The following is a 115,343-nucleotide window of genomic DNA, read 5'->3' on the forward strand; positions in this document are numbered from 1 at the left end:
TGTAAGGCCAAAGATGCGACTGTCGCACCTTGGTCGGCGTTAAGTTGTCGTTGGGCCAGCGTTAGGTTGTAACGACATAAAGCGCTGGCGGCCCAGGAGGGACTCGAACCCCCGACCTTCGCTTTAGGAAAGCGCTGCTCTATCCTGCTGAGCTACTGGGCCTTCGCGTGCGAGGCGCAGGGTCAATAGCGCAAGATGGCGGGCGTGCGAAGCCCGTCCGAATGGCTTGGGCGGAGCTCCCGGGGGACGAACGCGGTGCGACATCTGAAATCGATCTATGTCCAGGTCCTGATCGCCATCGCCTTGGGCATACTGGTCGGCGCGCTGTGGCCGAAGATCGGGGTGGCGGTCAAACCGCTGGGCGACGGCTTCATCAAGCTGATCAAGCTGGTCATCGCGCCGGTGATCTTCTGCACCGTGGCCGGCGGCATCGCCCGGATGGGGGACATCAAGGCGTTCGGCCGGGTGGGCGTCAAAGCCCTGCTCTATTTCGAGATCGTCTCGACCCTGGCCCTGGTGTTGGGCCTGCTGGTCGGGCGCACCCTGAAGCCGGGCGCCGGCTTCAACATCGATCCCAAGACGCTCGATCCGTCGATCGCCGCCGGCTATCTTGAGAAGGCCAAGCACGGCGAGGGCCTGGTCGCCTATCTGCTGCACCTGATCCCCGACACCTTCTTCGGGGCCTTCTCCGAGGGCAATCTGCTGCAGGTGCTGCTGATCGCCATCCTGACGGGCTTCGCCTGCACGCGGCTGGGCGACTTCGGCGACAAGGTGGCCAATGTGCTGGAGGACGCGGCCAAGCTGTTCTTCGGCATTATCCAGGTGGTGGTGCGCCTGGCGCCGCTGGGCGCGTTCGGGGCCATGGGCTTCACGATCGGCAAGTACGGGATCGGCGCCCTGATCCAGCTGGGGGCGCTGGTGGCGACCTTCTACGTCACCTCGCTGCTGTTCGTGCTGGTGGTGCTGGGCCTGATCGCCTGGGCCTGCGGCTTCTCGATCCTGCGGTTCCTGGCCTATATCCGCGAGGAACTGCTGATCGTGCTGGGCACCAGCTCGTCGGAGTCGGTGCTGCCGCAGATGATGATGAAGCTGGAGAACGCCGGCGCGCGCCGTTCGGTGGTCGGCCTGGTGATCCCGACGGGCTACAGCTTCAATCTGGACGGCACCAACATCTACATGACCCTGGCCACCCTGTTCCTGGCCCAGGCGACCAACACCCACATCGGCCTGGGCCAGGAGCTGGCCCTGCTGGGCGTGGCCATGCTGACCTCGAAGGGCGCCAGCGGCGTCACGGGCGCGGGCTTCATCACCCTGGCCGCGACCCTGGCGGTCGTGCCCGACATCCCGATCGCGGCGCTGGCCGTGCTGGTCGGCGTCGACCGCTTCATGAGCGAGTGCCGGGCTCTGACCAATCTGGTCGGCAACGGCGTGGCGACCCTGGTCGTCGCGCGGTGGGAGGGCGCCCTGGATCGGGAGCGTCTCAGGCAGGTTCTGCACGGCGAGACCGCGACTCCGGGAGCCGCCGCGCCCTGATCGCCGCCCCGCCGAGAAAATGCGCCCATAGGGCGATCTCTTTCTCTGTACTATCTGCGCGCAGCCCCTATCCTGACCAAAAATCAGCGTTCGCTGGATCCTGGAGGAGGCCCGTCTTGAGTCAGCCCTATATTGGCGAAATCCGCATGTTCGGAGGCAACTTTCCTCCGGTCGGCTGGGCCTTCTGCGATGGACAACTGATGTCGATCGCCGAGAACGACACGCTCTACAACCTGATCGGCACGACGTACGGCGGCGACGGCCAGAACACGTTCGGCATTCCCGACCTGCGCGGACGGGTCGTGACCCACTGGGGCGCGTCGCAGGGCAACACTTACGTCATCGGCCAGCAGGGCGGCGTGGAAACCGTCACCCTGACGACCAGCCAGATTCCGCAGCACACGCACCCGGTCGCGGCCACCACGGCCACGGGCGATACGGGCGCGCCCACGGCCAGCACGATGCTCGCGGCGGGCGGCCCCGGCGGAAGCACCCTTTATCCCTATGGGACTTACGGCGGGACCCAGGTCGTCACCTCCGGCGCCAGCACGCTTTCCAGCGGCGGCTCGCAACCGCACGAGAACATGCAACCGTACCTAGCGGTGAACTTCATCATCTCGCTGTACGGCATCTATCCGTCGCAGAACTGACCGCGCCAGCTCGAGGAAATCTTCATGTCCGATCAGTTCGTCGCGGAAATCCGCATCTTCGCCTTCAACTTCGCGCCGGCAAACTGGGCGCTCTGCAACGGCCAGCTGTTGCCGATCCAGCAGAACACCGCGCTCTTCTCATTGCTGGGCACGACCTATGGTGGCAACGGCACCAGCAACTTCGCGCTGCCCAACCTGATGGGCCTGGCGGCGCTCCATACCGGCCGCAACCAGCCGGGCCCGGGGCTCAGCGTCTACGACCTTGGCCAGACCGGCGGGTCGGAAAACGTGACCCTGCTGCAGAGCGAAATGCCGCTGCACACGCACGGCCTGTCGGTCTCCAGCGCCAACGGCACGACGCTGACGCCGACCAACAACCAGCTGGCGCGCGCCTTTTCGGGCAACTTCCAGTCTAACAGCCAGGGCCTGATGTACAGCACCGGCGCGCCCGACGTGCAGATGCCCCCGCAGTCGATCGGGGTCGCCGGCGGAAGCCTGCCCCACAACAACATGATGCCTTCGCTGGTGCTGAACTACTGCATCGCGCTGCGTGGCGTCTTCCCGGCGCGCAACTAGCCGCCCTCAAACTTTCGGAGCGCATCGCCATGAGCCAACCTTACATGGGCGAACTTCGCATCATGAGTTTCAACTTCGCGCCCAAGAACTGGGCGCTGTGCAACGGTCAGCTACTGTCCATCCAGCAGAACCAGGCGCTATTTTCGCTTCTGGGAACGACCTACGGGGGCAACGGCGTCAACAACTTCGCCCTTCCCGACCTGCGCACCCGCACCCCCCTGCACACAAGCCAGGACCTGGTTCTGGGCGCGGTGCTCGGCGAGTATTCGCACACGCTGATCAGCAACGAGATGCCACAGCATCTCCACGTCCTCAACGCCAACACCAGCGTCGCCGGGACGAGCAACGTCTCTCTGCCGACGAACAATACGATCCTCGGCAACGCCGCGGGCAAGGCCAGCTCCGGCTCGACCCCGCCCTTCCTGCCCTATAGCGCCAACACCGCGAGCCTGACGCCCATGGACCCGCGCGCGCTGGGCTCCCAAGGCGGCTCGCAACCGCACGAGAACCGCCAGCCCTTCCTGGCGCTGACCGTCTGTATCGCGCTCAACGGCATCTTCCCGTCGCGCAACTGATCTCGACAACGAGGGGATGCGCGCTCTTTCTCCCAAGGAGGAGCGCGGACGATCTCGTCTGAAGACGGCTCAGTTGAACACGGCCTGATAGTCCTGCCAGCCGGGCTCCGGGGTGTGGATCGGCGCGATATAGAGTTCGTGCGCCGCGCCGTCCGGCCCCTTCAGCATCCACATGTTCTCCGGCGCCCAGGGCGACTTGGGGCCCCGGAAAACCAGGGTGAAGGGCGCGCGCTCGCCGGCTGGCGCGTCCTGGACGTCAACCTCGACCAGGGTCAGCGACAGCTCGGTGTCGCCCAACTGGAAAGGCGCGCCGACGTGCGGTGAGAAATGGTCAGCGGTGAGAACGACGAAAGCATCTGACATCGAATGGGCGCTCGTTACGGGCTCTGCTTTTTTGAGACTCAACTATGACGTCTAACCACCTGGAAGGCAAAGTAGCGCCGCCCGTCCGTCGCGCCGAAGCCGCGTCCGATCAGACGCTGCTGCTGAACCTGTTCATCGCCGCCCGCGCCCCGCACTTCGCGCCGTTGAACCTGCCCGCCCCGATGCTGGACACGCTGATGCGCCAGCAGTTCCTGGCCCAGAGCGCCAGCTACGCCGCCCAGTATCCCGCCGCGCGCCGCGAGATCATCGAGGTGGATGGCGTATCCGTCGGACGTCTGCTCAGTGACCGGACGAGCGACCGTGTGCGTCTCGTCGATATCGCCCTGGCGCCGGCCTGGCGGAGCAAGGGCCTGGGCTCGATCCTGATCGGCGCGCTGATGGACGAGGCCCGCGCGGCCGGGGCGCCGCTCGCGCTGCAGGTGGCGTGCGACAATGCGCGGGCCGCGGCGCTCTATGTCCGCCTGGGCTTCAAGACGATCGCGGACGATGGCGTCTATCGCGAGATGCGCTGGACAGCCGCGTCCTGACGAAGAGCCACGGGGGCATGCTGCTCGACGCCCGCGTGGCGACGCATTTCGGGCGCGGAGGCCTCCAGGGTCGCCTCCACGACGCCGTCGTGAAACGATCGCTGTTCGCCGCGGCCGTTTGACGCGCGACATGCGGGGTGAAATCGGTCGTTCCGGGCCGCTCTCGCCCCGCTTCCCCTCGCGCCCGAAAAGCGCAAATACTCGCCAAAGCCTTGCCGCGTAAGCCTTCTGCAAAGGCCCCCGCCCCGTTCGCCCCCACTCCGAAGGCCTTTGAACGTGGGCTCGACTCACACGCATGTGCGATCGCGAGCATCGCCGGCTAGCGGCTCGGCTTGTCCGGCGCCGTCCGCATGTTAGGGTTTCAACCACAATCAACGTGCAACGCTGGAGACATGCTGGACTTAGCGCTCCGAGACGAGGTTGCGGCGCCCGATACGGGCCTGATGACGCTCATCGAAACGATCGAAGCCCTGTCGGCGACGCGCACGCTCGCCGAGGTGGCGGACGTCGTTCGCAAGGCGGCCCGACGCATCTCTGGCGCCGACGGCGTGGCCTTCGTCCTGCGTGACAACGAGCAGTGCTGGTACTTCGACGAGGATGCGATCGGCCCGCTGTGGAAGGGTAAGCGCTTTCCCCTGACCGCCTGCATCTCCGGCTGGGCGATGCTTAACCGCCAAACGGTGGTGATCCCCGACATCTATCTGGACGACCGCGTCCCGCACGACGCCTACCGCCCGACCTTCGTCAAAAGCCTGGTGATGACGCCGGTGCGGATGGAGGAGCCCGTGGCCGCGATCGGCGCCTACTGGGCCGAATCGCATACGCCCTCGCCGGAGACCGTGCAGAAGCTGCAGGTCATCGCCCGCGCCACCGCCTCGGCCCTGGAAAGCGGCCGGCTGCACGACAGCCTGGTCGACGCCCGCCACCATGGCACGTTCCTGCTGCAGGAACTGGATCACCGGGTGAAGAACACCCTGGCCATCGTTCAGTCGATCTCCCGTCAGACCCTCCGCGCCACCCCCTCGCCCGAAGCCTTCGCCGAGGTGTTCGAGGACCGCCTCCTGGCGCTGTCCCAGGCCCACGAGCTGCTGACCCGCCGCGCCTGGGGCCGCGCCCAGATGCACGAGATCCTGGACAAGGCCCTGGCCCCGTTCAGGGTCGATCGGGCCGAGCGCTTCGACATCGTCGGCCCGGCCATTACTTTCAGCGCCGAGACCTCGGTCTCGGTCCACATGACCCTGCACGAGTTGGCCGTGAACGCGGCGAAGTATGGCGCTCTGTCGACATCCGAAGGTCGGGTGGTGATCCGCTGGTTGGTCGACGAGGCCGCCGCGCCGCCGATGCTCACCCTGACCTGGCGCGAGGTCGGCGGTCCGCCGGTGGCCGGCCTACCCGAACGCCGCGGCTTCGGCTCGCAGATGATCCAACGCGGCCTGGCCCGCGATCTGGGCGGCGCGGCCACCGTCGACTTCGCCACGTCGGGCTTCGTCTACACTTTACGCGCGCCCTTGTCGGAGCGGGTGAGCCTGGCCGCATGAAACCCTCCAAGGTGATGATCGTCGAGGACGAGGCCCTGGTGGCCATGATGGTCGAGGACATGCTCGGCGACCTGGGCTACGAGATCGCCGGCTCGTTCGGCGCGGTGCACGACGCCCTGGCCTTTCTGGGCAGTGGCCAGCCGCAACCCGACGGCGCGGTGCTGGACGTCAACATCGGCGGCGAGATGGTCTTTCCCGTCGCCGAGGCGTTGCGCGAGCAAGGCGTGCCGTTCGTGTTCGCCACCGGCTATGGCGACCTGCCGCGCAAGGGCTTCGAGGGCGTCGAGGTGCTGGCCAAGCCGATCAATGTCGGCGCCCTGCGCCAGGCCGTCCGTAAGTTCCGGGCGAACTAGGCGGTCGCTCGGCGGCCGCTCTCGTGGCGGTCGAGAGGCCGCCCCGTCCTACCGCGTGAACCGCAGCACCAGGATCTGATTGATCTGCCTGGCGTCGTAGTTGTCGTCCGAGGCCAGGACGAGGGTCCGAGCCCCGTCCGCCTGGCGTGGCCCCCACGCCATGGCCTCCAGATTGTCGATCCGGATCCCGAGCCGGTCGAAGTTCAGCAGCAGCCGCTTCTCCACCGGCCGGACCGGCGTCGCCAACAGGCTGTCCACCTTCGAGACGTCCCGCGCCCCGCCCACATCGGCGAGGTAGAGGCGGACGTGGTAACTGTAGTGACCGTCGGCATGCTTGATCCCCGAGCGCTCCAGCACCAGCAGGCGGTGATCGTCGAGGGTCAGGATCTCGCTGATTCCGTTGTCGCCGACGCCGACCGGGGAGGCGACCTGCACCGGATCGATGCGATAGGCGTACTGGGCGACGAGCTTGCCCGACCGGTCCAGGCGGCTCAGCCGGGTCAACCCTCCCTCGGCCACCGACGGGATCGGGCCGTCCTGGACCAGCGGCCCCTCCATCGACATCCACAAGGATCGTCCGTCAGCGGACCAGCTGATCCCCTCGGTGGTGGCGTTCTTGCGCGCGCCGGTCTTGCCGCCGTCGTGGAAGGTCAGGGCGTCCGGCGCCGCCCACCGCTCGACCGGCGTCCCGTCGACCTTCATCCGCCGGATGGCCGGCGGATAGCCGTGATCGAAGTCGCCCTCGGTCGACCAGACCAAGTCGGCGCCCAGCGGATCGAAGCGGATCGCCTCGCCGTCCGCCGCCTCCGTCCCGGCCTTGCGGTCGGGGAAGGTCTCGCCGTCCTCGCGGCGCAACGGAACCATCGCCGTCAGCTCCGGGCCACAGGCCTTGCCCGGCCGCACGTCCAGCTTGCCGAGGAAAAAGTGCGACGGCCCGTGCTCGGACTTGTCGTCGCTGATGAAAGCCCAGAGCTTGGCGCGCGGGTCGTAGTCGATGCCCGAGATCCCGCCATAGCCGCCGCCCTGGAATTCGATCCCCTTCGGGGTCTCGCAGGCCTTGAGCAGCGACACGCGCTCGGCCGCCACGGCGGGCGTGGCGGCCAGCAAGGCGGCGAGGATCAGCGCCTTCACAGCAGGAACTCCGGCTCGCCAGGCGGCGGGCCGTCATCCCAGCCGGCCATGGCCTTGCGGGTCTCGGCCCGCTCGACCGCGATGCTCAACTTGCGGCGGAACTCGTCGGGGTCGATTGTGAACGGCTGGTTCTCCTGCGGCGCGATCGTGTAGAGGCGCGCCTCGCCGTCGGCGGGCAGGATGTAGCCGACATCGTGGCGGCGGAAGTTGGCGATCCGCGACTGCACCTCGACCAGCCAGTTCATCGACACCACCTGGCAGCCTTCGGGCGACAGGAGCGCATTATGCAGGCCCGAGCCGAACTCCCCCGCCACCAGCCGCGCCCGTGAGAAGATCCGCGCCTGCTCGGCCCAACTCTTGGTCTCGGGGCGAAGCAGGATAAGGCCGAGATCCTGGGCGATGGCCTCGATCTCGTCCTCGTTGGCCAACTCGCGGAACGACTGGCTGGTGCGTACCCCGCCCCGGCTGACGAAGATCATGTCGTCGCCGGTCCCGCGCGGCCAGGCCAGCGCCTCGCGCTCCAGGCTCCAGCGCAGAAAGTCGTGGAAGCTGTAATTGTGGTGCAGCATGTGCGGCAGCAGGGCCGCGCCGATCTCGACCGCCTCGTCGCGATGGTCGTAGGTGACGATCTCCTGCGCCGGCAGCATCATCCGGATGATCTTGAAGACATAGCCCGGCGCGGTGCGTGGAAGCACCAGAGGCGCGGTGATCCCGGCGGCGTTCAGGGCCCGGATCACGAACAGCTTCGGATACATCTCGGTCAGCCAGTGACCCCAGACGAAGTTGAAGTGTGTGATCACGAAGGCCCGGTCCAGCCTGATCCGCACCGGCGCGTCGAAGTCCCAGGCCGGCCGCGTGATGTCGTGATCGTACCAGTGCTTGATGTAGTAGGGGTACGCGCCCTCCGCGTAGATCAGCTGGCCGTCCAGCTTCAGGTGGGCGCCGGTGCCGCCGGCCACGACGCGCTTGGCGACCAACAGATCGACGTCGGGCGAGACCAGGTCGCCCAGCGCGTGCAGGCCATTCAGCATGTCGCCGGCGCAGGGCCACAGCATCGGACGCGGCGGGATCGGCGCGCCGCCCCGCATCAGCAGCGTGCGCGCCACCCGGTCGGGGCCGTGCAGGGCCTGGGCCAGGGGAACCTGCTCGCCGCCGGAAAGATCGATCGAAGAGGCCACCCTGGAGTCCTAGATCAGCCCGTCGAGGAAGGCCAGGAAGGCGGTCACGTCCAGCCGCCAGCCATAGGCCGAGGCCGGGCGCAGGCGTGGCTCCAGCGGGATTTCGGGCGGGATGATCCCTGTCCCGGACACGAAGCCATGCCACACGGCGCCGACCTGAACGGCCAGGTCGCGAGCCCAGGGCTCGGCCGGCGGGGTGGGCTGGATCTCGATGACCTTGGAACCGGGCGCGCAGAACAGGACATTGGCCAGGATCGTGCCCGACGCAGCGACGATGACCTCCGCGCCGCGGAACAGGGCGACCAGCTCGCGGACTGAAGCCGTCTCGGGCCGGACGATCGTAAAGCCGCGCGCGGCCAGGCCCTCTTCCAGCCAGGCCTCGGTCTCGTGCGGCGCCTTCAGGGAGCCCTGGCGGCTGACATAGATCCGGCGCGCGTCGGCGGCCGGCGCGACCTGGGCCAGAATCCGGGTGCGGACGGCGTCCAGCCCAGGGCGCGGCGCGGTCGGTGTCAGGAACACGGCCTCGCTCAGCTTGACCAGCGGCGCGTCGACCACGGTCGGTGAAGGGGCGTCGGCGAGGGCCAGGAGATCGGTGTGCCAGGGCGACAGCGGCGGGGCGATGGCCGGAAAGCGCGCCAAGGCGCCCGCGCGCTCGGCCGCCAGCAGGGTCGGCAACGCGCTCAGCAGGAACTGGGCGTAGTTATGGGCCGCGCCCCACCCCATGAAAACGGTAGCGGCGGACAGACTCTGGGCGTCGTCCGGCGGGACCAGCCGCGTCTCGCCGTCCTCGCGCCGGGCGCTTGGGATGCGATCCAGAGTCGGGGTCAATCGACGCGCCTCGCGAGCCGTGCCGGCGAAGACGCGTCCGGCCTCGTCGAGCACCACGCCGAAGGCCGGCGCGCACCAGGCGGTCTCGACCCGCGCCAGGTCGAAGCCATCGCCCGCCGCGCCGATCGCTCCGGGTCGTCCGTTCAGGGGATCAGCGACACGCGACAGGGCCTCGCCCTCCTCGACCGTGGTCAGCAGCAGGCCTGACGGCGGCGGCGGTTCAGGAACCAGAGCCTTCAGCTTGCGGCCGACCCGGCGGACCAGACGCTTGATCGGGCTCACAGTTCGAAGCTCGCGCGATAGCCGGCGCGGGCGACGATAGCGGCGGTCAGCCGCTCGATCGCGTGCGCCGTGGTGCCGTCGACACGCCCCAGCTCGGGCTCGAAACCGATCTCGGCGTCGGTCAGGTCGGACAGCGGCGCGAAGGCCTCCGTCCGTCCCCAGAACATCGAGCCGGCCGCGAACGGCGTCTCGGGCCGGGGCTTCAGGCCCATGCGGGCGGCCAAGCGTTCGACGGTCGCGCGGTTATTGTCCATCACGTCCGGATCGCCGATCCGCATCCGCGCCTCTGACGACGCCAGCAGGCCTAGTCTTGGGTCCTGAGCGAAGGCGCGCAAGGCCAGGGCCGCCGCCTCGCCGCCCAGCAGGCCATCGACCAGTTCCGCGCGCCACTGGTCGCCCTTGGCCCGATGCGGCGAGCGCTTGGAGTGCAGCTTGCAGAACACCGAATAGCCCAGGACCTTGGCGCGGCGCAGCGTCTCGACGAACGGCCGGATGTCGCGGCCCCGGTTCTCGGCGATGGCCAGGTGCGCGGCCGGGAACGCCTTGCGAACGCGGGCCAGGTCGGCCTCGTCCCAGGTCTCCGGCACGGTGATCATCAGGTCCAGCACATCGGCCGTGGCGGCCAGACGCTGGGCGAACCAGTCGATCAGTTCCGGATAGAACAGGTGCAGCAGGGTCACCGCCTCGGCCCGCTTGGCGAACCCGGCCTGCGCCTGGGCGACCAGCGGATGGGCGTCGGTCAGGCGCGGCGCGTAGGCGGCCAGCGCGGTGCGGGTGGCGTGCAGATAGCCGTGGCCGAACCAGCGGTCGGGCTCGAGATAGGCGCCTTCCCCCCACTCGTTCCAGGCGTTGACGAAGACCATCGCCTGGCCCGCCGGATGCTTGGCCCGCGCGTGCTTCAGCGCGCCCGACAGCCAGGTCAGGTAGCTTTCCGGATCGGCGTTGTGGAAGGCGTGGCCGGCCCAGGGCTTGCGCGCCTGGTTGTCCCAGCCCGGCATGACGCCCGGCACGAAGGCGTCCGGAACGGCGGCCAGCTCGTCCAGCTTGGATTGCACGACGACCGGATAGTCATAGACCTTGCCGGTGAAGTTCGCGTGCAGGGGCGTCACCTGCCGGGTGATCTCGCCTTCGACGATGGCGTGCGGCGGGAAGTCGATGATCCCGTCGAAGCCGTGCGAGGCATAGTCCTGGAAGCCGAACGCCGTCGTGCAGAGCAGGTGCAGTTCGCCCAGCCCCATGGCCCGCGCCTGGTCGCGCCAACGGTCGGTGGTGGCCTTGCTGTCGGGCAGGATTTCCGGGCGATACAGCACCAGCACCGGCTTGCCGCCGACCTTCAGGTAGCGCGGGTCGCGGATGTAGCGCGCCATGTCCTCGAACACGGCGCGGTCGTCCTCGGGCGAGTGGTCCTGGCCCATCAGGACGTCGCTCTCGTCGCCGTCCCAACGCCGGGTCCAGTTCTCGTTGGCCCAGCAGAGGGCGAACGGCAGATCCAGGGTCGGATCGGCCAGATAGAGCTCGATCGGCCGTTCCAGCAGGCGTTTGCCGGCGAACCAGTAGTAGTGGAAGCAGAAGGCCGAGACGCCGGCGCCCTTGGCCAGGTCGATCTGCTGGGCCAACACCTCGCGCTGGCGCAGGTCGTAGAAGCCCAGATCCGCCGGCAGGCGCGGCTGGTAGTGGCCCAAGAACTGCGGCTGGGCCTTGGAGACGTTGGTCCACTCGGTGAAGCCCTTGCCCCACCAGAGGTCATTCTCCGTGAACGGATGAAATTGCGGCAGGTAGAAAGCGATGAGCTTCGGCGCGTCGGCCGGCAAGGTGATCGGGGCGGTGATCGGGGCCGCGAAGTGCGGGCTGCGCAGGTTCTTCGAAACCGCGATCGCGTGGGCATAGGTCGCCTGCACGGGTCCGGCGTCGCCAGCGAAACGGGGGCCCCGCGAGCCTTGCAGCAGCGCTCGGCCACGCCGCCAAGCCGCGCCGGCCGGTCCGCGCAGCGGACCCAGCAGCGGCTTGATCGCCTGGATCGCCGCTCCGCGCAGGCCGCGGGGATCCTTGCCCAGGTCGCCGATGCGCGTGACCTTGAAGTCGGACACGGTGAACCGGCATTCGCCCTCGGACGGGTCGAGCCGCACGCCGATCAGCTGGAAGCTGCGCGCCGGCAGCGAGGCGAACCAGCCGTCCGGGCCGGCCTTCAGCCGCGTGTAGGAGTCCTCGGAAAAGCCGTCGCCCCAGTCGGCATAGAGGGCCGGGCCGACCAACTGGCCGTCAGTGGCCTCCAGCTTCAGGTCGATCCGCACGGCCTTGGCCGCGCGCAGGCCCGAGCGCTGCGCGCGGGTCGGGGTCCAGACCATCTGCGGATCGCCGCCGGCCGCCGCCAGGATCGTCCGCCCCTGGGCGTCCAGGCCCTGGACCGTGACGTCGCGGCCGGGCTTGAGACCTGCCGGCAGGGCGCTCATGCCTTGCCCGTGAGCCGCGCGATCATCCGCGCGATGAAGCCTCGCGGCGCGTTCGGGTCGCGCTTGCGGATGACCACCGCCGCCTGCCAGAACTGGGCCGGATCGTCGATATAGCGCACCACCTCGCCGCCGTGCGGGGCGGCTTGCCTGGCCACGAACTTGGTCGTCACCACCGCCTCGCCATAGACGTCCGGCCCGCGATAGTCGCCGCCGCCCGAGGCCAGATAGGCGATGCCCTCGTTGGCGAGGTCGGCGCGCAGCTTGGGCAGCTGGTCCTTGTAGACCGACAGGGCCGCCATCCAGGCGTTGTCGGCGTCGGGCTCGATGGCCTGGACCATGTCCAGGAAACGCGGCGGCTCGACCGTGAACACCAACTGGCCACCGGGGGCCAGCACGCGCAGCAGCTCGCCCAGCCAGGCGCGGAACAGGTGCGGCGGCAGGTGGGTGAACACCGAATAGGCCGTGATCAGCCGGAACTGGCCGTCGGCGAACGGCAGCGGCTGGCTGTTGGCGATGGTCTCGAAGCGGCCCGGCAGATCGGCCCCGGCGCAGAAGGCGACCATGTCCGGATCGATATCGACCCCGACCATGTCCTTGGCGTCGAAGTCGCGCAGGAAGAACCGGCCGATCCGGCCCCAGCCGCAGCCGAAGTCCAGATAGCCTTGCCCCGTCGAGCCCCTGTAGGCGCGGTCGGCCATGGCCTCCTGGGCGAAGGCGTAGAACTTGCCGGCCTCGTCCAGCGCGTCCTCATAGGCCGAGCCGACGAACTGGCGCTGGATCTCGGCCGACGGGAAGTCAGGATAGGTCAGACCGCCTTGGACGCGCTCGACGACCGAGCGCTTCAGGCGCGCCAGCCAGACCTCGGGCGCGAGGCCGCGAAGATCCTCGTGAGCCAGAAGACGGGGGGCCAGAAGACGGGCGTCGAGGCGACGGGCGGTCATGCGACGCTGGCCTCGCGGTGGACAAGCCAGTCCTCGGTCGAGCCGAGGAAGACGATCTTGCCGGCTTGCAGTTCGCAGACCCGATTGCAGACCCGGCGGACCAGGTCGTGGTCGTGGGTGGCCAGGACGACGATCTTGGCGTCCTCGACCATGCGCTGCATGCGGTCGGCGGCCTTCTGCACGAAGGCGGCGTCGCCGGCGCTGAGCCACTCGTCCAGCACCAGGATGTCGGCCTCGAACTCCGTGGCCACGGCGAACATCAGGCGCGCCTGCATGCCGGCCGAATAGGTGCGCACCGGCAGATGCAGAAAGTCGCCCAGCCCCGAGAACTCGGCGATGGCGTCGATGCGGCTGTCGATCACCTTGCGCGACAACCGGCGCATCAGACCCAGCTTGTGGATGTTGCGAAGGCCGGTCGCCTCCATGTCGAGACCGGCGTTGATGGCGATCATCGAGGTGATGTCCCCGTCGATCGACAGCTCGCCGCGCGTCGGGTGATAGATGCCGGCGATGACCTTGAGCAGGGTCGTCTTGCCCGAGCCGTTGTGGCCCACCAGGGCGATGCGGTCGCCCTCGTTGATCTCGAGATTGATGTCGTGCAGCGCCTTGACCGCGGCGACGTCGCCGGCGGCCTTGTACATCTTGCCGCCGACCGCGAGGTTGAACACGGCGCTGCGCAGCGACTGCGAGCGCAGGCTGTAGACGAAATAGTCGAGGTCGACGTTCGTCAGCTTGATCTGGTGCGTCATCGCCGTCTCCTACAGCCAGAAGACCACGCGCTTGCGGAACAAGGCCAGCAGCGCGAAGGCGACCACGAAGAGGACGCCGGTGGTTCCCAGCGTCCAATACCAGTCGATGGCGGCGGGCGCGTGGCCGGTCAGCGGCGCGCGCAGCAGCTCGACCTGGTGGGCCAGCGGGTTCAGCTCGACCACCCAGCGGTGCTTGGCGCTGACATTGGCGGTCATCCAGAACACCGGCGTCACGTAGAACAGCAGCTGGACCACGTAGCTCATCATGTAGGCCACGTCGCGGAAGCGGGTCGACGGCACGGCGATGATGAAGCCCTGCAGGCAGACGATGACCAGCATCAGGGCGACCGCCGGGATCAGCGTCCAGTGCGGCATGGCGAACCGACCGATGACCAGCATCACCACCCAGAACGCGATCGCCTGGAACAGGAAATTCGTCGCCGCCTTCTGGGCGTGCAGGAAGACATAGAAGGTCAGTGGCAGACGTTGGCTCTGCATCAGGCCGGCGTTGTAGAGGAAGATCGCCTGGGCCTCGGCGATGGTCGTCCCGACCAGCGACCAGGCCAGCAGGCCGGCCACCACCTGCGGATAACTCTTCGACATGTCCACGCCCATCAGGGCGCTGACCAGGAAGGCCAGGGCGAAGGCGACGACCAGCAGGTTGCAGGCCATCCAGAATGGACCCAGGATCGACCGCTGGAAGCGCGAGGCCGTCTGGTCCAGGCCGAGCCGCCACCACAGGGGTGCGAGACGAACGCCGTCTCCCACATCCTTAAGCGCCGCCATCAAGGGACTCGGCATCCGTAACCTTCCACAAGGCCTGTCCGGTTCGGATTACCATCCCAACCGGATAAACAGGCCGTCTTCCAAAGAATCGAGCGCGGCACGCCGCGCACGGGGGGGGGGCGCCCGAGAGGGACGACCAGCAAGGGGCCTGCTTACAGAGCCCCGAGCCGGCCGACAATTGCTTTGGAAGGTCGATGGACCACGTGTTGCGTAAAAACTTTAGTCAAGAGCCTTGAATTCGGAGCGCCGCGCCGCCGTCCGCCAGGTCTAAAACCAGCCGGCCTCTTGCTGGGCTCGCCGCCGTTCCTGCCCTGGTATCGCGCGATCTCGTTCCTGGCCTGGGTTCCCAACCTGCTGGTCGCCGAGCTTTGACTATGGAGGAAGGGCTCGCGGCGCGTATCGGGTCCTCATTGAATGCCATGGATTTGCGACACGATCGCCCTATGCTGGCCTGAGCAATTTGGGCGTGGCGGAGGTCGAATCCGGCGCCCCGTCCCGCGCAGGCCAACACGCGAAGGCCCGTTAGACCATGTTCAGCAAGTCTCTGAAAAACGCGCTCCTGATCGGAACCGCCCTGGCGTGCGGATTTACGACCGCCGGCGCGTCGACGACCGCCGACACGTCGGCCAGCCCGCCCTCCGCCAACGCGGGCGTGGATCCTGGCAAGACCATCGTCAGCAAGACCTGCCAGTCGTGCCACGACCTGGGCATGGTCACCGAAGCCCGTCACACCGCGAAGGAGTGGACGAGCGTCATCGACCGCATGCGCGCCAACGGCGCCGAGCTGAGCGAGGACGACGCCAAGCAGGCGCAGGCCTATCTGGCCAAGGTCTACGGCAAGCCCGGCTGAAGCGAGGCGCGGCGAAAGCAGCGAGCGGCGCGTAACCTTTCCGCTCGCCGCGACGTATCTGATCGCGGGGCGGCGAAACGGAGATCTGCGATGACGACGCGACGACACCTTCTGGCGACCGGAGCCCTCGCCACTTTCGGCCTGGCCGGTTTCGGCGCCCAAGCCGAGACGTTCGAGGTCACCCGCAGCGACGCCGAGTGGAAGCGCATGCTGCCGCCGGACGCCTACGAGGTGCTGCGCCACGCCCGCACGGAGCGCGCCGGGACCAGCCCGCTCGACAAGAACTACAGGAAGGGCACGTACAGCTGCCGCGGCTGTGACCTGCCGCTGTTCTCGTCGACCACCAAGTTCGACAGCGGCACCGGCTGGCCCAGCTTCTGGCAGTCCCTGCCCAACGCCACGGCCAAGAGCGCGGGCGGCAGCATCATGTGGGGCACGGAGATCCACTGCCGGCGCTGCGGCGGTCACCTGGGCCACGTGTTCAACGACGGTCCCAAGCCCACTGGCCTGCGCTACTGCATGAACGGCGTCGCCCTGACCTTCCGCGCCGCCTAGAGGTCCGCGTTCCCATGATCCTGTTCCTGCTGGCCTATCTGGGCGGCGTGCTGACCATCGTCAGCCCGTGCATCCTGCCGATCCTGCCGTTCGTGTTCGCGCGCGCCGACAAGCCGTTCGTCCGTAGCGGCCTGCCAATGCTGGCCGGCATGGCCGTGACCTTCGCCCTGATCGCCACCCTGGCGGCGGTGGGCGGCGGCTGGGCGGTGCGCGTCAATCAGTACGGCCGCTGGGCGGCCCTGGCCCTGATGGCCTTCTTCGGCCTGACCCTGCTGGTCCCGAGCCTGGCCGACCGCCTGACCCGGCCGCTGGTCGCCCTGGGCGGACGGCTGTCCCAGCGCGCCGACGCGCAAGAGGCCGCCGGCGGCTCGACCGTCCTGGCCTCGGCCCTGCTCGGCGTCGCCACCGGCCTGCTGTGGGCGCCGTGCGCGGGTCCGGTGCTGGGCCTGATCCTGACCGGCGCGGCGCTGCAGGGCGCCAACGCCCAGACGACCCTGCTGCTGGTCGCCTTCGCGGCCGGCGCGGCCACCTCGCTGGGCCTGGCCCTGCTGGTCGGCGGCAAGGTCTTCACGGCCATGAAGCGCTCGCTCGGCGCCAGCGAGTGGATCCGGCGCGGCGTCGGGGCGGTGATCCTGGTCGCCGTCGCGGCCATCGCGCTGGGTGTCGACACCGGCTTCCTGACCCGCGTCTCGCAGACCAGCACAGCCGCGCTGGAGCAGGGCCTGGTCAACAAGCTGCACCCTCAGCGGGAGTCGGTCCTGCTGCCCGCCAGCGGTGACGCGATGAGCGGCAGTCCCGCCATGATGGCCGCCAATCCGGCCATGATGTCCGGCGCTCCCGGCGGCGCGATGATGATGCGCGCCAAGCCCGGCCAGGGCGAGGTCCTGCCGGTCGAAGGCGCCGCGCCCGCCCTGGACGGCGCGGTGACTTGGCTGAACTCTCCGCCCCTGACCAAGGCCCAGCTGAAGGGCAAGGTCGTGATCGTCGACTTCTGGACCTATTCCTGCATCAACTGCCTGCGCTCGATCCCCTACGTCCGCGCCTGGGCCGAGAAGTACAAGGACCAGGGCCTGGTGGTGATCGGCGTCCACGCGCCGGAGTTCGCCTTCGAGAAGGACGTCAAGAACGTCCGCAAGGCCGTCGCCGACCTGAAGATCGGCTACCCCGTGGCGGTCGACAACAATTACGCGATCTGGCGCGCCTTCGGGAACCAGTACTGGCCGGCGCACTACTTCATCGACGCCCAGGGCCGGGTGCGCCACCACCACTTCGGCGAAGGCGGCTACGACCAGTCCGAGCGGGTGATCCAGCAGCTGCTGGCCGAGGCCGGCCGCGCCAAGGGTAGTAAGGTCGAGGTCGAAGGCGGCCTGGTGGCGGTCAAGGCCACCGGCGCCCAGGCGGCCTCGGACGGCAAGGACGTCGGCTCGCCCGAGACCTATGTCGGCTATGACCGCGCCGAAAACTTCGCCTCGGCCGGCGGGGCGGTGCGCGACGCGCGCCACGTCTACGCCCTGGCCGGGCCGCTGAAGCTCAACGCCTGGGGCCTGGCCGGCGACTGGACCATCGGCGCCGAGCAAGCCGGCCTGAACGCGCCGGGCGGCAAGATCGCCTATCGCTTCCACGCCCGCGACCTGCACCTGGTGCTGGGTCCGGCGGCCAATGGCGCGAAGGTCCGCTACCGGGTCACGATCGACGGCAAGCCGCCCGGCGCGAACCACGGCATGGACACCGACGCGGCCGGCAATGGCGTGATCACCGGCCAGCGGCTCTATCAGTTGGTCCGGCAGAAGGGTGCGATCGGCGACCGCACCTTCGAGATTCAGTTCCTCGACGCCGGCGCCCAGGCCTATGCTTTCACGTTCGGCTGAGCCGGCCCAGGGCCGGGGCCTTGTTCGAAGTTGACGCCGGGGTGCGCGGCCTGCCGCCCGGCCAGTTTGGAGGCTGAGCGCATGAGCGCCTGGACCGACGTCCTGACGACTCTTCCCCTGGTGGCGATCCTGCGCGGCCTGACGCCCGACGAGTCGATCGAGGTCGGTGAGGCCCTGGTCGCCGCCGGCTTTCTCTGCCTGGAGGTGCCGCTGAACTCGCCCTCGCCGCTGGACAGCATCCGTCGCCTGCGTGACGCGCTCGGCGACCGCGCCATCGTCGGCGCTGGAACCGTGCTGACCGCCCAGGCCGTGCGCGACGTCGCGGGGGCCGGCGGCCAGATCATCATCTCGCCCAACACTGACGTCGCCGTGATCGCCGAGGCCAAGGCCGCGGGCCTGATCTCGTTCCCGGCCTTCTACACGCCCAGCGAGGCCTTCACGGCCATCGCCGCCGGGGCCGACGCCCTGAAGCTGTTCCCGGCCGAGGCCGCGGGTCCGGCCATGCTGAAGGCGATGAAGGCGGTGCTGCCGAGGACGACTCCGGTCTTCCCGGTGGGCGGAGTCGAGCCCGGCAACGTGGCGACCTGGCGCGCGGCCGGCGCCAACGGCTTTGGCCTGGGCTCGGCGCTCTACAAGCCGGGGAAGACAGCGGCCGAAGTGCGCATCGCCGCGGACGCCTTCGTCGCCGCCTGGAAGGCCAGCGCCTGATGGCTGACCTCATCGCTTTTGGTGACTGGGGCACCAGCCGCCTGCGTCTGGGCCTCTACGACGGCGACACCCAGCTGGAGTCGGTAGAGGGCCCCGGCATCGGCGCGCTCAGCGCCTCGCCCGCCGAGACCCTGCTGGGCGCGGTCGCCACTTGGCGCGCGCGGCGCGGTCTGTCGCGCGTCGTGCTGGCCGGCATGGCCGGCTCGCGCACCGGCGTGGTCGAGGCTCCTTATGTCGAATGTCCCGCCGGCGTCGATGACTGGGTCCGCCAGACCGCCACCGTGACGCTGGACGGCCTCTTGGTCGAGGTCGCGCCGGGAGTGGCCGGGATCGCCCCCAGCGGCGCGCCGGACGTGATGCGCGGCGAGGAGACCCAGGTGTTTGGGGCCATGGCCCTGCATCCCGAGCTCGCCGAGGGCGAGCAGGTGTTCGTGCTGCCTGGAACCCACGGCAAGTGGTGCCAGGCGCGGGACGGCCGCATCGTGCGCTTCCAGACCTTCCTGACCGGCGAGCTCTTCGCCCTGCTCTCGACCCGCTCCAGCCTGCTGCTGGGCGCGGACGCCGCCGAGAACGCCGAGCACGAGGCGGCCGGCTTCGCCCATGGCCTGGAGCGCGCCCGCGCGGGCCATCTGCTGAGCGCCCTGTTCGAAGCCCGAAGCGCCCAGCTGCGCGAGGGCCGCAGCGGCGCCTGGGCGCGGGGTTTCCTGTCGGGCCTGACGATCGGAACCGAGGTCACCGAAGGCGCCGCGGCCTTCGAGGCAAAGCGCGTGATTCTGGTCGGAGCCAGCGGCCTCAGCGACCGCTATGGCGTCGCCCTGGGCGCACAACGGGTGGAGAGCACAGCCCTCGGCGGCGAAGTCTGCGTACTGGCGGGGCTCAGGCGCTTGGCGTCGACCCAGGCCGGCTGTCATTGAACGGCCTGGTCGGCCAGGGGCTCTGCACCGGCCGTAGCCGTTCGTAGGCGCGCGACAGGCGCAGGACCCCCAGGTCGTCGAAGCGCCGCCCCACGATCTGCAGCCCGATCGGCAGGCCCTGAGCGGTGTAGCCGCAGTTGATCGAGGCCGCGGGCTGCTCGGTCATGTTGAAGGCGACGGTGAAGCCGATGTGCTCGAACGGCCGGGCCGGGTCGTTGGTCGGCGACGGCAGATGCGCGTCGAAGGCCGGCATGGGCGCGGTCGGCGAGAGCAGGAAGTCGAACGGCTGGAAGGCCTTGGCGCCCGCCTCGCGCATGCGCTGGATCTGGTTGAAGCCGCGATAGACCGACAGTCCGTCGGCCCCGCGCGCCGCCCGGGCCCAGTCCAGGATGTAGGGCAGGCAGCGCTCGGCCCGCTCCGGCGGCAGGGCGTCCAGGTCGCTCAGCGACCGCGTGCGCCAGAAGAGATCCAGCCCGTCCAGCATCTCGCGCGTCAGGTAAGGCGCGAACGGCTCGACGATCGCGCCGGCGGCTTCGAAGGTCCGGGCGGCGGCGGTCACCGCCTCGGCGACCTCGGGCTCGACCGGCAGGCCGACGCCGGCGTCCAGCATCAGGCCGATCCGCAGGCCCTTCAGATCGATGTCGAGGTCGGTCCAGGCGATGTCCGCAGGCTGCAGGCTCATGTGATCGCGTCCGTCGGGCGCGGAGAGCACGGTCATGGCCAGGGCCGCGTCCTCGACCGTGCGGGTCATCGGGCCGGCGCAACGGCCGATATAGGGCGGGTCGATCGGGATCCGGCCGTTGCTGGGCTTGAAGCCGAAGATCCCGCACCAGCCGGCCGGCAGGCGGATGGAGCCGCCGATGTCGGTGCCGATGTGCAGCGGTCCATAGGCCGCCGCGGCGGCCGTCCCGGCGCCCGCGCTGGAGCCGCCGGGCGTCTTGGCCAGGTCCCAGGGATTGCGCGACAGGGCGTGGAAGCTCGACAGGCCCGACGACAGCATGCCGAAGTCGGGATTGGTGGTCTTGGCCAGGATCACCGCGCCGGCTTCGCGCAGGCGGGCGGCGGGCGGGGCGTCGACCGGCTCGGGGACCAGGTCGGACGCGGCCGAGCCAATCGGCTTGGGTACGCCTTGGGTGGCGATCAGTTCCTTGATCGTCAAGGGCGCGCCATCCAATGCGCTCAGCGCTTCGCCGCGCCGCCAGCGTTCCTCGGACGCGCGGGCGGCCGCCAGCGCGCCTTTCGCGTCCAGCGCCCAGGTCGCCGCGAGGTCCGGTTCCCAGGCCTCGATCCGCGCCAGCACCGCCGTCGTCACCTCGACCGGCGAGAGGCTCCCGTCGCCATAGAGCCGGGAGAGTTCGACGGCGGTCAGATCAGGAAGCTCGCTCATGCGGGAAGACTAGGCCCGGCGGGGGCGGCTTCGCTAGAGTGCGGGCGAATCCTTGGAAGGACATCGCCTTGCTTCGACCTGGTCCGCGCAATCTGCTCACCGATGTGCCTGGCCTGACGGTCGGCAACGCCACGGACGAGGCGGCGCGCAGCGGCGTGACCGTCGTGCGCTTTCCGGGCGGCTGGATAGCCGGCGTCGACGTGCGCGGCGGCGGGCCAGGCGTGCGCGAGACCGCTGCCCTGTCGCCCGAGAACGGTTACTCCCGGCTGCACGCCCTGACCTTCAGCGGCGGATCGGTCTTCGGCCTGGCCGCCGCCGACGGCGTGACCGCCGCCCTGTCGCGGGCGGGCGAGGGCTTCCTGCTGAGACCGGATACGCCCCGGACCCCGATCGTGGCCGGCGCGGTGCTCTACGACCTGGCCAATGGGGGCGACAAGGCCTGGGAGATGGATCCGCCCTATCGGCGTCTGGGCCTGGCGGCCTTCGAGGCGGCCGGCGAAGCCTTCGCATTGGGCGCGGTCGGGGCCGGACGCGGCGCGCGGGCCGGCCTGGTCCAGGGCGGCCTGGGCTCGGCCTCGCTGGACCTGGGAGACGGCCTGAAGGTCGGGGCGCTGGTCGCCGCCAACCCGGTGGGCTCGGTGCTCATGCCCGACGGCGAGACCTTCTGGGCTTGGCCGTTCGAGATCGACGGCGAGTTCGGCGGCCGTGTTCCCACGGGACCGGCGGGGGCGGTCGAGCCCATGCCGGACGAGTCGCGACTGGCCGACCAAGGCCGCCTGACGCCAGGCGCGAACACCACCCTGGCCGTCGTGGCGGTGAACGCCGACCTCACCGCCGGCGAGTGCAAGCGCCTGGCGATGATGGCCCAGGACGGCCTGTCACGCGCCGTGCGCCCCGCCCACACGCCATTCGACGGCGACGTGGTGTTCGCGGCCGCTTCGGGAGCGGTGGCGCTCGGGACGGAGGCGCGCGCCCATCGCCTGGCGCGACTGGGCTCGGCGGCGGGCGACTGCCTGGCCCGGGCCATCGCCCGAGGGGTCCACGCCGCGCGCGGCTAGCCGCGGGCGGCTAGCGCTCGGGCCAGATTCGGCGTCGCGGCGATCAGTTGCGCCGTATACGGATGTTTCGGCGCGACGAAGAGCTCGGCGGTCGGTCCCGCCTCGACGATCTCGCCCTCGCGCATGACCAGCAGCCGATCGGTCAGGCCGCGCGCCACGCCCAAGTCGTGGGTCACGAACAGATAGGCCACGCCCAGGTCGTCGGAGAGCCGCGCCAGCAGGTCCAACACCTCGGCGCGGACGGTGACGTCGAGGGCCGAGACCGCCTCGTCCAGCGCGATGACGTCGGGCTCGACGATCAGGGCGCGGGCGATGGCGATGCGCTGGCGTTGGCCGCCGCTGAACTGGTGCGGATAGCGATCGGCGGCCTCGGCCGGCAGCCCGACCTTGGCCAACACGGCCTCGACCCTGGCGCGGTGTTCCGGGGGCGAGAGCCTGGCGTCCAGCAGGTGCAACGGCTCGGCCACCAGCCGCTCGACCGTCCAGCGCGGGTCGAGACTGCCGTTCGGGTCCTGAAAGACCAGCTGGATCGCGCGGCGGCGGCGGCGCGGCGAGGCTGGCGTGAAGGGCTCGCCAGCCAGACGCACCTCGCCGCCCTGCACGGGATCCAGGGCCAGAAGGGTCCGCAGCAGGGTCGACTTGCCGCTGCCGGACTCGCCGACCAGCCCGACGATCTCGCCCGGACGGATCTCCAGGGAGACGCCCCGTAGAGCGCGGACCGGCGGGCCGGCGCGGAGGAAGCCGCGCTGGCCGGGATAGTCGCGGACCACCCCGCGCGCTTCCAGGATCGGGGCGGCCCCGGCGTCCGGCCTCCGGGTCCGGACCGGCATTCGCTCGGCGTCGGCGGCCAGGGCCCGGGTGTAGGGATGGGTCAGGGCCTTGAAGACGGCGCCGGTCTCGCCCTGCTCGACGATCTGGCCGTCCTTCATCACCGCCACGTGGTCGGCGGCCTCGGCGACCAGGGCCAGGTCGTGGCTGATCAGGATCAGGGCCGCGCCGTCCTCGCGCACCAGATGGCGCAGCAGCTTGAGGATCTCGGCCTGGGTGGTGACGTCCAGCGCCGTGGTCGGCTCATCGGCGATCAGCAGGCGGGGCGACAAAACAACTGCGATGGCGATGGCTGCCCGCTGGCGCTGGCCGCCCGACAGCTCGTGCGGATAGCGGGTCAGGGGGATGTCGGCGAGGCCCACGCGATCCAGCGTCTCGCGGGCGGCGGCGTTGGCCTCGGCGCGCGAGGCCTTGCGGTGCAGGCGCACGACCTCGGCCACCTGGGCGCCGATGGTCATGACCGGGTTCAGGGCCGTCATCGGCTCCTGGAACACGATGCCGATGCGGTCGCCGCGCAGGCGCGACAGTTCCGCGTCGGACAGGCCGACGAGGTCGCGGCCCTCGAACCGGATCGCGCCCTCGACCCGCGCCCCGCGCGGCGGCAGGCCCAGGATCGAGAGGGCCGTGATCGACTTGCCCGAACCGGACTCGCCGACCACGCCCAGCACCTGACCAGCCTCCAGCGTCAGCGACAGGCCGCGCAGGATCGGCTGGTCGCCCAGCGCCAGCTTCAGGTCCTGGATCTCGAGCAAGGCCATCTAGCGGTCCTCGCCCAGGCGCGGGTCGAGGCGGTCGCGCAGGCCGTCGCCCAGCAGGTTCAGGCCCAGCACGGTGATGACGATGGCCAGGCCCGGGAAGATCGCCTGCAGCGGCGCGACCGCGACCAGGGTCTGGGCGTCGGCCAGCATCTTGCCCCAGCTGGCGGCGGGCGGCTGGGCGCCGAGACCGACGTACGAAAGCCCCGCCTCGGCGATGACGCCCAGCGAGAACTGTAAGGTCGCCTGTACGATCAGTATGCTGAATAATCCTGGCGCGATGTGCTCGATCGAGATCCGCGTCGCGCCCTTGCCGGCCGCGCGGGCGGCCAGAACGTAGTCACGGGTCCAGAGGCTTAGGGCCGAGCCTCGGGTCAGGCGGGCGAAGACCGGAACGTTGAAGACGCCGATGGCGATCACGGCGTTGATCGCGCCGGGGCCCAGGACGGCTGTGATCAGGATGGCCAGGATCAGGGCCGGGAAGGCGAAGACCACGTCCGAGGCGCGCATGACCAGCTCGTCGACGACACCTCGACGGGCCGCGGCCAGCAGGCCCAGCGGCACGCCGACGCCCGCGCCCAGCAGCACGGCCACCAGCGAGACCGACAGGGCGTTGCGAGCGCCCAGCAGGATCATCGAGGCCACGTCGCGGCCGAAGTGATCCAGGCCCAGCCAGTGGGCGGCCGAGGGTCCCTGCAAACGGTGGTCGATGTCGAAGCTGGCGACGTCGTAGGGCGTCCAGACCAGCGACAGCAGCGCGGCCACGACGAAAGCGATGCCGATCACGCCGCCGACGATCAGGGTTGGCGAAAGGCGGGACCGGCTCATGATCCGCGCCTCCGCAGGCGGGGATCGACCAGCACATAGGCCACGTCGACCAGGAAGTTGGTGGCCACCACGGCGAAGACCAGCAGCATGACCACGCCCTGCACCACGATCAGGTCGCGCTGGGCGATGGCCTGCAGCACCAGACGCCCCAGCCCCGGCAGGAAGAACACGTTCTCGATGATCACCCCGCCGGCCAAGAGGAAGGGGAACTGCAGGCCCAGGATGGTGAGCAGCGGGATCAGGGCGTTGGGCAGGCCGTGCCGCCACAGGGCTTGGCTCGCCGTCAGCCCCTTGGCGCGGGCGGTGCGCATGTAGTCCTCGGCCAGGGTGTCGATCAGGGCCGAGCGGGTGACGCGGGCGATGATCGCGGCTTGCGGCGCGGCCAGGGCGATGGCTGGCAGGGCCAGGGCCTTGAGCGCCGGGACCAGGCCCGCGTCCCAGCCGGGAAAGCCGCCGGCGGACACCCAGCGCAGACCGATCGAGAACACCATGACCAGCAGCACGGCGAACCAGAAGTTCGGCACGGCCACGCCTACCTGGGTCAGGCCCATGACGATCGTGTCGCTCCCCTTGCCCCGCCGCGCGGCCGCCAGGGCGCCGACCGGCGCGCCGACCACGACCGACAGGATCAGGGCCAACAGGGCCAGAGGCAGCGAAACGCCGATACGCTCGGCGACCAGGGCCGCGACCGGGGTCTGGTAGGTGTAGCTGACGCCCAGGTCGCCGCGCAGCATCCCCAGCAGCCAGGTGAGATAGCGCTGCGCCGGAGGGCCTTCGAGCCCCATCTGCTGGCGCAGGTTGGCCACGGCCTCGGGACTGGCGTTGAGGCCCAGCATGTAGGCGGCCGGATCCCCCGGCGCGACCTGGATGATCGCGAAGACCACGACGCTGGCGGCCAGCAGGGTCAGGACCATCACCACCGCCCGACCGCCCAGATAGGCCGCCCCGAAGCGGGCGGCGAGCAAGGCCAGGCCGGCGACCACGGCGAGCGTCAGGACGGCGCCGACGATCGCGCCGGCCGGACCGGCCTTGTCGCTGGCGATGGCTTCCGCCCCGCCGACGCCGTCGAACGACGCCGCGCGCAGGTCGATGGTCTGGGTCGGCGAATTGACCCAGAAGTCCTTCAGCCGCGCGTCGAACACGCCCAGGCGCGGGAACTGGAACAGGAAGCCGTTGACCGCGTCCTCGGCGATCCGGCGCTGGATCTGGCCCAGGATCGCCGCCCGCTGGCCCTCGTCGGTCGCGCCCTTCAAGGCTTCCATCAGGCCGTGGAAGGCGTCGCTATGATAGCCGAAATAGTAATCGGCCTTGTCATAGATGGCGTAGTCCATCGGTTCGGCGTGGCTGACGATGGTCAGGTCGAACGCGTGGCGGCCATAAACCTGGTCCAGCCACTGGGCCCACTCGATGTTCTCGATCTTCACGCGGACACCGGCCAGGGCCAGCTGGGCGGCGACGATCTCGCCGCCGCGGCGCGCGTAGTTGGGCGGCGGCAGTTTCAGGCTCAGGTCGAGGCCGTTGGGGTAGCCGGCCTGCGCCAGCAGCGCCTTGGCCTTGGCGATGTCGTGCGGATAGAAGCCGGTCAGGTCGACATAGGCCGCGTTCTGCGGCGGAAAGTGGCTGCCGATCGGCGTCCCATAGCCGTACATCGCCCCGTCGATGATCGCCCGCCGGTCCAGGGCGTATTGCAGGGCGCGGCGCACCCGCAGGTCGGCCAGCGGGCCGGCGCGATTGTTGATCGCCAGGATCACCTCGCCCTCGCTGGAGGCGGTGACCACCTTCAGGGCCGGATCGGCGCGCAGCTGGGCCAGGTTTTCCGGGGCTGGATAGTCAGGGAAGGCGTCGACCTCATGGGTCTTGATCGCCGCATAGGCCGCCGCCGGATCGGCGATGAACTTGAACTTCACCTGGCGCAGCTTGGCGGGCTGGCCCCAGTAGCCGTCGTCGCGGACCACGGTCACGGTGTCGCCGCGTCGCCAGCTGGCGAACCTGAACGGGCCGGTGCCCACCGGGGCGGTGGCGAGACTCCCTGCCGACTTGGGCGAGACCATCACGCTGTCGCCCCAGGCCAGGGTGTAGAGCAGGTTGCTGTCGGGGCTCGAGAGACGCAGGCGCACCGTGCGCGGGTCGACGACCTCGACCTGACGGATAACGCTCAGCGCCTGTTTCTGGACATTGGTCGAGGCCGGGCCGAGCGCGCGCTCCAGGCTGAACTTGACGATGCCGGCGTCGAAGGGCGTTCCGTCCTGGAACCGCACGCCGTCGCGGAGGTGGAAGGTGTAGGTCAGGCCGTCGGGCGACACCTCCCACCAGGTCGCCAGCAACGGCTTGACCGCGCCTTGCGCGTCGAGGCGGACGAGGCCTTCGAAGACGTTGCCGTAGACCACCTCGTCGGTCGCCACCGCCGCGCCGGATGTGGGGTCGAGGTTGGGCGGCTCCAACTGCAGCGCGACCGTCAGCGTGTCCTTGGGCGCGGCATGGGCGACGGGCGCGAACGCCAACAGGCAGGCCGCCGCCAGACCGAGAAGGGCGCGGAGCTTCACGCGATGCGCGCCCGGGCCTTGGCTGCCTCGGCGGGCAGGCCCAGGCGGTCATAGACTCTCGCCAGGGCGCGATTGAGCGGGACGCCGTCGGGATCGAAGCCGCGCCGCAGCTCCAGCGCCTGCTGAGCTTCCGACAGGCGGTCGGCCCGGATCAGGGCGTCGAGGATCAATTGTTCGAAGAGATCGCGCTGGGCGTGGCTGCCGCCGATCTCGGCCAGGCGCGGCAGGGCGGCGCGCAGGCCACGCAGGGCGCTCGGATGGTCGCCCCGCGTGTGGGCGACCAGCCCCTCGGCGGCGGGCAAGGCCACCTCGCGCCAAGTCTCGCGGACATGGTCGGGGGCGTCCAGCGCCGCGCGGCGCACGGCGGCCAGCAGGGCGTCGGCCTGCGGCCGACCGGCGCGGGCCAGGCCGTAGAGATACTGCAGGGTCAGGAACGGCTGGACCACGTCGTCAGCGCGCGCGGCCAGGCGATTGGCCACGTCATCCCAGCGGTCGCCGACGTCGACGCCGGCCAGCTCCAGTCGGGCCAGCAGCGACACCGCCCCGACCTGGTCCTGGGAATAGTCCTTCTCCTGTCCCCAGACATGGTCGTCATAGAGGGCGAGGGCGGCGCCGAACCGGCCCTGGCTCAGATAGAACAGCGCCAGGTGCCACCAGAGGTGGGTATCCATGAACGAGTTGAGGTCGGTCCAGGTGTCGCGCACGCCTTCCAGGAACGCGACGCCCTCGGCGACGCGGCCTTGGGTCAGCATCACGTGGGCCAGGGCGTGCTGGGCCCAGGGCTCCTTGCGCTTCAGGGCCAGGGCGCGCCGCGCGGCGGCTTCGGCCTCGTCCAGCAGATGACACTGCTCATAGGCGAAGGCCAGCATGCCGTGCAGCTGGGCCACGTCCTCGGCGGCCGGCAGGACGGCGCTGGCCGCCCGCAGCATGGCCGGGAAGTCGCCGCGGTTGAAGTGATGATACTGCGCGAGCTTCAGCACCAGCAGGTCACGCGGCCAGGCCGCCAGGATCGTGTCGGCGATGGCCAGGGCGCCGGGGATGTCGTCGGCCGACCACGCCGTCACGAACGCGACGAAGGCCTGTTCGCGGGGATGGGCCTGGCCCACCGCCGCTCGGGCGCGGGCCAGGTAGGGCGCGGCGCGGTCGGCGGCCTCGGGCGCTTCGAGCAGCAGCCACAGCGTCGCGGCATAGGCGTTCAGCAGCACGCTCTCCGGATACGCCTCGGCCGCGCCGATCACCTCGGCCGCCCGCGTCTCATAGCTGAGAAAGCCGTCGACGAAGGTGTCGACGGCCGCCAGGGCGGCGTCGGACGTCGGGCTCACCGGATTGCCGAGATAGTCGCTACGCATAAGGGTACTCTAGCGGACGCCAGCCTCGGCGAGGAAGGCGGCCGTATCGTCAGCTGAGCGTTGCGGCATCTCGACCTGCGGCAGGTGCCCAACCTTCGGATAGACGATCAGCCTGGCGCCTGGGATCGCCTCGACGAACTTGTGGGCGCCGGCCACCTCGATCAGCGGGTCGATCTCGCCCCACAAGACCAAGGTCGGGACCTTGATGGTCGAGAGGACCTCCTTGGTCGCCTGGCTGTGCTTGCCGGGCTGGATCGACATCAGGATGGCGCGGTGACCTGGGGCGCGCTGCAGCTCGGCCCAGCGATCGATGAGGGCGTCGGTGATCACGGTCGGATCCCCGACCTCGCCGCGCAGACCCGAGCGGATCAGCGGCTTGTTGTCGATCGAGCGCAGGAAGGCGCGGCCCCACGAATACTTCAGCAGCTTGAAGGCCAGGGGCGGCTTCTTCAGGCTCGTGGAGGGCCAGCCGGCGGCGTCGACCAGGATCAGGCCGTTCACGCGGTCCGGATGGCGCGCCGCCACCTGCCAGGCCACGCCGCCGCCCATCGAATTGCCGGCGATGGCGAACTTGGGAAGGTCCTCCTTGGCCGCCAGGGCGTCGACCAGGTCGGCGAAGCCATCGGCCGAGGCGACATAGCCCACGGGGGCGCGCGTCAGGCCGTGACCCGGCAGGTCGATGGTGATGATCCGATAGCGATCGCCGAGCCGGGCGACCCAGCCCTCCCACGAGAAATGCGAATCGCCAAAGCCGTGGACCAAGACGAGCAGCGGCCCATCGGCCTTGCCCTCGTCCTTGTAGTGCAACCGCACGCCGCCGGGCAGATCGGCATAGCGCGAGGCCTTGGTGGCGTACTTGGCTTCCAGGGTTTCGTAGGGAATGTCGGGGCCGCGCAGCAGCAGCCAGCCGACGAGGCCCGCGAGGACGACCAGGCCAACGAGGCCGCCCAGGATCAGCAACAAGGTCTTCAACATGTTCAACGCTCCAGGGCGGTCGTTGCCTGACTAGAAAGCGTAGTTGACGCGAACGCCATAGGTGGCGGGCTGGCCGGGCGCGGCGATGTCGATCAGCGGCAGGAAGAAGTTCCGCGTCAGGTCGTACTTGGTGTTGAAGACGTTCTTGGCGAAGGCAGTCAGCGCCCACGGCCCCTTGGCGGGCGACAGGGTCACGCTGGCGTTGGCCAGCCAGTACGAGTCAACATCGTAGCGCGACCCCAGCAGCAGCGGCTTGGTCTTGTCGTGGAAGGCGTAGTCGCCCTGCGCCTCGACCTCGTAGTCGCCGACGGCCCAGGTATAGGACACGTCGCCGCCGTAGCTGAGCGGCGGGAAGCCGACCTTGGCCCCGGTGCGGTCGATAAAGACGGCGTGCTTGGCCGCGACGCTGGCGGGGATATCCAGGTCGTTCAGATACCTGTCGAACTTGCCGGTCTTGTAGCCCAGCGACTGGCCGATCCGTAAGGAGCGGACCGGGCGCCAGGTCAGCTCCAGCTCGCCGCCGTACAGGTGCGACTTCTGAGCGTTGACGATGGCGCCGATCGGGCCGTTGTTGATGTCGTAGATCGCCGACTGAACCTGCTGGTCCTTGTAGTCGTAATAGAAGACCGAGCCATTCAGCTGGACGGTGTTGGCCGCGAAGCTGGACTTGAACCCGCTCTCGTAGGCCCACAGGGTCTCGGGCTTGAAGCCGTCGACGGCCGCGGCGTCGCCACGATTGTAAGAGGTGAAGCCGCCCGACTTCGTGCCCTTGCTGACGCTGGCATAGAGCAGCACGCCATCGACCGGCTTGTACTCAAGGGCCAGCTTGCCGGTCACGGACTTGTTCTTCAGCGACTTATCGTCGGTCGGACTGAAGTTGGTCGGCGGCGCGCCGGGGGCGAAGACGCCGGCGGTGACGAAGTCGAACTGCTGGCGCTTTTCATCCTCGCCGCGCAGGCCGGCCACCAGTTTCAGCCTGTCGCTGAGCGCGTATTCCACCTGGCCGAACAACGAGGCCGAGCGGACCTTCTGGCTGTAGGTCGTGCGGGTGTCGAACAGCAGCGACTGGTAGAAGTCCGAATAGAAGGCCTCATCGATGGTTTCGCGCGAATAGTAGCCGCCGACCAGCCATTGCAGCGGGCCTTCGGTCTTCGACGAGGCCCGCAGCTCCTGTGAGAACACCTTGGCGTCGGTGTCGAAATAGGTCCCGGCATAGGCGTACTGGGAGGCGTCCCAGTCGTTGTATTCCTTGCGGTGCAGCTTTTCGTAGGACGTGATCGACACCAGGTCGACGCCGCCGGTCTCGCCGTGGGCGCGCAGGGAGACGCCGCTGCTCTTGGTGTCATGGAATGGCTTGGCGTTCGCGGCGATGCCGGTCAGCGTCGCGAAGGCGGCCGAGCCGCCCCAGCCGGTGTTCTTGCGGCTGCTGTCGGCCGGAATGGTCGCCAGGCTGGCATTGTAGCCCAGCGGATTGAACAGATAGAGGCCGGTCGGCTCGGACTTGTCGTAACCGGCATGGACGCTGAGCAGGACGTCGGCCTTGTCGTTCGGCGTCCAGGCCAGTTGGCCGCGCACCGAGCTGGTGTCCTTGTCGCCCAGCTTCTGACCCGTGGCGCGGTTCTTCTGCCAGGCGCCGCCTTGGTCGGTGACGAAGGCCAGGCGGCCACTGAGCGTGTCGCCGAGCGGTCCGGACACGTAGCCCTCGGCCTTGAACGCGTCGTTGTTGTCGTATTCGGCGGTCACGCCGGCGGCCAGGCTGTTGGTCGGCCGGTTGGTGATGAAGTTGATCGCGCCGCCGGTGGTGTTGCGGCCGTACAGCGTGCCCTGCGGGCCGCGCAGCACTTCCACGCGGGCGATGTCGAACAGCAGGCCCTGGGTCTGGGCCTGGATCGGATAGGCCACCTCGTCGACGCTGACGCCGACGGTCGAGGAGTTGTTGGACGCGTAGTCGTCGAAACCGACGCCGCGCAGGCGGAAGCTGGGCTGGCCGCTGCCGAACTGGGGCGTGATCTCCAGGCTCGGCGTGGCGTACCGCAGCTGGTTGACCGTGGCCACGCCGCGCGCGACCAGCTGTTCGCCGGAGATCACCGACAGGGCGACGCCAACGTCCTGGGCCGATTGCTCGCGGCGCTGGGCGGTGACGATCACCTGCTCGACGGCGGCGTCGCCGGAAGCCTGGGCGCCGGCCTGGGCCCACGCGGCGCCCGCGAAAGCCACGCCCAAGGCCCCGGCGGCGGTTCCGATAAGAAGACGCTTGATCACTGCTCTATCCCCTTGTCGACGCCGGGAGAATGCGCCGGTTCTGCGGGACCAAAATTCCTACTGAAACAATGGGAATTGAAATGGAGATTTCCTCCCCAGAGGCCAAGCTTCTCTAATCACCGTTCAACAGGCGGGGAAAATCCGATCGGAGGCAAGCCTCAACGGAAAGCCGGGGATGTAGCCTTCGGGACGAGTCTGGTCCCCTCGTCACCGGTCGCCGGCAATTTCGCCCGGGCGGAGGGGTGTCATAGCGAGTTCAAGAACTTTTCCCAGGGCTCCAGGCGCACCGCCGGTGTGTCCCAGAAACCCGCCTTCGCGGCGGCCGCGCGACCGGCCTCGAACGAGGCTTTCATGGCTTCAGTGTCGAAGTCGAGCATGGCGCCGTTGGCGGTCGTGGCCGGGCGGGCGGGGATCGAGGCGACGCTCAAGGGGATGTTGTTGCCTATGCAGAACGTGGTCACGACATTCAACGCCTGACGGTAGGAGACCCGCAGCATCGTGTCGAAGCTGCGGATCAGGACACCCGGCAAACTCGGTGATGTCGTGCGCGGCGACGGGTCGATCACCGTGTTGATGAGGACGTAGACGCGACCGCGCCGCAGTCGCCGGCCGACCCGCAGCCAGTGCAGCAGGGCCTCGGGCAGGATGAACAGCGGCGTGGTGACGCCGCCGTCGACATGCAGTTCGTCGAAGGGTTCGCCGTCCGCTTCGCAGCGGATCAGCCGCGGCGGAAACAGGCCTGGCATGCTGGCCGAGGCGGCGAGAACCAGCCGGAACATCTCCACGGCCGAGGATCCGCCCCGGCACGCGATCTCGCCCATGTCCCAGATGGCCGGGCGTTGGCTGTCGAGATCGGTGGTGGCGATCAGCAGGCGGCGGTCGCGGCGATGCTCGGCGGCGACGGCGGCGACCAAGGCCTCGTCGATGAACGGAGCGATCAAGCCATCAAGGCTCTCGGCGGTCATAAGCCCCCCCTGGAGCACGCCCGCGAGCGCCGTCCACCGGAACTGCTCGGCCGCGCGCCCCCCCGTGTAGGCCTCCTTCAACCGCTCGTCCCACGCCGGGCCCAGAAAGGCGAACGGCGCGATCAGGGCGCCCGTGCTCACCCCGGTTACGATATCGAACCGGGGACGGTAGCCGGCCAGGCCAAGGCCCACGAGGGCCCCGGCGCCATAGGCTCCGCCCGCGGCGCCGCCAGAGATCGCGAGCACGTTGAACTCGTCGCTGCCCAGCCGAGGATGGGGAAGCGCCAGGCGTTCGGCGGCGGCCTGGAGCGAAACTTCCGCTTCCTCGAAGCTCAGTCGCACGCCCGCGAAGCCGGTGGGTTGGGCCAGCGGCGATGACGGCGCGGGCAGGCGGCGAGACCAGAGTTCGTCAAACTGCGGCCAATCAAACTTGTGATCCGACACCGCAGCCTCGCCTTGAGCGTCCAAGAGCGAAGCTTCATCGCCCGGGAATGATGAAACCCAACCTTATGCGCGCATCACTTGATCAAGGTCAAAGCGGGAGCACTTTGGTGGTGGCGGCCTCAGCTCAAGGCCTCGGCGTCGGCATGGCCGCGGCCCTGCCTGAACTCGCGGGGCGACAGGCCGTACTGCTCGCGAAAGGCCCGGCTGAAGTGGGCCGAGCCGTTGAACCCCCAGCGGAAGCAGATCTCCGAGATCGACAGCCGGGCGTGCTGGGGGCTGGCGAGATCGATCCGGCACCGCTCCAGCCGACGCGAGCGCAGATAGTGGCTGAAGGTCTCGTTGGCCGAGGCGAACAGCTTTTGCACGTAGCGCGGCGAGACCCCCTCCTCGTCCGCGACGCGCCGCAGCGACAGCTCGGCGTCGGGCAACAGGGTCTCGATGGTCTGGCAAAGTCGCTGCAGGTGCGCGGTCGGGGTCGTCGTCTCATAGGCGTCGGAGACCGCCGCCCCCTGCTCGAGCAAGCATTGCGCGAGAAACTCCGTAAAGGCCAGGTCCACCGGCCGCAGTTGGTCGACAGAGAGGTTCTCCAGCTCCTCGGCGGTCGCGCGCAGCAGGTCCGAGAGGATGCGCGGCACGCCCTTGGAGCCATCCAGCCAGCCGACCCGAAGGTTGAAAGGCCGGATCAGCCGGTGGTCCAGCGCCACGCGCGGCGCGCGGACGAACAGAAGCCGCGAGCGGGTGTCGAGCCGCAAGGCCGCCGCCTGTCCCGTCGGGCCGAAGGCGATGTCGCCCGCCCCGACGCTGACCGCCAGCTCGTCGGTGACCAGGGTGGCTTCGCCATTCAGCAAGACCGCCAGCCAGATCGCCGCCGGTTGCGCCGTGAGGCGGCCGGCGATCGTCTGGGCGCCGGCCTCGACCAGAGCGAATTCGATCCCCAGCGGCGAGGTCAGGCAGACGACCGACGCGGCCGCCGGCTCGTTGTCGGACAGCCCCTCGATCGGCAGGCCCAGGCGGCTCATCGCCTCGCGCCAGGCCTCCGCGCGCTCGGCGCGGGGGTGGCTTTCGGTGCTGAACGACCAGGCCTTCATGGGTCTATGCCTTGAGCTTTGGAAAGATGTCGCGCGGGATCCTGACGTGACAGCCCTGGGTGCCGTCGACCACCTGGGTGACCCCGAAGTCGGCCGCCACGCTCATCAGCGAATAGGCGTCGTTCTTGGACAGGCCGACCTGGTCGCTGAGCAGGCTCAGCATCTTGGTCGAGGCGTCGCGCATGGCCAGGTTCAGGTCCTCGTTGAAGCCGTGGACGATCCACCACTTGGGCGTCTCCAGCAGCGGGCCGGGCGTCTGGATATCCTTGCGCAGCACGATCTGCATCAGGACGTTCAGCGAGCTCTCGATGGCCGTGCCCGACAGCTCGCCGTCACCCTGGCTGACATGCGGGTCGCCGATCGAGAACAGGCCGCCGTCGACCTGCACCGTGTAGTACATCGTGGCGCCGGCCCCGATGCGCCAGTTGTCGATGTTGCCGCCGTGCTCGCCGGGCGGGATGGTGCTGACGCGACCGTCGACGGCGGGCGCCACGCCCGCGGTGCCCAGGTGAGGCCGGGCCGGGATCCGGATCCCCTTCAGGGCCGGCTGGCGGTCGCACTCGGGACAATGGGTGACCGTGCCTGGGATCAGGTACTTGCCCTCGAAGTCGTAGGCGTAGAGGGCGCTGGCGGTGTTGGTGTTCGGATCCAGCTCGTAGATCGTCACCCGCTCCTTCTCGCCGAACTCCTTGTAGAGATAGCCCCAGTTGGCCGCGAGGTTGGAGCCGTAGTTGTTGCGCGGGACCATGCGCAGGTAGCGCACCTCCAGCACATCGCCAGGCTTGGCGCCCTCGACATGGATGGGGCCGGTCATGATGTGCACGCCCGGGTTGCGGTCTTCCTCTGGGATCTCCTTGAAGATCCGGGTGACGCCTTCGTCCATCATCAGCTCGGGCGCGTCGCCGGCGTGGTGGGTGATCGCCTCGGCCTGGACCAGGTCCCCGCTCTTGATCCGCAGCGACGGCGGCGTCGAAGGATCGAAATAGCCCCAGTGCACGCTCGTGGGCGTGGCCTTCAGGGTGTGCAGGGCGCCGGGAACGACGTCCGGGCGGGTCTGGCCGGGTTCGCAGATAAAGGGCATCGGGATCTCCGGGTCAGGCTGCGGCGCCGAGCGTCACGCTGGTCATGCTCAGCGAGCCGTGCTCGATATGGTCGGGGGCGAAGGTCGGGACGTCGCCGGGCAGGCGCGCGCCCAGCACGTAGAGCAGCGGCCAGTAGTGGTCGGGCGTCGGCACGGAGCGCTTGGCGTCCTGGCCCTGGCTTTCGAAGTCGACGGCGCGCTGCGGGGCGTCCTCGACGATGGCGGTCTTGATGTAGTCGTTGAAACGCCGCGACCAGTCGTAGGGCGCGCAGTTGCGGTCGCCCCAGTCCATGGCTGGCAGGTTGTGGACGATGTTGCCGGTGCCGACGATCAGCACGCCCTCGTCGCGCAGGGGCGCCAGGCGCTGGCCGATCTCGTAATGCCAGGCGGGCGGCTTGCTCGCGTCCATGCTGAGTTGCACCACCGGCACGTCGGCGTCCGGGAACGCCTTACCCAGCACCGACCAGGTCCCGTGGTCCAGGCCCCAGCCACTCTCGTCCAGGGTTACAGGCGTAGGACTGAGGACCTCGCGCACCCGCGCGGCCAGTTCGGGCGAGCCGGGCGCCGGGTATTGCTGGTCGAACAGCGCCTTGGGAAAGGACGCCCCGAAGTCGTGGATGGTGCGGGGCCTGGTCATGGCCGTCACCGCGACCCCGCGCGTCAGCCAGTGGGCCGAGACGCAGAGAATCGCCTTGGGCTTGCCGACGGCGTCGCCCATGGCCTTCCAGGTCCGCGTGGTGTCGTTGGTCTCCAGCGCGATCATCGGGCTGCCATGACCGAAGAAGATAACGGGCAGACGGCTCATGCGGCGGCCTCCGTACTGGCAGGGGCGGGCGCGTCGCCGGCTTTCAGGGCGGCCCAGGTTTTCTGGTAGCGCGGCGTCAGCCAGCGGTTGAACTGCACCTGCGCCCCCTCCTGCCAGGAGTAGCGGCCCCGGATGGCGAAGCGCGAGCGCAGGCCCTGCTGGACCAGTTCGTCGACATGCATGTCCTGGGCGATGATCTTGCCGGCCGAGGTCATGATCATCTCGAGGCGCTCCTCGAAGCCGGGGCTCTCCGTGGCGCCGGGCGCCACGAGGATTCCGGTGTCCTGCTCCATGGTCTCGGGACCGGTCGGGCGCAGGATCAGGTAGATGACCATGTCGCTGGTCATCACCAGGGACAGCGTCGGCGGGATGTTGGCGAAGGTGGCGCGGTTGCGGTCCTCGTCGGTCAGGTTCGGAAAGACCGGCAGAACCGCCTTCTGCGTCGGGTTGAAGCTGGCGTCGGCGTGCAGGGTGCCGTTGTAGCGCAGGAAGCCGGCGTCGCCCTCGCCCGCCTCGGGGAAGCTGCACAGCTCGCTCGGAATGAAGTCGTGCAGCGGCCCCCGGTGCAGCTTGCTGGCGTGGTAGCCGTCGTTGTTGTTCTCGAACATCACCTTCCAGTTCCAGGCGAACTGGCCGGTCATCGGCGGCGAAAGGCCGTCGGCGTTCGAAAGGTCGTAGTTGGCCACGGCCGCCTCGACGGCCGCCAGGCGCGGCGCCAGCGGCGGGGCCTCGGCGTCGAAGTTGATGAAGATGAAGCCCAGCCAGACCTCGACCTTGAAGGTCGGGAGCTTGACGGCCTTCTTGTCGAACTCGCAGGTCCGCTCCATGGCCGGGGCGTTCACCAGGTCGCCGTTCAGCGAATAGACCCAGTGGTGATAGGGGCAGACGAAGCCGCGCGTATTGCCCCTGCCCTCGGCCACCAGCATGGCGCGGTGCTGGCAGACGGCCGACATCGCCTTGATCTGGTTGTCGCGGTTGCGCGTGACGATGATCGGCTCGCCGATGATCCGCGTCGTGAAGAAGTCGCCGGGCTCTTTCACCCAGTCGACGCGGCCCACGCACAGCCATTCGTGATTGAACAGCGCCTCCTTCTCGAACTCGTAGAAGTCGGCGTCGACATAGCAGGCGGGTGGCAGGGTCTCGGCGGTGTCGACGTTCCGCATCGAGCGGGAAAGGCCCTCGAAGAAGACGTCGCTGAGAAGGGGCGGCCGCGGGCTCATTGTGAAGCGCTCTGCAAGGGCGGAAGTCGACCATCACGCTAGGACCGCACCGTGAGCGGGTCTTGCCTCAGCGCGCACGAAGAGTTGGTCAGCAACCGTCCTCCACGGCGCGACGCCGGGTTTGCGGGCGCTCGGCGCCCCGGCGACGCTTCCGGCGCCTAATCCGGAACCAAACCTGGCCCCGCTAAGAAAGCTGTCGTGCGCGCTGAGACAAGACCGCCACCCTCGCCGCGCCTAGGGTCATGTCGTGGACATCGCCCACGGAGGACGCCATGACGCCGACCGCAGACATCGCCATCAAGGATCTGAAGCCGGGCTTCGGGGCCGAGATCTCCGGCATCGACCTAGCCTCCACCCCGGACGCGGCCCTGGACCAGGTCGTCGACACCTTCCACCGCCATGGCGCCATCGCCCTGCGCGACCAGAAGATGACGCCGGACGACCTGATGCGCTTCATCGGCCGGTTCGGCGATCCCGAGGACCACACCCAGACCCGCTTCACCCTGCCGGGCTATCCGAAGATCTTCATCCTCAGCAACCGCCTCGTGGACGGCCAGCCGATCGGCGCCCACAACGACGGCGTGGGCTGGCACACCGACTACAGCTACAAGCCCGAGCCGGTCATGCTGACCATGCTCTATGCGGTGGAGGTGCCTGACGAAGGCTCCGACACCCTGCTGGCGGACGGCTGCGCGGCCTGGAACGCCCTGCCCGCCGACAAGCAGGCTATGCTGGAGGGTCTGCGGCTGCACCACAGCTACAAGCACTTCATGGCCACCCGCCAGTTCGGCCAGCAGCAGACCCTGTCGCCCGAACTGGAAGCGGCCAATCCCGACGTCGAGCACCCGCTGATCCGCACCCACCCCGCCGACGGCCGCAAGGCGCTGTGGCCCTCGACCGGCACGGTGACCGAGGTGATCGGCATGCCCGGCCCCGCGGGCCTGGCCCTGCTGGACGAGCTGGTCGAGTTCATGACCGAGGAGCGGTTCGTCTATCGCCACAAGTGGCGGGTCGGCGACCTGCTGATGTGGGACAACCGCTGCACCCTGCACACCGGCACGCTGTACGACGACACCAAGTACATCCGGACCATGCACCGCCTTTGGGTGAAGGGCGACAAGCCTTACTGATCCCCCTTTCGGTGGAGTTGGCATGACCAAGACCTGGATGATCACCGGCGTCTCCGGCGGCCTGGGCCGCGAGATCGCCCGCGCCGCCCTGGAGCGGGGCGACGTCGTCGTCGGCACGGTGCGCAAGCCCGAGGCCGTCGCCGCCTTTGAAGCCTTGGCGCCAGGCCGCGCCCACGGCGTCGTCATGGACGTCACCGACACGGCGGCCATCGCCGCCGCCGTCGCCAAGGCCGAGAGCGTGACCGGGACCCTCGACGTGCTGGTCAACAACGCCGGCTATGGCCTGGTCGGGGCGGTCGAAGAGGCGTCCCTGGACGAGGTTCGCGCCCAGTTCGAGGTCAATGTCTTCGGGCCCCTCGCGGTCCTGAAGGCCGTCCTGCCGGCCATGCGCGCGCGCCGCGCGGGCCGGATCATCAACATCACCTCGGTCTCGGGCCTGGCCGTCTGGGCGGGCACGGGCGTCTACTGCGCCAGCAAATGGGCGCTGGAGGGCCTGACCCAGACCCTGGCCCAGGAGGTCGCGGAGCTCGGGATCCGGGTCGTCAACGTCGCGCCCGGCGGGCTGCGCACGGACTTCGCCACGGGCTCCAAGATCGTCGTGGCCGACAAGCTCTCCGACTATGACGGCCTCGCCCGCGACGCCGAGCGGATCATGGCCGACCATGCCGGCCAGGAACCCGGCGATCCGGCCAAGGCGGCCCGGGCGATCCTGATCATCGCCGACGCCGAGGCCCCGCCGATGCACCTGCTGCTGGGCGAGGACGCCCTGAAGTACGCCGGCTACGCCGCCCAGGGCCTGGCCGCCGATATCGACGCCTGGAAGACCCTGAGCCTCTCCACCGGCTTTGACGCCTGAACCCCGAACGCGAGCGCACGCCTTGACCAACACCCTGATCTTCGTCGACCTGGCCTCCGAAGACCCCTCCGTCGCCGGCGACTTCTACGCCAAGGTGTTCGGCTGGCAGAACGACGCCCGCCCGGAGGGCGTCTATCACCGCATGGTGCCAGGCGGCTTCTTCAAGAAGCCCGACGGGACCGACAGCGAGATCGGCAACCTGCACCTGGGGATCTTCAAGGCCGCGAACGCCCGCCCCCATCCAGAGCCCGAAGGCGTCGAGCCCCGCGCGCTGAGCACCGAAGGCCGCAAGCCCCGCGTCTGGGTGCTGATCAGCGACGACGACAGCGCCGACCGCATCCTGGGGACCGCCGAGGACCTGGGCGCGACCGTGCTCTGGAAGAACCACTACTGGAAGGAATTCAACGGCTACAACCACGCCTTCCGCGACCCCTGGGGCAACGAGATCGTCCTGTGGGGCAAGGCGGGTCCGGATCCGCAAGTACCGGCGGACTTCACCCGCGAATAGCCAAACCGCCGCGCTCGTCCTGGGCGCGGCGTTCCGCTCCAAAGCCGCCAAGCGCCGCCGTTTCGCACGGCGGCGCTACGTGCACGATGTGATCAGAACGGCTTGTCGCCGGCGATCGTCACCCGATAGCCGGTGCGGGTGTCGGGGAAATAGTCCCAGATCGCCTGGTGCCAGGTGCAGCGGTTGTCCCAAAAGGCGACCGAGTTCGGCTTCCAGCGGAACCGCACCTGAAAGTCCGGATTACTGGCGTGCTGGTAGAGATAGCCCAGGATCGCCGTGCTCTCGGCCTTCGACACGCCCTCGATGTGGGTCGTGTAGGACGGATTGACGAACAGGCTCTTGCGGCCGCTGACCGGGTGGGTGCGGACGATCGGATGGGTCGAGCAATTGTACTTGCGGTCGATGTCCGGGAAGATCGCCTTGTAGACCGGGTTGGCGTCGTGCACCGCCGACAGGCCTTCCAGATAGGCCTTCATCTTGTCCGACAGGGTGTCATAGGCCCAGTACATGCTGGCGAAACAGGTGTCGCCGCCGTCGTCGGGCAGGACCTTCATGTAGAGGATGCTGCCCAGCGGCGGCTCGGGATCGCAGGTCAGGTCGGAGTGCCAGTTCTCGCCGGCCACGAACTTGGAGTCGGCGTCGGCGTGGATGGCCACGATCTCCGGGTGCTCCGGCAGGCCCGGCACGCCCGAGTGGATGGCTAGGTCGCCGAACTTGCGGCCGAAGTCCTTGTGGGCGTCGTGCGACATCTCCTGGTCTCGGAAAAAGATCACCTGGTGCTGGGTCAGGGCCTGGTGGATCTCTTCGAACTGACGGTTCGAGAGCGGCTTGCCCAGGTCGACGCCGAAGATCTCCGCGCCGATCCGGCGGGTCATGGGTTTCACGTCGAGCACGTCGTAGGCCATGCGGCGCAACTCCAACTATGCGTTCAGAAAGCCGCCGCGCACATAGACGAGCGGCGTCTTGGTTTCGTCGGTCACCACGCGCAGCACGTGTCCGACCAGGATCTCGTGATCGCCGCCGTCGTGGGCGTCGCGCAGTTCGCATTCGATGGCCGTCACGCAGCCGGCCAGCAGCGGCGCGCCACACATCCCGGCCTCGACGGCCGTGAGGGCGAAGCGGTCGTCGGCCCCGCTCTTGGCGAAACGGTAGGCCAGGTCGCCCTGCTCCCGGGCCAGGATGTTGACGCAGAACGCCCGCGCCTGGCTCAGCGCCGCCAGGGTGCGGCTGTCGCGCTTGAGGCAGACCATGACCAGCGGCGGGTCCATCGACACCGAGCTGAAGGCGCTGACCGTCGTGCCGACCAGGCGGCCGTCATGACAGGTGGTGACCACCGTCACGCCCGCCGCGAAACTGCCCATGGCCTTGCGGAAATCGGCCGGCTCCGGCGCGTGGTGTCGAGGCGCGGCGCTCATCACGCGTCCCCGAACGGGTTGTCGGGATAGACCGCCGAGGCCGGTCGCCTGGCGGCCTCGGCGGGGCCCGCGCGCCCGCAGATCGCCAGGGCCGTCAGGGCGTAGATGAGGGCGCTGTCGACCAGATCCTTCGGCGTCGGCCGCCAGCGGCGGAAGCCGGTGGTGATCGCCGGAATCCGTTGCATGTTGAAGACGTTGTGGTCGCGCCACATGCTGGAATAGACCGGGTTGGCCAGGGTGACCGGATGACCGAGGCTCAGCTGGGTGGCCACGTCCACGGCGCCGACCAGCGGCGCGACCTCGCCGGCGTCGGCCTCGAAGCCGTGGCGCACCACGACCGGCTCGATGTCGATGCGGCCGAGGCCCGCCTCGCGGACCATGGCCTCCAGCGCGTGCTGGACGTCGGCCACCCGCTGCTTGGGCGTCAGCCCCACCTCCAGATAGAGGTTCACCAGTTCGGTGCCCGCCCCGAAGGCATAGGGAATGCCGCCCCGGATCGAGGCGATCTGCGACTTGGGCTGGGCCACGCCGCCGGGACTGTCGTAGCGGCTCTTCTTCTCGTATTCGCCGCTCCAGGCGTGGATGGCCTCGGTCAGCTTGCCGATCTTGTAGATCGGGTTGGGGTGCTGGGCCGCCGTGGCCGGATGCTCCAGGAGCGGCGTGAAGACCCCCTCGCCCCAGACCTGGAACCGGAACACCGCATAGCCGCAGCCGACCCAGGTCAGGCCGAAGTCGCAGCCCTCGGCGGCGATGGCGTAGTCGGGCGCGACGCCGCCGTGATGGAACAGGTAGTGGGCCCCGATGTCCTTGCCCATATAGGCCACGCCGCGGTGCTCCTCGATCGGCTCGGGGCCGATCTCGCCGGGACAGGCGGTCAGGTACATCTTGCCGGCCAGCTCATAGCCGGCCTTCTTCAGCGCCTTGGCCGCGATCAGAAAGCAGCTCATCGGCCCGCGATCGTTGGCGATCGGGTAGCCGTAGAGCTTGCCGTCCTCCAGCCAGCACTTCTCCCACTCGGGATTGGCCAGGGTGTCGGGGCTGTACTTGTAGGCGTCGAGGTCGGGGTTCCAGGTCGGCGCCTCGGTGTCGAGGTGAGCGGTGAACAGCAGGTTCTTGCCCACACCCTTGCCGCCGTGCGTGCCGATGATGTTGGGCCGCTCGGGCGTCGCCCCGACCTTGCGCGGCGAGAAGCCCTCGCGCGCCATCCAGTCGTGGACGTAGTTGGCGACCTCCAGTTCCTTGCCGGACGGCGCGGGAATATTGCCCAGGGTCAGGGCCAGCTCGACGATCTCGGCCTCGTCGATGGCGGCGGCGATCGCCGCGCGATCAGCCTCGGTGACCTGGTAGGGGGCGCTGGCGCCCAGGTTCGGAAATCCATCGGCCATGGGTCAGGCGCTCCAGGCGCGCGCGATCGCGGCCGTGTCGGTCAGGATCGCGCTGTTGAGGTCCATCACCTTCAGCGAAGCGGCGTGGATGTCGGCCTCGTAGGCGGCGCAGGCGTCGGCGGCGACGAACACATGGTAGTCCAGGCTGAAGGCGTCGCGGACGGTGCTGTCGACGCAGCACTCGGTGGTCAGGCCCGCCACGACCAGGGTGTCGACGCCCAGGGCCTTGAGCCGCGCGTCGAGATCCGTGCCGCCGAATCCGCTGTAGCGGGCCTTCTTCACCACCGTCTCCCCCGGCAAGGGCTTGGGGCCGTAGAAGTCCGAGCCAACCTCGCCCTCGCGGCATAGGGCGCTCTCGTTGTCAGGATCGCCGCCCCGACGCCGCATGCGTTCCTTCCAGCTGGAGGAGTCGGTCTCCGGCGACGTGAAAAGGCCCACGAACACCACGGGGGTCGCTGCTCCGCGCGCGGCCTCGACCAGCCGCTCGGCGGCCGCGACCGCCGGCTGGACGACCGCCATGTCGACATAGGCGCCCAGGGCCCCGTCGGGCGAGGCGAAGTCCACCTGGATGTCGATCACCAGCACCGCCGTGCGCGACGGCGCGATCCAGCCGGCCAGTCCTTCAACGACTCCAGCGCCAGTCGTCACCGCATTCACGAGAACACCGCCCGCAGGCCCGGCAGGATCTCCGCGCCGAACATGGTCAGCCCCTCGACATAGTCGGGGAAGATCATCATCAGCCCGTCCAGCTCGCAGTAGCGCAGGAACTCTTCGATCTGGGCGCCGCACGTCTGGGGCGAGCCGACCACGGTTTGGGTCATGAACGCGCCCTGGGCGGCGGCCACGGTCGAGAGCTTCTCGGCCGGCACGCCCCAGCTTTCCAGCATGGCCAGGATGGCGCCCATGTCGGCGCCGCTCTTATAGTATTCGACCTTGGCCTCGGCCTCGGCGTCGGTGTCGCCGTGGATCACCGTGCACATGGCGAAGGTCTTGATGGTCTTGCCCATGCCCTCGGCCGCCTTCTTGGCCCGCAGCGAGGCGTCACGGCGCTCATCCGGCGTGCGACCGCCGATGAAGCAGATGTCGGCCTCGCGCACCGAGAACTGGAAGCCCCGATCGCTCATCCCCGCGCAGACCAGGTCCGGACGCGGCTTGGACAGCGGCTTGGGCTTGGACTGGCAGTCCTTCATCGTGAAGTACTTGCCCTGGAAGTCGACGCTGTCCTCCAACCACAGGCGCTTGACGATGGCGGTCCATTCCTCGGTCAGGGCGTAGCGGTCGTCGTGGGTCATGGAGTCGTCCCACGCCCCCATCTGGTCGAACTCGCCCTTATAGGCGCCGGCGACGATGTTGAGGCCCGCGCGGCCGCCGCTGATGTGGTCGAGGGTGGCGATCATCTTGGCCGCCACCGCCGGGTTCTGGAGCAGCGGATGGATGGTCGCCCAGATCTTCACGGTCTTGGTGGCCTCGGCGATGCCGGCCATCATGGTGACGGACTCCAGGGCCGTGCCCCAGTGGTCGGTCTCGCCGCCGAAGCCGCGGAACTTGCCCATCGACATGACGAAGTCCATGCCGACCTCGTCGGCCTTCACGGCCGCCGCGCGGTTCTGCGCATAGAGGCCGTCGAGCGTCGGGGCGGTCTTGGAGATGATCCAGCCGCCGTTGGCGACCGGCAGGAAAACCCCGAAATCCTTGTGCTGGGAAGGACGGTGGAACATGGCTTGTCTCCTGATCCTCGAAACTCTAGGCGGCGTCGCGCAGCAGGACGGGCGCGGGAGCCGGAACGGGCGCGACCGTGGTTTCTTCGACGGTCTTGCGCGGCGGACGCATGAACAACGCGGCCACGAAGATCACGCCGATCACGGCGGCGAACACTTGGAAGGTCGGCGCGAAGCCGCCGAGACGGTCTCGCATGAAGCCTCCGATGAAGGGACCCAGGGCCGACACCGCGCCGACCAGGCAGACCATCGAGAAGAGCTCCAGATTGTTCTTACGGCCATAGTAGTTCAGCAGAAGGATGCTGACGGCCAGCACGGTCATGCCGAAGCCGACGCCGACTCCAAGGGCGAAGACCACCATCATCGGCCCAGTCGTGGCCCCGGCCAGGGCCAGCAGGCCGACGGCCATCATCCCCTGCGCGCCGGCCAGCAGCCAGCGCGGATCGACGCGGTCCCCCAGCAAGCCGCCGCTCATCCGGGCCACGACCTGCATCAGGGATTCCAGGCTCAGCGCCGCCACGGCCACGGTCGAGGCCACGCCCAGCTCGCCGAAGTGGCTGGGAGCCAGGCTGACGGCGGTGACCCCGCCCAGCAGGTGGGCGAAATAGGCCGCCAGGATGACGTAGAACTGCGGGGTGCGGATCGCTTCCTTCACCGTCCAGTCGACCGTGGTGCGGTAGACGCGGGCGTTGGCGGGCTGGGCGGCGGCCTCTTCGGCCACGGCCTTGTCGGTCTCGACCGCCGCGTTCTCCAGCCAGGCTCGGCCGCCGACCAGGGCCGCGGCCAGGACGCCGACGACCGCCGAGGCGACAGCCTGCCAGGCCCAGTACGGCCGCCAGGCGCCGCCGGCCATCTCCATGCCGGCCAGGGCCATCCAGGGTCCGACGACGCCGCCCAGCGAACCGATCGTGAAATAGATTCCGAACGGCAGGGCGCGCTTCTTGAACAGCATCGACAGCAGGTGCGTGCCTGGGATCAAGGCCATCATCTGGTAGCCAACGCCCAGCAGGGCCGTGCCGGTCAGATAGACCGGCAGCCCATGGGCCAGGGTCAGGCAGACGAAGCCGGCGATCATCACGGCCGAGCCGGCGATGATCGTGGCCCTCACGCCGATCTTGCGGATCAGCAGGGCCGGCAACCAAGACGAGCCGCCACAGAAGGCGCCAAGTAAGGTGAAGCCCAGGAAGGCCGAGGCGAAGCTCCAGTGCTGCTCCTTGATCATGGCCGGCAGCACCACGCCCAGCGACGAGAACGTCGAGGCGGTGATCAGGAACAGCAGAAGGGAAAGAGCGCCCAGGAGGGTCCAGGAACGCCATTGGATCGTCGACATCGCCATCGAGCCTCCATGCAAAGCTCGCGGCGCGTCCCTGCCGGGGCGCGCCGCGCGGGGGGAACTAGAATTTCCGGGACAGGGTCACGCGCCACTCGCGGCCTTTGCTGGGCAGCGCGCCAAGGTTGGCGTAGCTGTCCGCGTCGGGCGTGAAGTAGAGCTTGTCGAACAGGTTATCGACATTGAGCGTGGCCGTGTACGGACCGTATTCGTAATAGACGCTGCCGCTGGCCAGCCAGTAGGCGGGATAGGTCACGGCGTTCTGGACGGTGCCCGCGGTCTTGGTCACGTGGGTCACGCCCAGCGTTCCGCCGACCTTGCCCCAGTCGTGGTCATCGCTGGTGTAGGCGCCGTACAGGCTGACCACCGACTTGGGGATCAGGGTGTAGTCGTAGTCGCCCGCGCGGCCCGGCAGACTGCTGAACGCCCAGACGACATAGGTGCCGCCATAGGCCTGGGCGCCGGGCACGCCGGCGGTGTAGGCCGGGATGTACTGGAACGAGTTGTCGGGCCCCTTGACGGTCGTGTGCTGGGTATTGCCCGAGAAGGTGAAGCTGAAGTTCTCGCTGGCCAGCCAGCGCACTTCCAGCTCCACGCCCTTGGCGCGCGTGCCGGTCGGGGTGCCGGTGATGCCGGTCAGCTGGGTGCGGTTCTGGCGATACCCCGCCAGCGAGCCGACCAGCGTGCCCTTCAGCCACTGGAACTTGAAACCGGCTTCAGCCAGGTCGCTGTTGGACAGCCAGGCGTCGCTGGGATCGGCCACCAGGCCCGGCGCGATGTCGCCCGCCTGGCTCATCTCCAGGGCCGAAGCCTTGGCGTAGGTGATATAGGGCATGATCCCGGCCGGAGCCTTGTAGGTCGCGCTGGCGCTGTAGGTGAACTTGCCCTTGCTGGCCTTCTGCTGGCCGGCGATCTGGTAGCTGAGATAGCCCGTATCGTTCGACTTGACGTCGTAGTCGTCGTAACGGCCGCCCAGCATCAGGTTCAGCTTCTCGCCGACCATGATGTCGGTCATCGCGAAGACGCCCGCCTGCTGCCACTCGCTCTTGTTGTCATTCTCCCAGAGCAAGCCCTGCACCCCGGCGCCGGTCTCGGTCGAGAACGGGCTGTCGATGATGTCTGTGGGCGTCGCGCCGAAGCTGATGTCGCGACGGTCGAGGGCGATCAGGCCGCTGTTGTAGCTTTCCCGGCGGCGGCCCTCGAAGCTGCGATAGGAAGCGCCGACGAACGACTTGGAGGTGATGATCCCGGTATCGTAGGCGAAGTTGTAGGTCGCGCGCGCTTCCCACACCTTGCTGTCGAACCAGGCCGGATAGCCGTAGCTGACGAAGCGCTTGTTCTCCTGGTCGTCGTAGAACAGCTGCAGCTTGATCGCGCTGTCCGGCGTCAGTTCCTTGGCCAGGTCGTAGTAGAAGGTGTTGGTGCGGGTCTTCGAGAAGTCGGCCCCGCTGATATAGACCGTGCGCGGATCGAGCTTGGTCGTGCCGACGCCGGTGTCCAGGGTGTGCAGGGCGTCGGTCGACGGGAACCCGTAATAGGCCTGGTACAGGGCGCTGGAGTACGGATAGAAGCCGATCTCGTTCGGCGTCAGGCGGCCGTTGCCGTCCGTGTCCTTCAGCGTGGTGTCGCGGCCGGTGACGTAGGTCTGGTTGTCGATCAGGTTCTGGGTCAGGCGGTTCCAGCCGGGCGTCTGAACGTCGCCGTCGGAGTGGTAGAGCATGCCGCCGAAGGCCGTCGTCCAGCCGTTGCCCAGGTCGAAGTCGGCCGAGACCTCGCCGGTCTGCCGACGCGGATAGATCCCCTTGTAGTAGCTGTGGGAGTCCTCGACCTCGCCATAGAAGTAGATCCCGCCGGTGACCGCGCCGAAATTGGCCGGCAAGCCCAGCTGGGCGGTCGCGTTCTTCTTGTTATACGAGCCATAGGTCAGGGTGACCTCGCCGGTCGGCTCGGTCAGATAGCCGCCCTCGTTGCGGCCCGACTTCGGAATGAAGTTGAGCATCCCGCCCACCTTGCCCGAGCCGTAGATCGGGGTCGGCGGACCGCGCACGATCTGGATCTGGTCGGCCGCGCCGATCGGGGTCGAGTAGGTCCCCCGGTTCTCGATGCGCTTGAAGCCGCGGAAGTAGTTCTCGGCCAGGGTGCCGCGAATGTTCAGCGCGCCAGGCACGCCGTAGAAGCTGGCCGTGTAGGTGCCCGGCGACACGGCGGTCAGGCCGTCGATCGTCTCGATGCCATAACGCTGCAGCGTCACGTCGCTGACGAAGCTGGCCGAGCGCGGTGTTTCCAGCAGCGGCTTGTCGATGCCGAAGACTGTGTTGTTGGGCTGCTTCTCAAGCAGACCCGCCTTGTCACGCGCCTTGACGATCACCTCGTCGACGGTGTCGGACGGCGTGGTGGTTTCGTCAGCGAAAGCAGCCTGCGTCTGCGCCAGCAGGACTAGGGCGGAACAACCCGCCATTAGTAGCCGATAGGTCGACATGCGGTCCTCATTCGAGGTCGTCGCGCCCACCGCCTGCGGCGGTTATCCCCAGGTCGACGCCTCGAAACGATCATCCGCCGGTCCCGGCCGGCATCGAGGTTTGGCGCGTGACATTTCACTGAAAATGTCGCGCTCGCATGGATGTTGAGCCGTCAGCGCTCGTAAAAGCCGCTCGCTGACCGCGAAACTTGCTTGGAGGCGAACCACACGGGCCTTAAAGCGTCCACCCGGCTGACGCGCAAGCCGCTCGCGGCGCGCGAACCCGGTCGATCCTGATCATCCAGCGGGTCGAGCCGAGTCCGACGTGCGTGCGCCTCGGTGACGTGGCTAGATAGCGCTCGGTGGTGGGCTTTGCGGGGCATGGGTCACGGGCTGTAGAAGCGGTAACCCACGCCCGCCTCGGTCAGGATCAGCTTGGGATGGGCCGGGTCCGCTTCGAGCTTCTGACGCAGCTGGCCGATGAACACCCGCAGATATTGCGTGTCGTGCATATGCGCGGGTCCCCAGACGGAGACCAGCAGCTCCTTGTGGGTCAATACCTTGCCGTGGCCCTGCGCCAGCCTCGACAGCAGGTCGTATTCGCGCGGCGACACCTTGACGATCTCGCCATCCCGCGTGACCAGCCGGCGCTCCAGGTCGATCTCGACCCCGCCCGCCCGGATCACGGCCTCGCCGCCGGGGAAACGCTGGCGCTGGCGCAGCGCCACGCGCAGGCGCGCCAGCAGTTCGCCCACCCCGAAGGGCTTTTCCACATAGTCATTGGCGCCGCGGTCGAGCGAGTCGATCTTCTCGATCTCGCGGTCGCGGGCCGAGAGGATGATGATCGGCCCGTCGTAGAAGGCCCTCGCCTGTTCCAGCACCGTCTTGCCGTCCATGTCAGGCAAGCCAAGGTCGAGCACGACCGCGTCCGGCGACCAGACCGCGATGCCCTTCAAGCCCGAGGCGCCGTCGTCGGCGCGAAGAGGATCGTAGCCGGCGGCGGTCAGCGCCGGCGCCAGGAAGCGATGGATTTGCGGCTCGTCGTCGACGATCAGAATACGCGGACGCATGGTCTCACAGCAGATTGTGATGGGTGGGAATGGCCTTGGGCAGACTGATCAGCATCCGCGTGCCCTTCCCGTCGTGAATGGGGCTGGCGGCGGCGATGCGGCCCCCCATCGCGTCGATGAACCCCTTGGCGATGGAGAGCCCCAGACCCACCCCCTGGGTGCGATCGGTGGGTTCTTCCAGGCGTTGAAACTTGTCGAAGACGCGTTCGAGCTCGGCCGGCGGGATGCCCCTGCCCTCGTCCTCGATGCTGATCACGACATTGCCCCGGTCCTCGTAGGCGGCCATCTCGATCGCCGCCCCTGGCGGGCTGTAGGCGATGGCGTTCTCGAGGATATTGACCACCACCTGCTCGAGCAGGCTGGCGTCCGCCTGGACCAATGTCAGGTCGGTCGGAAAGTCCCGGGTCAGGGCGCGGCCGCCAAGACGTCGCGAGACCCGTTCGGCGGCGGCCGCCAGGACGTCGCGCACGTCGATCCAGTCGGTCCGCAGGCGCAGGGCGCCGCCCTCGAGCCGCGTCATGTCGAGAAGGTTGCCGACGTAGCGATTGAGACGTTCGGCCTCCTCGCCAATGCTGACCAGGAGGTCGTCGCGCGTATCGGGTTCCATCGCCTTGCCGTAGCTCAGCAAGGTCGAGGACGCGCCCAGTACGGTCGAGAGCGGCGTGCGAAGATCGTGGCTTATCGAGCTCAGCAAGGCCGAGCGGAAGCGATCGGCGCGCCGAAGGCTTTCTGTCTCGACGGCCTCGGCGGCGAGTTCGGCGCGCTCCAAGGCGGTGGCGCCCTGGTCGAGCAGGCCCAGGACCAGACGCTCCTCGTCGGATCCCGAAGCCATGGCGCCCGCCTCGACACCGGCGACACCGATCCGGCCGCGCGCGCCCTGCATGGGCCAGAAGGTCCAGGCCGTGTGCGGCAGAGTGCTGGTGCCGGCGCCGGCGGCCTCGCCCTTCTCCCACGCCCAACGCGCCGCGGCCATGGGCGCGGCCTGCAGCGGCTCGAGGCTCGGCGCCCCGGCGGCGGGTTCGAGTTCGCCGTCGCGCGACAGCAGGACGATGGCGCGCGCGCCAGCGGCGGCGGCGACCTGTTCGGCGAGCGCGCGCGCCACGGGCTCACGCGCGGAAGCGCCCGACAGGGTGCGGGCGGCGGCGAGGAGGGTGGAGACCGCGGCGGCGCGGCGTTGCGAGCCTCGCGCCTGATCCCGCACCCGCCCCGCCAGGCCGCCGGTCGCCAAGGCCACGGCCCAGAACACGAAGAGCGTCAGGAAATCCGTCGGCGCTCCGATCTGAAAGCTGTAGCGCGGCGCGAGGAAGAAATAGTTGTAGACGAGGAACGCCACCGTCGCCGCCGCCAGGGCCGGTCTCAGGCCATGCTGCACGCCCGCCGCCAGGACGGCGGCCAGGAAGATCATCCCCAGGTCCACCCGGTCGAAAGCCGTGTCCAATCCCCAGGCCGCGAGCGTGGCGATCGCCACGAAACCCGCGCCGGTCAGGTAGGCTTTCCAATTGTTCCGGGCGAAAGGCTCGCTCTTGACCACGGGGACGTCCGTCGTGTCGCGGGCGGCCTCGGTGACGACGTGGATCGCCGCGCCCCTGGCCTCGCGCAGCAGGGCGACGGCCAGGGAGCGCCCCAATCGTTCGCGCCAGTTGCGCTCGACGGATTTGCCGATGACGATCTGGGTGACGTTGTTGCGCCGCGCGTAGGCCATCACCGTGGCGACGATGTCATGGCCGTTCAGCGCCACCGTGAGGCCGCCAAGCTGCTCCGCGAGCTTGAGCGCCTCACGCAGGCGCGCGCTCCAACGGGCCGGCGGCGGGGCGCGATCGGTGCGCTCGACATGAGCCACCGTCCACGGCGCGTCCATCATCATGTCGGAGAGCCGGCGGCCGGCCCGCACGAGCGTGTTGGACATCGGGTCGCCGCTGACCAAGACGAGGATCCGCTCGCCCGCCGCCCAGGGGCCCTCGACGCCCTTCTCGCGCATGGCGGCGACCAGCTGGTCGTCGACGGTCTGGGCGGCGCGGCGCAGGGCCAGCTCGCGCAGGGCGGTGAGGTTCTCGACCTTGAAGAAGTTGTCGGCCGCCAGCCGCGCGGTCTCGGGCACGTAGACCTTGCCCGCCGCCATCCGCTCGCGCAGTTCGTCGGGCGTGATGTCCACGAATTCGATATCGTCGGCCCGCGACAAGGCGCTGTCGGGCACCGTCTCGCGCTGATGCACGCCGGTGATGCGCAGAACGACGTCGACCAGACTTTCCAGATGCTGGACGTTCAGGGTGGTCCAGACATCGATCCCCGCGGCCAGCAGTTCCTCGACATCCTGCCAGCGCTTGGGATGACGCGAGCCCGGCGCATTGGAATGGGCGTACTCGTCGACCAGCAGCACCTTGGGCTTGCGAGCCAGGGCCGCGTCGATGTCGAACTCCAGATAGGCGCGGCCGCGATGCTCGATCGGCCTGCGCGGCAGGACGTCCATGCCGCGCAACAGGCTCTCGGTTTCGCGCCGGCCGTGGGTCTCGACCACGCCGATCAGAACGTCGACGCCCTCGGCCTTGCGGCGGCGGGCGGCGCGCAGCATCTCATAGGTCTTGCCCACGCCCGGGGCCATGCCCAGAAACACCTTGAGGCGCCCCCGGCCGGCCTTGTTGGCGGCGGCCAGGAGCGCCTCGGGATCGGGACGCCCGGGTTCGGTGTGGGAGCGATCCTCGGTCGGCAACTAACCGTCCTTCGGGAAACGCGCGTCGAGCGCCCGGTTGACGGCCAGGACGTTCACCGCTGGCTGGCCGATGAAGCCCAGTAGCGGCGCCTTGGTGTGGGCGTCAATCACGGCCAGGACCTCGCCGACGGGCACGCCGCGGGCCTTGGCCACACGCGGCGCCTGGAACCGGGCGTTGGCCGGCGAGACGTCCGGATCCAGACCCGAACCCGAGGTGGTGACCGCGTCGGCCGGGATCGCCACGCCGGGGTTTTCGGCCCGCAGCGCCGCGGCGTCGGTCTTCTCGCGCTCGATCAGCTTGTCGTTCAGCGGGCCCATGTTGGAGCCGCTGGACGCCGAGGCGTCATAGCCGTTGCCGGCCGCGGAGGGACGCGGGTGTAGATATTCCGGCTTGCTGAAGGCCTGGGCGATCAGGGACGAACCGATGACCGTCCCCTTGGCGTCCTTGACCAGGCTGCCGTTGGCCTGGGCCGGGAACGCCGCCTGGGCGACGCCGGTCACGGCCAGGGGATAGGCCAGGCCCAGCAGTCCCATGAACAGGACGCTGGAGACGATGGCCGGACGAAGATGCGAGAGCATGGTGGCGTCTCCTTAGAAGGCGGCCTTCAGCGAGATCACGGCGCGGCTGCCGTAGATCTTGCCGAAGCTGTGTTCGTCGGTGTCGTGGTAGCGCAGGTCGAGCGTCAGCGTGCTGTTCAGGGCGTAGGCCGCGCCGACGTTCCAGGTCGTGTAGTCGCCCGAACCCTTGTAGGTCTGGCGGCCGACGGCGGCCGAGACCGACAGCTTGTCGATGACCGGATAGCTGCCGTTGAGCTCGTAATAGACGGCCTCGTCGGCGGCGCCGAAGCTGTCGGGGCTGTAGAACACGGCCGCGCCCAGGGCGCCCTTGCCAGCCGGGATCGAGCCGGCGGCCTTGAACTCGACATTGCCGTAGTCAGCGCCCTTCGGCGCGCCGGCGTAGCCGTAGTAGATCACGCCGAAGTCCAGAGAAGCCGCGCCCAGGGTCGGCTTGTAGCCGGCGTAGAGGTCGATCTCGGCGTCGGTCTTGTCGCCGAAATCGACATTGGACGCCCAGGTCCCGGCGTAGAATTTGCCGGCGGCCAGATCGACGCCGCCGAACACCTGCGGGTCTTCCTGGGTCTGCGAGACGCCGCGGAACACGTAGTCCGAGGCGACGCCGACATTGTAGCTGAGGGTGAAGGGCTTCTGAGCCGCGTCTTGGGCGGAGGCGGCTCCGGCCGAGAGGGTCAGGACGCCGGCGGCGGCGATCAGGGCGGGGAGAGCAAGCTTAGTCATGGCGGTCGTTCTTTCAGAACAGAATAGAGGGTGTTTTGGCGGATCAGGCGGCGGTGAAGGCCACCAGGAAGACCAGCCCGATCGCCACGACCCCGAAGATCAGATCCCTGACCATCGGATTTGGGACGATCGGGCCGCGCATCAGGCCCATCCCAGGCTCGAGACGATCAGGTCGATCAGCTTGATGCCGGCGAACGGGGCGACCAGGCCGCCCAGGCCGTAGACCATCAGGTTGCGCGACAGGAGCTTGCCGGCGCCGATGGCGCGATACTTGACGCCCTTCAGGGCCAGCGGGATCAGGGCGACGATCACCAGGGCGTTGAAGATCACCGCCGACAGGATCGCGCTCTGCGGGCTGTGCAGATGCATGACGTTCAGCGCGCCCAGGGCCGGAAGGGCCACCACGAACATCGCCGGGATGATGGCGAAGTACTTGGCCACGTCGTTGGCGATCGAGAAGGTCGTCAGCGCGCCCCGGGTGATCAGCATCTGCTTGCCGACCTCGACGATCTCGATGACCTTGGTCGGGTCACTGTCGAGATCGACCATGTTGCCGGCCTCGCGAGCGGCCTGGGCGCCGGTCTGCATGGCCACGCCGACATCGGCCTGGGCCAGGGCGGGCGCGTCGTTGGCGCCGTCGCCGCACATGGCCACCAGGCGTCCCTTGCCCTGCTCTTCCCGGATCAGCCGCAGCTTGTCCTCCGGCGTGGCTTCGGCGAGGAAATCGTCGACGCCAGCCTCGGAGGCGATGGCCGCCGCGGTGACCGGGTTGTCGCCGGTGATCATCACGGTGCGCAGGCCCATGCGGCGCAGGTCGGCGAAGCGTTCCTTGACGTTCGGCTTGACCACGTCCTTCAGGTGGATGACCCCGACGAGGACGCCATTCTCGCTGACGGCCAGCGGCGTGCCGCCCGAGCGGGCGATGCGATCGACGGCGGCGGTGACCTCCGCCGGAACCATCTTCGGATCCAGGGCCAGGGTGCGATAGACCGCGTCGACCGCGCCCTTGCGCCAGGACATGCCATTGGCGTCCAGGCCCGACTGGCGGGTGGTGGCGCTGAAGGCGATCGACGTGGCGTTCTGCGGCGCCTCGATGACGATCCCCTGGTTGCGACCCAGTTCGACGATCGAGCGGCCTTCCGGGGTTTCGTCGGCCAGCGAGGCGCTGATGGCGGCGCGCAGCGCTGCTTCCGGACGCACCCCGGGGGCGGCGATCACTTCGGTGGCCATGCGGTTGCCGAAGGTGATGGTGCCGGTCTTGTCCAGCAGCAGGGTGTCGACGTCGCCGGCGGCTTCCACGGCTCGGCCCGAGGTGGCCAGCACGTTGTGCTTCATCAGCCGGTCCATGCCGGCGATGCCGACGGCGGACAGCAGACCGCCGATCGTGGTCGGGATCAGCGTGATGAACAGCGCGCCCAGCACGATGGGGTCCAGATTGACGCCCGAGAACTTGCCCAGGCCCAGCAGGGTGACCACCGCGATCAGGAAGATCAGGGTCAGGCCCGCCAGCAGCACGGCCAGGGCGATCTCGTTCGGCGTCTTGCGACGGTCCGCGCCCTCGACCATGGCGATCATGCGGTCCAGGAAGGTCGAGCCCGGCTGGGCGGTGACACGGACCTTGATCCAGTCCGAGACCACCGTGGTGCCGCCGGTGACGGCCGAGCGGTCGCCGCCGCTTTCGCGGATGACCGGCGCGCTCTCGCCGGTGATGGCGGCCTCGTTGACGCTGGCCATGCCTTCGACGATCTCGCCATCGGTCGGGACGACGTCGCCGGCCTCGATCAGGATCAGCGAACCGGGGACCAGCTTGTGGGCCGGGGTCGGGGTGACGGCGCCGGTGGCTTCGTCGGTGATCAGCTTGGCGTTGGTGGTGACCCGGGTGGCGCGCAGGCTGTCGGCCGCGGCCTTGCCCCGCCCTTCGGCGACGCTTTCGGCCAGGTTGGCGAACAGCACGGTGGCCCAGAGCCAGCCGGCGATCTGCATAGCGAAGCCGGCCGGTTGGTGGCTGGCGATCGCCGCGACGGCCGAAACCGTCGACAGCAGAGCCACGATCCAGGTGGCGAAGATCACCGGATTGCCGGTGAGCTTGCGCGGGTCCAGCTTGACGAAGGCGTCCTTGGCCGCCCGGGTCATGATGGCCGGAGAGAGCCCGCCCGCCAGGGCGCCGGCCTTGCGCCGGCCCTCCCCGGCGTGGGATTCAATGGTGGTCATGATGTAATCGCCTTTGCGATCAGTGGCCGGCGGTCACGGCGAGCACTTGGAAGTGCTCGACGATCGGACCGAGGGCCAAAGCAGGGAAGAATTGCAGGCCGCCCAGGATCAGGATCACCCCGACCAGCAGGCCGACGAACAGGCCGCCGTGCGTCGGCAGAGTCCCGGCCGACGGCGCTAGCTTGGGCTTGGCGACCAGCGAGCCCGCCATGGCCAGGATGGCCACGATCGGCAGGAAGCGGCCCAGAGCCATGGCCACGCCGAGGGTGGCGTCCCACCAGGGCGCGTTGGCGGTCAGACCGGCGAAGGCCGAGCCGTTGTTGGCCGTGGCCGAGGTGTAGGCGTAGAGAATCTCCGACATCCCGTGGGGACCGCTGTGCATCAGGCCCTTCAGCGCCTCGGGCAGCACCGCGGCGATGGCTGAGAAGCCCAAGGTGGCGACCGGGATGGCCAGGACGGCCAGGATCGACAACTGCACTTCGCGGGCTTCGATCTTCTTGCCCAGGTATTCCGGCGTGCGACCAACCATCAGACCGGCGACGAAGACCGACAGGATGGCCATGACCACCATGACCGCGATACCCGAGCCGATGCCGCCGGGCAGGATCTCGCCCAGGTGCATCAGGAACATCGCCATGCCGCCGCCCAGCGGCATCAGGCTGGAGTGCATGCCGTTGACCGAGCCGTTCGAGGCGCCGGTCGTGGCGGCGGCCCAGGCGGCCGTGGCCGGCGCGCCGAAGCGCACTTCCTTGCCTTCCATGTTGACGGCCGTCTCGACGCCGGCGGCCTGCTGAGCCGGCGGAGTCATGGTCTCGGTGGCGTAGATCGTCGCCGCGCCGGCGAACAGCAGCACGGCGGCCGCCAGGACCAGGGCGCGGACGTCCTTCTTGGCCAGGACCGAGCGGCCGAAAGCGAAGAAGGCCGCCCAGCCCAGCACGTTGATGGAGATCGCCGTGATCAGGTTGGTCAGCGGCGTGGGATTCTCGAACGGGTGCGCCGAGTTGACGTTGAAGACGCCGCCGCCGTTGATGCCCAGCATCTTGATGGCTTCCTGCGAAGCCACGGCGTAGAGCGAGATCTTCTGCTCGGCGCCTTCCATCGTGTGGGCAGTCACGCCCGCCGACAGGGTCTGGGGCAGGCCCAAGGCGACCAGCAGCACGGCCACGACGAACGAGATCGGCAGCAGCACATAGAGCGTGGTGCGGACCAGGTCGGCCCAGAAATTGCCGACGCCCTCGCCGCGGTTGGCCGTGAAGGCGCGCGCCAGGGCGGCGGCCACCGTCGCGCCGGTCGCGGCCGAGACGAAGTTCTGGGTGGTCAGCACCAGCATCTGGCTGAGCGTCGACATCGTCGTCTCGCCCCCATAGCTCTGCCAGTTGGTGTTGGTGACGAAGCTGATCGCCGTGTTGAACGACAGATGCTCGGAAAGTCCGGCGAAACCCTGCGGATTCATCGGCAGCACGCCCTGCAGGCGCAGCACCGCGTAGACGAACAGAAAGCCGGTGAAATTGAACGCCAGCAGCGCGCCGGCGTAGCTCCACCAGCTCTGGCTCTTCTTGGAGTCCACGCCGCAGGCGGTATAGAAGAACGCCTCGAATGGCCTGAGCACCGGGTCAAGCCAGGTGCGCTCGCCGTTCCAGACGCGAGACATGTACGAGCCCAGCGGCCAGCCGATGGCGACCGCCAGGCCCAGCGTCAGGGCGATTTCCGCCCAACCTTGCCAATTCATGGGATGTGATCCGTCAGAACTTGTCCGGTCGCAGCATCGCCACGACCATGTAGACCGCGACGACGATCGCCCCGGCTCCCCAAAGCGCGCTCACCAGCATGGTCACAGGCGCCTCAACGCGGTGGCGAAGGCGGCGAAGGCCACGAACAGCCCCGTCCCCAGCACCAGGAAAATAAGATCGGCCATGGACAGCCTCCTGCTAAGTTGCGCGGAACAGACCATGGAGGCGCGTAAGGGCTCCATTCGGGAATTAGGAGCTGTACGTAAGCGCCGCATAAAGGTCGGGTCGGAGACTTGCGCTAGCCTTATGCCGATCCCGCCAAACCGCCCGACTTCCGTATGGATCGCTTACGGCCCTCGGCGGGAGGTCGAAGGGGCCGGAATCGCGCGCCGGCCGCGCTGTCGGCCCGATACGGGGCGGACGACGCCTCACGATCCAGACCTCGTCTTTGGAGACGCCACGGCGCTGGTCGACCCGGGCGCCGGGCTTGGGGTCGCCGACTCTCAGGGCTCGACGCCGTCGGACCGGCCGGGCCTCCAGAAACCTCTCCAGGCGCGCCGCCCGGCCGCATAGGCGACCGAGCTCGGGACGGCCAGCTCCACCATCGCGCCCACGCCGGCGCGGCCGCGGACCGCCAGGGTTCCCTGGATCTTCGCGGCCCGCTCTTGCATGCCGGTCAGGCCGTAGTGGCCGTCGCGACCGCCCGCGTCGAGCACGGCCTGGTCGATCCCCACGCCGTCGTCACGGACGCGCACGCTGAGTTCGCGCGCGCCGTAGGCGATCTCCACAACCACCGTCTTGGCGTCGGCGTGGCGATAGGCGTTGAACAGGGCTTCGCCGACGATCTTCTCGATCTCGTCGGCGACCACCGGATGCAGAGCTCGCTCGGCGCCCGCGGTGATGACGGTGGTCTCCACCGAGCGATCGGGATCGGTGCGCTCGGCGACCGCGGCCAGGGTCATGGCCAGGTTGTCGCCCGACGCGGAACGCAGGCTTCTTACGCGCTCGCGGGCCTCGACCATGATGTCCTCGGCCCGGTCCAGCGCCGTCTCGAGCTGTCCGCGCGCCGGCAGATCCATGGGCACTTGCCGACTGGCGGCCTGGAACTTCAGCATCAGGCCCTGAACGCCCTGCAACAGGGTGTCGTGGAGTTCGCGGGCGATGCGCTCGCGCTCGGCCAGGCGGTCCTGCAGGCGCAGTCGGATGCGTTCGGACACCTGGCGCAGGCGCAGCCTGTAGCCGAGCCAGGCGAGGCTCAGGAGCAAGAGCGCCGAGAGCGCCAGGAAGAGCTTGCTCTGCAGGAAGGTCGGCGGAAGCTCAACTTTGAGCATCGCGCCGTCCTCGTTCCAGACTCCGTCGTTGTTGGCCGCCTTGACCAGGAAGCGGTACCGGCCTGGCTTCAGGTTCGTGTAGAAGGCTTGCCGGCGCGCGCCGGGGTCGATCCAGCCACGGTCGACGCCCTCCAGCCTGTATTTGAATCTCACCCGTTCGGGCATGGTCAAACTCAAGGCGGCGTAGTCGATCTGGAGAGACCGCGCGCCCTTCGCCAGCACGACGTCCCTGGGATCCTTGATCGTCTTGCCGTCCACCGTCAGGGCGGTGATGCTGACCGGCGGCGGGAGAAGGTTTCGATAGAGATGGTTGGCGTCGATCGCGAAGACGCCCGAGGTCGTCGCCAGCCAGACACGACCGTCCCCGCCGACCGCGACCGCCCGGTCCAGCGCTCCCGTTCCAGAGCCGACCAGGCCGTCCAGGCGCGTGAAGGTTCGGGTCGCGGGCGTGAATCCAGGATCAGTGAAGGCGCGATCCAGGTCCTGGGACCCCACGCGCGTCACACCGCCCTTGGCCATGATCCAGGTCGAGCCAGCCGTCTGGCGCGCCAGACCGTTGACGTCTTCCAGCCACGGGAAGCGATCGTCACTGAGGAACCTGAGCCCGCCCGCGTCCCGTCGGGTGAGGCCGTTGCTGGAAACGACGACGGTGGACGCGTGATCCCGCCAGACCTGGACCATGTTGCCCGGGAAGAACCGATCGGCGCCGTAGTCCAGGGGCTTGAGACCCGAGGCGTCCGCTTCGAAGAGCCGTCGCCCCCGCACAAGCACCACCCGACCCGCCCCGGTCGCGACCACCGAACTGAAGCCCGGCGCTTCTTCGGTCGCGTAGGCGCGCCAGCCACGCCCATCGAAGCGCTGGGCGGGCTGGTCGTAGGCCGTGACCCAAAAGTCGCCGTTGTCGTCCACCGAACAGGTCGATGACCTGGACACCGGCGAGGGCGGCCTGAGCTCGGAGCGTCGCCCGTCCTTGACGCGATAGATCTGTCCGGACCGGCCCTCCCCTCGCGCGCCGATGACCCACAGCGTCCCGTCCGGCGACTCGCAAACGGCCCCTGGGTCGATGTCTTCCAGCCAGGGCTTGAGGCTTTGACCCGGCTCGGCCTTCAGAAGGACGCCGCGATCGCTGACCAGGACCGCGCCGCCGCGCGTCGCCGCCACGTTGTAGCCGTCGGGCGAGTCGGCGCCGACGCGCGGCTGGCGGATGACATTGGCGTGGCGAAAGCGATCGAGTCCGCCGTTGGTGCCGACCCAGATATTGCCTTCCCGGTCTTCGAAGACCGACCAGGCCACATCGCCCGTGAGGCCCGCCTTGGCCGGAAAGGCTTCGGTCGGCTTCGAATCGGCCTCGACGTCCTTGCCGGCCGCCAAGGCGCGGACACGAAAGAGCCCGGCGCCGAACCCGCCGCCCCAAAGGTTCTGGTCTCTGTCGAAGATGACATGGTTCCAGCGCGAGGCCGTGCCGATCGCGAAGCGCGCGCCGGACGCGATACGGCCGGCGCGCGGATCGGAAAAGCGGCGCACGCCGAGGGAATCGGAAATCCACAGCTTGCCGTCCCCGTCCTCGGCCAGGCCCGGCCCAAGCCCGACCTGGGTGGCGACGGTGCGAATTCTGCCTTCGGCCGGCGGCAGATAGCCCAGCCAATGGTCCATGCTGAGCCAAAGCACGCCGGCGCGATCCACATGGAGACCGGTGACGATTCCCGAGGGTAGGCCCTCGTCGCGACCAACGAACCGCCAAGCCCCGTTCCGATAGCGCGCCAGCTGGGTCCCGGAGCTTCCCGTCGCCACCCAGATCGCGCCCTGACGGTCCTCGGCCAGCGCACGGATGGTCGCGCGGATGCGACGATGCTCAAGATAGGAAAACCGTCCCTTGTCGTAGAGTCCGACGCCTCCAAGGTCGAAACCCACGACCAACGCGCCTGCCCTGGTCACCAGCAGGGCGTTCACGCCCGACCCGTGCCCATGCTTGGGATTGGGGAGGACGACGCGTTCGAAGGCGACGCCGTCGTAGCGATAGAGGCCGTCGTCGGCGCCCATCCAGAGAAAGCCATCGGGCGTCTGGGTGACGACGCGCACCTCGGTGGGCGCGCCGTTGTCCGAGGTCCATCGCGTATGGGTGTACTGGCCCAGGCCGCGCGCGGGATCGAGCGCGCGAGCCGGGCTCGCGGCTTGGGCGATCAACGCCGTGGCGGCGATCAGTCCGATGCGTTTTGAATCCAGCCCCACGTCGAACGTCCCCAGGCGCGATGCAATCCTAGCTCCCGCGACGACCTTGTGAATCGACGCTCGCCGGACGACAAATAGACGAGGTTCGCGTCCGTGGCGCCCTTGATCGCGCCGTGGACGCCGCAGGCGCCTGGCCATTGCTCGTTCCGCAAGCGCATCCCCGCGCTTTGCCTCATCGGTGACGACGCCTGTTCGATCGACGGCACCCTGACGGGCTTCGGGTCATTCGCCCGTCGAAATGACGGGCCGCCGGCTCAGATCTGGATGATCCCACGGCGATGTCCGACCGTGACGGCCTGGGTGCGGTCATCGACGTCGAGCTTGTTGAAGATGCTGCGTAGATGCCCCTTGACGGTATCCTCGGAGAGCGAGAGCGCGCGGGCGATCTCCTTGTTGGCCTGTCCCGCCGCCACGCACTGCAGAACGTCGATCTCGCGTTCGCTCAGCGCATCGCCCGCCGCGTTAACGGCGATCTCCTGCGCCACTTCGGGCTGGATGTGGCGGCGACCGGCATGGACAGTGCGGATGGTGTCGATCAGCTCGCGGCGCAGGCTGCTCTTGAGGAGGTAGCCGCTCGCGCCAGCCTTCAGCGCCCGGAGCGCCTGAGCGTCGCCTGAATAGGTCGTCAACACGATGATCCTGGCGTCGGACGCTTCCGCGCGGATCGCCTTGATCGCGGCCACCCCGTCGAGGCCGGACATCTGCAGGTCCATCAGCACGATGTCGGGTCGCAGTTCAGCAAACCGCGCCACGGCTTCGACCCCGTTCGTGGCCTCCCCGGCGACGGCCATGTCCTCTTCACCGCCAAGCACGGCGGCGACGCCTTCGCGCAGCATGGGGTGATCATCCACGATGAGGACCGAGATCTTCTCGCCGATCGCCATCACCCCGCCTTTCGCCGAAAACGCCCGCATCCATTTAGCCGGGTCCCGGGCCTTGGCGATATCGAAAGGGTCATCGGGGGGACACCCGTTCGGAGCTTTGCCGGGAGGACGACCGACGTCTTCGCGCGAGAGCCGCCGCATTTCGCGCATGTCGCAGCGCCAACGAAGCCATGAGCGCCTGAAACCTTCTTCCGACCGAGAGGCCAGCGCCTTCCCGAACGGACCCTGATCATTATAGACAGTTTCCCGTGCGATCCGGTCAATATCGGGACCTTGCTTGCGACTGACGCAAAGGTGAGACATGGACAGGTTCGCGACCCTCAGCGCCTTCGTCACGGTCGTCGAACATGGCGGCTTCGCGCCGGCCGCCCGACGATTGGGCGTTGCGCCCTCGTCCCTGACACGGCAGGTCAACGCGCTCGAGGCGCACCTGGGGACGCTTCTCCTCAACCGGTCGACCCGCAACGTCACCCTGACCGACGCCGGCGCCCTCTATCTCAACGAGGCCCGCCGGATCCTCGATGAACTCGACAACGCCGACCGGACGGTGAGCGAGCGCGGCGGGCCGCCGAGCGGGCTTCTGCGGCTGACACTGCCCGTCGCGTTCGGGCGGCTCCACGTCGCCCCGATGCTGCCGGCCTTCCTGCGGCGATATCCCGAGCTACGCCTGGAGGTGCTGGCCACCGACGCCGTCAGCAATCTCGTCGAGGACCGCATTGACGTGGCCGTGCGGCTCGGTGCGATGAGCACCTCCAGCCTGATCGCCCGCAAGCTCGCGCCGCATCGGCGGGCGGTCTGCGCCAGCCCCGCCTATCTCGCCGAACATGAAGCGCCGCGCACGCCAGCCGACCTGATGAGTCACAGCTGCCTGATCTACGAGTACTTCAACGGCGACAGCACCTGGACCCTGGCGCGGGGCGGCAGGCGCGAGAAGGTGGCGGTCAGGGGGCCGCTGCGCTCCAGCGGCTCGGAGGTCCTGCGGGAAGCCGCGCTCGGCGGCGTCGGCCTGGCCCTCCTCCCGACCTGGCTGATCGGCGGCGATATCGCCACGGGGGCTCTGGTTCCGGTCCTGGACGGATGGACCGCCAGCCCGAACGCCGAGGAAGGCGCGATCTGGGCCGCCTATCCGCCGAACCGTCGCGGCGTCAAGAAGGTCGCCTGCTTTCTGGACGCCCTGGCGCGCCACATCGGCGCGCCGGCCTATTGGGATCGGGGCGTTCCGGCGTCCACCGCCGAAGACGCCCTCTCCAGCTAGGAGCGCGCCGCGCGGACGCGACGGCTGAAGCCGAGCGCCTGCAGGGCGGTGCTGAGGACGCCCAGAGCCACGCCCAGCGCCGTCACGGCGGTCCAGCCGCCGGCTTGCCAGGCCGCGGAACCGGCCGCGGAGCCGAAGGCGCCGCCCAGGAACATCGAGCCCATCAGCACGGTGTTGAGACGCGCCCGCGCCTCGGGACGCAGCGCGAAGGCGATGTGCTGATTGGAGACCAGGGCCGACTGCATGGCGAAGTCGAGCACGATGACGCCGACGATCAGGCCCGCCACCGAGGTCCAGACGCCAAACAGCACCCAGGAGACCAGGATCAGGATCGAGGCGAGCACCACCACGGGCTTGGGGCCGCGCCTGTCGGCGAACCGGCCGGCCAGGGGCGCGGCGAAGATGCCCACCGCCCCGACGACGCCGAAAAGGCCGGCCACATCCGCGCCCAGATGGTAGGCGGGCGACTGCAGCCGGAAGGCCAGAACCGTCCAGAACACCGTGAACGCCGCGAAGATCAGGGCCTGGGTGAAGGCGGCCAGCCGCAGGGCGGGAAACTCTTTCCAGAGGTCGCCGATCGAGGCCAGGAGCTTGCCGTAGCCGAGCTTGGAATCGGGCGCCACGCGGGGCAGCGTCATGAACATGATCGCTCCGGCGATCAGGGCCATCGGCGCGCCGAGCCAGAACATCTCGCGCCAGCCAAAATGCGTGGCCACGAAGCCGGCGAGCGTGCGGCTGAGCAGGATGCCGGTGAGGATGCCCGAGAGCACCGTTCCCACCGTCGCCCCGCGCTTTTCGGGCGAGGACAGATGCGCGGCGAAGGGCACGATCTGCTGGGCGACCGTCGAGGCCAGGCCCACCGCCAGGGACGCGAGCACGACCAGGGCCGCGCTGGGGGCGAGGGCCGCCAGCACCAGGGCCAGGGCCAGGACGACGAACTGGACGCCGATCTGCTTGCGCCGGTCGATGATGTCGCCCAGCGGGACCAGCAGGAAAAGTCCGGCGGCGTAACCCAGCTGCGTGGCGGTCGGGATCAGGCCGGTCAGAGGGCCGGGAAGATCCTGCTCGATCAGCCCCAGCATGGGCTGGTTGTAATAGATGTTGGCGACCGCGACGCCGGCGGCGGCGGACATCGCGAAGGTCATCAAGGATGACAGGCCTTTACGGGCCGGTGCGTCGAGGAGGTTGGGCACGGCAAAAATCTCCAGCATGAGGCCTGCGGAACTATCTAGCGCCGATCCGGAAGAAGATAATTGAACCAATTCGCCGTTCTTCTTTGCGTACTGCGCAAAAGTCGACGCGACCCATCCGGCATGCCCGGCTTCGCGTAGCCATGCCCTCATCCGGGCGCCCGACATAAGGCGGCGCCGAAAAGATCGCGCGAAGCGGCTTTGACGAAAAACGGGAGCCGCCCATCCCCGCGTAGAGTGGGATCGGCCGCCTTCAATCCCCGCGCGATACAGCCGTCCGCAGCAGGAAATCGCTGGTCAGTCCAAACTATCTATTTGAAATTATTTTGAGAAAATGGCGCGCAACCACCGAGCTGGTGAGCTTGGGCCACCTCGTGGTCGAGGTCTCGCGAGGACGCGGTAAGGCGAACTTCTACCGCGCGCTTCTGAAGGAACCTGCCCAGCCCTCCACGGGCGCCGAGGTCGCCACCGACGCGCATGAAGTCCGCCCCATTCGTACAGAAGCTGGAAATGGCGCGCTGGAAAAGCGGACGCTCGTGTCCGCCTATGAGAACGAAAACCGGACGAACGAGGCCGTGAAACCGGACAACCGTGTCCGCCCAACCCTTCTTGAACCCTATTACCCCCCTCCCCCAAGCGGCGCCTCCAGTCAGGCCCCGTCCGAGGCGGCGAACATCCGATCGCCCCATCACGAACCACACCCGGCTCTGCGGCAAGACAACCGACCCGAGCGCTTTCGCGCGTTGGCGAGGATTTGCAGATAGCGACGTGAGAGCGGCGGTTGTGAGAGCAATTGGCGAGGAAGGCGCGAGGAGCTACCTCGATCCCGCTTCCTGGCGGGAGAGCGACAAGACGATCGTCTGCCCCCTCCAGTTTTCAGCCGATCGCCTGCGCGCTGGAGCCGGAGCTTTCTTGGCTGAACTCGGTGTAGCGATCGAACATTCACCGGCCTCAATAAGTCCCCACATACGCCTTAGCGCATAAAACGATTTCATACGCCAAGACGCATATTGCCGTTTTATTCGCCCTGGCGTATATGCAGACTTCATACGCTGGAGCGCATGTGATGGACCAGATCGCCCGAACCTCCACACAGCTTGGCGCAGCTCTGCGTCGGAGGCGGAAACATCTTGGCCTTTCGCAAGCCGAGCTTGGCCAGCGGATCCATCTGCGCCAAGCGACAGTTTCCGCGCTCGAAAGCGGCGAGGTCGATACCAAGCTGACGACGCTGCTCGACGCCCTGGCGGCCCTCAACCTGGAACTCGTGGTCCGCCCTCGCTCCAGTGGCAGCAGCGCAGACATTGAGGCGTTGTTCTGATGGCCCGTCGCGCCCGCCACGCCCCGCTCAACGTCTTCCTCAACAGCCGGCTCGTCGGTCGGCTGCGCCAGGAAGCTTCTGGCGCCATCAACTTCACCTACGACCCCGAATGGTTGGCCTGGGCGCCGGCCATCCCCGTCTCGCTGTCGCTTCCGCTGCGCGAGGAGCGCTATATCGGCTCGCCAGTCGTGGCGGTGTTCGACAATCTGCTTCCCGATAGTGACGACATCCGGCGCACCCTGGCCGCTCGGGTGCGAGCAGACGGCATCGACGCCTTCAGCCTGCTTGGCGCGATCGGGCGCGACTGCGTCGGTGCTCTCCAGTTCTTGCCCGCCGACATGGACCCCGGCCCCGCCGGCGGCGTCGATGGCGTCCGGCTCGACGCCACTCAGGTCGGCGCCCTGCTCGGCGACTTGGCCAGCGCGCCTCTCGGCCTGACCGAGGACGCCAGCTTCCGGATCTCGCTGGCCGGCGCACAGGAAAAGACCGCACTACTCTTCAAAGACGGCGCCTGGTGGGCGCCGACCAGCACGACGCCGACGACCCATATCCTCAAGCCGCAGATCGGCCCGACCAATGGCGTCGATCTCTCCCAAAGCGTCGAGAACGAATATCTCTGCATGAAGCTGACCAAGGCGATCGGCCTGCCGGTCGCCGACGTCGAGATCGCAGATTTCGATGGTAGCCGCGCTCTGGTCGTCGAGCGCTTCGACCGCCGATGGGCGCAGGATGGTCGCCTGCTGCGCTTGCCTCAAGAGGACATGTGCCAGGCCCTCTCCACGCCGCCGGCCATCAAGTACGAGGCGCACGGCGGCCCAGGTATCGAGAAGATTCTGCGCCTCCTATCCGGCAGCGATAATCCCGCCGCGGACCAGACCACCTTCCTGAAGGCCAACATCTGGTTCTGGCTCCTCGGCGCCACGGACGGCCACGCCAAGAACTTCAGCGTCGCCCTCGGCCCTGGCGGCCGCTACCGGCTGACGCCGCTCTACGACATTCTGTCCGTTCAGCCCTTGGTCGACGCCGGCCAGGTTCGCCGCAACCAGTACAAGCTCTCGATGGCTGTCGGCGACAACCGCCACTACGGCGTGAGCTCGATCATGCCTCGTCATTTCGTCCAGACCGCGCGGCGTGCGGGGATAGGAGAGAGGACGGTGGAGGCGATTTTCGAAGAGCTGAGCGAGCGAATTCCTGCAGCGTTCGAAGCTGTGGAAGCTGAGTTGCCGGCGGATCTGCCGGCAGGTCTTTCCGCTTCCATCTTCGGCGGAGTTCACGCTCGTCTTCAGATCGTGCGACGAGGCTAGTCAGGAATTTCCGAGACGCGCCATTTGCTGCCGTTGGCGCGCCTCCAGGAGCCGGACGTTCGGTGGAGGCGCGCCGTGCACTCGGACAGTGTTGAAGCTGGCGGGCTGATGCGCTAGCGCCTCAGCGACCGCTTCGAAATCCGCCAGATCGGACCACGCCATTCAAATCCAGTCGCAAGAGATTTGAATCAGCCCCGCCGCTTTTTTTGAGGAATCCCGTTTATGGGTCTGTGATCTAGCGGTCTACCTAGTTCGCCGGCTTTGCGCTCGGCCAGGTGATCTCGATGCGCCGCGAGGTCTGGTCGACCTTCAGCCGCGCCCCGCGCAAGGCGGCCGATCCCAGGATCGCCTCGTAGCCGCCGGGAGTCGGATAGTTGACATGGGTCACCGGCAGCGTGTTCGGCCCCAGCGTGACCGGACCGGCCAGCTCGGCGGTGCGCAGGGTGATGTTGTTGGTCACCGTGCGGGCGGTTCCCGAGACCACACCCTCGTCGCGGCGCAGCTTGGCGGCCAGTCCGTCCGGCGCCGAGAAACCCGACTTGATCGTGTTGCCCGTATCCAGGACCGCGTTCACGGCCTGGCCCGCCACGGTGAGCGGCAGCTCGATCATGCCATCGGGACGGATGACCACGTCGAACCGGGAAACCCCGTCCGCCGGCGGCAGGGGCCCCTCTTCGATCGACACCTGATCGGCGGCGTAGTCCAGCACCAGGACATGGTCCTTGAAGACCTCCATGCCGAACATGCCCGACACCGTCGAACCCCAGCGCCCCATGTCGACGACAACGCCCGTCAGCGACGAGAAGGTCTTGGCTCCAAAGGTCAGGGAGTCGATCCCATAGATCGGCGTAGGGTACTGATTGTTCTCGGAGCCGTCGCTCATCATCTCTTCGCCGACCTTCTGCAGGCCCAGCTCGGCGACCACCTTGGGGTCGATGATCACTCGGCCCGGCGCGCCGGTGTCAATGGCGAAGGCGTAGGGGCCCCTGCCGTTCAGCATGATGTTCACCCGGGGCATGCCGCGATGAGGCGTCGAGGGCAGCGTCGCCACGACCGCCTTCCCGTCGGCCAGGGCAATGGCGGGCGCGAAGGCGTGAAAGGCGACGCACACGGCGGCGAGAACGCTGGGAACACGCATGGTCAGGCTCCGGGAAGTCTTAGGACTTCCGGATCCTGGGCGTCGCCCGCTCCCGACGTCGCGGGGCGTTCGACCAATCGGCCAAGCGGCGACGACCAATCGTCCGGGCGACGAAATCTCGACGAACACCAGGTCCCCCGCCTGTGCGCCGCGCTAGGATGAAGCATGACGCCGACCTCGCCGAACCCGCCCTCCGGAGGGCTTGTCCTGTCCGGAACCATCTGGGGCGTGGGCGCGGGGACCATGCTGGCCGTCAACGCGCTGGAGTCCCAGCACGGCGCCGCAGCCGCCCTCAACATTCTCCTTTCGTCGACCTGGGGCGCCCTGGCCTGCGTGGGACTCTGGCGGCTGGGCGCGCGATGGACGCTGGGCGGACGGGCCTCGGGCGCGCTGGGCTTTTCGGCGGCGGTCGCTCTGGCCCTGGGAATACACCTGGTCGTCGACCTGGGCCTGACCGCCCTGCTCCGGGCCCCCGCCAACCACGCCGTGGTGGGTTCGAACCGCTGGTACATGGTGTTCGTCATGCGGCTGGCGGTCGAGACGCGGATCTTCGTCTATCTGCTGCTCTACGGCGCCTTCGGAGCCTCGGCCCTGACCGTGCTGTGGTCGATCGAGCAGCGCCGGCAGGAGCGCCGGCTGATCGAGGCCCGCATGGAAGCGGTCCAGGCCCAGCTCTCGGCTCTGCGCTTCCAGATCAACCCGCACTTCCTGTTCAATACGCTGAACGCGATCAACAGCCTGATCGTCACCCAGCGAACGGCGCAAGCCGAGCGGATGCTGACCAGGCTGGCCGATTTTCTGCGCGCCACCCTGGCCGAACCGACCTCCGGCCTGGGCGCCCTGGAGCACGAACTGTCGGTCATCGAGGCCTATCTGGAGGTGGAAGCGGTGCGGTTTCCCGATCGGCTCAGGGTGGCCTATGACTGTCCGCCGGATCTTGGCGACGTCCTGGTTCCCGACTTCATCCTGCAGCCGCTTGTCGAGAACGCCATCAAGCACGCCGTCGCTCCGGCCGAACGCCTGGTCACGGTCACCCTCGCCGCCCGGGCCGAGGCCGGGCTGCTGGTCATTGCCGTGTCCGACGACGGCGACCTCGCGCCCGGGCGTCCCGTCGTCGCCCCGGGGCTAGGCGTGGGCCTGGCGAACGTGCGTGACAGGCTGGCCCTCCTGTTCGGTGAGCGCGCCGCCCTGACGGTGACCCAGGACGAAGGCGGCTATCGCGCCACGCTTCGATTTCCCATGGCCCGGATGCGAGCCGAGGAGACCCCATGACCAGTCCGATGCGCGTGGTGCTGGCCGACGACGAACCCCTGGCCCTCGAGCGTCTGGAGTTCGCCTTTCGCGACCTTGGCGGCGTGGAGATTGTCGGCCTGGCGCGCAATGGCGGCGAGGCGCTTGAGAAGATCCTGGCGCTGCGCCCAGACCTCGTGGTGCTGGACATTCAGATGCCCGGGCGGTCGGGCCTCGGCGTGGCCGCCGAACTGCCGTCCGAAAAGCGTCCGCAGATCATCTTCCTGACGGCGTTCGAGAAGCACGCCGTCGACGCCTTCGATCTCGAGGCCGCCGACTACCTTCTCAAGCCTCTGCGATTGGACCGGCTGCGTCAGGCGGTGGAGCGCGCGCGCCGCCGCCGCGCGCCGGACGCGCGCCAGTCGGCCGAGCCGACGCCTCCGCCGCCGGCCGCCCACGACTTCTGGATAGACACGCGCGATGGCCTGCGTCGCCTCCCCCTCGCCCAGGTGCAATGGATCGAGGCGGCCCGCGACTATGTGCTGCTGCACACCGCCGAACGCAGTCACCTGCTGCGAGCCACGATGACCGCGCTGGAGGATCGTCTGCCCCCGGGTCAGATGATGCGGGTGCACCGCTCGGCCTTCGTGCGCCCCAGCGCTGTCGTCGCGGTGCAGCGGACCACCGTTGGGGGGGCCTTGCTGTTGCTGGCCGACGACGTCGTCGTGCCGGTCGGCCCCACCTATCTGCGCGCCGTTTCCAACGCATTTTCCTGAGCGCGGGCGCCCAACCAGACGTTCGATTGCCGGCGGCGGCGGCGACGGTTGCCCCTGCCCGGGGCGGTCCGGAGGTCTGCGTAGCCGGCTAAGTCGCGCCATAACCGGACTCTCCTACCGGTCCAGAAACACGACATTCGTTTCACGAAGAGATCGGAGATTGTTTGGACCGCCCTTTGGCGTCCATGCTGCCGCCTCGTCGAGGAACGCGCCATGGCCAGAGTTGTTGGAATCGACCATCTCGCCATCCGGGTGAGCGACTTGGAGGTTTCGCGTCGCTTCTACGACCGATTGCTGACCTTCTTGGGTTTCGTGCGCGAGTGGGAGTTCGACCGCACGGTCGGATGGAACAACGGCGTGACCATGTTCTGGATCACCGAGGCGGACGCCGAAGGCCGCGCCCGGCCCCATCGCACCGGCGACATCGGTTACCATCACTACGCCTTCGAGCTCGGCGCCCGCGAGGAGGTGGACGAGCTCGGAGCCTTTCTCCAGCGGGAGAACGTCACCGTGGTTGACCCACCAGCCGCCTATCCAAGCTACGGCGAGGGCTATTACGCTGTCTTCTTCCTTGACCCGGACGGGCTCAAGCTCGAGGGCATGTACTTTCTGGAAAAGGTGAAACGCCACGGTCGTCCACCGCAAGGCATCTAGGCACAAGCACGCCCTGGTGCTCCTCGCCGGCAACCCCAAGGGTCCAAGCGCGCCAGGAACGAACGTTGGCTTGTCTCCAGAAACTCGATCTTCAGTGTCGGGGCGACGGCGGCCGAGATCGCCGCCTTGCGGAGCTTAGTTCGGTCCGCGAGCCGGACGTGAGCGGACCCAGTCGGTATGGCCGAAATCGGACGCTTGCGGCCGCTATGCTTCACGTTCTTCTCGTGTCGAGAATACCCGTATGGACGGCCGAATAAACAATTGGCGCATCCGCCGCTCGAACCCGTCCACGAAGGTGAAGACCACCGGCACGACCAGCAGGCTGAGGAAGGTGGAGGTCAGGAGGCCGCCGATCACCGCGATCGCCATAGGCTGGCGGAAGCTGGCGTCGGCGCCGAAGCCCAGCGCGATCGGCGCCATGCCGGCGACCATCGCAACGGTCGTCATGATGATCGGACGGGCGCGTTTGTGACAGGCGTCGACCAGCGCCGCCCGTCGCGACAGCCCCTTGTCCTTTATGCCGACCAGCGCGTACTCGACCAGCAGGATCGAATTCTTCGACACGATCCCCATCAGCATCACGAGGCCGATCATGGCCGGCATGCTGAGCGAGCTGCGCGCCAGCAGCAACGCCACGAAGGCCCCGCCGATCGATAGCGGCAGCGCCGACAGGATGGTGACCGGCTGCAGGAAGTCTCGGAACAGCAGCACAAGCACGCAGTAGATGCAGAGCACGCCAGCGATCAGGGCGGTGACGAACCCGACGCCCAGCTCCTCGCCCATCTCGGCCCCGCCCGCCGGGATCAGGGATACGCCCGAGGGCATGGCCTGGACCGCCGGCAGTGCATTGACCCGCGCCATCGCCTCGCCCAGCGGCACGCCGTTCATGTCGGCGGTGATGGTCACGTGCCGGCGGCGATCGAAGCGGTCGATCCGCGAGGGACCGCTCTCGACCGAGATGTCGGCGATACTGGCCAGCGACACCGGTCCGCTCCGCCCGGCTGCCCGCAGCGCGCCGACCGTCGTCGGATCGCGCCGCGCCGCGTCGGCGATCCGGGTACGGATGAAGAGCTGCCGCGTCTCCAGGTTCAACCGCGCGACCTGGGCGTCGAAGTCCCCGCTTGTCGCGATCCGGACGGTCTCGCCAACGGCCTCGGCCGTGACGCCGAGTTCCGCCGCCCGTTGCGGATCGGGCCGGATGACGATCTCCTGCTGCTCTAGGCTGGCCGTCGAGTTGATGTTCGACAGACCGGGGATGGTCCGCATCTCGCGTTCGAGGCGCTGGACGGTCGCCTGCAGCACCCGTGGGTCGTCGCCCGCCAGGATCAGGTCCAACCGGCCGCCGCCGCCGTCGCCGACCGCAAACCGAGCGCCCGGGACCGCCTTGAGCCGCTCCCCGATCGTCGCCTCGATAGCCGTCTTGGTTGGGCGGTGCTCGCGGGGCGCCAGGCTGAGGGTCAAGGTGGCGCGACGCACCTCAGGCACGCCGCCGGAGTCTTCGCCTCCCCGCCCGATCGCGGCGAAGATCCCCCGCACGCCCTCCACGCCGCTCAGGGCCTGTCGCACGTCCTCCGTCACCGCGACCGTAACGTCCAGCCCGCTGCCCGGCGGCAGTTCGACAGACACCTCGGTGAGGCTGCGATTGTCCGGCGGCAGAAAGCCGGTCGGGATCAGGGGAGTCAGCGCCAGCGAGCCGGCCAAGAAGGCCACGGTCGCGGCGGCGGTGATCTTGGGATGCGACAGGCACCAGTCGACGGCCGACAGGTAGCGGCGCATCGCCCAGCCGCCCTCTGACTCGGGCATGACCGTGTCCTTCAGGAAGTAGGCCGCCAGCATGGGCGTCAGCAGGCGCGCGACCAGCAGCGAGGCCAGCACCGCGATCACCGCCGTCCAGCCGAACGGCTTGAAGATCAGCCCAGCGAAACCGGGCATCATCGCGGTCGGCAGGAAGACGGCGACCAGGCTGAGGGTGGTGGCGATCACCGGCATGGCGATCTCGGCCACCGCGTCCTCGGTCGCCTCGCGGACCGGCTTGCCCATGCGCCTGTGGCGCTCGATGTTCTCGACCTCGACGATAGCGTCGTCGACCAGGATGCCGATGACCACAGCCAGGGCCAGCAGAGTCAGGGTGTTTAGCGAATAGCCGAACATCAACATCGCCGCGAAGGTCGGCAGAATCGACAGCGGCAGCGCCGTGGCGACGATCAGGGTGGCCCGCCCGTCGCGCAGGAACAGCCAGACCACGATGACGGCCAGCAGCGCGCCTTCATACAGCATCGACATCGAGCCGTGATACTGCTCGAGCGTGTAGTCGACGGACCCGCCGACGGGCTGCAGGGCCAGGCCCGGCGTCTTGCCCATCTGCTGGTTCAGGATGGCGTAGACGCCCTTGGCGACCTTGGTCTCGTCCGCGCCCCGAGCCCGATAGACCTGAAAGGCGACCACGGGCTTGCCATCCAGGAAGGCCGCCTGGGTGCGCTCGGCCGCGCCGTCCTCGATGCTGGCCAACTGGTCGAGCCGCGCTTGGCGGCCGTCAGCGAGCACGATCGGCAGCGCCGCTAGGTCGGACGCCTGGGCGACGACCGCCACGGTGCGGATCGATTGCTCCTGGCCGCCCAGTTGACCGCGGCCGCCCGACGATTGCTGCTGGACCTGCCGCAGGGCGCGGGAGACGTCGCCGGCGGTAACGCCCAGGGCGGCCATGCGCGTGGGATCGACGGTGACGCGCACCTCGCGGGTGACCCCGCCCAGCCGCTCGACCTTGCCGACGCCGGGCGCGGCGCGGATCGCCTTGCCCAGGGTGTCATCGACGAACCACGAGAGCTCCGCCTCGTCCATGCGCGAGGACTGGACGGCGTAGATTAGCACCGGGGCCGTGCCGAACGTGACGGCCTCGACGGTCGGCTGCAGCATGTCGGTGGGCAGGTCCGAGCGGATGCCGTCCACCGCGTCCTTGGTCTGGATCAGAGCGTCGGACAGCGGCTTGTCCAGCGCGAAACTGGCCTCGATCCGGACCGCCCCGTCATTGATCACGGTCGTGACGTGGCGCACGCCGTCGACCGCGGCCAAAGCGTCCTCCAGGGGCCGGGTGATCTCGGTCTCGAGCTGGGCGGGGGTGGCGCCAGGCAGGTTCGCATTGACGCTGACGGACGGCGGCGACAGGTCCGGCAGGTCCTGGATGGCCAGCAGATTGAAGGCCCGCAGACCCGCGATCGACAGCACCACGAAGAGCAGGATGACCGGAATGGGATTGCGGATCGACCAGGCGGCGAAATTCATCGGCGGTATCCTTCGGTGTGGGCCACGCGGACAACGTCGCCGTCTTTGAGGAAGCCCGCGCCACCGAACACCAAGCGCTCGGTTCCGGTCAGGCCGGTCAGAATCTCGATCGCGGAATCGTCCCGCCGTCCGGTCCTGACGCTCCGCATACGGACGCTGGGCCGGCCGGGGCGCTCGTCGAGCACCATCACGTAGCTGCGCCCATCACGGATCACGACGCACGGCGCCGGCACGGTCAGGGCCGGGGCCAAGCCGACGGTGATGACTCCGGCGACGTACATGCCAGCCAGCGCCCGGCCGCCGCCCGCGACGTCGGCGTAGATCACGCCCAGGCGGGACGCGCCGTCCATCGTTGGACCCAGCCGCCTCACCACGCCGCTCGCCTGGGTTCCATCGGGCAGCGAAAGGGTGACGACCTGCCCGGCGGCGACCTCGCGCAGTTGCTCGGCCGTCAGCTCGCCCCGCCACTCCAGCCGGTTGCGACGGATCATGCGGAACAACTCCTGGCCGGCGGGAGCGACCGCGCCCAGCGTCGCGGCGCGCGCGGTGATCACGCCGTCATCGGGCGCCAGCACGGCGGTGTAGCGCAGCTCCAGCCGCTTGGCGGCCAGCAGAGCGGACGCGGCCTTGGCTTCCGTCTCGGCGGCAAGCACTTCCTGCTCGCTGACGCCGCCGCTCGCGCGCAACGCCAGCGCCCGACGACGGTTGACCTGGGCCTGGTCGTGGCGCGCGAGCAGCTGAGCCTCCTCGGCGCGCAACAGGGCCGGATTGATCCGCGCCAGCACCTGGCCGCGCCGGACCTGATCGCCGACCTCGGCGTTCACCTCGACCAGCTGGTAGCTGCCAATCTGCGTGCCGACGCTGGCCTCCCGCCAGGGGGCGATGACGCCGGAGGCTGACACCGTTCGCGGCCAGGAGACCTTTTGGGGCGAGGTCGTGGAGACCGTCAGGCTGGGGACCGCCTGCGCCGGAATGGGCGCGTCGTCGCCCCTCGCCGCCCAGAGGATCAATCCAGCGGCGGCCGCCGCCAACAGCGCCGCCGCCGCGACGAGCCGACCGCTGACCGGGCCGAGGAGACGCCGCCTGATGGGCGGAGCGACGGCCGATCGATCGCTCATCAGAGATGCTTCCTTGTTCATGGGGTCGTTCTTGGATTCGGCGCGCCCGTCGTCCGAACCAGCGCCACCCAGGCGCGCGCCCGGTCGGCGGCGGCGGCGGCGGCGCTGTCCTGGGCCTGGTTGTATTGGCGGCGGGAGGCTTCCAGCTCCACCTGGGCGATGGCGCCGATGCGCCAGCGGGCCGCGTTGGCCTCCAGCGCGAAGGTGGCCGCCCCCAGGGCGTCGTGCGAGGTTTCGATCCGCTCCAGCGCCGACTGCTGGGCGGTTAGCGCGTCCTCGACGTCCCGCGCTAGCGTCCTGACCGTGAGGTCCAGATGCGCTGCCGCCTCCCGGTAGCGGGCCTGCGCGCCGCGCACCCTGGCCGCCCCGGCGCCGCCGTCCAGCAGCGGACCGGCCAGGTTCAGGCCCGTCGCCCCCGCGCCATAGGACCTGGTGGCGCCCAGCGCCCGGATCCACTGACCGCTCAGCGTCGCGGCCAGATCGACGCGCGGCAGCCTTTCGGCGCGCGCCACGGCGATCTCCGACCATCGCGCAGCGACCTCGCGCTCGGCCGCGACGACCGTGGGATGGCTGAGCAGCACGGTCGCGGGCAGCGCCGGGGTGAAGGGCGGCGGCGCGGCGATGGGCTCGCCGGTCGCCAGCAGGCTCCTGACCTCGGAGCCCTCCAGCCCGCTCAGCGCCGCCAGCGCGTTGACCAGCCGGCGGCACGCTTCATCCTGGGCGATGCGATCGGTGCGCGCGGCGGCCAGGTCGCCCAGCGCGGTCGCCAGCGTCACCGGCGGGGCGCTGCCGGCCGCCAGGCGCGCGCGCGTGACCGCCAGCTCGGCCTGCCGGGAGGCGATGTCGAGGTCGCGCAGAGTCGTCCTGGCGTCGCAGGCTCGAAGCGCCAGCGTGGCGTCGACGATCTCGCCGACGACCGACAGCCGCGCGGCGTCCGCTTCGGCGGCGCTGGCTGTAAGGCGATAGCGGGCGGCGGTGGCGCCCTCGCGCACTCGGCCCCACAGATCCAGTTCCCAGGCCAGGCCGACGCCGACCGACGCCGTGCTCTGGCTGGTCGTCGCCTCGCCGCCCCCGGCGCGATCCCGCGCCCGCTGTGCGCCGGCGTTGGCGGAAAGCGTGGGTCCCCGCGCCGCGTCCTGGATCGACAGGGCCGCCCGCGCCTGATCCAGGCGAGCGGCGGCCTCGGCCAGGGTGGGACCGCCATCCAGGCCGGCGGCGACCAGCCGATCGACAGCCCGGTCGTTCAGCATCGTCCACCAGCCGTCTCCGGCCGGGGTCGCGGGGGACGGCGGCGTGTTACTCCAGGCCTCGGTGACCTTGATCACCGGGCGCTGGTAGTCCGGCTGCAGGACGCAGCCGCCCAGCGCGACCAGGGGCGTCAGCGCCAGGCCGCAAGCAAGTCTTTTCATGTCGGGATCAATCCGGGCGATGCGCGGCGGCCTGCCGGCCGCCCTCGTTCGGCGCTTCAGGGCTTGGGGGCTTTGGCGGACGTCTCGTCTTCGGGCGGCCGGCCGGCGCCGGTCACGGACGGGGTATACAGCCCCGTGCCGAAGCCCATGATCATCCCACCCACGGCGCGGGCGCCGATGCGCGGCCCGAAGCGGGCGCAGGGGTCGGGCTTGGGAACCGCGTGTTTCTTGCTCGCCTTGGCGGCGAAGGCCTTGCCAGCGGCGTCGGCGAACTTCTCCGACAGCTGCAGGGCGTCGCCGACCGGCGACAACGAGGGATCCATGTTGCTGATCCCCTCGGTCGACTTCGCCCAGGTGATCACGGCCGCCTGGCGACCGTCGGGCGCGACGAGTTCGGCCTCGGCGACCAGTCCGCCGGATATTCCCGGGGGCCTGACCTTCAGGATCGGCACCGGAATGAAGAAGCTGGCGGCGGCTGTGGCGGCGGATCCGCCGGGGTTGGTGGGGGCGATGTGGGCGACGGCGGCGCGTACGCGCGCGGCGCCCTCTTCCGGCTGCGGAGCGATCTCGAACCGACGGCTAAGCTTATAGCAGAGCTGCCGATCGACCTCCTGGCGCACCATCGCCTGATCCGACGGCTTAATCGGCGTCCGGGCGTTGAGCCGCAGGACCGTCGGCTCGATATAGACCCGCCGGATCGCCTCCGAAGCGGCCTCATCGCGCCGCTTGCCGGGCTTGGCCTCGGCCAGCCCGCTGTAGCTCGAAAGATAGCCGGAACGCTCGGTCGGCATCGACTGACAGGCGGCGAGCGCCGAGACCGCGCCGAGCATGGCGATCCTGACGGTGAGGACAATAGCGCGGTCCGCGGGGCGGCGAGCCGGGTGGAGGATGGTCATTCATCGGTCTCCAGGTGACGACGCGCGCACCCTGGAAACCGAAACTTCCGCCAACCTTTCAGAGCCTGACGATGGCGCTAGCCGATCGCCATCGCCCTCTTGGCTATATGATCACGGCCATGTAGCCGAGCCCCCGCAAGGCGCGGATCGACACGTTCGCCCCCAGGTCCGACAGTTTGCGGCGCACCCTGTGGACGTGAACCTGGATGGAGTTTTCCGTGTAGTCCTGCTCCAGGGAATGCAGGCTCTCGCCCAGCTGCGCCTTGGTGATCACCCGCTCGGGCGATCGCAGGAAGCGCTCCAGGACGATGCTCTCGCCCCGCGACAGGCTCGTGCGCCCCTCGCCCACGGCCAGCTCGCGGGCGGCGGCGTCGTAGACGACGTCGCCATAGCGGATGACCGACTCGGCCAGGGGCGACGGCCGCCGCCTCAGGGCCCGCAGCCGCGCCACCAGTTCCTCGATCGCGAACGGTTTGACCAGATAGTCGTCGGCCCCGGCGTCGAGGCCGCGCACCCGCTCGCCGACGCTGCCTAACGCCGTCAGCAGCAGGACCGGCGTCGACAGCCCCGCGGCCCGCGCGCTGGCCAACAGGTCCAGGCCGCTCTCGCGGGCCAGCATGATGTCCAGGATAACGACGTCATAGGGTGCGACCCGCCAGGCGTGCCAGCCGTCCTCGCGCGTCTCGAAGAGGTCGACCGCGAAACCGATCTTGGCGAGAGACTTCAGGGTCGCCTCGCCCAGCTTGGTGTTGTCCTCGATGAAGAGCACTCTCATGGACGGGTGTTCCGGCCGCCGAGACCGCGCCGGGAGAAGTCGAGGACGAAGCGCGCCCCGGCCTCCCCCGGGTCCAGCCGCGCCTCGCCGCCGTGCAGCGTCATGATCCGGCTGACGACCGAGAGGCCCAGGCCCGCGCCGGCCCCACGCGGATCGGCCTTGCTGAACCGCTGGAACAGGCGATCGCGGAAATCGGAGGGCACGCCGGGCCCGTCGTCGCTGACCGTCAGGCGGCCGAAGACGTCGATCGTGACGAGAATCTCGCTGCCTCGCGGCGTATGTCGCACGGCGTTGTCGAGCAGATTGCGCAAGGCGACCTCGACCAGGCCCGGCGCGCCGCGGCACTCCCAATGGTCGGGAGCACTGTCGAAGGCGATCGTGCGGCCGCTCGCCACGATGGCGCCGGCCATGTCCCGCGTGAACTCGCGCGCCGTCTCGACCAGGTCAAAGGAGACACTGGCCGGCGCGTCGCCGTCGGCCTCGGCCAGCGTCAGCAACTGGGCGATCAAGCGCGACAGACGGTCGAACTCCTCCATGGCCTCCCGGCGCTCGCTCGGTTCCAGCAGACTCTCGACCTGCGCCCGCAGCGTCGCCAGGGGCGTCCGCAGTTCATGCGCGGCGTTGGCGGAGAAGTCACGCTGAGCCCGCAGGCCCGCCTCAAGGCGATCAAGCGCGGCGTTGAAGGCCATGACCAGCGGCGCGATCTCGCGCGGTGTCGCCTCCAGCGGCAGCCGCTGGCTGACGGTGGCCGGCCCGATCTCGCCGGCGCGCTCGGAAATCCGCCTCAGCGGTCTCAGGCCCAGATGGAGCGCCGCGAAGACGCCCGCCATCATCATCGCCATCAGGGTAAGAATCCAGGGCAGGTTGTCGCTGATCTCGGTCGCCAGGTGAGCAAGGTCCACGCGCTTGGCATCGGCCATGGCGGCCTTGCTCGGGTCGAACAGCTGCACGACCATGAAGACCACGACCGTGACCAGCACCACCGATTGAAACAGCACCCAGATCAGGGAACGGCCGCTTTCCCGGGTCGAGCTGTGCTTGGTCGGTGGGCGGTCGAGCATAGGAATAGTCTCCTTGCGGCGCGGAACGGCGGGGTTTCCGCCTCGCCCACCTGGCGCGCAAACCTTCCACGAACCTTTCTCGGCGATCCAGGGGGACCATGAAGATGGTCTAGCAACCCTGTCTTGCAGACCTCTTCCGAGGCCTCCGGTGGGGGAACGCCACGGAAGACTTTACGGCCTCGCCTATCGGCGACCGATCCGCCCGGCCAACAGCAGGCCGAAGGCCAGCGCCACGAGAACCAGCGCCAGGACGATCATTCAGCCGCCCACCGCCGCGCGAGGCAGCTTCGCGCCAAGAGGTCGTGATCGTCAAAAGGTCGCATGCGAGTCTTCCTTGGACGGCGTTGTCGGGAACGCCGGCGTGAGATGTCGCCCCAAGGCTTTCACGAGCCTTTCAGTCGGAAAGAAGAGCTACGCCGCAGCCTTGAACGATGCTTCCTGGCTGTCTCCGGCGCTAACGGCGTGATTGTCGTCTACTGAGGCTGTGTGAAAAACAGCCGCGCTGAAAATTCTGCAGGCATTTTCTTTCGCCTGTGGATGAATTTTCATCCGATCCCGAAAGGTTCGTCCATAGGCAGATATGCGCCATTTGCCGCCGTTGGCGCACCTCCAGGAATGCGACGTTCGGGACCACCGCTCGCGCCCCTCCGGCACACTGTAGTTCGCTCGCTCCGCGCTTTTCGCGCGCGTTGTCCGAATTGCGAAATCGATTGTCCGTCCCGACACGCGCCAGATCGCAAGGCGCCCTGTATGAGACCCACCAATTGTTAATGCGAGTTATTCGCATAGATTCGCAAAGGGGTCTCAATGTTCGGGACAAAAGACGGGGTCCGAAATCGTTCGAGTTGGTCGCGAGACGATCATGGCGGACGTGGGCGGGCAATCGCCCGGGGGGTGGGCTCTCTCATCGCATGCGCGATCGTCAGTGCGAATGGCGCGGCCCAGGCGCAAGCGGTTAGTCCGCTGGATGAACAACAAAGCACCTCGCGACGAGACGGTCCGGATACGGTCACGGGCGTCTCCGAAATCATCATTACCGGCGTCCAGGAGGGCGAGACCACCGAACGCACCGGCTCCTATACGACGCGTTCAACCGGCGCCGCGCTCGGCCTGCCGCTCCGACTGAGACAAATTCCGCAGGCGGTTACGGTCATCACCAGCCAGAATATGGAGGACCAGAACCTCACGAGTCTGGACTCCGTGCTGCAAAGCGCGGCCGGCGTGACCCGGAATTTCATTGATTCCGAACGGGTCAACTACTCGTCGCGCGGATTTGCCGTCGACAACATCATGTATGACGGCGTGGTGAGCTCGCTCGATAACGGCATCGGGTTCATCGACACCGCTCTTTATGATCGCGTCGAGGTCGTGAGAGGCGCAACCGGCCTCCTCACGGGCGCGGGCAATCCGTCCGCGTCGATCAATCTGATCCGCAAGCGTCCAAAGAACGATTTCGCCATAGGCGCATCGGCGCTGGCGGGATCCTGGGAAAACTATCGCGGCACGCTCGACGTCTCCACGCCGCTCACCGGCGACGGCCGCATCCGCGCGCGGCTCATCGGCGTCTATCAGGATCAGGACTCCTATCTCGATTTCTACCAGCAGAAGAAGGCCATCGGCTACGGGGTGATCGAAGCTGATCTGACCGACCACACGATCCTGACCGCGGGCTTCGAATATCAGCACAACAAGCCCAAGGGCTCGACCTGGGGCGCCGCCCCGCTTTTCTACAGCGACGGCGCCTTGACGACGGATCTGCGTCGTTCAGCGAGCCTGTCGCCGCCATGGACCTATTATGAGGTCGAATCCAAGACGGCGTTCGTCAACCTGTCCCACGAGTTCGCCAATGGCTGGAAGTTCAAGAGCGCGCTGACCCACTCGCAACTGAACCATGACGGGGAGTTGTTCGCGCTGGCGGGGATCGATCCCGCCAATCCCAGAAGGTCTATCGGCTTCTATCCGGATCGGCAGACGGGTTTCTCCAGCGTCCCGGTGATGGGCGCCGGCACGAAATTCAGCGGCAAGACGAGCCAGGATACGCTGGACGTGCAAACGAACGGGCCGGTCGAACTTTTCGGCAAGCGGCACGAGCTGATTGTCGGCACGACGCTGTCGCGAACGAAACAGGACACGCCAGGATCTCGCCTTGCGACCAACCTGTATTTTCCCTTCTCGGCGACGCCCGCGCCGTCAATCGACCAGGTGGGCGCGATTCCTCGCTTCGACTTCGAGAACAACTCGATGCCCTGGTCCATGGACTCGAATGTCAGGACCAGAAGATATGGGGTCTACGCGGCGACCCGCCTCTCGCCCACGGATGACCTCAAGATCATCCTCGGCGGCCGTTTCAATCGGTTTGAGCTGAATGACGATGAGGTCGGTTCCGCAAGCGTCAGGTATCGGCAAAACAGGTTCACGCCCTATGTCGGCGCGACCTATGACCTGACTAAAAATGTCACGCTGTTCGCGAGCTATACCGAGATATTCAAGCCGCAGCCGGAGCGGCGGGACCGTAACGGCGACATCCTGGACCCCACCAGAGGCAATAGTCGAGAAGCCGGCGTCAAAGGCGAGTTCTTCGGTGGCAAACTGAACACCTCCCTGACCCTGTTCGACACTCGGCTGGACAAACTGGCGCAGCAGGATGTCGGGTTCTTCGATCCGACCAATCCGCTGAACACCGCCTATGTCGCGGTCGACGGAACCAAGACTAGAGGCTTCGAGCTGGAAGCGAACGGCGAAATTCTGCCGGGCTGGAACGTGTCAGGCGGCTTCAGCTGGCTGAAAAGCGAAACCCCCGACGGCGCGCGCCTCAATCCGCAAGAACCTCGCCGGACGCTCAAGCTCTTTACGAGCTATAACCTGCCGGGAGCCTTGGACCGGCTGACGATTGGCGGCGGTGTCCACTGGCAAAGCGACATTCAGTTCACGGGGATCAACCGGCCGAATGGTCAGGGCGGGCTCCAGCGGGGCGTAACCGTCGTCCAAGGAAGCTACGTGCTGGTCAATGTCCTGGCGCGCTATGCGCTGAGCGATCGTGTGTCTGCTTCGGTGAACGTCAACAACCTGCTCGACAAGCGTTATTGGATGCGGGCCGGCTTCTACGACACCGCGGCCGTGGGAGCGCCGCGAAACGCCATGCTGACGCTGAACTTCCGGTACTGAGGCCCGCACCCGCATGGCGTCTTCACGGGAACCTTCGAGTGGAGACGCCATGCGCTTTTGCGTTGACGCCTGTGCGCCAAGTCAGGCCAAGCCGGCGTGCTCTAATCGCCGCCCTCCCCTTCCAGGCCAGAGAAATAGCGGGCGGGAGACGCCCCTACCATCTTCCTGAACATGGTCACGAAACTGCTCGTACTTTCGTAGCCGAGATCGAAGGCGATAGACTTGATGCTGCATCCATCGGCCATCCATTGCATGGCGCGGGCCACGTGAAACTGGCGGCGCCACTGTCCGAGGCTCATCCCGATTTCCCGGTTGAGCCTCCGGGCCAAGGTGCGCTCGGTCATGGACATCCGCGCCGCCCACTGCGCCACCGAAGCCTTGCGCGACGGGTCCGACATGATGAGATCGGTCAATCGCCGCAACTCGGGATCGGCGGGTAGCGGCAAACGCAGATGCTCCCGGCGCGCCGCGCCGAGTTCGTCGAGAACGACCGGCAGCAGGCGCGCTTCGGCCCCGTCCATCGGATAGAGCGCTGGGAACGAAGCGACACGAAACAGCAACTCTCGCAACAGAGGCGAGACCTTGACGGCGCAGCAGCTTTCGCCTGGGCGAGGATCAAGCTTTGGATCGACGAACAACGCGTAGGACTCGATCCGGCCGAACGCCCAGGATCGGTGAGGGACGTTCGACGGAAGCCAAATTGCGCACTTGGGGGGAATGGTCCAGATCTGGCCGTCCGCCTCGCAGTTGAGCACGCCCTTCGCCGTATAGATCAGCGCGCATTCTGGGTGCCGATGCTCGTGAAGCTCGAAGCCGTCGGTCATGGAGTCGACGCAGGCCGCCAGCAGCGGGCGCCGCGTGGCGTTCACATTCATAGTCTGGACGGATGGCGCGCGGACTGGAGGCATGGTGCGGCATCGGTCACAGGGTCGCCCCCCCGGCTGGGCATTTCCCGGGCGTGATCGAGCGCGGCGGAAATGGTCCGATAAAAGAGGAAGAGGTCGGCCGCGGCGAGCGCGCAAGCCGAGGCGTCGAGCAACCGATCGAGCGACGGCGCGAGCTTGAGCGGCCAGTGAAGGGCGCCGCGCAGAGCCGCTGAGCGCTGGCGACGCGCGAGTTCGCCCAGAAGGAGGATCTCGCCCGACGAGACGAAGGGGGAGCCGATGTCGTGAAGACGCGCCGCGGGCAACATCTGCGGCAAGAGGGCGACGACAGCGGCCAGCGCCGATATCCCCTCCTTATCCATGCCGGCGCCGCGTAGCAGTTCCTCGCCCGCGAAGGGCCCAGGCGCCGGCGCCGCCAGCAGGCGCATCGCCTTGATGATCAGACGCTCGTGCCAGTGGCGCGCCCTCATGCTGGTCGGCTTGGCGTGCATCACTGTCGTTAACCCCAATAGCGGAGCGAAACGTGGGTCGAAGCAACTCGGCTCATGACATCCTGTCCTGTTAGGCGCCGAAAGGCTTCGGCAGCACATGCAACTCAGTCGCAGCGAAGACTTAGGCCAGGCCCTGCCTTTGAGCATCCGCCTCGCCCGTCAGCTTCTTTTGCAATCCCGCCAATTTGGGCCGCTCAGGCTCCAATCCTCTTCGTCGCGCGAAGCCATGGCGGGCTTGGCGGCATCTCGAAACTCTTTGGCGGACTCGCGCAACGCGCTCGCCGGCGAGCCGCTCTATCACCTTGTTGCAATCAATTCGCGTTTTCAAAACTGAGGGTACGGAGATTTCCCGATCGAGCAGACAGCGGGGGCCTTTGGGATGGCGGCGTGCGTTGCGTCGGTCCTGATGCTGCGGACAGCATGGCGAGGCGCGGGAACGCGGCGCAAACTTTGGGCGGCGGCCGGTTGGCTGATGCTGATCCCGGCCGTTGCTCTTTATGCCTTCTGGCTCGGGATGGTCGTCGGCCTGGTCGCGGCTCTGCTCGCCTTCAGCCTGTGCGCGATGACCGTCGTCAAACTCGGCGAGGAGCGCCGGCCGGCCCGACGATCGGCGCTACGCGCCATTGACGAAAAGCCGCTCGAGCCCGACGAGCGGCCCCGGATTCGCTGGCGGGGCTGGGCAAGAGGCGCGGCGGCGCTCCTTCTCACCGCGATCACCGCCAACGCGATCGGCGCGGCGGTGGCCGGCGTCGCGCCTGGCGCGCGGCTCGACCGCTTCGCCGCCGCCGTCATCCTCGTACCGCTGCTCTGGGCATGTCTCGTCATCTGGATGTTGAGTGACCGCGTCATGCTGCGCCCAGTCCTCGGCATGACCGGGGCGTCCGCGATCGCCGGCGCCGCCATTGCCTGGATCTTGCTAGCATGAACAATCGCCTCCGCCCCGCCACGCGCAAACCGCTGATTTCCAACAGCTGGGTCAGCGCCGTGCTGGCGGGTCATTCCGCACTGGGCCTCGCGCTCAGCGCCGCCATTTACCTGATTTGCCTGACTGGAAGCGTCGTCGTCTTCGTGCAGGAGCTGCAACGCTGGGAACAGCCCGCAGCCCCCCGGGTGGTCGCCGTCACACCCGGCGCGATTGATCTGGGCATTGCAATGCTCCGCGAGAAAGCGCCCAAGGAAGCGGCGCCATCGATTTCGGCGACCCTCCCCTCCCCCTCCAATCCGCATCTTCTGCTCTCGGCGAGAGGTCGTGAGGGCGCGGGTGGCGGGAGCTGGTACGCTGACGCTTCCGGTCACCCCGCCATGAAGGTGCGCCACGATGTCAGCGACTTTCTCGTGGGGCTGCATGTCGACCTTCATCTCCCGTTCGGCATCGGCACGGTGATCGTGGCGCTGGCGGGGATGGCTTTGCTGGCGCTGGTGATCTCCGGCGTTCTTGCCCACCCGCGCATCATAAAAGATGCTTTCCGGCTTCGCAGCGGCGGGTCTGAACGGTTGGGTCAGGCTGACCTCCATAACCGCATCGGCGTCTGGGGCTTGCCTTTCCACTTCATCATCGCCTTCACCGCCGCCTTCCTGGGCGTCTTCATCATCGTTTTCGGCAGTGTCGCTGCGACCACGTACAAAGGCGACATGGCCAAGGCCTTCACCGATATCGCGGGTCCTTCCGCACGTTCGGCGGCTCACGCGCCTCATAACGATCAGGTTCCATCCGTCGCGCCATTCATCGCCGCGGCGACCGCCGCCGCCCCAGGCCTCACGCTCCAGTCGGTCGACATCCAGCAGCCGGGCGCCAAGGGCCAGTTGATCGGGATCGGCCTGCGCGACCCGCGCAGCCTTGTTCTTAGCGAGCGCGTCGTCTTCGATAGCCAGGGTCGAAAGGTCTTCGCGTCCGACGTCGCCAAACGGTCACTCGGCCAGCAGATGATCTTCGCCATTCAGCCGCTCCACTTCGGCTGGTTCGGCGGGATCTTCGTCAAGCTTGCCTACGGCGTCCTTGGCCTGTCGATGTGCGTCGTCACGGCAAGCGGTTTTCGGATCTGGTTGGCGCGTCGGCGCGACAAGGGCCGCCCCGCGCCGGTCATGGAGCGGCTGTGGACAGCCACGATCTGGGGGCAACCGTTAGCCCTCGTGCTCGCCGCGGTCCCGTCGCTGGCGACGGACGCGAAGGCCGCGCCGCTGCTCGGCTGGACCGCGGGCACGATAGCAGCCTACGCATTGGCCTGTTTGCCCTCGATGCAGGCGCGCCTGGGGGGCGGCTTGCGCGCGGCGACGGCGGTGGCGCTGGCGGGACTGGCGCTCGTCCATGCCGCGATCAGCGCGGCGGGCGGCCTTCCCGCCATCGACCCGATGAGCTGGGCGGTCGACGCCACGCTGCTCCTAACAGCCTTCTTCGTCGCCCGGCCGATGCTGAAGCTTCGCCGTTCCCCCCGCGCCGTGGCGATGGCGGAGCGCGATCAGGCGCCTGTGGCTCTGCCGGATTGAGCGATATCGCCAAAAAGTTTCGCGATTCCGCCACCCAATTGAGAATTACTCGCACCTTGGAAGCTTTGCTGGCAGATTGAAGGCTGCCCCTGGGGAGCAGAGCGATGCAAAGCGACGACTACGAAATTTTCGAGCCCGAGGAGATTCCCCGGCCTGTTTCGGCGGTGGGGATGGAGCTTTTCACGGAAGGTTTCGAGCAACCGCCGCATCACCATCGCAAAGCGCAACTCATCCTGGCGGTCCGTGGCCTGATCACGTGCGAAGTGGCGCACGGTCTGTGGATGGTCCCACGGCAATGCGCGCTGTGGATCCCCGGCGACATGGAGCATAGCGTGCGCTGCGCCGGCGACCTCGAGGTCTACACGCTCTTCATCGATCCCGAACTTGCCCGCAATCTGCCCGCGGCGTGCAGCACCTTCTCGACCGGGCCGCTGCTGCGCGAGCTGCTGATCGCCGTGTCCCGCCTCCCGTCCCTCTATGATGTCGACGGCGCTGACGGTCGTCTTGTTCAGACCATGCTCGACCAGCTCGAGCGCGCGCCTATGGGAACGCTCCATCTGCCCATGCCGGCCGACCCGCGGTTGCGAACCATCGCCAAGACCCTATCGTCCGATCCCGCCAATCGTACGACCATCGGGGAATGGGCCCGGATCGTCGCCATGAGCGAGCGCAGCCTGTTCAGGCTCATCATGAGCCAGACCGGCATGAGCTTTGGGCGGTGGCGCCAGCAGTTCCAGGTGATGTTCGCGATCGAGCGTCTGACCGAAGGCGCGCCCGTGCAGACCGTCTCGTTCGATCTCGGTTACGAAAGCGCCAGCGCTTTCATCACGATGTTCAAGAAGGTCATGGGACAGCCGCCGGGGCAGTTCCTGGCCGCGCGGCGGAGCGCGGCGCCCACGGCGACGCCGCAACAGAGCAAGCCCAAAATCATATCCACGATGATGGAGGCTCAGAGAGCGCTGGGGCTTTGATGCGCGGCCTTGCTTGATCCGGCCGACGGACCGCCAGGCGCCCGCACGGATCTAGAAGATTGGCAGTTTCGATAAATCATCTGCCCGAGCGGCCAAATCCAAAATGACATCAAGAGCCTAGGAAGGCTCGGAATGATGAACTTGTTGGATTCAGGCCATGCTGGTGGACGACACGCAGTTTCCGATAGTGCGGATGCACTATAATCGCACCGATGACCGAGGCGATGACGTCAGCTTCAAGATTTTCGAAGATCTTCTGGAGCGTAAGACGCCCTTCGTCTTGATCGGTCTCGGCGCGGAACCTGAACAGGTTCAGTCGGCCGAGGAACGAAAGCGGGTGACGCTGTGGATGAAGCGCAACCGCCAGACGCTCCACACCTATGTCCGGGCGATGGTCTATGTCGAGCCGAGCCCGGCGAAGCGCTTCCTCGCCAAGACCTCGGCGCCCGTCTTCCAAAAGTTCTGGGGCTATCCGATCCTGGTCTCCGCTTCCGAAGCGGAAGCCGAAGACATCGCCGCACGGCTGCTCGCGGGCGAACAGGCCGCTCAAATTGAGGCGGAACAGGCCGATGCGTAGGCGCGTGCTCTGGACGGCGCTCGGCCTGATGGCGCCGCTGGTCGGCGGCTGCGCGATTCTGCCGAAACAAGGCGCGACGCCGGCGATGCGGCCGGTAAGCGCCCTTGCAAGCGCCGCCAGTCTGGCGGCGCCTGAGACATCCTGGCCGTCGGATCGTTGGTGGGAAGGCTTCGGCGACCCGCAACTCACGGCGCTGATCGAAGAAGGCCTGTCGGCCGCGACCGATCTGCGCGTCGCCCAGGCGCGGTTCGAACGGGCCGAGGCGCTGGTGCGGCAAGCACGCAGCCGACTGCTGCCATCGATCCAGGCCAATGGGGAGATCGGCGGGACCAAGCAGAGCTACAACTATCTCATCCCACGCGGGCTCGCGCCCGGAGGCTGGCAAGACTATGGCCAGACGACGGCGCGGCTGGATTGGGAGCTGGATTTCTGGGGGCGGAACCGGGCCGCACTGGCTGCGGCGCGTTCGGACGCCGCGGCGGCCCAGGCCGAGGCGGCGGCGACCCGCCTGATCTTATCGGCCGGTATCGCGCAAGCCTATGCCGATCTGGCCGATCTCTTCGCGCAAGCCGATGCCGCGCAGCGCGCCGTCGAGGTGCGGCGACGCACTGTCGAACTGATGGATGGGCGACGGGCGCAGGGGCTTGAAAACGCCGGCGCCGTCGAGCGGGCGCGTTCGGCGCTCGCCGCCTCCCAGGGAGAGCTTGCCGCGCTTAATGAAACCGTCTCGCTTACGCGCAATCGGATCGCCGCGCTGCTCGGTGCGGGGCCCGATAGAGGCCTTTCCATCGAGCGGCCGACCGCGCGCGCGGCGGAGGACTTCGGTCTCCCCGCCAACTTGCCGGCCGACCTTATCGGGCGCCGTCCCGACGTGATCGCCGCGCGGCTGAGGGCGCAGGCGGCCGCAAGCCGGATCAAGCAGGCGCGCACCGCTTTCTATCCGAACGTCAACCTTGCCGGGCTGATCGGGTTTCAGTCGATCGGCATTGGCGATCTCGTCAAGTCGGGCTCGACCTTCGGCACCGCCGGACCGGCCGTCAGCCTGCCGATCTTCGACGGGGGACGACTGACCGGCGCTTATCGCGCCGCTGAAGCCGACTATCGCGGCGCCGTCGCCGAATATGACGGCGCGCTCGCCCAGGCCCTGCGCGAGGTCGCCGACGCCGCCGCCAGCGAACGGGCGCTCGCCGAACGCATCGGCAGGGCCGATGAAGCCGAGCGCGCCGCGGCGGCGGCCTGGACAGTCGCCAACAATCGCTACCAGGGCGGGCTTGCCACGTCTCTCGATGTGCTCGTGGCCGAAGACGCCCTGATCGATGCGCGGCGCAACCTCGCCACGCTCCGCAATCGCAAATTCGTCCTCAATGTCGGCCTTATCCGCGCGCTCGGCGGCGGCTTCCGTTCCTGAAGGATCTCCAGATGTCCACTCAAAACCTGGCGGCCGCTCCCTTGGCCGCCGAAGCCCCGACTGCCTCCGCTGTAAAAGCCAAGCGCCGAAATTTGTTCGCGATTTTCGCGATGGTGGTGGTTGGCCTCGCCATTCTCTATTGGGCCTACGTCCATTTTATCGCCTCGCGACGGGTCTCGACCGACAACGCCTATGTCGGCGCCAATGTCGCCCAGGTGACGCCGCTGATCGGCGGTCCGGTGCGCGAGGTGCTGGTCGACGACGCACAGCGTGTGAAGCGCGGCGACATCCTTGTGCGGCTCGACGACACGGACGCCCGCCTCGCGCTGGCCCGCGCCGAAGCCGAGCTTTCACTGACTGAACGCCGGGTTCGCGGGCTCCTCGCGACCGATAGCGGCCTTGGCGCCCAGGTGACGGCGCGCGTCGCCGATCAGGCCCGCGCCGAAGCGCGGCTCGTCGCGGCGCGCGCCGATCTCGCCAAGGCCAAGATCGATCTTGACCGTCGCGAAGCGCTCGCGGCGTCGGGTTCCGTCTCCGGCGATGAACTGACCATCGCGCGCAACGCCTACAGCACGGCGACCGCGAACCTGAAGGTCGCACAGGCCGAGAACGCCCAGGCGCAGGCCAACCAGACCTCGGCGGTGGGCAGCCGCGACGCCAATCGCGCCCTGATCGCAGGCGCCGCCCCCGAAGCCAATCCGGAAGTCCTGGCCGCGCGCGCCGCGCGCGATCAGGCGCGGGTGGACCTTGATCGCACGGTGGTGCGCGCGCCGGTCGACGGCGTTGTTTCCCGTCGCCAGGTCCAGGTCGGACAGCGTGTCCCGGCGGGCGCGTCGATGATGATGGTGGTGCCTGTCCAGGCCGCGTTCGTCGACGCCAACTTCAAGGAAGGCCAGCTGGCCCGCGTCAAGCCGGGACAGCGCGTCACCCTCACCTCCGATCTCTACGGCGAGGGTGTTGAGTATCACGGCCGCGTCATCGGCTTCTCGGGCGGCACCGGCGCCGCCTTCGCAGTGGTTCCCGCCCAGAACGCCACGGGCAACTGGATCAAGGTGGTTCAGCGCCTGCCCGTGCGGATCGCGCTCGACCCGAAGGAACTGGCCGAACATCCGCTGCGGGTTGGACTGTCGATGAACGCCACCGTGGATCTCTCGAACTAAGCGGAACCCGGATATGACGGACACTGCTGCCACGCCGGCCATGGCGAAGCCGCTCACCGGCGCGACCCTTATTTTCGCGGCGTTGCTGATTGGCCTTGGCAATTTCATCGTCGTTCTCGACTCGAGCATCGCGAACGTGTCCATCCCGCATATTGCCGGTTCGCTCGGCGTGTCGGTGACGGAGGCGACCAGAGTCATCACCTTCTATGCCGTCGCCGACGCCATAACCGTACCGCTGGCGGGTTGGCTGGCCCGGCGCTTCGGCGAACAGAGGATGTTCATTTCGGCCTTTATCGCCTTTGGCGCTATTTCGTTGCTGTGCGGCCTGTCACGCTCGATCGAGATGCTGATCGCGGGCCGGATCCTGCTGGGTCTTGCCGGCGGAATGATGCGACCTCTCTCGCTGACACTGCTGCTGCGCGTCTTTCCCTCGGAGAAAGCGACGCTCGCGACGATCATCTGGGCGATGACCACCACGGTCGCGCCCATTGCCGGGCCCATCCTGGGTGGCGTGATCTCCGACAACGCCGGCTGGGCGTGGATATTTTTTATCAACGTCCCATTGGCCGCCTTTGGCGCGGCGAGCCTGTTATATCTGCTGCGTGGGCGACGCGAGGAAACAGCCCGATCGCCGATCGACGTGGTCGGACTAGCCCTTCTCGTCACGTGGGTTACCTCCCTCCAACTTTTGCTCGACGAGGGGCGTAATCTCGATTGGTTCGCAGCGACCGAAATCCGCGTGCTGGCCGTTGTTGCAGCCATCGGCTTCATCGCGTTCCTGATCTGGGAGCTGACCGAAAAACACCCCATTGTTAACCTGCGGGTGTTTCGGCACCGCGGCTTCGTCGTAGCGTCGGTCACCTATGCCATGAGCTTTGGCGCCTTCTTCGCGACCATCGTCCTTATCCCGCTGTGGCTGCAGCAGAACATGGGCTACACCGCGACCTGGGCCGGCTATGCCACCGGAATAATGGGCATCTTCGCGGTGTTCGCTTCACCGATCATCGGCGCTGCTTCGGCAAAAATCGACCCGCGCTTGATCATCTCGACCGGCATAGGAGGGCTGGCGCTCATCTCGGTTTGGCGCATCGGCTTCACGCCCGATATGACTTTTCTGCAGATGGCCTGGCCGATGCTGCTGACAGGCCCGTTCCTGATGATGTTGTTCATTCCTATCACCGGCTTGTGTATCGCCAGCGTCGATCCCAACGAACAGGCCGACGCCGCCGGCATCTCCAATTTTCTGCGCACGCTCGCCACCGCCTTCGCCGCGTCTCTGGTGCAGACGGGTTGGATCAACGCCGCCCGAGTCAACCAGTCCGGATTGGTTGGCGCGATGCAGCAGGGGCCCTCCACGATCGAGGCGATGGTTGCGTCTGGCCTGTCGCGCGACACGGCGACCGCCTTGCTGACCAATGTCGTCGAAAGCCAGAGCGTGATGCTCGCCACGCTCAACATGTTCGCCGTGGTGGCGTTGTGCCTTGCCTTCACCGGGGCGTTGATCTGGCTGGCGCCTAAGCCGAAAGGTCCGATCAATACGAGCGGCGGTCATTGAAGCGGAGGGTGGTAGGAGACGGCGCCGACGCCTCGGTCGACATCGTCGCTTATGACGTCATGAAGGCGCCTCATGTCAGTTAGCTTCCCACCCCCGCCAACCGCACCGAAGGTCGTGCCTTCGGCCGGGTCGCGCCAGGAGCCGACGTTGGCTCACCTCCAGGAAGCGGACCTTGTGCATCACCCAGTCACAAACTCGCTTTAGCGCCCAACGGACTTGAAGCGCCGGGACGCGATATAGTCGAGCAGCGGGGCCGGTTCGTCGGTCTGGAAGATCGAGATCCCCTCCGAGATCTGCCGCCCCCAGATCCCGTCCGGCGTCCGCAACGCGTCGAGATCGCCACCGTAACCCACCACGCCGATCACCCCCACGGAGGTCAGGACGTTGTTCCACAGGCGTACGCCAGCCTGGCGGGCGGAGGCGCGCACGGCTTGGAACTCCTCGGGCCGCAGGAAGATCATCTCCACCGCCGGGATCCTGTGGGTAGCCGAAGCCTGGCGGGCGACGATCGCGCCGACGTCTGTCGCCTTGCCCATCGGCGACGACCGGAGCATGGGCATGAACGGCAGATCGTTGAACGGCGCCTGGTCGGCCATCGGCGGCGCTTCCGGACCGGCGTCGGCCTTGATCAGCATCTCGTCGGCGACGCCGGCCTTGACCACGGCCGCGGCGACCTCGGCCTGGATCGGCTCCTTGATGTCGAGGTTCAGCATCATCCGGCCCTTGGCCCGGGCCAGGAACTCGTCGAGCGTTGACGGCGCCTCGTCGGTCAGCATCGGCGACATCGACCCGCCGAAATTCTGGCGCAGCCGCAGGCGCTTGAACTCGGCCGCGGTCATGTCGGCCAGACGCCCGGTTCCGTTGGTGGTCCGGTCGACCGTCGCATCGTGAAGGATCACCAGCACCCCGTCCTTGGTGCGGCGCACGTCAACCTCGACCATGTCCACGCCCAGCGCGATGCAGCGTTCCAGCGCCTGCAGCGAGTTCTCCGGGGTCGGGTCGAAAAGGCCCCGCGAGGGCGCCGGGTTGTGGCAGCCGCGGTGGGCGACGACGAAGACGCCGCCGTTCAGGTCGCGCAGCTTGCGCAAGGCCTCGGCCGAGTTCGCGCGCGGCGACGCGGCGACGGGCGACGCCGCCAGAAGAAGGGTCACGGCGACGACGAGACCTTGGGCGTGAATACGCATGCGGAACACTCTCCGGGACGGGGATCGACAATGGTCGGGAAGGCGCGGAGCGACGCCAGGGGATGGAAGCGCCGCTCCGCGAGGGCGCGCGACCAGGGCCGCGCGCCCCGTTCGGACTAGAAGCGCGGCGTGAAGCGCACGCCCAGCCAGTAGACGGTGGGCACCGAATAGGTGTCCTTCAAAAGGTTCTTGTCCGGCCCGTAGAAGCTGGTCAGGCGCGTATGGGTCAGGTTGCTGGCCTGGCCGTAGACCGTGAAGCCGGGACGCACCTCATAGCTGGCCTGAAGGTCGACCTGGTCGCGCGCGGCCCAGTAGAGGTCCTGCCAGGCGATGTCCGGGGTTATCGAGCGCAGCGCCTTGCCCTGGTGGTTGTAGGCCGCCCGCACTTCCAGACCTGCGTGGCTGTAGAAGATGGTGGCGTTGCGGGTCTGGTCCGGCTGGCCGGTCAGGCGGTCCAGGGTGCGGGAGGCGCCGTTGCCGCGCAGCACCTTCAGTTCGCCGTCCAGCTGGCTCCAGTTGCCGCTGACGCCGAAGTCCTTAAGCCAGGGGTGGACCCACTCCAGCGAGTTGACGATGACATTGGCCTCGACGCCGCGGATCGAGGCCTTGCTGGCGTTGAGGGGCCGGGTGACCACCGCGTTGACATAGGTGACACCGTCATAGGTGAAGCCCTGCGAGGACGCGTTGAAGATCTCGTCCTTGATGTCCTTGTCGAACACCGCCAGCGAGACCAGGCCGCCGTAACGGTTGGACAGACGCCAGTCGACGGCGAGGTCGAGATTGGTCGACAGGCGCGGCTTGATGTCCGGGTTGCCGACCGTGACGCTGACGCCGGTGGCGTTCGGATTACCCTTGTCGCTGACCTGCGTGAAGTTGATCGCGGTGCGGGCCGCGTAGCTGTCATAGCTGGGGCGGCCGATCGTCTGACTGGCGCCGAAGCGGATGTCGAGGCTGGGCGTGACGTCGTAGGTGATCAGACCCGACGGCAGCAGGAAGTCGTAAGATGACTTGGTCGGCAGCTTGGTCCACACATTGGCCACCCGGGCGCGGCCGGTGGTGTCCTGCCGGGTCGAGTCCTCGTGCAGGCCGAACTGCGCGCGCAGCTTGTCGCTGGCGTAGGCCACGACGCCGTAGGCGCCCAGGGTCCGCTCGCGGTGTTCGAAATTGTCCTGATTGCTGAAGCCGCTCTGGTCGGTGCGGTTGAGGCCGCCGGCGGCGCGGGCGGCTTCCCACTGCGCGGAGGCCTTGACCGGGTCCAGGGTCAAAAGGAACAGGCCATCGGAGTAGCGCATCGGCGCGCCGGCCGGGCCGGCCGCCGTCGCCAGCGTAAATGGCGTCGCGCTGGTGTTGGGGGCGTACTCGACCCGGTAGACATTGTATTCGGGCGTATCCTGCGTGTAGCTGGCGCCGGCCGAGAAACCCCAGCCGCGAGCGTCGCGTCCGATGTTCTTCCGCCAGTCGACCCGGCCGCTATAGATGTTGTCGCTGGCCGAGCGCTTGTAGTCGGGACGATAGTAGAAGGCCTTGTAGGCCGACAGGTCGTAGAACGCCGCCGGGTTCATGTTGAACCGCTGATTGAAACGGCTGGTGTCGTAGGTAAAGGCGTAGGCCGCGGTGGGAACGACGCTGGCGCCCGTGCTCGTGCCCGGCGCGCCATAGGCGGCGTTCGTGATATATTTGATCATCGTTATCGGCTCGCGATAGGTCGCGCGCGAGATCGAGCCGCGAGCGGTCAGGACCTGGTCGTCGGCGATCTTCCAGTCCAGCCCGGCCTGGATCAGTTGCGTGTTGGTGATGATGTTGGCGTGTTCGAAGCCGACCTCGACGTCGCCCTTGGCGTACTGGCCGCTGGTGGCGGTCTGGTTCAGGACCGTTCCGCGCTGATTGGAGTCCATCAGCAGCTCATTGCGCTCCATGGTGTCCTGGAAGCGGTAGAGGCCGCCGGTGATGAAACCGTAGAGCGCCTCGGTGAAGTTGGCCTCGCCCTTCAGGGTCAGGCCGTAGCGGGCGCGGCGATCCTGGACATACCAGTACTTGTCCTGCTGCGGCACGGCGAAGCCGTTACCAAGGTTCTCACCGCTCTGAAGGACGCCCGCGTCGTTGTAGAAGCCCGCATGGACCGTGTCGGTGGTCATATGCGTTTCGGTGAAGGTGTCCAGCTTCTGATAGTTGGCCGAGGCCGTCAGACCGTACTTGGCGTCCGGACCGAAGGTGAAGCTGCCCGTGGTCTGGACGCGTCCGCCGATCGGCGACTGCTTGCGCGGCTGGCCCTGGTCGTTGGCGCCGCCGCCGGCGATCTCGAACGTGAAGAACGGCTTGCCGCCGCCGGCGAAGGCGCTGCGGGTGCGCAGGTCGATCGCGCCGCCCACGGCGTTGGGGTCGAGGTCGGCGGTGAAGGTCTTGGTCACCGCCAGCTCGCTGATCATCGAAGAGGGCAGGATGTCGAGGCGCACGCCCCGGCCGATCGAGCCCAGATTGCCGTTCGGCGTGCCGGGCGAGGCGATCGGAGAACCGTCGATCGTGACGTTGTTATAGGCCGGGCCCAGGCCCCGGATCACCGGCGTCGCCGCTTCGTCGCGCGGATGCTCGTTGTCCGTCGCCGGCAGGACCGAAAGGCCCGGCACGCGGCGCAGCGCCTCGACGATCGTCAGGTCCGGCAGGGCCTGGACCTCATTGGAGCTGACGACGTCGACGACGCCCGCCGCCTTCAGCTTGCTGTCGATCGCCTTGAGGTTGGCGCGGCGGATGCCGGTAACGACGATCGCGTCGACCGCAGCGGCGGGATCGTCTTGCGTTTGCGCCAAGGCGGGCGCCGCGGCGGTTAGAAGCGTGCAAAGCGCCACGCTGTGGATGAGATGCTTTTTCATGGCCCGACCCCGATATTTCATGCGCTGGACGGCGCTACGGGGGGCCGAGTAAGAGGGGCCGGCGACACATTTATTTATTTCTTTGGAAATAAATCGGATCAGTCGTTGGAGCCCGGACGGCCGATCTCGTGGATCGGCAACAGCGCCGCGCCGATCGACACCGCGCTGCTGCCCAATGTCGAAGCCTTGACCAGCGGAGGCGGCAGATGCGGCGGATCTTCCGGCGTCATGAAGGCGCGCGTTGAGCGCTCAAGACGCCGCGCCAGGCCGTCCAGAACCGAAAGTGGCAGGGCGCCGGAGATCACCACGGCTCCGGGGTCCATCCACACCAGACCCGCATTGACCACCAACTCCAGCTGCGCCGCCGACCGGTCGATCCATGTGGCGATCACCTCGGGATGGGTCCGCAGGCAGTCCTCGACCTCCAACAAGGACGAGACCTCCGCCCCGGCCGCGCGCAGCGTGGCCAGCAGGTCAATGCCCGAGGGGCGAGGCCGCCCTCCCCCGGGATAGAGCCGCCCGACCTCGCCGGCATTGCCGTACTCGCCGACAAACATCTCGCGGCCGGCGATGACCCCGCCGCCCACGCCATGCCCGATGAACAGCACCAGCGCCGAGTTGCAGACCCGGATCAGGCGACCCGTGTAGTATTCCGCCAGGGCCGCGGCGCTGGAGTCGTTTTGCAGCCAGACCGGCAGGCCGAGACGGTCGCCGAGAAAGGCGGCGAGGTCCAGATCGCGCCATCCCCGCAGCCAGTCGACGGCCCACCAGTGGTTCGGGCGACCGACGATCGCCGGCCCCGGAATACCGATCCCCAAACCCAGGAACCGTGATCGCAGCATGTTGTGGTTCACCGCCAGACCCCGCAGTCGGCGCCCCACGGCTTCGGCGAAATCGGCCGGATCGTCGCTCTCGATCGGCTCGATATCGCGTGCGATGACCTCCCCGGAGAAATTGACCAGGGAAAGCTCCAGCCAGCCGGGATGAACCGTGGCGCCGGCGGCGTAACCCGCGCGATCCGAAATCGTCAGCGGCACGGTGGGCCGCCCCCGGGCCGTGCGCTCGCTCTGATCCTGCTCTTGAACGACGCCGAGCGCGATCAACTCCCGGCTAAGGCGGGTGAGCGCGCCGTTGTGGATCCCTAGATCGCGCGCGAGCTCCGTGCGCGACGCCGGACCGCCGGTCCTCAGCCTCCAGACGATGCGCTTCTGGTCCTCCGAGAGATGGATGGCGGGCGAAGGGCGCATGAGCATTTCAGATCCGGCGGACGGGCTTCCGCACATATTTCTTTTGCGTGAACTATTAAACGCGCACTGGCGTGCGGCCCCGCCGCATCGGCGCGATCAGCGCGATGAAACAGACGCCCCCCAGCGTCATCACCACGCCCAGACCCAGCGACGTCGTCCACTGACCCGCCCGGAATCCGTCCAGCGCCAGCCCCACCGCGCCCCCGAACACCGCCGACGCCAACTTCAGCGTGGCGGTGAGCAGGGCGAACGCGGTCAGGTCGGTGCGTTCGCCGGTGAGACGCGCATGGTCGCGGATCGCCGCGCTCATGCCGCGCCAGAAGAGCGTGGTGGTCGCGCCCAGGCTGACGCCGTACGCGCAACAGGCGACCAAGGCGGCTAGGCCCGACCGGGGATCGACCAAAAACCCAGCGCCGGCGGTGATCCCCAGCGCCGTGAAGGCCCGCGCCGCCCAAGGTCCGCCCAAGTCGCCGCGCAGGCGGCCGATGACGATCGGGCCGATCAGGGTTCCCAGCACCATGGCGAACAGCAAGGACGCGCCAGTATGATCGCTTCCGCTGCTCCGTTCGACGAAGGTCACCATGCGGGCCGTCATGTTGAAGGGCCCGGAATGGAACGCTGCGGCCAACAGCAGGCGCCCCGCCCCGACCGGCAGCCGCAGGCCGCCCGCGGCCGGTTGCGGGTCAACCGCGCGCACCGGACCGGCCCAAGCCAGAATCCAGCTCGCCGTCGCGACGATCGACATCGCGATCACGCTCGCCAGCAGGACCTCTCGCCCGGCTGGCGCGCTCTTGTCTATGATCAGAAATGAGAGCGCCGCCACGCAAAGTCTGGCGACGGCGCTGAGCGTCTGGCGCACCACCACGTACCGGTGGGCGTCGGCCCCGTCGCTGGGCAGCAGCGACACCAGCGCGTTCTGGGCGACATCGTAGACCGCGTAGGCCGTGCGCAGCAGGCCTAGCGCGACGATGAGATAGGCGAACGGCGGCAAGGCACCGTGAACCGGGCTGAAGACGATGATCAGCGTCGTCGCCGTGGCCAGGCCGGCGGTGAACTGGATCAGCAGGATCCGCCGGCGGCTGCCCTCGGCCCGTCGCAACAGGAAGGCGACGCCGATGTCCAGCACCGCGCCATAGGCCATCGAGAAGAACAACAGCAGGCCCGTCTCGGCCGCCGACAGTCCGAGCCGCATGTTGGCGTAGTAGGCCAGCAGCAGGTCGGTGAAGGTCCAAGCTAGACTCTTGGCGAAATGGCCCGCGCCATAGGCCCCCCGCAGCAGGGCCGCGTTCGCGGGACCATTCGCTCGAAGGGGCTTCTGGATCGACGCCATGCCGCGTCTATGGCGCGCGACAGAAACGGTTCGATGACAGAAGATCGGCTGCGCCCAGCACAAACTGGCGGCCGGTCCGCGCCATGTGTGGATGTCGGCAACCTTCCAGAAACGCGACGTGCAATAGAGGCGCCTCGTGCTCGGACCGCGCTGAGGCCGGTGAGCCGTTGCACCGGGTCGATTTGCTGGGACACCCCAGCACGTCGTCGACCTAGACCCCAAAGCAGACCCGCCTTCGGCAATGGGGCGGTGCAAGATCGTTCAATAGCTTGGTCCCGCTGCCTCCTACCCGTCACACCACGTCGCATCCGCGACTTGAATGAACGGGAGAATTTCTATGGTTGGGGCACTCAGGACGGTTGTTGGTGTCGCCGCGCTCGCGCTTGCATCCACCGCCGGAGCCGCGCCGAAGGCGCCGCATATCGATAAGACCGTGGTGCTTGTTCACGGCGGCTTCGTTGATGGTTCGGGATGGGAGGGCGTTCACCGCATTCTTGTGCAGGACGGCTACAATGTCGTGGTCGTTCAAAACCCGACGACGTCACTGGCTGACGACGTCGCCGTCACCACGCGAGCGATCGCCTCGGCGTCGGGCGACGTTGTGCTGGTTGGGCACTCCTACGGCGGTGTCGTCATTTCAGAAGCCGGCCTAGATCCCAGGGTCAAGGCGCTCGTCTACATCGCCGCCTTCGCGCCCGACAAAGGGGAGTCTGTGTCGTCGCTGATCGCCAATCCGCCGCCGGGCGCCGCTGTTCCGCCGATCCTCCCTCCGGTGGACGGCTACCTGTTCCTGGACAAAGCGAAGTTCGCCAACGCGTTCCCTTGGCGCACGTTGCTCTGGCGTGCGGCTTTGCAGACCAGAGTCACATGACCAGACTCTTCAAACGCTCCACGGGAATGGCGCCGCGGACTTGGCAGTTGGCTAACCAGGTCCGGGTTTCCGATCTTGGGTGAGTGCGGTCGTGCGCCATTTTCTGACATCGACATCCCTCCGAAAACACGACGCTCGCCAATCCTGCGCGTCATGCGAGGAGGCCGCCAACAAGGCTAGAGCAAAGCCCGGCTGGCCCTCTGAAAGCGGACGCTCGGCAGGCTTCATTTCCAAAGCCCGCACGCGGCGAGACGCGCAGCAGCGTGAGCTATCCCGGGGCCTTCGGCGTCTCCCGCGGGCCGGCGGGCGCGTGCTGGGGCAAGCGCGGCAGGCCCGCGATCATGCCGTCCGGACGCGCCTTGGCCAGCATGCGCTGATAGGCGGGACGCGCTTCGATCCTGGCCTTCCAGGCCGCCACGTTCGAAAACTGCGACTCCTCGACCAGGTTCAAGCCGGTCGCGGCGTTGAGCGGGAACATCATCATGATGTCGGCGCTGGAGAAGGCCGCGCCGCCGAACCAGGGATGCTGGCCCAGAAAGTTCTCGGCGAACTGCACCACGGCCTCGGAGTCAACCAGGCGCGAGCGCTGCTTGGGCGGTTGGGCGGTCCAGGCGCGATAGTCGGAGAACAGGCGCGCGGCCAGGCTCCCCTCGGCATAGTGCATCCACATCAGGTGGTCGGGATAATCGCGGCTGTCCAGCGCTGGTTGCAGGCGCCCCGGGGCGTGTCGGTTGAGGATCAGCTCGATGATCGCGCCGGACTCGACCAGGACCTGGTCGCCGTACTTCACCGTCGGCGCCATTGGCACGACCGGGCTGAATTCGCGGATCAGGGCCATGGAGCCCGCCAGGTCGCCGCGCTTGAACTTGAGCTCATAGGGAAAGCCCAGCTCTTCCATCAGCCAGACAATCCGCTCGGAACGGCGCCCCTCCAGATGGTAGATCGTAATCGGCGGCAGAGGCGTGGCGGGCTTGGCTTTGGCCTTCGAGGCGGTCAGCGGCGCGGCGGCCAGGCCGGCCAGAGCGCCCAGCCAGGCGCGGCGTCCCATGGACTGTTTCATAGGGCTCTCCCAGAGAGATAACGTGATTGAGAAAGGCGGGGCGAGACGTCTGCAGCCGCGGCGTCCGTGCCGGTCGTCTCGCCCCCTCGCGGCGCCGGCAAGAGCGCCGCGAAAAGGGTCCTAGAAGGCCACGTCCAGGCTGATCCCGGCCCGGCGCACGGAGTCCGGGCTGAAATACTGGACATAGCCGCCAGGGTTCAGGGCGGTCACCGGCGACGGGGTGATCTGGGCGGCGTAGCGCTTATCCAGCAGGTTGCTCGCGTACAGCGCCACGCTCCAGGCCTTGTCCGGCGCCGAGACGCCGATGCGGCCGCCGAGCAGGCCATAGGCCTTCTGGATCGTCCCCGGGTCGCCGCTGATCGAGTAGTTGATGTCGCTCTGCCAGTTCCAGTTGGCCTGGAAGAAGCCGCGCAGGCCCGGGCTCAAGGACCGCTCATAGACCGCGCTGACGCCGTAGACCCAGTCGGGCACGCCCGCCAAGCTCAGACCCTTGGCGTTGAAGAAGCCATCCAGCGAGGCAGGGGTGGCCGGCGGCGCGCTGCACGGCCCGCCTTGGGCGATCTTGGGCTGGCCGAAATAGCACTGCACGCCGTTGAAGTCGGCATAGCGGGCGTGGGTGTAGGCCAGACCAGCCGTGAGGCTGAGGCCGTTGGCCGGCCGAGCCATCAGGTTGGCCTCGAAGCCCCGCGTCTTGATCTCACCGGCATTGGTGATCCGCGAGGAATAGGTGGCGCTGGTCAGGTCGGAGACCTGGGCCTGGAAGTTCTTGACCGTGGTGCTGTAGACGTTGGCGTTGACGATCAGGCGGCGATCGAGGAACGCGGCCTTCATGCCGACCTCGTAGCTGGTGGGAATCTCCGGCTGCACGCGCTGGTCGGCCAGGCTGTTGGCCGCGCTCAGGCCGCTGAAGCCAGGTCCCTTGTAGCCGCGCGACACCGTCGCATAGGCCATGATGTCGTCGCTGAAATTATAGCGCGGCCCGATCCGCCACGAGATGTTGGTGTTTTCCACCTCCTGGTGCAGGTCGAGCGTGACCGAGCCTGGGATGTAGACCGCGCCGGGCGTCGGGGCGCGGTGATAGTCCAGGGTGATCTCGTCGCGCGTGATCCGAGCCCCTGCGATCAGATCGAGCTTGGGCGTGATGTGCAGGCCGACCTGGCCAAAGCCCGCGAAGCTGGTCGAGTTGATGTCGTTGTAGGTCGAGGTCTCGAAGATCGTGCCTAGCGGCGCGCCGGGGATGATCGGCGCGACAACACCATTGGTCGCGGGCGTGATCCAGCTGAGCTGGCCCCGCTGGCGGATCAGCGACGAGGCCTTGGAGTGGTAGAGATAGAGGCCGGCGACATAGTCGAACCGCTCGCCGATCGGCGAGGTCAGGCGCAGTTCCTGGCTGAGCCAGTCGGTCTTCCCTGCCCCGCCATTGGTGTCGACATAGCTGACCGGCGTCAGGTCGCCGTCATAGAACGCCTCGCGCTTGACCGAGCGGTAGGCGCTGATCGAGGTGAGGGTCAGGTCGCCCAGCCCGTAGTCGATCTGCAGCGTGCCGCCCTGGGCGGTTGACTTGCCTTGCGATGGGCCATTGGCGGCGACCTGCAGGTTCTTCGGCCCCGCGACGATGCCGTAGCGGGCGTTCGTCACCGCCGGCGCGTAGCCCGGCGTGACCTTGCGCCAGGTCGATGAGCAACAGAAGGCGTCGTTGTCGGTGCGGTCGGCCGAGAAATAGACGGTCAGGTCGTCGCTGGGACGCCACAGAGCCTTCAGGGTCAGGGTGCTGACGTCCTGGGGATCGGTGAAGACATTGTCCTTGGCGACATTGCGGATCAGGCCGTCACGCTGATTGTGCGTGGCCACCAGGCGCAGGGCCAGGGTGTCGCTGACCGCCAGGTTGCCGATCGCCTGCAGGACCTGTTCGCCGCGCTCGCCATATTGCAGGTGCAGCTGGCCGCTGTATTCGTTCAGCTTGGGCCGATTGGTGATGAAGTGGACCAGGCCCGCCGAGGCGTTTTTGCCGAACAGCATGCCCTGAGGCCCACGCAGGATCTCGACCCGCTCGACATCGGCCAGGGTGGCCAGGCTGGCGGGATCGGCCAGCACCACGCCGTCGACGACCGTGGAGATGCTCTGCTCGATCCCCGCCGAGAAGCTGCTGGTGCCGACCCCTCGAATCGTCAGGCCCGAGGCGCTGCTGCTGAGGCTCTGCTTGAAGCGGACGCTGGGATCGATCAGCGACAGCTGCTGGGGCTGGGTGATGTTCATCGAGGCCAGCGTCTCGCCGCGCACGGCGGTGATGGCCAGCGGCACGTCCTGGACGTTTTCGGCCCGCTTCTGGGCGGTGACCATGATCTCGTCGACGACGACGGGACCGGCGGTGCGCGAGGCGTCGTCCTCGGCCAGGGCGCCGCCGGCGGCGAGCATCATGGCGACGCCGACCGACGCCCCCGTCAGCAGATCCGTCCTCGGACCTCGCGCCTGGACTCGCGATCGGCGGGTTTGGAAGGGCATGGCGCATTCCTCCTTGAGCCGCTGCGCGGCTTCTTTTGTGATCTGTCGGGCGCACGCCCTCGCCGCCCGCCAAGACGCGGTCGTGAAGGGCGGGGCGAGCCGTGCGGTTCGCCGGGATGTGGATCAGCGTCCGGGCCCGAAACGCTTAAGTAACGCTATCGTCACTTAATGAGACTGGCAACTGCTTTCGAACGATTGTTCGTCAGGCCGTGGCGCTGGGCCGTTGGGCGACGCGTTCGAGCCAGGCGCGGACGTGGCCGCAGTCCTCGGGGATGGCGACGCCGATCATCCGCCCGAAGTCCACCGTGGTCAGGGCGACGATGTCGGCCATGCTGTAGGCGGGACCGGCGATGAAGGCCTTGTCGGCCAGCTCGCCATCCAGCCAGCGGTAGATCCGATCGGCATGGGCGCGATTGGACTCGCCGAAATCCTTGTACTGGGTCAGCAGGCCGGCGGTTAGCGGATGGGTGTGCCGCCAGATGTGGGCGATGGGCGCCATCAGCTGGAACTCGATGCGCCGAATCCACATGTCGATGGTCGCCTGATCCAGGGCGGTTTCGCCGAACAGCGGCGGCTGCGGATGCAGGCCCTCCAGGTAGCGGCAGATGCTGACGCTCTCGCTCAGGAACGCGCCGTCGTCGAGCTCCAGAACAGGCACTTGGCCCAGCGGGTTCTTCTCCAGGAAGGCGGCGGCCTTGTGAGCGCGCTCGGCCAGCGGCACGCGTTCCTCCTCCAGGGTCAGGCCCTTCTCGGCCAGGAAGATGCGGACCCGGCGCGGATTGGGCGCGGGATTGTCTTCGCCATAGAGCTTCATGTGGTCGCCTCCCCTACGGCTTGCGCCGTGCGCGGGGTCTCAACGCCCGCCATTAAGTAACGGTATCGTCACTTAATGGCGGAGGCAACCGTCGTCTGCGCGGAAGGGATCAGGCGGTCTTGGCGGGGCGAGGCTCGCCGTACTTCTTGGCCAGGGCCTTGGCGCCGGCGACCACCGCCAGGGTGATCGCGTCGATCATGGCTTCGTCGTCGCCATCGCGGGCGTCCAGCGCGCCCGCGGTGCCGGCGACCATGAACCAGGCGTATTGCTTGGCCTGACGCGCGGGCAAGCCGAAGGCCTTCTGCAGACCCAGCGCCCAAGCGTCGGCGTCGGCCTTGCGGTTGGCGCGCGCCCGCTCCGCAAGGGGACCGCAGTCCCTGACCAGACGCAGGAACAGCTCGCCGCGCTCGTCGGCGCGCCGGCACCAGTATTTCAGGGCGCCGCGGACCCACTCCTCGAAGGTGGAGGCCGGGCCGACCTCGCTTGCCAGACGCTCGACATAGATCTTGGTTTCGCGGTCGAACAGCGCGGTCAGCAGGTCGTCGCGATCGCTGAAATAGCGGTAGCCCAGGGCTTTGGTGACGCCCGTGAGCGCTGCGACGCCATCCATGGTGACGGCCGCGACCCCGTGTTCGATGACGATCTGCGCCGCCGCATCCAAGAAGCGTTCGCGTCGTTCCGCCCCCTTCAAACGTCTCTGGGTCATGCCCGCACCGAAACTCCGACCATCCCCCTTTTTGACGTGAGCGGGCGCGAAGTAGCAAGGGCGGGCCTCGACCGAGATCACTCTCGCTGTCGCTACGTCTCGTAGGGCTCGGTTCGACGACCTTCCGAGCGTCCGATGGTCTCGCGCCAGGAGCCGACGTCGGATCGGGTCCAGGAACACTGGTGAGCGTCGACAACGACTATCATCACCGCGTGGTCGCCTCCACCAGATCGAGGCGCGCCCGGAGCGGATCGGCTTCCGCCTTCGGCCCTTGCGCGGCGAAGTCCAGGATCTGGTCGGTGGCGGCCTCGTAGCGCGGCCAGGCTGGCTGCCCCGTGGCGCTGGGGGTGCCGCTCTTGGCGAACCCAATCCAGTAGGCGTGGGCCGCTTTGGCCGCGGCCGCGTCGGCCTGGGTCAGCGCCGCGCCATAGCGGGCGTCGACCGTGTCGAACACAAAGGGGATCTCGGTGGCGTGCGGCGCGCCCCACCACTGGCTCCTCATGCTCTCGGCCACGTACGAAAAGCGGAACTGATAGACGGGCATGCCCTGCTCCGCCATCACGCGCGACACCGCGCGAGCGGGCTCGATGAACATGCGGTCGCCGGCGGCGGCCCAGCCATAGACCTTGATATCGCCGTCACCCTTGGGATCGTAGAGCGCCTCGGCCTCGGCGCGGCGGGCGCCGAACGGCGCGAAGACCTGATCGCGGCTTCCGCCGAAGAAGAAGCCGTCGGCGCTGGTCGCCCCGACCATCACCGGCATCTTCGTCCAGGCGCCGGCCTTGTAGGCCTGCAATGGCTCGCGGGTCATGATCTTGCCGTCCAGCATCGGTCCGCCGCCCCACGTCGGGGTGTTGGACGTCGCCATGTTCAGGCCGTCGACCACCGTCTCGGCCGGCAAGGCGCGAAGCGCGTCGAGCGCAGCAGCGTCGGTCCCGGAGACCCCCGCCTTGGCCGCGAAGGCCAGGCCTGCGGCCTCGGCCGAGCGCTGTCCGGCCGGGGCGGTCAGCGGAAGGGTCGGCAGCAGGCGCGGGCGTCCGCCGCCAGACTGGATAATGGCCTTGTGGAACAGGCCCTTGGCCTGGGGCGCGGTCAGCAGGGCGTGGACCGACATGCCGCCGGCCGACTCGCCGAAGACCGTGACGTTGTTGGGATCGCCCCCGAAGGCGGCGATGTTGTCGCGCACCCATTTCAGCGCCGCGATCTGGTCCATCAGCCCGTAGTTGCCCAGCATCCCGCCATCGGCGCCGACCGCCGTCAGAGCCGGATGGGCGAAGAAGCCGAACCGGCCGACGCGATAGTTGAAGCTGACCAGCACCACGCCGTCGCGAGCGAACCGGTCCCCGGCGTACACCGCCGGCGAGCTCCCGCCGTTGACGAAGCCGCCGCCGTATATCCAAACCATGACGGGCCGCTGGGTCTTGCTCTTCAACGCCGCCTCGGGCGCCCAGACGTTCATGTACAGACAGTCCTCCGCCGGCTGGACGCCCAGGGGGGCGGCGTCGCCGGGGAACGGGTTCTGCATGCAGTCGGGACCGTAGGCCTTGGCGTCCCGCGGCGCGGTCCAGGCGGCCGGCGGCTGCGGCGCGCGCCAGCGCAGGGCGCCCAGCGGCGGGGCGGCGAACGGCACGCCCTTGAAGGCGGCGACGCCATGGGCGCTTTCGCCCACGACCGGGCCCGAGGTCGTGGCCACGGTCGGGTCGGCGGCCAGGGCCTGGCTCGCGCCCAGACCGGCCCCAAGAACTAAGATGGCCGCCAGACTGGCGATACGGATGTTCATGGCTTTCCTCCCGCTCACGGCTTCAGCGTCCGCGCCTTGACCTTGGCCGCGCCCTTCAGGGTCGGGTCGGCCGAGGAGGCGCCTACGGCGACCTGATAGTCGCCGCCGGTCAAGGCCCAGCGATTGGCCTTGACGTCGAAGCTGGCCAGTACGCGCGGGTCGGCGGTCAGCGTGACGCGGCGTGTCTCGCCAACCTTGAGGTCGATCTTGTCGAAGCCGATCAGCCGCTGGGTCGCCTTGCCCGCCGCCGCCGTCAAATAGACCTGGGGCGCGTCCTTGCCTGGACGCTGGCCGGTGTTGGTGACGTCGAAGCTGACGCTCAGGGTCTCGCCGCCCGTGACCTTCAGGTTGGCGTAGGCGAACGTCGTGTAGGAAAGGCCGTAGCCGAACGGGAACAGCGGCTTGGCGCCGGTCTTGGCGAAGCGGCGGTAGCCGACGTCCGCGCCCTCGGAATAGACGACGTCGAACCGGGTCTTCTCCGGAACGGTCAGGCCCGGCAGTTGCGCGCGCGGATACTGGTCGATCGCGGCGGGGAAGGTCATCGGCAGGCGACCCGACGGATTGACCGCCCCCAGCAGCACGTTGGCGATCGCCTCGCCGCCCTTCGCGCCCGAGTACCAGGCCTCGACCACCGCGCCGGCCTTGTCCAGCCACGGCATCGACACCGGACCGCCGGTCTGCAGCACCACGATCGCGTTCGGATTGGCGGCGGTGACAGCGGCGATCAGGGCGTCCTGGCCGTCCGGCAGCGACAGGTCCGGCGCGTCCTCGCCCTCGCCCATCCACTGGTTGCCGAACACCACGACCACGTCGGCGGCCTTGGCGGCGGCCACGGCGGAAGCGACATAGCGGCCGTCGTCGAAGGTCACCTTAGCCTCGGGCCGCGCCTTGCGCAGCGCCGCCAGCGGCGAGGAGCCATTGAAGTACTGGCTGCGGAACGGGCCCATCATGCCCTCCCCGCCCAGCGGCACGACGCGCTTGGCGCCGCCGGGCGGCACGACCTGGGAGGAGCCGCCGCCCGACAGCACGCCGGCGTCGGCGTGTCCGCCGATCACGGCGATCGTCTTGACGGTCTTAGCCAACGGCAACAGACCGTCGCGGTTCTTGAGCAAGACGATCCCTTCGGCGGCGGCGGCCTGGGCGACAGCGGCGCCGGCGTCGTAGTCAATCGCGCCGCCCGGCTCGACCGGCTTGTCAAACAGTCCTGCGGCGAACATCGAGCGCAGGATGCGGCGCGCGGCGTCGGAGATACGAGCGGCGGGGACCTCGCCCTTCTGGACGGCCGCCTTCAGCGGTTCGCCAAACCAGGTGGTTCCGTCCAGTTGCTCGCCGGACTGCTGGTCCAGGCCCTTGAGAATGTAGTCGGTGGCGTGGACCGCGCCCCAGTCGGACATCACCCAGCCCTTGTAGCCCCAGTCGCGCTTGAGCACGTCGTTCAGCAGGTGCGGGTTACCGCAGCTGTAGTCGCCGTTGACCAGGTTATAGGCGCACATCACCGACCCGGGCTGGCCCCTCTCGATGGCGATCTGGAAGGCCAGCAGGTCGCTTTCGCGATGGGCGGCCTCGTCGATCACCGAGTTGGCGAAGTGGCGCTTGGTCTCCTGGCCGTTCAGCGAGAAGTGCTTGACCGTCGAAACGATCCCCTGATCCTGAATGCCCTTGATCGCCGCGCCGGCCAGGTTGCCGGCCAGCCAGGGATCCTCGCCGAGGTACTCGAAGTTCCGGCCGTTGCGCGGATCGCGGGCCAGGTTGACGCCGCCAGCCAGCTGGACGTTGAAGCCCTTGGCCCGCGCCTCGCGGCCAACCACCGCCCCGCCGTCATAGGCCAGCTTGGTGCTGAAGGTCGCCGCCAGCGACAGCCCTGACGGCAGCGCCGTGGCCCCGTCGCCCGGGCGCACGTTCAGAGGATTGGTCACACCCAGGCTGGCGTCGCTCTCGTTGACGGCCGGCACGCCCAGGCGCGGAACGCCGGGAATGTAGCCGGCCGAGCCGATCGCGCCCTCGGGCTTCTTGATGCCGAAGATCGGCATCGACATCGGGCCGTGAAGCAGACCGATGCGCTCGTCGAGCGTCATCTCCTTTTCCAGCAGCGCCGCGCGTTCGTCCGGAGAAAGCTTGCCGTTCATCCAAGGCCGCGAGGGGGCCTGCGCTTCGGCGGCGGAGGCCACGGCGAGCACAGCAAGGCTGGCGGCGGCGATCAGGGGGCGGTTCATGCGGTCGTCCTCAGTAGGTCAGGCCGAAATGGATCGGGTACAGCGGAGCCCTGGAGTCGTGGGGCGCGTCCTCGGCCTGAGCCTCGACGGCCGCCATCGACGAGGGCAGCTCGAATGGCAGCCGGCCGCGCGGCGCGGCCTTGCCCGTCAGGGCGTCCAGGAAGGCTTCGTCGCTGGATCCGAAGTCGCCGATCAGGGCGGTCGCCTTGTCGCGCAGATTGGTCAGGATCGCCGGCCGATCGAGGTAGACGGCGACGATGGTCGGTACCTTGGCCGAGGCCGTCTTGATGGCCTCGTAGTCGGCCGTTCCATCCTTGAACGACAGGTCGCCCTCGTGCTGCATGGCGCCGAACACGAAATTTGGATGCAGGGTCTCGAAGGGGGCCGCCGTCCGGATGATGGCCAAGTCGGCCTGGGCCAGATCCTCGACCGAAACCAGGCCATGGGCGCGGGCGACCTCGGCCGAGACGCCCCTCAGCCAGACCTTCTTGCCGCTGGCCTTCAGCGGCAACAGGCCGTTCTTGTTCTCCAGCAGCGTCAATGCCGCGCTCTGCGCGGCCAGCCCCTCGGCGACGAAAGCCTTCGAGCCGACCACCGCGGCCGCGGACTTGGGATCGACATAGGGGTTCTCGAACAGTCCCTGCTCGAACTTGATCGCCAGGATGCGGCGCGCCGCGTCATCAATGCGGCCCCGCGGAATCTTGCCGGCCTTGACCGCCGCGACCAGCTCGGCCGTGTCCTCGACGCCGCCGAACTGGTCGAGCCCCGCGTTCACGCCCTTGGCGTAACGGTCGACCTTGCTCAGGCCCTCGACGCCCCAGGCGGTGGAGAGGCCCGCGAAACTGGGCTTCACTCCGGCCGGGAAGCCGTTCAGACAGGTCTCGCCGCAATCGTTGGTGATCGCCCAGTCCGAGACGACGATGCCCTTGAAGCCGTGCTTGGTCCGCAGTTGGTCGGTCAGCAGTTGCCTGGAGAAGCCGGACCCGACCTGCTCGGCCGGCTGGCCGTCCAGCGCCAGGTCCTTGAGGATCGCATAGGTGGGCATCACGCCGACCACGCCGGCCGCGAAGGCCTCGTCGAACGGCCTGACGTGCAGGTCGAACTGACCGGCCGGGAAGACGGCGTAGCGGCCGTAGCTGTTGTGGCCGTCGAAACCCTTGGCCGAGGCGCCGTAGCCGACCCAGTGCTTGACCACCGCCGAGACGCCGTTCGGCGCCAGGTTGGTATCGCCGCCCTGGAAGCCTTGGACATAGGCCTTGACCATGCGGCCGACGAGGTCGGCGTCTTCGCCGAACGTGCCGTTGATCCGCGACCAGCGCGGCTCGGTGGCGAGGTCGGCCATCGGCGACAGGGCCTGATGAATGCCGACAGCGCGATATTCCTGGCGAGCGATGTCGCCGAAGCGGCGCACGAGCTTGTCGTCGCCGATCGCCGCGAGGCCGGTGGCTTCGGGCCATTGCGAGAAGCCGGCGGCGGCGACGCTGGCGCCCGCCAAGAACTGGAAGTGGTGGCGCGGATCGGTGCTGATCGTGACGGGCACGCCTAGACGACCCTGCTCGGCGATCGCCTGGACGGCGTTGTTCTGTTCGGCCAGCCAGGACGGGTCGCCGGAAAGGCGGGTGATGAAGGTGGTGACGTAACGGTCCAGGATCAGGGGTTTCAGCTTGGCGAGGTCATAGCCCTGCCCTCGCCCCGGAACCACGCCGCCCAAGGCAGGCAAGGTGCCGTGCATCATCTCGCCAGCCTTTTCCTCCAGCGTCATCCGGGCGACGAGGTCAGCCGCGCGCTGGGCGCTCGACAGTCGCCAATCCTCGAACGGCGAAAGCTTGCCGTCGCGATCGAGGTCGCGAAAGCGCAGGCCCTCGACACTGATGATCTTGCCGTCGCGAACGCCGAGGTCAGGCTGGGTTGCGGCGGCGGCCGCCGAGCTGAAGGCGGCCATGACGGCGGTCGAGATCAGGAGACTTCGAAGGGCGAGCACGTTGAACTCCATACAAAGAAGGCCCCCCGGCGCGCAGGATACGCCGGGGGCGCAAGGTCATTGGGAGGCTAGAAACTGACCCCCAGACGCAGGCCGTAGGTCCGCGGCGGGGCGTAGAACTCGCCATTGCCGTTGGTCGCCAAGCCGGTGGTCGAGTTCGGCGACGAGGCGGTGCGCACGTCGTCATTCTCGAGGTTGCGGACATAGCCCTGCAGGGTCCAGCGATCGTCGGCGCTGGTGTAGGTCAGGCTGACGTCGGTCTTGGTGAAGCTGTCCTGCCGGTTCTGGGCGAAGCCGTGGTATTCGAGGTTCTTGCCGCTCTCGTAATGGGTCTGGACGCGGCCGACGACCTTGGCGCCCGAGGCGATCTCCCAGGTGTGTTGGTAGCCGACGTTGACGCTCCAGGTCGGGGTGCGGGCCATGCGGCAACCGGAGAAGTCGGTCGACCGAGGCGCGGCGGCCGCGAAGTTGGTCTTGAAGCAGCCCGTGCCGCCAGCGTTGGCGTTGTTGTTAGCGAAGGCGTCGCCCAGCGGCAGTACGAAGTCGGTGTAGCGGGCATGCAGCCAGCCCAGGGTGGCGTCGATGCGATCGTGCTCGGTGACGACGAGATTGCTCTCGAACTCAAAGCCGTACACCCGGGCCTTGTCGGCGTTTAGCGTGACCGACGCGTTCTGCCCGGCGATGGTCCCGACCGCCGTGACTTGGAAGTCACGATAGTCGTAGAGGAAGCCGGTGGCGTTCAACTGCAGGCGGTTGTCGAAGAAGCGGTTCTTCACACCGGCTTCGTACGAGGTGATTTTCTCGGGCTCGTAGACGTTGTTCTCGACCCCGTCGTAGTAGCCGCCGGCCTTATAGCCCGTGGCCACGTTGGCGTAGAGCATCGAGCTGCTGGTCAGGTCGAAGTCGGCGCCTAGCTTCCAGTTGGTGGCGTCCCACTTGGCGTCGGCCAGGTTCTTGATAACGGTCGAGGTGATCGCCCCGGCCGAATTGGTCAGGAAGGTCCCGCCGTCACGCGCCTTGCGGTCCTCGGTGTAGCGCAGGCCGCCGGTGATCCGGAACCGGTCCGTCACCTCGTAGGTGCCCTGGCCGAACGCGGCTATCGACTTGGCTGTGACTTCCGGCTGAATGAACGACAGGTATGAATTGGGCGCCAGCAACACCCGGAAGTCGACATTGTTGTCCTCCGTGAAGCGGTACAGCCCCACGACCCACTTGAGCTTGCCGGTGTCGCCGCCCAGGCGCAGCTCATGCGACCAGGTGGTGTCTTTGCCCTTGAAGTAGTTGGGCGCGCCGGTGCTGGCGTTCTCGCCGCTGCGGTCCAGGCGCGAGAAGTTGTAGCCGGTCAGGTAGGTCAGCGTGGCGAAACCAAGGTCCAGGTCGGCCTGGCTGTGAGCGCCGAAGAACTTGTTGTTGCGATAGAGGTTGGTGGCGCAGTTGCAGGTCCACGGATCGTTGTTGGACAGGGCCGCGCCATAGCTCTTGTCGCCGCCGCCGGCGCCGCCCTGGTGCAGGTAGTCGGCCCCAACCCGCAGCGAGAACGTGTCGCTGGGCTTCCACAGCAATTGGACGCGGGCCGACTTGTCGTCCTGGTCGTAGCGATCGTTGCCGCCAGTGCCGGGGCCCTTGTTCAGCGCTTTCACATAGCCGTCGTGGCGCGCGGTCTGGAACGCGGCGCGCACGGCGAGGGTGTCGCTGATAGGTAGGTTGACCATGCCCGAGGTGGTGATGGCGCCGTAGTTGCCAATATCGACCGAGCCATTGCCCTCGTAGTCGAATTTGGGCTGCTTGGTGATCACGTTGATCGCGCCGGCCGTGGCGTTACGGCCATACAGCGTGCCCTGAGGACCACGCAGAACCTCGACGCGATCGACGTCGTAGAACAGCGCCCCCACCGATGTGGAGCGGGCGATGTAGATGCCGTCCATGTGATAGGCGACCGCCGGATCACCGACCTCGGTGACATTGGTGCTGCCGATGCCGCGCAGGAAGACCACGGCCGCGCCCGAGCCACTGGAGCTGATCTGCAGCGCCGGCACCTGCGCCGACAGGTCGACCACCGTCTTGATGCCTTGCGACTCCAGCTTGTCACCCGTCACCGCCGACACGGTGAGCGGGGTCTTCTGGAGGTTTTCACTGCGGCGTTGAGCGGTCACGACCACTTCATCGAGCTTCACGGCGCCGGCTTCCTGAGCCGCCGCGCCAGGCGCGTGAAAGCTCACGGCCGCCATGGCGGCCGATGCGAACAGGAGACTACGCATCTCTTTCCCTTTGTCCTGCCTGGACTCGGAGCGCGCCGACGCGAACGCCGGACGCCACCAACCCAGCGGCGCCATCGGCGCCTGTTTGCGTTTCCTTGGGCCCCTTGTTCCGAGGCCTTTTCCCGACGCGGTCGTCGTCGCCAAGACGGCTACGACAACGTTGTCTTAAACTAGACAGCACAATTACGACAACGTTGTCTATGGATGTCGTTATTGACACCGCTGTCGGAAATTTCGGCCAGCGAACGGAATTCGCCTCCGACAAAGGCCCATGGCGAAGCTTTGTTCGCCGGCCTAACGCCAACGCCGAAAATCGATCGCGTCGGGCGCGCTCCTGGGCCGATCCGGCCTAGGCCGGCGGCGGGGCGGCCGAGTCCCTCTGGACGAGGCTATAGTCCAATTGGCGCGCCGCGACTCGGGCGCGAAGCCTCTCATCCCCGAATCCGTCGATCAGCATCTCGACGGCGGCCTCGGCCATTTCGGCGGTCGGCTGATGAACCGTGGTCAGGCGCGGCCAAGCCGCTTCGGCCGTCGGCGTGTCGTCGAAACCGACCACGGAGAGATCGCGCGGCACCGACAGTCCGTGTTTGGCGGCGGCGGCCAACGCGCCCACCGCCATCTCGTCATTGGCCGCGAAGATCGCCGTCGGACGCTCGGGCAAGGCTAGCAGGCGCTCCGTCGCGTCGAAGCCGGACAGACTGAGAAACTCGCCCTTGGCGATCCACTCAGGCCGTGGCTCGACGCCTCGGTCCCGCAGAGCCTCGATATAGCCTTGCCGGCGACGCGTCGCCGAGCCGTGATCGGCGGGACCATCGATAAAAGCGATCCGTCGATGGCCCATGTTCCATAGCCGCAGGGTCTGCTCCCGCGCCGCCTTGCGATCGTCCATGAAGACGTACGGCGAGCGCTCGAACTCGCGGTGCGGCGCGATGCGCACATAGGGCAGACCCGCCGTCTCGACCGCCGCCAGAACCTCGGGATCATCGCAGGTCGGCGGGGTCAGCACCACGCCGTCGAACCGGGCGTCGCGCAAACCTTCGGCGAACCCCTGGACGCCACCTACAGCCTCGGGCGGCAGCACCTGCTCGACCACCAGATGGTAGCCCGCCCGCCGACAGGCGCGCATGGCGCCCACCTGCACCTCGCCCACATAGTGATAGGCTCCGACGCGCATGAAGATCACGCCGATGAGATAGCTGCGGCGGCTGGACAGCGAGCGGGCCGAGACGTTCGGGCGATAACCCATCGTCGCGACGATTTCCAGAACCCGCGCCCGGGTCTCGTCCCCCACGCCCTCTTCCTGGTTGATCACCCGCGAGACCGTCTTGATGGACACGCCAGCGGCTCGGGCGATATCGACGATCGTGATTTTCCCGGTTGGCGGATCGCGCTGCATACGGACACCTATCGAAATCGATAACGCGAAGCGAGGATTTCAAGCGCAGGATTGTCGCGACTTGTTGATCCACGACGGAGCGCCGCCAAGTCCACGACACCAGGCTATGGCCTGAGGAGATTGGGCCATTCGCCCAAAGCGTCCGCGCGGCCCAGACAGTCTGCATCAGGTTGCTCGGAAGCCGGCCCGCCAGCGCTAAGGTTTGGGTGGGCGCGGACCGCCGGTATTTGAGCGCGCTGAGGGACCGTACGGCATTGAAGAGCCGCCGCCGGTCTCGATCGGCGCCTGGCTGAGCGCACCGACCAGGGCGCCTGCCACCCGATACACGCCACGGCTCAGCGGCCACCCGCCCTGAAAAGAGGGGAATACGCCGTTGCAGACAATGTCCCAGGCTCGGCGCGGCCGAGCCACCAGGGCGACCTCATGTTCGAGGAACGGTCATCGCCATCAACCCGAGAATCATTCTCATTTAAATTGATATTGGTTCTCATTCTCTGTAGAGCGACCGCCCAGATGGATCGCTACGGAGTCGGGCTGTGGGTATGGGTAGGGGTAGGGCGTCGGCGGTTTGCATGGCGACGCTGATCAGCATCGCGGGCCTCGGCGGGTCTGGTCTTGCCTGGGCGGACGACGCGCCGACGGCGTCAGCCGAGGACGAGCCCGACCTGACGATCATCATCACCGCCCGCGCCCGTCAGCTCTATCGCGCGCAGGAGACCACCAGCGGCAAGCTGGAGACCCCGCCGCTGGAGTCCAGCCTCAACATCCAGGTCCTGAACGAGGAGCTCATCCGCGACCAGGGCGCACGCGACGCCCAGGACCTCTATCGCAACATCGCCGGCGTCAGCCTGTTCTCCTACGCCGGAGTCACCGCTCGGGGCTTCCGTCAGGAGGAGATCTTCTTCGACGGCCTGCGCGGCGACCCCTATGTCGCCTTTTCGGTGCCGCAGCTATTCAATGTCCAGCGACTGGAGTTCCTGAAGGGGCCGGCCGGCATGCTTTATGGCCCCGGCGCGCCGGGCGGCCTGTTCAACTACATCACCAAGACGCCCAAGGACGAGTTCTCGGCGCGGGCCACGGCGGTGGTCGGCGCCGAGGCGCGCAGGGGTGGTTCGGTCGAGGTCGAAGGCCTCCTGCCAGGCGACAAGGCGCCGGCCACCCGGCTGGGTGTCTTCTACGAGGACCGCAACACCCCGCGCCGCAACTCAGGCAGCGAGGTGCTGATCCTGGACGGCGGGATCAAGACCGATCTCGGCCCGGCGGCCCTGACGCTACAGGCCACCCGCTACGAGCAGAACCTGCAGGGCAACCGCCTGCGCGGCGTGCCGACCGACAATCTGGGCCATTTTCTCGCCGACCGGCGCTGGAACCACAACGAGAAGAGCGACTTCCTCGACCTGACGGCCAATGTGCTGCAGGCGCGCGTGGCATGGCCGGTCAGTGAAAACCTGACCGTCGACGCGGGGCTGCGCTACTCGAAAAGCGTGGAGCGCCAGCAGTATCACGAGCCGCGCGGCCTGACCGACAGCGACCGTGACGGCGTGCCGGACCTGTCACGCCGCGAGTTCCGCGATCAGGAGCGCGATCTGGAGCAATTGAGCTTCGGCGCCAACGCCGTCTGGTCGCGCGACTTCGGCGTGGTGCGCAATCGCGTGCTGGTCGGCGTCGACGCCTATCGCAGCGAACTGATCAACAACAATCGGCCCTCGCTGCTGGGCGGCTTCACCGCGGTGGCGGGCTTGCCCGCGCCGTTGAGTCTGACCCATCCAGTCTACGGCGTCACCGATCCCAAGACCTACAAGCTCAAAGCCCGC

At 68.0% G+C, this 115,343-nt stretch carries 93 protein-coding genes, 1 tRNA gene and 1 pseudogene (1 of these 95 running past the window's edge); 35 read left to right on the forward strand and 60 right to left on the reverse strand.

The features are described from left to right. Positions 1–85: 85 nt before the first annotated feature. Positions 86–162 (reverse strand) — tRNA-Arg (locus tag AC1RNC_RS19585). A 102-nt stretch (positions 163–264) separates the two neighbouring features. Between AC1RNC_RS19585 and AC1RNC_RS19590 the strand changes: the two genes are divergently transcribed. The 4 genes from AC1RNC_RS19590 (at position 265) to AC1RNC_RS19605 (ending at position 3,334) form a co-directional block, all read left to right on the forward strand. Beyond that, positions 265–1,533, forward strand: a complete 1,269-nt coding sequence (locus AC1RNC_RS19590; RefSeq protein WP_492888262.1) for a dicarboxylate/amino acid:cation symporter — start codon at positions 265–267, stop codon at positions 1,531–1,533. A 146-nt stretch (positions 1,534–1,679) separates the two neighbouring features. After that, positions 1,680–2,183, forward strand: coding sequence for a phage tail protein (locus AC1RNC_RS19595; protein ID WP_492887964.1), 504 nt, complete (start codon positions 1,680–1,682; stop codon positions 2,181–2,183). A 24-nt stretch (positions 2,184–2,207) separates the two neighbouring features. After that, a complete protein-coding gene (locus AC1RNC_RS19600; RefSeq protein ID WP_492887965.1) occupies positions 2,208–2,759 on the forward strand; it encodes a phage tail protein in 552 nt (183 codons plus the stop codon). A gap of 29 nt (positions 2,760–2,788) precedes the next feature. Then, entirely contained in the window at positions 2,789–3,334 is a 546-nt protein-coding gene (locus tag AC1RNC_RS19605) for a phage tail protein (protein ID WP_492887966.1), read from the forward strand. A 69-nt stretch (positions 3,335–3,403) separates the two neighbouring features. On the opposite strand, the gene AC1RNC_RS19610 is transcribed toward AC1RNC_RS19605, so the two are convergent. Then, positions 3,404–3,697, reverse strand: coding sequence for a DUF6916 family protein (locus tag AC1RNC_RS19610; protein ID WP_492887967.1), 294 nt, complete (start codon positions 3,695–3,697; stop codon positions 3,404–3,406). A 44-nt stretch (positions 3,698–3,741) separates the two neighbouring features. Here AC1RNC_RS19610 and AC1RNC_RS19615 point away from each other — a divergent pair, with 44 nt between their 5' ends. The 3 genes from AC1RNC_RS19615 to AC1RNC_RS19625 all read left to right on the forward strand — a co-directional run bounded on the left by AC1RNC_RS19615 (position 3,742) and on the right by AC1RNC_RS19625 (position 6,136). Then, positions 3,742–4,245 (forward strand): GNAT family N-acetyltransferase, encoded by a 504-nt coding sequence (locus AC1RNC_RS19615; protein WP_492887968.1) that lies wholly within the window; start codon positions 3,742–3,744, stop codon positions 4,243–4,245. Between the two features lie 443 nt (positions 4,246–4,688). Beyond that, positions 4,689–5,783 (forward strand): sensor histidine kinase, encoded by a 1,095-nt coding sequence (locus AC1RNC_RS19620; RefSeq protein WP_492887969.1) that lies wholly within the window; start codon positions 4,689–4,691, stop codon positions 5,781–5,783. Beyond that, the gene (locus AC1RNC_RS19625) at positions 5,780–6,136 is read left to right on the forward strand and encodes a response regulator (RefSeq protein WP_492837265.1); all 357 of its coding nucleotides are present in this window, start codon (positions 5,780–5,782) and stop codon (positions 6,134–6,136) included. Before AC1RNC_RS19620 ends, AC1RNC_RS19625 begins: the two co-directional genes overlap by 4 nt. A 48-nt stretch (positions 6,137–6,184) precedes the next feature. On the opposite strand, the gene AC1RNC_RS19630 is transcribed toward AC1RNC_RS19625, so the two are convergent. The 7 genes from AC1RNC_RS19630 to AC1RNC_RS19660 are packed head-to-tail and all read right to left on the reverse strand — an operon-like array spanning position 6,185 to position 14,496. After that, positions 6,185–7,267 (reverse strand): esterase-like activity of phytase family protein, encoded by a 1,083-nt coding sequence (locus AC1RNC_RS19630; RefSeq protein ID WP_492887970.1) that lies wholly within the window; start codon positions 7,265–7,267, stop codon positions 6,185–6,187. Further along, on the reverse strand, positions 7,264–8,445 hold the full coding sequence (locus AC1RNC_RS19635; RefSeq protein ID WP_492887971.1) for a glycosyltransferase family 61 protein: 1,182 nt from the start codon (positions 8,443–8,445) through the stop codon (positions 7,264–7,266). The genes AC1RNC_RS19630 and AC1RNC_RS19635 overlap by 4 nt, the downstream gene beginning before the upstream one ends. Positions 8,446–8,454: 9 nt before the next feature. Next, positions 8,455–9,555: a glycosyltransferase family 61 protein gene (locus AC1RNC_RS19640; RefSeq protein WP_492887972.1), complete on the reverse strand. Its 1,101-nt coding sequence runs from the start codon at positions 9,553–9,555 to the stop codon at positions 8,455–8,457. After that, positions 9,552–12,005, reverse strand: a complete 2,454-nt coding sequence (locus AC1RNC_RS19645) for a glycoside hydrolase family 99-like domain-containing protein (protein WP_492887973.1) — start codon at positions 12,003–12,005, stop codon at positions 9,552–9,554. The genes AC1RNC_RS19640 and AC1RNC_RS19645 overlap by 4 nt, the downstream gene beginning before the upstream one ends. Beyond that, positions 12,002–12,946: a class I SAM-dependent methyltransferase gene (locus AC1RNC_RS19650; protein WP_492887974.1), complete on the reverse strand. Its 945-nt coding sequence runs from the start codon at positions 12,944–12,946 to the stop codon at positions 12,002–12,004. The genes AC1RNC_RS19645 and AC1RNC_RS19650 overlap by 4 nt, the downstream gene beginning before the upstream one ends. Next, a complete protein-coding gene (locus AC1RNC_RS19655; RefSeq protein ID WP_492887975.1) occupies positions 12,943–13,695 on the reverse strand; it encodes an ABC transporter ATP-binding protein in 753 nt (250 codons plus the stop codon). The genes AC1RNC_RS19650 and AC1RNC_RS19655 overlap by 4 nt, the downstream gene beginning before the upstream one ends. Before the next feature lie 9 nt (positions 13,696–13,704). Further along, positions 13,705–14,496, reverse strand: coding sequence for an ABC transporter permease (locus tag AC1RNC_RS19660; RefSeq protein ID WP_492887976.1), 792 nt, complete (start codon positions 14,494–14,496; stop codon positions 13,705–13,707). Positions 14,497–15,010: 514 nt separating this feature from the next. Between AC1RNC_RS19660 and AC1RNC_RS19665 the strand changes: the two genes are divergently transcribed. The 5 genes from AC1RNC_RS19665 to AC1RNC_RS19685 all read left to right on the forward strand — a co-directional run bounded on the left by AC1RNC_RS19665 (position 15,011) and on the right by AC1RNC_RS19685 (position 19,376). After that, positions 15,011–15,331, forward strand: coding sequence for a c-type cytochrome (locus AC1RNC_RS19665; RefSeq protein ID WP_492887977.1), 321 nt, complete (start codon positions 15,011–15,013; stop codon positions 15,329–15,331). A 90-nt stretch (positions 15,332–15,421) separates the two neighbouring features. Continuing rightward, complete coding sequence (msrB, locus tag AC1RNC_RS19670; RefSeq protein ID WP_492887978.1) at positions 15,422–15,886, forward strand: peptide-methionine (R)-S-oxide reductase MsrB; 465 nt, start codon at positions 15,422–15,424, stop codon at positions 15,884–15,886. Positions 15,887–15,900: 14 nt separating this feature from the next. Next, on the forward strand, positions 15,901–17,754 hold the full coding sequence (locus tag AC1RNC_RS19675; RefSeq protein ID WP_492887979.1) for a cytochrome c biogenesis protein DipZ: 1,854 nt from the start codon (positions 15,901–15,903) through the stop codon (positions 17,752–17,754). 81 nt (positions 17,755–17,835) lie between these two features. Then, positions 17,836–18,462: a 2-dehydro-3-deoxy-6-phosphogalactonate aldolase gene (locus AC1RNC_RS19680; RefSeq protein ID WP_492887980.1), complete on the forward strand. Its 627-nt coding sequence runs from the start codon at positions 17,836–17,838 to the stop codon at positions 18,460–18,462. Next, positions 18,462–19,376 (forward strand): 2-dehydro-3-deoxygalactonokinase, encoded by a 915-nt coding sequence (locus tag AC1RNC_RS19685; RefSeq protein WP_492887981.1) that lies wholly within the window; start codon positions 18,462–18,464, stop codon positions 19,374–19,376. The genes AC1RNC_RS19680 and AC1RNC_RS19685 overlap by 1 nt, the downstream gene beginning before the upstream one ends. On the opposite strand, the gene AC1RNC_RS19690 is transcribed toward AC1RNC_RS19685, so the two are convergent. Beyond that, positions 19,339–20,763, reverse strand: coding sequence for an amidase (locus tag AC1RNC_RS19690; RefSeq protein ID WP_492887982.1), 1,425 nt, complete (start codon positions 20,761–20,763; stop codon positions 19,339–19,341). The genes AC1RNC_RS19685 and AC1RNC_RS19690 overlap by 38 nt on opposite strands. Before the next feature lie 68 nt (positions 20,764–20,831). Here AC1RNC_RS19690 and AC1RNC_RS19695 point away from each other — a divergent pair, with 68 nt between their 5' ends. Next, positions 20,832–21,821: a P1 family peptidase gene (locus AC1RNC_RS19695; protein ID WP_492887983.1), complete on the forward strand. Its 990-nt coding sequence runs from the start codon at positions 20,832–20,834 to the stop codon at positions 21,819–21,821. Here the strand turns inward: AC1RNC_RS19695 and AC1RNC_RS19700 are convergent. From AC1RNC_RS19700 to AC1RNC_RS19750, 11 genes are all read right to left on the reverse strand, one after another. After that, entirely contained in the window at positions 21,818–23,407 is a 1,590-nt protein-coding gene (locus AC1RNC_RS19700; RefSeq protein WP_492887984.1) for a dipeptide ABC transporter ATP-binding protein, read from the reverse strand. The two genes, AC1RNC_RS19695 and AC1RNC_RS19700, sit on opposite strands and share 4 nt — an antisense overlap. Then, positions 23,408–24,232, reverse strand: coding sequence for an ABC transporter permease (locus AC1RNC_RS19705; protein WP_492887985.1), 825 nt, complete (start codon positions 24,230–24,232; stop codon positions 23,408–23,410). Beyond that, the gene (locus tag AC1RNC_RS19710; protein ID WP_492887986.1) at positions 24,229–26,775 is read right to left on the reverse strand and encodes an ABC transporter substrate-binding protein; all 2,547 of its coding nucleotides are present in this window, start codon (positions 26,773–26,775) and stop codon (positions 24,229–24,231) included. Before AC1RNC_RS19710 ends, AC1RNC_RS19705 begins: the two co-directional genes overlap by 4 nt. Further along, a complete protein-coding gene (locus AC1RNC_RS19715; RefSeq protein WP_492887987.1) occupies positions 26,772–28,124 on the reverse strand; it encodes a tetratricopeptide repeat protein in 1,353 nt (450 codons plus the stop codon). The genes AC1RNC_RS19710 and AC1RNC_RS19715 overlap by 4 nt, the downstream gene beginning before the upstream one ends. A gap of 9 nt (positions 28,125–28,133) precedes the next feature. Then, on the reverse strand, positions 28,134–29,099 hold the full coding sequence (locus AC1RNC_RS19720; RefSeq protein ID WP_492887988.1) for an alpha/beta fold hydrolase: 966 nt from the start codon (positions 29,097–29,099) through the stop codon (positions 28,134–28,136). Between the two features lie 30 nt (positions 29,100–29,129). Next, positions 29,130–31,361 (reverse strand): TonB-dependent receptor, encoded by a 2,232-nt coding sequence (locus tag AC1RNC_RS19725; RefSeq protein WP_492887989.1) that lies wholly within the window; start codon positions 31,359–31,361, stop codon positions 29,130–29,132. A 245-nt stretch (positions 31,362–31,606) separates the two neighbouring features. After that, positions 31,607–32,770, reverse strand: coding sequence for a patatin-like phospholipase family protein (locus tag AC1RNC_RS19730; RefSeq protein WP_492887990.1), 1,164 nt, complete (start codon positions 32,768–32,770; stop codon positions 31,607–31,609). A gap of 119 nt (positions 32,771–32,889) precedes the next feature. Then, positions 32,890–33,858 (reverse strand): AraC family transcriptional regulator, encoded by a 969-nt coding sequence (locus AC1RNC_RS19735; protein WP_492887991.1) that lies wholly within the window; start codon positions 33,856–33,858, stop codon positions 32,890–32,892. A gap of 4 nt (positions 33,859–33,862) precedes the next feature. Further along, a complete protein-coding gene (locus AC1RNC_RS19740) occupies positions 33,863–34,939 on the reverse strand; it encodes an acetamidase/formamidase family protein (RefSeq protein ID WP_492887992.1) in 1,077 nt (358 codons plus the stop codon). A gap of 13 nt (positions 34,940–34,952) precedes the next feature. Continuing rightward, positions 34,953–35,744 (reverse strand): 4,5-DOPA-extradiol-dioxygenase, encoded by a 792-nt coding sequence (gene ygiD / locus AC1RNC_RS19745; RefSeq protein ID WP_492887993.1) that lies wholly within the window; start codon positions 35,742–35,744, stop codon positions 34,953–34,955. Next, the gene (locus tag AC1RNC_RS19750; protein ID WP_492887994.1) at positions 35,741–36,964 is read right to left on the reverse strand and encodes an aromatic ring-hydroxylating oxygenase subunit alpha; all 1,224 of its coding nucleotides are present in this window, start codon (positions 36,962–36,964) and stop codon (positions 35,741–35,743) included. Before AC1RNC_RS19750 ends, ygiD begins: the two co-directional genes overlap by 4 nt. 272 nt (positions 36,965–37,236) lie before the next feature. On the opposite strand from AC1RNC_RS19750, the gene AC1RNC_RS19755 reads away from it, so the two are divergent. The 3 genes from AC1RNC_RS19755 to AC1RNC_RS19765 are packed head-to-tail and all read left to right on the forward strand — an operon-like array spanning position 37,237 to position 39,458. Beyond that, entirely contained in the window at positions 37,237–38,094 is an 858-nt protein-coding gene (locus tag AC1RNC_RS19755; RefSeq protein ID WP_492887995.1) for a TauD/TfdA dioxygenase family protein, read from the forward strand. Positions 38,095–38,116: 22 nt separating this feature from the next. Further along, positions 38,117–38,950, forward strand: coding sequence for an oxidoreductase (locus tag AC1RNC_RS19760; protein WP_492887996.1), 834 nt, complete (start codon positions 38,117–38,119; stop codon positions 38,948–38,950). Positions 38,951–38,972: 22 nt separating this feature from the next. Next, entirely contained in the window at positions 38,973–39,458 is a 486-nt protein-coding gene (locus AC1RNC_RS19765; protein ID WP_492887997.1) for a VOC family protein, read from the forward strand. Between the two features lie 92 nt (positions 39,459–39,550). On the opposite strand, the gene AC1RNC_RS19770 is transcribed toward AC1RNC_RS19765, so the two are convergent. The 16 genes from AC1RNC_RS19770 to AC1RNC_RS19845 form a co-directional block, all read right to left on the reverse strand. Beyond that, positions 39,551–40,363, reverse strand: coding sequence for a TauD/TfdA dioxygenase family protein (locus AC1RNC_RS19770; protein ID WP_492887998.1), 813 nt, complete (start codon positions 40,361–40,363; stop codon positions 39,551–39,553). Between the two features lie 15 nt (positions 40,364–40,378). Further along, complete coding sequence (locus AC1RNC_RS19775; protein ID WP_492887999.1) at positions 40,379–40,873, reverse strand: flavin reductase family protein; 495 nt, start codon at positions 40,871–40,873, stop codon at positions 40,379–40,381. Next, complete coding sequence (locus tag AC1RNC_RS19780) at positions 40,873–42,258, reverse strand: zinc-binding metallopeptidase family protein (RefSeq protein WP_492888000.1); 1,386 nt, start codon at positions 42,256–42,258, stop codon at positions 40,873–40,875. Before AC1RNC_RS19780 ends, AC1RNC_RS19775 begins: the two co-directional genes overlap by 1 nt. Positions 42,259–42,261: 3 nt before the next feature. Continuing rightward, positions 42,262–42,915, reverse strand: a complete 654-nt coding sequence (locus AC1RNC_RS19785) for a cysteine hydrolase family protein (RefSeq protein WP_492888001.1) — start codon at positions 42,913–42,915, stop codon at positions 42,262–42,264. Beyond that, positions 42,912–43,976, reverse strand: a complete 1,065-nt coding sequence (locus AC1RNC_RS19790; RefSeq protein WP_492888002.1) for an LLM class flavin-dependent oxidoreductase — start codon at positions 43,974–43,976, stop codon at positions 42,912–42,914. Before AC1RNC_RS19790 ends, AC1RNC_RS19785 begins: the two co-directional genes overlap by 4 nt. 25 nt (positions 43,977–44,001) lie before the next feature. Then, positions 44,002–45,306 (reverse strand): MFS transporter, encoded by a 1,305-nt coding sequence (locus AC1RNC_RS19795; protein WP_492837305.1) that lies wholly within the window; start codon positions 45,304–45,306, stop codon positions 44,002–44,004. A gap of 64 nt (positions 45,307–45,370) precedes the next feature. Continuing rightward, on the reverse strand, positions 45,371–47,785 hold the full coding sequence (locus AC1RNC_RS19800) for a TonB-dependent siderophore receptor (protein ID WP_492888003.1): 2,415 nt from the start codon (positions 47,783–47,785) through the stop codon (positions 45,371–45,373). A 365-nt stretch (positions 47,786–48,150) separates the two neighbouring features. Beyond that, positions 48,151–48,834 carry a response regulator gene (locus AC1RNC_RS19805; protein ID WP_492888004.1) on the reverse strand — a complete coding sequence of 228 codons (684 nt, stop codon included), beginning with the start codon at positions 48,832–48,834 and terminating at the stop codon, positions 48,151–48,153. 4 nt (positions 48,835–48,838) lie between these two features. Next, positions 48,839–51,541 (reverse strand): DUF4118 domain-containing protein, encoded by a 2,703-nt coding sequence (locus AC1RNC_RS19810; protein WP_492888005.1) that lies wholly within the window; start codon positions 51,539–51,541, stop codon positions 48,839–48,841. Beyond that, positions 51,542–52,120, reverse strand: coding sequence for a potassium-transporting ATPase subunit KdpC (kdpC, locus tag AC1RNC_RS19815; protein WP_492888006.1), 579 nt, complete (start codon positions 52,118–52,120; stop codon positions 51,542–51,544). Positions 52,121–52,132: 12 nt separating this feature from the next. Next, positions 52,133–52,837 carry a TorF family putative porin gene (locus AC1RNC_RS19820; protein ID WP_492888007.1) on the reverse strand — a complete coding sequence of 235 codons (705 nt, stop codon included), beginning with the start codon at positions 52,835–52,837 and terminating at the stop codon, positions 52,133–52,135. A 141-nt stretch (positions 52,838–52,978) separates the two neighbouring features. Beyond that, positions 52,979–55,048, reverse strand: a complete 2,070-nt coding sequence (gene kdpB, locus AC1RNC_RS19825) for a potassium-transporting ATPase subunit KdpB (protein WP_492888008.1) — start codon at positions 55,046–55,048, stop codon at positions 52,979–52,981. A gap of 19 nt (positions 55,049–55,067) precedes the next feature. Further along, positions 55,068–56,777, reverse strand: coding sequence for a potassium-transporting ATPase subunit KdpA (kdpA, locus tag AC1RNC_RS19830; protein ID WP_492888009.1), 1,710 nt, complete (start codon positions 56,775–56,777; stop codon positions 55,068–55,070). Between the two features lie 13 nt (positions 56,778–56,790). Further along, positions 56,791–56,877 carry a potassium-transporting ATPase subunit F gene (locus AC1RNC_RS19835; protein WP_492837570.1) on the reverse strand — a complete coding sequence of 29 codons (87 nt, stop codon included), beginning with the start codon at positions 56,875–56,877 and terminating at the stop codon, positions 56,791–56,793. 404 nt (positions 56,878–57,281) lie between these two features. Further along, complete coding sequence (locus AC1RNC_RS19840; protein ID WP_492888010.1) at positions 57,282–60,338, reverse strand: sensor histidine kinase; 3,057 nt, start codon at positions 60,336–60,338, stop codon at positions 57,282–57,284. A 254-nt stretch (positions 60,339–60,592) separates the two neighbouring features. Beyond that, positions 60,593–61,372: a response regulator gene (locus tag AC1RNC_RS19845; protein WP_492888011.1), complete on the reverse strand. Its 780-nt coding sequence runs from the start codon at positions 61,370–61,372 to the stop codon at positions 60,593–60,595. 151 nt (positions 61,373–61,523) lie between these two features. Here AC1RNC_RS19845 and AC1RNC_RS19850 point away from each other — a divergent pair, with 151 nt between their 5' ends. After that, entirely contained in the window at positions 61,524–62,477 is a 954-nt protein-coding gene (locus AC1RNC_RS19850) for a LysR family transcriptional regulator (protein WP_492888012.1), read from the forward strand. Here AC1RNC_RS19850 and AC1RNC_RS19855 read toward each other — a convergent pair. Then, complete coding sequence (locus AC1RNC_RS19855) at positions 62,474–63,670, reverse strand: MFS transporter (RefSeq protein ID WP_492888013.1); 1,197 nt, start codon at positions 63,668–63,670, stop codon at positions 62,474–62,476. The two genes, AC1RNC_RS19850 and AC1RNC_RS19855, sit on opposite strands and share 4 nt — an antisense overlap. A gap of 1,063 nt (positions 63,671–64,733) precedes the next feature. On the opposite strand from AC1RNC_RS19855, the gene AC1RNC_RS19860 reads away from it, so the two are divergent. From AC1RNC_RS19860 to AC1RNC_RS19870, 3 genes and pseudogenes are all read left to right on the forward strand, one after another. Continuing rightward, a complete protein-coding gene (locus tag AC1RNC_RS19860; protein WP_492888014.1) occupies positions 64,734–64,985 on the forward strand; it encodes a helix-turn-helix transcriptional regulator in 252 nt (83 codons plus the stop codon). Beyond that, positions 64,985–65,299: pseudogene (locus AC1RNC_RS19865) on the forward strand (HipA N-terminal domain-containing protein); the annotation flags it as partial. The gene AC1RNC_RS19860 and the pseudogene AC1RNC_RS19865, both read left to right, overlap by 1 nt. Positions 65,300–65,323: 24 nt before the next feature. Then, the gene (locus AC1RNC_RS19870; RefSeq protein WP_492888263.1) at positions 65,324–66,289 is read left to right on the forward strand and encodes a HipA domain-containing protein; all 966 of its coding nucleotides are present in this window, start codon (positions 65,324–65,326) and stop codon (positions 66,287–66,289) included. Between the two features lie 247 nt (positions 66,290–66,536). Here the strand turns inward: AC1RNC_RS19870 and AC1RNC_RS19875 are convergent, their stop codons facing one another. Then, positions 66,537–67,427 (reverse strand): aspartyl protease family protein, encoded by an 891-nt coding sequence (locus tag AC1RNC_RS19875; protein WP_492888015.1) that lies wholly within the window; start codon positions 67,425–67,427, stop codon positions 66,537–66,539. Positions 67,428–67,592: 165 nt separating this feature from the next. Here AC1RNC_RS19875 and AC1RNC_RS19880 point away from each other — a divergent pair, with 165 nt between their 5' ends. The 3 genes from AC1RNC_RS19880 (at position 67,593) to AC1RNC_RS19890 (ending at position 70,087) form a co-directional block, all read left to right on the forward strand. Then, complete coding sequence (locus tag AC1RNC_RS19880) at positions 67,593–68,699, forward strand: sensor histidine kinase (protein WP_492888016.1); 1,107 nt, start codon at positions 67,593–67,595, stop codon at positions 68,697–68,699. Next, the gene (locus tag AC1RNC_RS19885) at positions 68,696–69,433 is read left to right on the forward strand and encodes a LytR/AlgR family response regulator transcription factor (protein ID WP_492888017.1); all 738 of its coding nucleotides are present in this window, start codon (positions 68,696–68,698) and stop codon (positions 69,431–69,433) included. Before AC1RNC_RS19880 ends, AC1RNC_RS19885 begins: the two co-directional genes overlap by 4 nt. A 213-nt stretch (positions 69,434–69,646) precedes the next feature. Beyond that, on the forward strand, positions 69,647–70,087 hold the full coding sequence (locus AC1RNC_RS19890) for a VOC family protein (RefSeq protein ID WP_492888018.1): 441 nt from the start codon (positions 69,647–69,649) through the stop codon (positions 70,085–70,087). Positions 70,088–70,291: 204 nt separating this feature from the next. Here AC1RNC_RS19890 and AC1RNC_RS19895 read toward each other — a convergent pair whose 3' ends face one another. The 6 genes from AC1RNC_RS19895 to AC1RNC_RS19920 form a co-directional block, all read right to left on the reverse strand. Continuing rightward, positions 70,292–73,366: an efflux RND transporter permease subunit gene (locus AC1RNC_RS19895; protein ID WP_492888019.1), complete on the reverse strand. Its 3,075-nt coding sequence runs from the start codon at positions 73,364–73,366 to the stop codon at positions 70,292–70,294. Continuing rightward, positions 73,363–74,484 (reverse strand): efflux RND transporter periplasmic adaptor subunit, encoded by a 1,122-nt coding sequence (locus AC1RNC_RS19900; protein ID WP_492888020.1) that lies wholly within the window; start codon positions 74,482–74,484, stop codon positions 73,363–73,365. The genes AC1RNC_RS19895 and AC1RNC_RS19900 overlap by 4 nt, the downstream gene beginning before the upstream one ends. A 17-nt stretch (positions 74,485–74,501) precedes the next feature. Further along, positions 74,502–75,893, reverse strand: a complete 1,392-nt coding sequence (locus tag AC1RNC_RS19905; RefSeq protein ID WP_492888021.1) for an efflux transporter outer membrane subunit — start codon at positions 75,891–75,893, stop codon at positions 74,502–74,504. A 56-nt stretch (positions 75,894–75,949) separates the two neighbouring features. Then, complete coding sequence (locus AC1RNC_RS19910; RefSeq protein WP_492888022.1) at positions 75,950–76,789, reverse strand: DUF3313 family protein; 840 nt, start codon at positions 76,787–76,789, stop codon at positions 75,950–75,952. A gap of 103 nt (positions 76,790–76,892) precedes the next feature. Continuing rightward, positions 76,893–77,564 carry a response regulator transcription factor gene (locus AC1RNC_RS19915; RefSeq protein ID WP_492888023.1) on the reverse strand — a complete coding sequence of 224 codons (672 nt, stop codon included), beginning with the start codon at positions 77,562–77,564 and terminating at the stop codon, positions 76,893–76,895. Next, the gene (locus AC1RNC_RS19920) at positions 77,561–78,625 is read right to left on the reverse strand and encodes an ATP-binding protein (protein WP_492888024.1); all 1,065 of its coding nucleotides are present in this window, start codon (positions 78,623–78,625) and stop codon (positions 77,561–77,563) included. Before AC1RNC_RS19920 ends, AC1RNC_RS19915 begins: the two co-directional genes overlap by 4 nt. Before the next feature lie 894 nt (positions 78,626–79,519). Between AC1RNC_RS19920 and AC1RNC_RS19925 the strand changes: the two genes are divergently transcribed. Next, positions 79,520–81,790 (forward strand): TonB-dependent siderophore receptor, encoded by a 2,271-nt coding sequence (locus tag AC1RNC_RS19925; protein ID WP_492888025.1) that lies wholly within the window; start codon positions 79,520–79,522, stop codon positions 81,788–81,790. A gap of 101 nt (positions 81,791–81,891) precedes the next feature. On the opposite strand, the gene AC1RNC_RS19930 is transcribed toward AC1RNC_RS19925, so the two are convergent. Then, positions 81,892–82,614 (reverse strand): AraC family transcriptional regulator, encoded by a 723-nt coding sequence (locus AC1RNC_RS19930; RefSeq protein ID WP_492888026.1) that lies wholly within the window; start codon positions 82,612–82,614, stop codon positions 81,892–81,894. 47 nt (positions 82,615–82,661) lie between these two features. After that, positions 82,662–83,165 (reverse strand): hypothetical protein, encoded by a 504-nt coding sequence (locus AC1RNC_RS19935; RefSeq protein WP_492888027.1) that lies wholly within the window; start codon positions 83,163–83,165, stop codon positions 82,662–82,664. Positions 83,166–83,262: 97 nt separating this feature from the next. On the opposite strand from AC1RNC_RS19935, the gene AC1RNC_RS19940 reads away from it, so the two are divergent. The 8 genes from AC1RNC_RS19940 (at position 83,263) to AC1RNC_RS19975 (ending at position 91,320) form a co-directional block, all read left to right on the forward strand. After that, positions 83,263–83,499 carry a hypothetical protein gene (locus AC1RNC_RS19940; protein WP_492888028.1) on the forward strand — a complete coding sequence of 79 codons (237 nt, stop codon included), beginning with the start codon at positions 83,263–83,265 and terminating at the stop codon, positions 83,497–83,499. 138 nt (positions 83,500–83,637) lie between these two features. Beyond that, on the forward strand, positions 83,638–84,090 hold the full coding sequence (locus tag AC1RNC_RS19945) for a hypothetical protein (protein ID WP_492888029.1): 453 nt from the start codon (positions 83,638–83,640) through the stop codon (positions 84,088–84,090). After that, positions 84,087–85,649: a PepSY-associated TM helix domain-containing protein gene (locus AC1RNC_RS19950; protein ID WP_492888030.1), complete on the forward strand. Its 1,563-nt coding sequence runs from the start codon at positions 84,087–84,089 to the stop codon at positions 85,647–85,649. Before AC1RNC_RS19945 ends, AC1RNC_RS19950 begins: the two co-directional genes overlap by 4 nt. A 104-nt stretch (positions 85,650–85,753) precedes the next feature. Then, the gene (locus AC1RNC_RS19955) at positions 85,754–86,620 is read left to right on the forward strand and encodes an AraC family transcriptional regulator (RefSeq protein ID WP_492888031.1); all 867 of its coding nucleotides are present in this window, start codon (positions 85,754–85,756) and stop codon (positions 86,618–86,620) included. Between the two features lie 157 nt (positions 86,621–86,777). Then, positions 86,778–87,197, forward strand: a complete 420-nt coding sequence (locus AC1RNC_RS19960) for a hypothetical protein (RefSeq protein ID WP_492888032.1) — start codon at positions 86,778–86,780, stop codon at positions 87,195–87,197. Further along, positions 87,190–88,605 carry an efflux transporter outer membrane subunit gene (locus tag AC1RNC_RS19965; RefSeq protein WP_492888033.1) on the forward strand — a complete coding sequence of 472 codons (1,416 nt, stop codon included), beginning with the start codon at positions 87,190–87,192 and terminating at the stop codon, positions 88,603–88,605. The genes AC1RNC_RS19960 and AC1RNC_RS19965 overlap by 8 nt, the downstream gene beginning before the upstream one ends. Positions 88,606–88,646: 41 nt before the next feature. Continuing rightward, positions 88,647–89,765, forward strand: a complete 1,119-nt coding sequence (locus AC1RNC_RS19970) for an HlyD family secretion protein (RefSeq protein WP_492888034.1) — start codon at positions 88,647–88,649, stop codon at positions 89,763–89,765. Between the two features lie 13 nt (positions 89,766–89,778). After that, positions 89,779–91,320, forward strand: a complete 1,542-nt coding sequence (locus AC1RNC_RS19975; protein ID WP_492888035.1) for a DHA2 family efflux MFS transporter permease subunit — start codon at positions 89,779–89,781, stop codon at positions 91,318–91,320. 200 nt (positions 91,321–91,520) lie between these two features. Here AC1RNC_RS19975 and AC1RNC_RS19980 read toward each other — a convergent pair whose 3' ends face one another. From AC1RNC_RS19980 to AC1RNC_RS19995, 4 genes are all read right to left on the reverse strand, one after another. Continuing rightward, on the reverse strand, positions 91,521–92,504 hold the full coding sequence (locus tag AC1RNC_RS19980; protein WP_492888036.1) for a glycerophosphodiester phosphodiesterase family protein: 984 nt from the start codon (positions 92,502–92,504) through the stop codon (positions 91,521–91,523). Positions 92,505–92,620: 116 nt separating this feature from the next. Further along, on the reverse strand, positions 92,621–95,371 hold the full coding sequence (locus AC1RNC_RS19985; RefSeq protein WP_492888037.1) for a TonB-dependent receptor: 2,751 nt from the start codon (positions 95,369–95,371) through the stop codon (positions 92,621–92,623). Between the two features lie 98 nt (positions 95,372–95,469). Beyond that, positions 95,470–96,618 carry an ROK family protein gene (locus tag AC1RNC_RS19990; protein WP_492888038.1) on the reverse strand — a complete coding sequence of 383 codons (1,149 nt, stop codon included), beginning with the start codon at positions 96,616–96,618 and terminating at the stop codon, positions 95,470–95,472. Between the two features lie 55 nt (positions 96,619–96,673). Continuing rightward, positions 96,674–97,948 carry an MFS transporter gene (locus tag AC1RNC_RS19995; RefSeq protein WP_492888039.1) on the reverse strand — a complete coding sequence of 425 codons (1,275 nt, stop codon included), beginning with the start codon at positions 97,946–97,948 and terminating at the stop codon, positions 96,674–96,676. A gap of 337 nt (positions 97,949–98,285) precedes the next feature. Between AC1RNC_RS19995 and AC1RNC_RS20000 the strand changes: the two genes are divergently transcribed. Continuing rightward, positions 98,286–98,819: an esterase/lipase family protein gene (locus AC1RNC_RS20000; RefSeq protein ID WP_492888040.1), complete on the forward strand. Its 534-nt coding sequence runs from the start codon at positions 98,286–98,288 to the stop codon at positions 98,817–98,819. Continuing rightward, a complete protein-coding gene (locus AC1RNC_RS20005; RefSeq protein ID WP_492888041.1) occupies positions 98,771–98,902 on the forward strand; it encodes a helix-turn-helix domain-containing protein in 132 nt (43 codons plus the stop codon). Before AC1RNC_RS20000 ends, AC1RNC_RS20005 begins: the two co-directional genes overlap by 49 nt. Before the next feature lie 185 nt (positions 98,903–99,087). Here AC1RNC_RS20005 and AC1RNC_RS20010 read toward each other — a convergent pair whose 3' ends face one another. From AC1RNC_RS20010 to AC1RNC_RS20050, 9 genes are all read right to left on the reverse strand, one after another. Then, positions 99,088–99,879 (reverse strand): glutathione S-transferase family protein, encoded by a 792-nt coding sequence (locus AC1RNC_RS20010; protein WP_492888042.1) that lies wholly within the window; start codon positions 99,877–99,879, stop codon positions 99,088–99,090. A gap of 120 nt (positions 99,880–99,999) precedes the next feature. Beyond that, positions 100,000–102,381, reverse strand: coding sequence for a TonB-dependent receptor (locus AC1RNC_RS20015; RefSeq protein ID WP_492888043.1), 2,382 nt, complete (start codon positions 102,379–102,381; stop codon positions 100,000–100,002). 202 nt (positions 102,382–102,583) lie between these two features. Continuing rightward, positions 102,584–103,195 (reverse strand): glutathione S-transferase family protein, encoded by a 612-nt coding sequence (locus AC1RNC_RS20020; protein WP_492888044.1) that lies wholly within the window; start codon positions 103,193–103,195, stop codon positions 102,584–102,586. A gap of 109 nt (positions 103,196–103,304) precedes the next feature. Further along, on the reverse strand, positions 103,305–103,901 hold the full coding sequence (locus AC1RNC_RS20025; RefSeq protein ID WP_492888045.1) for a TetR/AcrR family transcriptional regulator: 597 nt from the start codon (positions 103,899–103,901) through the stop codon (positions 103,305–103,307). Positions 103,902–104,106: 205 nt separating this feature from the next. Further along, positions 104,107–105,681 (reverse strand): carboxylesterase/lipase family protein, encoded by a 1,575-nt coding sequence (locus tag AC1RNC_RS20030; protein WP_492888046.1) that lies wholly within the window; start codon positions 105,679–105,681, stop codon positions 104,107–104,109. A 14-nt stretch (positions 105,682–105,695) separates the two neighbouring features. Beyond that, the gene (locus tag AC1RNC_RS20035) at positions 105,696–107,894 is read right to left on the reverse strand and encodes a beta-glucosidase family protein (protein ID WP_492888047.1); all 2,199 of its coding nucleotides are present in this window, start codon (positions 107,892–107,894) and stop codon (positions 105,696–105,698) included. Positions 107,895–107,904: 10 nt separating this feature from the next. Further along, positions 107,905–109,875: a glycoside hydrolase family 3 protein gene (locus tag AC1RNC_RS20040; protein WP_492888048.1), complete on the reverse strand. Its 1,971-nt coding sequence runs from the start codon at positions 109,873–109,875 to the stop codon at positions 107,905–107,907. 68 nt (positions 109,876–109,943) lie between these two features. After that, positions 109,944–112,133 carry a TonB-dependent receptor gene (locus AC1RNC_RS20045; RefSeq protein WP_492888049.1) on the reverse strand — a complete coding sequence of 730 codons (2,190 nt, stop codon included), beginning with the start codon at positions 112,131–112,133 and terminating at the stop codon, positions 109,944–109,946. A gap of 349 nt (positions 112,134–112,482) precedes the next feature. Next, positions 112,483–113,529, reverse strand: coding sequence for a LacI family DNA-binding transcriptional regulator (locus tag AC1RNC_RS20050; protein WP_492888050.1), 1,047 nt, complete (start codon positions 113,527–113,529; stop codon positions 112,483–112,485). A 572-nt stretch (positions 113,530–114,101) separates the two neighbouring features. Here AC1RNC_RS20050 and AC1RNC_RS20055 point away from each other — a divergent pair. Next, positions 114,102–115,343: the 5' portion of a TonB-dependent siderophore receptor gene (locus tag AC1RNC_RS20055; protein WP_492888051.1), read on the forward strand. It continues 879 nt past the right edge of the window; only the first 1,242 of its 2,121 coding nucleotides appear in the window; its start codon is at positions 114,102–114,104; its stop codon lies off the right edge, out of view.

This window comes from Caulobacter sp. GW822-FHT01G02 (genome assembly GCF_058802865.1).

What these genes read in the sequence shown, in the direction of transcription:
- AC1RNC_RS19775 (WP_492887999.1), bottom strand. Translation starts at nt 40,873, where the DNA reads ATGAGCGCCGCGCCTCGACACCACGCGCCGGAGCCGGCCGATTTCCGC.
- AC1RNC_RS19605 (WP_492887966.1), top strand. Translation starts at nt 2,789, where the DNA reads ATGAGCCAACCTTACATGGGCGAACTTCGCATCATGAGTTTCAACTTC.
- AC1RNC_RS19755 (WP_492887995.1), top strand. Translation starts at nt 37,237, where the DNA reads ATGACGCCGACCGCAGACATCGCCATCAAGGATCTGAAGCCGGGCTTC.
- AC1RNC_RS19885 (WP_492888017.1), top strand. Translation starts at nt 68,696, where the DNA reads ATGACCAGTCCGATGCGCGTGGTGCTGGCCGACGACGAACCCCTGGCC.
- kdpC (WP_492888006.1), bottom strand. Translation starts at nt 52,120, where the DNA reads ATGCTCTCGCATCTTCGTCCGGCCATCGTCTCCAGCGTCCTGTTCATG.
- AC1RNC_RS19985 (WP_492888037.1), bottom strand. Translation starts at nt 95,371, where the DNA reads ATGAAAAAGCATCTCATCCACAGCGTGGCGCTTTGCACGCTTCTAACC.
- AC1RNC_RS19780 (WP_492888000.1), bottom strand. Translation starts at nt 42,258, where the DNA reads ATGGCCGATGGATTTCCGAACCTGGGCGCCAGCGCCCCCTACCAGGTC.
- AC1RNC_RS19935 (WP_492888027.1), bottom strand. Translation starts at nt 83,165, where the DNA reads ATGCACGCCAAGCCGACCAGCATGAGGGCGCGCCACTGGCACGAGCGT.
- AC1RNC_RS19620 (WP_492887969.1), top strand. Translation starts at nt 4,689, where the DNA reads ATGACGCTCATCGAAACGATCGAAGCCCTGTCGGCGACGCGCACGCTC.
- AC1RNC_RS19915 (WP_492888023.1), bottom strand. Translation starts at nt 77,564, where the DNA reads ATGAGAGTGCTCTTCATCGAGGACAACACCAAGCTGGGCGAGGCGACC.
- AC1RNC_RS19910 (WP_492888022.1), bottom strand. Translation starts at nt 76,789, where the DNA reads ATGACCATCCTCCACCCGGCTCGCCGCCCCGCGGACCGCGCTATTGTC.
- AC1RNC_RS19660 (WP_492887976.1), bottom strand. Translation starts at nt 14,496, where the DNA reads ATGCCGAGTCCCTTGATGGCGGCGCTTAAGGATGTGGGAGACGGCGTT.
- AC1RNC_RS20015 (WP_492888043.1), bottom strand. Translation starts at nt 102,381, where the DNA reads ATGCCCTTCCAAACCCGCCGATCGCGAGTCCAGGCGCGAGGTCCGAGG.
- AC1RNC_RS20000 (WP_492888040.1), top strand. Translation starts at nt 98,286, where the DNA reads ATGGTTGGGGCACTCAGGACGGTTGTTGGTGTCGCCGCGCTCGCGCTT.
- AC1RNC_RS19835 (WP_492837570.1), bottom strand. Translation starts at nt 56,877, where the DNA reads ATGCTGGTGAGCGCGCTTTGGGGAGCCGGGGCGATCGTCGTCGCGGTC.
- AC1RNC_RS19845 (WP_492888011.1), bottom strand. Translation starts at nt 61,372, where the DNA reads ATGCGCGAAATGCGGCGGCTCTCGCGCGAAGACGTCGGTCGTCCTCCC.
- AC1RNC_RS19615 (WP_492887968.1), top strand. Translation starts at nt 3,742, where the DNA reads ATGACGTCTAACCACCTGGAAGGCAAAGTAGCGCCGCCCGTCCGTCGC.
- AC1RNC_RS19955 (WP_492888031.1), top strand. Translation starts at nt 85,754, where the DNA reads ATGCAAAGCGACGACTACGAAATTTTCGAGCCCGAGGAGATTCCCCGG.
- AC1RNC_RS19665 (WP_492887977.1), top strand. Translation starts at nt 15,011, where the DNA reads ATGTTCAGCAAGTCTCTGAAAAACGCGCTCCTGATCGGAACCGCCCTG.
- AC1RNC_RS19800 (WP_492888003.1), bottom strand. Translation starts at nt 47,785, where the DNA reads ATGTCGACCTATCGGCTACTAATGGCGGGTTGTTCCGCCCTAGTCCTG.
- AC1RNC_RS19715 (WP_492887987.1), bottom strand. Translation starts at nt 28,124, where the DNA reads ATGCGTAGCGACTATCTCGGCAATCCGGTGAGCCCGACGTCCGACGCC.
- AC1RNC_RS19795 (WP_492837305.1), bottom strand. Translation starts at nt 45,306, where the DNA reads ATGTCGACGATCCAATGGCGTTCCTGGACCCTCCTGGGCGCTCTTTCC.
- AC1RNC_RS20010 (WP_492888042.1), bottom strand. Translation starts at nt 99,879, where the DNA reads ATGAAACAGTCCATGGGACGCCGCGCCTGGCTGGGCGCTCTGGCCGGC.
- AC1RNC_RS19690 (WP_492887982.1), bottom strand. Translation starts at nt 20,763, where the DNA reads ATGAGCGAGCTTCCTGATCTGACCGCCGTCGAACTCTCCCGGCTCTAT.
- AC1RNC_RS19675 (WP_492887979.1), top strand. Translation starts at nt 15,901, where the DNA reads ATGATCCTGTTCCTGCTGGCCTATCTGGGCGGCGTGCTGACCATCGTC.
- AC1RNC_RS19655 (WP_492887975.1), bottom strand. Translation starts at nt 13,695, where the DNA reads ATGACGCACCAGATCAAGCTGACGAACGTCGACCTCGACTATTTCGTC.
- AC1RNC_RS19820 (WP_492888007.1), bottom strand. Translation starts at nt 52,837, where the DNA reads ATGACTAAGCTTGCTCTCCCCGCCCTGATCGCCGCCGCCGGCGTCCTG.
- msrB (WP_492887978.1), top strand. Translation starts at nt 15,422, where the DNA reads ATGACGACGCGACGACACCTTCTGGCGACCGGAGCCCTCGCCACTTTC.
- AC1RNC_RS19645 (WP_492887973.1), bottom strand. Translation starts at nt 12,005, where the DNA reads ATGAGCGCCCTGCCGGCAGGTCTCAAGCCCGGCCGCGACGTCACGGTC.
- AC1RNC_RS19870 (WP_492888263.1), top strand. Translation starts at nt 65,324, where the DNA reads ATGGACCCCGGCCCCGCCGGCGGCGTCGATGGCGTCCGGCTCGACGCC.
- AC1RNC_RS19965 (WP_492888033.1), top strand. Translation starts at nt 87,190, where the DNA reads ATGCGTAGGCGCGTGCTCTGGACGGCGCTCGGCCTGATGGCGCCGCTG.
- AC1RNC_RS19700 (WP_492887984.1), bottom strand. Translation starts at nt 23,407, where the DNA reads ATGGCCTTGCTCGAGATCCAGGACCTGAAGCTGGCGCTGGGCGACCAG.
- AC1RNC_RS19735 (WP_492887991.1), bottom strand. Translation starts at nt 33,858, where the DNA reads ATGAAGGCCTGGTCGTTCAGCACCGAAAGCCACCCCCGCGCCGAGCGC.
- AC1RNC_RS19650 (WP_492887974.1), bottom strand. Translation starts at nt 12,946, where the DNA reads ATGACCGCCCGTCGCCTCGACGCCCGTCTTCTGGCCCCCCGTCTTCTG.
- AC1RNC_RS20030 (WP_492888046.1), bottom strand. Translation starts at nt 105,681, where the DNA reads ATGAACATCCGTATCGCCAGTCTGGCGGCCATCTTAGTTCTTGGGGCC.
- AC1RNC_RS19980 (WP_492888036.1), bottom strand. Translation starts at nt 92,504, where the DNA reads ATGCGTATTCACGCCCAAGGTCTCGTCGTCGCCGTGACCCTTCTTCTG.
- AC1RNC_RS19895 (WP_492888019.1), bottom strand. Translation starts at nt 73,366, where the DNA reads ATGAATTTCGCCGCCTGGTCGATCCGCAATCCCATTCCGGTCATCCTG.
- AC1RNC_RS19920 (WP_492888024.1), bottom strand. Translation starts at nt 78,625, where the DNA reads ATGCTCGACCGCCCACCGACCAAGCACAGCTCGACCCGGGAAAGCGGC.
- AC1RNC_RS19740 (WP_492887992.1), bottom strand. Translation starts at nt 34,939, where the DNA reads ATGCCCTTTATCTGCGAACCCGGCCAGACCCGCCCGGACGTCGTTCCC.
- kdpB (WP_492888008.1), bottom strand. Translation starts at nt 55,048, where the DNA reads ATGACCACCATTGAATCCCACGCCGGGGAGGGCCGGCGCAAGGCCGGC.
- AC1RNC_RS19750 (WP_492887994.1), bottom strand. Translation starts at nt 36,964, where the DNA reads ATGAGCCCGCGGCCGCCCCTTCTCAGCGACGTCTTCTTCGAGGGCCTT.
- kdpA (WP_492888009.1), bottom strand. Translation starts at nt 56,777, where the DNA reads ATGAATTGGCAAGGTTGGGCGGAAATCGCCCTGACGCTGGGCCTGGCG.
- AC1RNC_RS20025 (WP_492888045.1), bottom strand. Translation starts at nt 103,901, where the DNA reads ATGACCCAGAGACGTTTGAAGGGGGCGGAACGACGCGAACGCTTCTTG.
- AC1RNC_RS19860 (WP_492888014.1), top strand. Translation starts at nt 64,734, where the DNA reads ATGGACCAGATCGCCCGAACCTCCACACAGCTTGGCGCAGCTCTGCGT.
- AC1RNC_RS19900 (WP_492888020.1), bottom strand. Translation starts at nt 74,484, where the DNA reads ATGAGCGATCGATCGGCCGTCGCTCCGCCCATCAGGCGGCGTCTCCTC.
- AC1RNC_RS19990 (WP_492888038.1), bottom strand. Translation starts at nt 96,618, where the DNA reads ATGCGCCCTTCGCCCGCCATCCATCTCTCGGAGGACCAGAAGCGCATC.
- AC1RNC_RS19940 (WP_492888028.1), top strand. Translation starts at nt 83,263, where the DNA reads ATGCAACTCAGTCGCAGCGAAGACTTAGGCCAGGCCCTGCCTTTGAGC.
- AC1RNC_RS19760 (WP_492887996.1), top strand. Translation starts at nt 38,117, where the DNA reads ATGACCAAGACCTGGATGATCACCGGCGTCTCCGGCGGCCTGGGCCGC.
- AC1RNC_RS19850 (WP_492888012.1), top strand. Translation starts at nt 61,524, where the DNA reads ATGGACAGGTTCGCGACCCTCAGCGCCTTCGTCACGGTCGTCGAACAT.
- AC1RNC_RS19770 (WP_492887998.1), bottom strand. Translation starts at nt 40,363, where the DNA reads ATGGCCTACGACGTGCTCGACGTGAAACCCATGACCCGCCGGATCGGC.
- AC1RNC_RS20050 (WP_492888050.1), bottom strand. Translation starts at nt 113,529, where the DNA reads ATGCAGCGCGATCCGCCAACCGGGAAAATCACGATCGTCGATATCGCC.
- AC1RNC_RS19930 (WP_492888026.1), bottom strand. Translation starts at nt 82,614, where the DNA reads ATGACCGACGGCTTCGAGCTTCACGAGCATCGGCACCCAGAATGCGCG.
- AC1RNC_RS19600 (WP_492887965.1), top strand. Translation starts at nt 2,208, where the DNA reads ATGTCCGATCAGTTCGTCGCGGAAATCCGCATCTTCGCCTTCAACTTC.
- AC1RNC_RS19890 (WP_492888018.1), top strand. Translation starts at nt 69,647, where the DNA reads ATGGCCAGAGTTGTTGGAATCGACCATCTCGCCATCCGGGTGAGCGAC.
- AC1RNC_RS19625 (WP_492837265.1), top strand. Translation starts at nt 5,780, where the DNA reads ATGAAACCCTCCAAGGTGATGATCGTCGAGGACGAGGCCCTGGTGGCC.
- AC1RNC_RS19875 (WP_492888015.1), bottom strand. Translation starts at nt 67,427, where the DNA reads ATGCGTGTTCCCAGCGTTCTCGCCGCCGTGTGCGTCGCCTTTCACGCC.
- ygiD (WP_492887993.1), bottom strand. Translation starts at nt 35,744, where the DNA reads ATGAGCCGTCTGCCCGTTATCTTCTTCGGTCATGGCAGCCCGATGATC.
- AC1RNC_RS19950 (WP_492888030.1), top strand. Translation starts at nt 84,087, where the DNA reads ATGAACAATCGCCTCCGCCCCGCCACGCGCAAACCGCTGATTTCCAAC.
- AC1RNC_RS20020 (WP_492888044.1), bottom strand. Translation starts at nt 103,195, where the DNA reads ATGAAGCTCTATGGCGAAGACAATCCCGCGCCCAATCCGCGCCGGGTC.
- AC1RNC_RS19880 (WP_492888016.1), top strand. Translation starts at nt 67,593, where the DNA reads ATGACGCCGACCTCGCCGAACCCGCCCTCCGGAGGGCTTGTCCTGTCC.
- AC1RNC_RS19805 (WP_492888004.1), bottom strand. Translation starts at nt 48,834, where the DNA reads ATGCGTCCGCGTATTCTGATCGTCGACGACGAGCCGCAAATCCATCGC.
- AC1RNC_RS19610 (WP_492887967.1), bottom strand. Translation starts at nt 3,697, where the DNA reads ATGTCAGATGCTTTCGTCGTTCTCACCGCTGACCATTTCTCACCGCAC.
- AC1RNC_RS19945 (WP_492888029.1), top strand. Translation starts at nt 83,638, where the DNA reads ATGCTGATCCCGGCCGTTGCTCTTTATGCCTTCTGGCTCGGGATGGTC.
- AC1RNC_RS19680 (WP_492887980.1), top strand. Translation starts at nt 17,836, where the DNA reads ATGAGCGCCTGGACCGACGTCCTGACGACTCTTCCCCTGGTGGCGATC.
- AC1RNC_RS19975 (WP_492888035.1), top strand. Translation starts at nt 89,779, where the DNA reads ATGACGGACACTGCTGCCACGCCGGCCATGGCGAAGCCGCTCACCGGC.
- AC1RNC_RS19905 (WP_492888021.1), bottom strand. Translation starts at nt 75,893, where the DNA reads ATGAAAAGACTTGCTTGCGGCCTGGCGCTGACGCCCCTGGTCGCGCTG.
- AC1RNC_RS19720 (WP_492887988.1), bottom strand. Translation starts at nt 29,099, where the DNA reads ATGTTGAAGACCTTGTTGCTGATCCTGGGCGGCCTCGTTGGCCTGGTC.
- AC1RNC_RS19995 (WP_492888039.1), bottom strand. Translation starts at nt 97,948, where the DNA reads ATGGCGTCGATCCAGAAGCCCCTTCGAGCGAATGGTCCCGCGAACGCG.
- AC1RNC_RS20035 (WP_492888047.1), bottom strand. Translation starts at nt 107,894, where the DNA reads ATGAACCGCCCCCTGATCGCCGCCGCCAGCCTTGCTGTGCTCGCCGTG.
- AC1RNC_RS20045 (WP_492888049.1), bottom strand. Translation starts at nt 112,133, where the DNA reads ATGCGTAGTCTCCTGTTCGCATCGGCCGCCATGGCGGCCGTGAGCTTT.
- AC1RNC_RS19595 (WP_492887964.1), top strand. Translation starts at nt 1,680, where the DNA reads ATGTTCGGAGGCAACTTTCCTCCGGTCGGCTGGGCCTTCTGCGATGGA.
- AC1RNC_RS19790 (WP_492888002.1), bottom strand. Translation starts at nt 43,976, where the DNA reads ATGTTCCACCGTCCTTCCCAGCACAAGGATTTCGGGGTTTTCCTGCCG.
- AC1RNC_RS19685 (WP_492887981.1), top strand. Translation starts at nt 18,462, where the DNA reads ATGGCTGACCTCATCGCTTTTGGTGACTGGGGCACCAGCCGCCTGCGT.
- AC1RNC_RS19960 (WP_492888032.1), top strand. Translation starts at nt 86,778, where the DNA reads ATGCTGGTGGACGACACGCAGTTTCCGATAGTGCGGATGCACTATAAT.
- AC1RNC_RS19705 (WP_492887985.1), bottom strand. Translation starts at nt 24,232, where the DNA reads ATGAGCCGGTCCCGCCTTTCGCCAACCCTGATCGTCGGCGGCGTGATC.